The following is a 94,561-nucleotide window of genomic DNA, read 5'->3' as shown; positions in this document are numbered from 1 at the left end:
TCACCCCGCCGTCTACCTGATGGGCCGCGGAGCCATCCCCTCCCGTCGGGGCTTTAGCCCGGGCGCCATGCGGCGCCCGGGGGTATCCGGTATTACCCGTCCTTTCGGGCGGCTATCCCGGGGGAGGGGGCAGGTTCTTGTGTTAGGCGCGCCGCCAGCGTTCATCCTGAGCCAGGATCGAACTCTCCGTCCAAAATATATGGGCTTCGAGCCCGTCCGGTCCTCTCAGTCATTCGCTGATCGGTTCCGTTCGATTCATATGGTTTTAGTATAGGAAAAGGAATTTCTCGGGGCCGCCTCTCGGCGGCCTTGCGAAAAACAAATCTCGGATGCGACACAACTGGCGTGTCCATCCTCGCAGTATCCGGTTCTCAAGGTGCACGCCCCGCGGCTGATCCGGTCCGACCGGGCCGCGCGGCAAGGAGATATATTGCCAGACCGGAGGGGCGCCGGGGGCGGGAATCGCGCACTCCATAATTTGTTCACAAACGAATATGTCCCTCAGTCGCGTCCCTGAGGTTATAACTGAAGCATTGGCTTCTGATATTGGCGATGACCAGCTGTTTTATGAGTATTGAGACATCGGTCATCTCTGGAGCGCTACTTTACCCCAAAGGCATCAGCTATTTGTTTCCCATCGGTAAAAGGCGGGTTTTGTTCGCCAAGCGTTCTTATATATAGATAGATACGGGTTCGAACCCATGAAAGGGCGACAAAAAAAGACAGCCAACCGAAGTTGACCGCTTTCTATTCTATGCTGGAGCATCCAGAGGGTGCTTCCGAACTCGTTTTCTCGCTGCCATTCATGCTTTCGAAGCATCTTTCGACCTTCGCAGTCTCATGTTTTGAGGATCTGCCGTGTTTATCACTGTTATCAATGAGTGTGTGGAAGTGATCCTCATACAGATTCATGCGATCCGCCAGAGAACTGAGAAGCATCTTTCTGCAGCCCTCGTTGTCTATCCTCGCATCTCTCAGGTCTTCCGGAAATTCACAAGCAGTCTTAGGGTCAATTTGTTTCTGCTTTCAGAGACTTGTTTGAGAGTTTTTAAAGACAGTTCAAAACAATAAGCGAGACACCATAAAGCAGAGCAAGATGTGCCGGATAGAAAATGTAGAAGAAATATTTCAGCTTCAGCCCTCGCTTGCCATTATAAAGATTGATAAGCAACAACGAAATTATCGCGGCAGCAACATCAGGATTAAAAATATTAGCTGTAGTGAACTCAAATCCGCCGCCAATTATATGGCATGACGAAAGGAGCACTGCACATACTGCAGCAAAGAACATCTTAGCTTTGCTGTCGTGGAATAAATAGAATGCAGCCACAAGCAGAATGCCATACGCACCGCCATCCAGCTTAGTGTATTCAGCTGCCAGTGCTGTCAAAACAATCAGAGCAATTTCTGCAATGTGCCTCTTCCATTTTGAAAGACTTTGTATCTTTTCCAGAATAATCAAAAAGACCAAGGAAAGCAGGAGCTCATACATAACATTCTGTTGCCGAAGGTCAAATAGCTGCCCGGTTTGAACGAAATCGTATATGGGCTCCGCAATGATTGCGAAGACAAGCATATTTCGCAGGTACTTCTTTATGTCATGAGTGTGCAAAAATCCCTCAACTATCAAAAAGCAAAATAAGGGAAATGCAATTCTGCCAAGAACATGAAGCACATCCGAAGCCTCGCTTAGAATCGCCCACTGTTCGTCTGATATCTGATTGTACGATGCGTGAGTCATGATTCCATTGGTCAGGACGATCCTGCTTACATGATCGAGAACCATCGAGATGGCCGCTATTATCTTTAATGTGCTGCCGCTAATTCCGTATCTATCTGTTTTCATTTCTTTTTCCTTTCTTTGGGTGGGCCGTCAGGGGTTCAGCCTGCTTCGCAGGCGGCCGCTGCGGCGCTTTCGCGCCTTGCGCGCTGCGCTGGCAAACGCTCGCGCGTTTACTCAGCTCCGCGCCCCCCGACGGGTTCGAACCCATGAAAGGGCGACAAAAAAGACGGCCAACCGAAGTTGACCGTCTCAACAATCTTTGGGTGGGCCGTCAGGGGTTCGAACCCTGGACCTTGGGATTAAAAGTCCCCTGCTCTGCCAGCTGAGCTAACGGCCCGCGGGTGGCATTGTACCACGGTCTGGGGCTATTCCCAACTCCATTGGCCGTTCTGGAAAATCACAACTTCACGTCCATCAGGCGTAATGCCCTTAATATCGATATCGTCCGTGCCAATCATAAAGTCGACGTGCGTGCTCGAAACGTTGACGCCATGCTCTAGGAGCTCTTCTTTGGACATATCATATCCGCCCTCGATGCACTCGGGGAAGCCGACGCCCAGCGCAAGGTGGCAGCTGGCGTTCTCGTCATAGAGCGTATCGTAGAACAGAACACCACTTTCGCGGATCGGCGTGTTCTTGGAAATGAGCGCGACCTCTCCCAGGTGAGCAGCGCCCTCGTCAGTATCGATGATACTTGCGAGCGTTGCCTTGCCCACGCGGGCGTCGTAGTCCACCACGCGGCCGCCCTCGAACTTAATCCAAAAATCGTCGACTTTATTGCCGTGGTGAATGAGCGGCATAGCCGAATACACGATACCGTCGGCACGCATACGATCAGGCGAGGTGAAGACCTCCTCGGTGGGGATGTTGGGGAAGAAGGGATGTCCATCGGGCGTCCTGCCCTTGCCACCGGCCCACTCGTGACCCTTCGTCATGCCAATCGTCAGATCGGTTCCATTTGCCGCGGTGTAATGCAGGTGGTCAAAACGATTGTCGTTCAGGAAGCGCAAGTTCTTTTCGAACGCCGCGTCATGAAGCTCCCAGTCGCTCTCCGGGTCCTGGCCATCGGCACGAGCGGTGTGCAGAATCGCATTCCACAGCTTATAGATTGCAACCTCATCGGCGTCTCCCGGGAACACCTCGCGCGCCCAAGCCACGACCGGCGCGCCGGCGATGCACCACGGGTTGATGTTGTAGTCCAGTCCACGGCGGAAGACCTTGCACTGCGTGTTCCTCGCCTTGGATGCCGCGGCCGGCTTGGCTGGATCGATGCCCTTGAGGGCCGCAGGATCCGCACCCTCGATAAAGATAAAGCAGGCACCGTCCTGGGCCAGGGAATCAAGCTGCAGGCGCTTCCACTCGGGCGTCTGCTCAAAATAGCTTTTATCGACATGCTCGTACGTGAGCCTCGTCACGGCATCATCGGCCCAAATGACCGTCACATGGCCAGCGCCGGCGACATAAGCCTCCGCGACCACCAAGCGGGCAAAAGGCGCGCACTCGACCGGAGACTGAACGACAACCTCCTGGCCGGGCTTGACGTTTACGCCCTTGCGGACGACCAGGCGCGCATAGTTTTTAATCTTGGGCTCCAGGGCCTTCATGCCCTCCAGAGCTTCTTCGACCGTCAGGGCAGCTCGAATCATGTGCCACTCCATCTATCTATAGAACAGTAAAAAGGCGCGCCGCAAAAACGACGCGCCTTATATCTTAGCGATAAGTATGTATGCAAACGCTACTTCTTCTTGGAGTCCTTCTTGTCCTCCTCGGCAGCTGCGCGCTCGATAAGAGCGTTGAGCTTGTTCTCGGACATGCCCTCGGCCTGCGCGCGGTACATGTTGCGCAAGGGACGAATACGAGCGAAGTCGTAGATAAAGTCACCTAAGATGATGACATAGGACAAAACAATGCAGACCATCTGGACGGGACTGGACACCGTGCCGCCGGGAGCGAAGTAGAGCGAAGCCCAAATTGCCACGACGAGTACCATGCCAATGGCGAGCACAATCCACCAGATGCGACGGCGCTTGGTGTAGTCCTCGTCCTGCTTGAGGAGGATATTCGACACCGTATAGATGCGGTCCTCCTTGGCGCGCTGCTTAGCCTTGCGGGCGCGCTTCTCCTCTTTAGAGAGGCCCTCGAGGTTCTCGCCCTTCTCGAGCTCTTTGCGGCGTGCCTTAGACGAAGCCGGCACGACGCGAACGGAGCTCGCTGCTTGGCGGGCGGGCTTAGCAGATGCGGCAGACTTGCGCGCAACCCCGGTAACTTCGTGGGATTGCGTGCGCTTGTTCGTGGCGCTACGGGTACTCACTTATGCGTTCTCCTTCATGCTTGTGAACTGGGAGCCCGTGATGATCTGGAAGGCCTCGCGATAGCGCTCGGACGTGCCATCGATGACCTCGGCGGGCAGGTGCGGGGTCTCCCCCGTCATATCCCAGTTGGCCTTGAGCCAATTGCGGACGAATTGCTTGTCGTAGCTAGGCTGGATCTTGCCCTCCTCGTAGCTGGCAGCAGGCCAGAAACGGCTGGAGTCGGGCGTGAGGCACTCGTCGATCAGCGTGACCTTGCCATCAATAACACCAAACTCGAACTTGGTGTCGGCAATGATGATGCCACGGGTCGCGGCGTACTCGGCAGCGGCCTTGTAGATCTTGAGGGAAAGGTCGCGAATCTGCGCGGCGATGTCCTCACCCACGATCTCGCAGCAACGCTCGAACGAAATGTTCTCGTCGTGGTCGCCGATCTCGGCCTTCGTGGACGGCGTGAACAGCGGCTCGGGAAGCTTGGAGGCCTCGGTCAGACCCTCGGGCAGCTGAATGCTGCAGACGGTGCCGTTCTCGTCATAGGTCTTCTTGCCCGAACCGGTCAGATAGCCGCGGACGATGCACTCGATAGGAATCGTCTGGGCCTTCTTAACCAGCATGGCGCGGCCAGCGAGGTAGTCACGATACTCAGCAAACTCCTCGGGGAAATCCGCCGGGTCGATGGAAACGAGATGGTTGGGGACGATGTCGGCAAACTTATCGAACCAGAATGCCGAGATGCGATTGAGCACCTCTCCCTTAAACGGAATCTCGTCGGGAAGAATGAAGTCGAACGCAGAAATGCGGTCGGTGGCGACCATCAGCAGGTTTTCACCGGCATCGTAGATATCACGAACCTTGCCACGGGAATCCGGACGACGCTCCATCGTTGTCACGTGAGTCACTCCTTACCTAAATACGACAGAAATGCGGGTTCTTTCCCGCATGTTTTCGCAAACTCGGAGCGGCAGGGACGCGGCCCCTCCTTCACCGAATAGCGAAAAGCTAGTGCTCCATTGTAGTAGATGCCGCGTCCGCCGTGTGCTCGCGGGGCAGATGAATTGTAAAAGTCGTACCCTTTCCAAGCTCCGACTCCACGGATATGTAGCCATGGTGACGCTCGACGATCTGCTTGGTCACGGCGAGGCCGACGCCCAGGCCGCCAGCTTCGCGGGCGCGGCTGGCATCGGCGCGCCAAAACCGCCCGAAAATGCGCGACAGATCGTCCTTGGCAATACCGATGCCGGTATCAGAAACGGCAATGCTGACGTGCCTGCGGTCACTGAGCACCGACACCACGACCCAACCGCCCTCGGGGGTGTAGCGCATGGCGTTGCTCATGAGGTTGATAACACATTGCGTGATCATGTCGGGATCGGCTTCGACGACATCGTCGTGACCCTGGGTCTCGTCCGCAAAACGCAGGCGCAGATCGCGGTCGGCAAACAGACGCTCCTGGCCGTTCACAATCGATCGCACGAAAGGAACCATGTCCACCGGCTCAAGGTTGAGCGGAGCCGTGCTGTTTTCCATGCGCGACAGGTCGAGCATCTGCTGCACCAGACGGGCCAGACGACGCGTCTCGGATGCGACCGTTTCCAGGTGTTCGTCATCGGTGGGATACACACCGTCTTGCATGGCCTCGACCGTTGCAAGCATGGCCATGAGCGGCGTGCGCAGCTCGTGTGCGACATCCGAGGTCAGGCGCTTCTCGTGTTTCATATCCTTCTCGAGCGAGGTGGCCATCTCATCGAAGGTCTCACCCAGCTGATCGATCTCGTCATCACCGCGCAGCCCCGTGCGAGCCGACAGGTCGCCGTCACGGATTTGCTTTGCGGTACTGGTGATGCGATGAATCGGTTTGGTGAGCATGCGCGACACGAGCGATCCGATAACGACCGAAATGCAGATTGCAACAACCGCGGCGAGGGCCATGGCGTTAAAGGTCTTCTCCCTAAACGCAGAGTCCGCCTTGGTGAGCAGAGCGTCGGAGCCGATGGCCCACAGCTTTACCTGTCCGACATGCTCGCCGGAAGACGTTACAATCTCGACGTTAGCAACGCTATCGGAGTCGGTTGGAGCAGACGAGACCGGGCTATGCGATGCCCTCTTGCCGCTCGTGTCGTCGGTCGTAGCCTGGTTTTCGCGTACATCGGCGGTGGCGCTTGCCGAGGGCCAGGAATCGTCATAAACGATCACACCCTTTTTATTGACGACCTGCATGCCCAGATCGTCGGAAACCAAACTCGACGTTGCGACCGTGCGCAGTTCTCCCGCGGTCCAAGAGCCGTTTTCCTCATATGAGGTCGCCAACTTCTCGGCAGCGGAATTTGCGATTTCGACGATATTGGAGCGTGTGTAATCCGAAAAGACCGTGCCCCACACAACAGAGACAACGCCCACCAGCACCAATACCGTCATGAGCGATGTCAGAGCAAAAGCAAGTGCCATGCGCGAGGGATAGCTCATCGTTGGCCGTGAATCGGAACGAGGCGTGTTCCAACTAGCCTTGGAACCCGCCTCGCTCTCCTGCTTGTGCTTTTGTCCGATTTCAAAGCGCGCAGGTGTCATATGTGATTTCCCTATTTCTCGTCCGACTTATCGGTCTTGGCCGGAGCCTCGAAGCGATAGCCGACACCATGGACGGTGTAGAGCCACTTGGGCTTCTTGGGATCATCGCCCAGCTTGGCGCGAAGATTCTTCACGTGGCTATCGATGGTGCGCTCATAGCCCTCAAAGTCATACCCGAGCACTTTCTCGACCAGCTCCATGCGGTTATACACACGGCCGGGATGACGGGCAAGTGTGGTGAGCAGCTTGAACTCGGAAGCCGTCAGATCGACTTCCTTGCCCTCGACCAAGATCTTGTGGCCCGAGATATCGATGACCAGATCGCCGAAGTCGAGTACCTCGACGGCGGGCTCGTCGGCCTGATGGGCACGGCGGAACAGAGCGCGAACGCGGGCGACGAGCTCGCGCGGCGAGAACGGCTTAATCAGATAGTCGTCGGCGCCGAGCTCAAGACCGATAATACGGTCCTCGATCTCGCCCTTAGCCGTCAGCATGATGATGGGGACATCCGAGGTATCGCGAATGGTGCGGCAAACGCGCTCGCCGGGGATCTTGGGGAGCATAAGGTCGAGCACGACCAGGTCGAACTGATGCTTCTCGAACTCCTCGATCGCGGACTGGCCGTCGCCGACGCCCACAACCCAGTAGCCTTCGCGCTCGAGATAGGCAGCGACGGCGTCACGGATTGCCTTCTCATCCTCGACCAGCAGAATCTTTTTTGCATCTGAAGCCATAACACGGCCCCCCTGTCTCAATTAGCTAAGAACAAGCCCATTTTAACGCACCTGAGCCCGCCAGATGCCGCTATGACGCGGCAGCTCGGCGGGCGGTACTCACAATTACAACGCGTTTATTCCCCTGTTGGCGCCTTTTTAACCCCTCTAAGCTTAAAGAGAGAATAGGCGTGCAGTGACCGTCTCTGGTATACCCTGGCTGTTGCGCACCGTGGCGTACGTAAGGAATGAGTCCGATTTTCCCGCCGTAGCTGGATAATCGCCATACTCCAAAGCGCGGTCGGGCGACAGCAGCGAGCCATAGGTCTTGGCAGAGGTGTCGATCAGGAAATGCGACGCCTGTACCTTAACAAGGTATTTATTCTTCTTGCCAGCCGCACATGCGAGCGGCTCGCGTGACAGGAAGAGGTACGGCCCTCCTTCATTACCGATATACGTGCCCATATTGCCCAGGCTGCCCACGCCACTATAGGCCGCCTCGATAGAAAACACGAAGGTATCGCCCATATATACGGCCTCGAAAGGCAAAACTGACGAAGGAAGGACCAACTGGGCACGCTTGGTGTTGTTGCCGTCGGTCAGATCGATTGCCGTTATGCCGTAGTAGACGCCCTCGTCGTTGCGGACACGCGGCGAGATGGTCAAAATGCCGTCGCTCGCGCGCGGGGCCGATGCAAAGCGGCCCGTCGATTTCCAAATTGTCTCGGCCTTGGATTCATCAAGTGAGCGACGATAGCAAAACGAATCGCTACTCGTTTTATTGCCACCTGCCGAGGGCATTTTATACCAGATGACTGATGACCCGAACGCCGTAAACAGCGGCGGATCATAGTCCTTGCCACCTCGATCGAGCTCAACCACGTCGCCAGAGAGCGAAGCGCCCGACAGATTTTGACCGTAGAGCTTCCACGATGAATTGGCAAAGTTCATCTCAACCCACGCGAATACGCTGTCGCCGGCACGGACATCGTAGAATGCATATCCCGTGCCCTCGATAGGATCCTCGATTAATGTGGTAAGCGAGCCATCGCCCAGGTTGAGCACACCGAGTGTGTTGGCGTGCAGTGCCGATGCGGGCGCCATCATCGCCGCGGCGTAATCGCCGTCGCAGTAGTACAGCAGCGTACCCAGAGGCAGCGTCCATGACGCCGCCGGCTCAAGATCGATGTCGACTGCCTCGTACTCATCCGTAATCGAGATGATTTTGGAATCATCCTTGATAACCTGCGGCTCGCCGGCGGCATCATCGCTGGTGCCCGTTTTTTTCGAGCATCCGGCAAGCACCGTGGCAGCGCCCGCGGCAGCCCCACCGAGTACAAAGCCGCGACGCGATATTCCGTTCTTGATGTGATCGGCGATACCCATTAGGCGATCTCGGTGCGAGCGGCCTCGATAGCGCGTGTAAGCTGGTCGGCGCAGGAGGTCTTTTTCATACCGCAGGTATTACCGGCGAGAACCTCGATTACGCGATCGGCAGGAGCGCCCTCGACCAGCTTGGAGATAGCCTTGAGATTGCCGTCGCAGCCGCCGGTAAACTCAACGCCCATCACCTTGTTGCCGTCATCGGAAAGATCAAGGTGAATATTGCGAGCACACACGCCCTGAGGCTTGTAATCAAACGAAATCATGCGATCCCCTCTCAGAATGTTATTCGAGACGACTATTATCCCCGTCTTTCCCTAAATGCAACGAGGCGCTTTGCCGGCAACACACATTACCAGCAAAGCGCCCTAAAAAGCTAACGTTATGCCCGAACCTACTCGAAGCTCAGCTGCTCCAGACGATCAAAGACCGTGTCGATACGGGTGAGGAAGTCCCACGGATCAAAGATCTCGTCGAGCTTCTCCTGACTGACGGTGCAGCGCGGGTCGGCCTCGAGACGCTCCTTAAAGGTGGGGCCGGAGACACAATCCTGTACCTCGTGCCAGGTTGCCATAGCGTTCTCCTGCACAATGGCGTACGCGTCCTCGCGGGTGATGCCCGTGTCGACGAGGGCGAGCAGTACCTTGGAAGAGAAGATGAGGCCGCGGGTCTTATTGAGGTTGGCCATCATGCGGGCGGGATACAGCTGCAGGCCGTCGATAACGCGGATGAGGCACTGGAACATGTGGTCGAGGGCGATGAAGCTATCGGCCTGGGCGACGCGCTCGGCAGAGGAGTGCGAAATGTCACGCTCGTGCCACAGGGCGACGTTATCGAAGGCAACCTGGGCGTTGGACTTCACGACGCGCGACAGACCGCAGACTTTCTCCATGGTGATGGGGTTGCGCTTGTGCGGCATGGCTGAGCTGCCCTTTTGGCCCTTACGGAACGGCTCCTCGGCCTCGAGCGTATCAGTCTTCTGCAGATTGCGGACCTCGGTAGCGATGCGCTCACAGGTGGCCGCTGTAGTGGCAAGCACGCCGGCAAGGTAGGCATGGTGATCGCGGCTGATGACCTGCGTGGACAGAGGATCGTGGACCAGGCCCAGGTGCTCGCAGACGTACTCCTCGACGAACGGCTCGATGGAGCTGTACGTGCCGACAGCGCCCGAGATGGCACCGAAGGCAACATTCTTGCGGGCGTCCTCAAGACGATCCAGATCGCGCTTGAGCTCCCAGGCCCAAGAGCCAAACTTCATGCCGAAGGTCATCGGCTCGGCGTGGATGCCATGAGTGCGGCCGGCACAGAGCGTGTTGCGCTCCTCAAAGGCGCGACGCTTGCAAATCTCGCCGAGCTTCTTGACGTCCTCGATGATCAGGTCGCAGGCCTGGGTGAGCTGGTAGCACAGGGCCGTGTCGCCCAGATCCGAGCTGGTCATGCCATAGTGAACCCAGCGGCTGGGCTTGGGGTCGCCCTCGGGAACATCGGCATCGATGTATTCCTTCATGTTGGTCAGGAAGGCAATGACGTCGTGGCGCGTGACTTCCTCGATCTCATCGACCTTCGCCTTCTCAAAGTTGGCATGGTCGCGGATCCACTGGGCCTCGTCTTTGGAAATACCGATCTTGCCGAGCTCCGCCTGGGCCTCGCAGGCCAGAACCTCGATCTCCTGCCAAATGGCGTACTTGTTCTCGAGGGAGAAGATGTGTCCCATCTCCGGGCGGGTATAGCGATCGATCATAGCGGCTCCTTTTTGGTTATTGGCACGTTGGTCGTAACCCAACCATTGTACCGTGCGCAGGTGCAAGTATGGGCAGCAGGCATTAACCTAACATTTTGGAATTGGAGCGGGCATGGGGACGTCCGCGTATTTGCTTCGCAAATACGCACCGGCTTCAGTGGCATACCGAGATCCGGGGAAGTGTGGGAGCAAAGCAGGCTGAATCTACCATTCCCGAAATCTTCCTTGCTCCATGGAGCGGGCAACGGGACGTCTGCGTATTTGCTTCGCAAATACGCACCGGCTGCGGTCGCCTATCGGCGACCTTGCCTGCTCGCTATAAACGCTTCGCGTTTATTTAACGCTCGCACCCTGTCGGGTTCGAGTCCCGGCACTTTATTGAAAAAGGCACGGTAACGAAACGTTACCGTGCCTGAAATTCGAATGGAGCGGGCAACGGGACTCGAACCCGCGAGTGTCAGCTTGGGAAGCTGATGCCTTACCACTTGGCGATGCCCGCATATGTGGGGGATAGTATAACGCGGTTGTCTTGTTCGATACAAGGGTGTCGATGCTTGTTTTAGCTGTGGAGAATCGTTTGAAAATCGCGCCAATTGTGGAGATGAGGACCTTTGTCTTTCTTTTCTTACCATCTTCTACCTGCACTTTTATCTGATTGTTGTATTTGAGCTCGATTTGTCAGAAATCGGGCAAGCTTTTGGTCAGGCTCCGGTACTTACCCGCATGAACCTCGGGGGTAGCCTCATCCTACGCGTCGCAACCTCCCCATGCGGCGCACGAGGGATAAGGAGCAGCCATGTCCAACGCACCCACGCACTCTGTCCACAGCGCAATCGCAACAGGTCCGCTGCTCCTGCTCCTCTTCCTGCTTTTCGGCTGCCTGGCACCAGGAGCCGCATTTGCCGTCGATGGCTACGACCAGCTCGGCTTCCGCACTATTAGCGATGATTGTGGGCCCTTCTTCATCGGCAAGTATGAAGCTCAAGACACCTCGATTGCCTACTGCATGAACCAGGAGCGCCCCGGCCCCACCAAACCGGGCGGCCCATGGCTCAACTTTGATCAAGGCTGGGTGTGGCTCGACGACGAGTTCGCGGCAATCGTTTGTCACGGATATCCCACCACCACGTCGTTTGGCGGTTACCATCTTTCACCCGATCGCGCCCGCGCCGCCACCCAGCTTGCCGTATGGATGCTCAACGGCACTACCCATGTCGACGGCACCTACTCCTACACGACCGCTCAGGGTAAAACCAAGAGCGGACACTTTACCGCCGACAATGAAGTCGTGGCGGCTGCGCGGTGGCTCCACGACAGCGCAAAATCAGGAAGCATCAAAGCCGCTCCGCACCGCGCGCGACGCTATCTAGGGGCCGTATCGGGCGGCAGCAAACGTCAAGACATGCTCTATGTACTGCCGGCGGTCTCTGTTTCCTTCCAAAAGCAGTCTGCTGACACCGTTATTACCAGCGGAAACAATACCTATCAGTTTACCGGGGCAACATTCGATATTTTTGAGAGCGCCAGCGGCGCGCGTGTCGGCACCATCAAGATGGACAGCAACGGTCGAGCGCAAGCAACACTTCTGCCCGACACGGCATACTACCTAGTTGAAACGAAGGCGCCGGCCGGCTATGTCCCCCGCCACGATCGTATTGCCTTTACCACGGGGAATGACGGCGGGCGGGTCGCCATTGATGAACAGCCCGGCACCATCAACCTGCGTATCGTAAAACTCGATGCCGCGACGAATGCCGGCCCCCAGGTGGGATCTTCACTCGCAGGAGCAGAGTTCACGTGTGTGTCGCAATCAACCCCTGGATGGGCGCAAATTCTCACGACTGACGAAAGCGGTCGGGCTACCCTCGTCGATGTCCCCTTAGGAACCTTTACCATCTACGAATCAAAAGCCCCCGAGGGCTACCTGCCATCCAACGACAGCTGGACCTATACCGTTGGAGCCGACCAGCTCGGCGATTCAGGCGTAGTCGAGATCGAATCTCGCATTTCCGATATCCCCATTGCGTTTGACCTTGAGATTTCCAAATTCAAGGATTACGGCAATAGCGACCAATCCGGCCTGGAGCAGCCGGCGGGTGGTGTTGTCTTTGAAGTTGTCAGCAACAGCTCTCAGCAGGTTGTTGGCACATTGACCACAAACATCTATGGCTTTGCCTCCACCAAAGATCAGCCCGAAGCATGGTTCGGCACAGGCAAGCGACCCGCCGGTGTCCACGGAGCCGTCCCATACGACCGTGCCGGCTACACGATTCGCGAGGTTCCGGAAACCGTCCCCGAGGGTTTTAAACGTGCAGGGGAATGGACCGTCGGGGCCAATCAGATTTCCAACGGCGCCGAGCTTCAATATATCGTGGACAACCACGCTCTGTCGACGCATCTCCAGATTGTAAAACGCGATGCCCAAACAGGCGCTTCTGTTCCACTAGCCGGATTCACCTTCCAACTCCTCGACAGCAATCACGAACCTGTCTCACAAACTTGCTGGTATCCAGCACATAACGTAATGGACACCTTTACGACTGACGCGACCGGGACCGTCACACTGCCAGAATCGCTCGTGCCGGGCACCTATTATGTACGCGAAGCCTCGGCCAAAGAGCCCTATCTTGTCGGCGAAGAGATCGAGGTAAACATACCCGCCGACATGAACCTAACGCCCGTTGTAATCGCCTCGTATTATGACCACGCCGCGACCGGAAACATCAGGATCGTTAAAACCGATGCCGTAGACGGCAGCAGCCTCGCGGGCGCCGTCTTTGAGATCCGTGCCTCGGGTGATATCGTGCGCCCCGACGGTAGCATTGCCGCGCTCGACGGTGAGACTGTCGCTGCCGTCACGACGGATGAAACTGGAGAAGCACGCGCGGACGACCTCCCGCTGGGATCTGGCACCGCACGCTACGAGGTTGTCGAGACTCAAGCGCCGGCAGGCTTCTTACTCGATCGGACATCCCATATTGTCGACCTTACTTATGCCGACCAGAAAACACCCGTTGTAGAAGCACGGCTTAACGTATCCGACGATTACACCAAGGTAGATATCTCCAAGGTCGATGCAAGCGGCGAGCAGGAAGTGGAAGGCGCACAGCTCACCTTATATGGTCCCGATAAAACCGAAATAGACTCCTGGACCTCATCCGACAAGCCACACCGCGTCGAACATCTTGCACCCGGCACCTACTCGTTGCGCGAAATGATGTCTCCGCGGACCTATGACCTTGCCGAGGAGATAACGTTTGAAATAAAAGATACGGGAGAAGTCCAATCCGTCGCGATGAAGGATGCGCCCATCGAGATCAAGGGACAGGTCGACAAGCGTCAGGAACTTGTCCAACCTATCGAAAAGGGCCTGTTGGCTAACGGCGATGGTAAAAACCGCGCCACGACGCAAACCAATAGTGATGGGCTTTTCTCCTATACCATCGATGCTCGAAACGATTCCGCTACTTGGGTTGATGAGTTTACGATTACCGATGATCTTGAGTGCGCCAAAGACGGCACGGCGAGATTCATCTCAATCGAAACCCCCGTCGCCATCGGCGACCTCAACGGTCTGTGCAACGTGTGGTATCGCACGACGCCGTTGGACTCGACAGACGTCGATGAACCGGCGAACGCGACACTTGACGATGGACACGAAAATCCTTGGCTTGAGTCCGACGAAGTAAAAGAGAGCCTTGGTGAGGACTGTCGCCTCGTCGATTACGACGGCTGGCGCCTCTGGAAGGCGGATGTCTCGACCACGGAATCCACCACACTCGAGGCGGAAGAGCTCGACCTTACACCCAATACCGTCGTAACGGGCATTCGAATTGAATACGGTGCGGTAGCCGCCGACTTTACGACTCGAAGCGATGCGGATTCTTGGACCCGCGATGATCTCAAAGATGAGCACGACGACCTTGACGATGCCAAAGCAATCCTTGGCACAGACGCTCGGGGCGCAATCGTGCACATGCAGGCGACGTCGGCTTATACGCCCCAAACCGCACTCACCAACAGAGCACGCGTCGATCTTTGCCGCAACGGCGGCGGCGATAAACTTGAGTCACATGACGAGGACCGTGTCATTCAACGCTGTACCCTACCGCAGGACCTACCGGCAACAGGATCAGTTCCCATCGCCGCTTGCATCACCGCGCTCCTGACCTCGGGTGCCGCAGCCCTATGGTTCGCTCGCCTTAGGTCGACCCCAAAGAAGCGCTAGCGCGATGAAAAAGCGGGCGAGCCAGTCCCCTGGCTCGCCCGCTTTCAATCATGTAAATCGCCGTATCTACTCTGCAGACGAAGATCCACCATCAACGATTGCCTGCTCGGACTCAGGAATCCCATCGGCACCCGTACTCTGTTCTTGCTCCACCTCTTCGCTGATTGCGGAGGCGGGGGTCGAGCCCTTTGCACCCACGATGTAGGCAGCCCCAAATCCTAACGCAATGGCAATCAAGGTCAAAATCACGTAGACAGGCCAATGGCGCTTAATATACGAAAACACGTTGACTCCTTAGAGCTCCGTCTACGAACGGCGGATAACCTCGGTCACGACCTCGGATACCGTGGCAATGTTCGTCGGGTTGACATTGTGGGGCAGGTCGTCCTCGGTACGAGCGCAAGCCAGACGCGTGCCGTCCACGCCGGCGATGGTGAGGGCTCGGCGGCTCGCCTCGAGCGCGGCATAGGCATCGGTCTTGGCATAGGGCATCTCGAGCGCGCCACAATCGACATGGAACGACTTGCACACCTTGCTGACCAGGTTCATGATGCGGCGATCGCCCTTGAGCAGCTGCTGTTCGCCCTCGACCGTCACCACCGAAAGCCTACCGGCGCCGACGGATTCAAGATTGATGAAGAATACGCCGCGGAGCTTATCGCGATGCGAAGCCAAGAAGGCCTTCATGCCGGCGCCATCACAATCCGAGGCGCCCGTTGCCACAAACCAGATATCGTGACCGAGCAGCTCATCATCGCCCATAGAGGCGACAGCCGAGAGCATATCTTCGGAAGAAGCGCCATCGGAAGACGTAGCGCCGCCCTTCCAGCCATCGTTATCGTCCTCGAAGTTATCCCACGAACCGATACCGCGACCGGACTTCTTGGCATCGTAATCGTCTTCGACGCCCAGCCAATCACTCATGCTGTCCTGCTCGTTTTTCCTTTTACGACCGAACAGGCCACCCAGGCCGCGTTTGCGAGACTTGGGTGCCGCCGGGGCGGGAGCCGAAATGGTCTCGATCGGCTGCGCGCCCGACGCAACGGGCATAGAAGGCGCAACGGGTGCCGATGTGGGTTCGGGACCCTGGGCAGTAGCAAAGGGGTCGTTGACCTGGGTAGAGGGATCGGGAAGGTCGAACAGCGACGTGCGAGACGCAAAGTTTGCCTGCTTCATAGACGGCAGCGACGGATCGGGGACCGAAGCCAGCGGAGACGAGGAAGGTGCAGGCGACGGTGCCGACGCCGGATCGGGAACATTCATCTGCGGACGCGGCGATGCCTGGGAGGAAATCTGGGCCATAAGGGAATCGACCGTTTCGTCCTGGGTGGGAGCGACATTGGCAACCGTGGCACCGGAACCACTCGGGGTCGGCATGGTGAAAATCTGCGTGGAGTAAGGCCTCGACTCATCCGTCTCGGGAGTCTCGGAAACCGCAGGCACTTCCTCCTGCTCGACCTCGGTCGAATCACCTTGATCGGCTGCCGCGTATTGCTCTTCGTCAGAGTTGGCCTCGACGGACTCGTCCTCGGCGGCATCTTGGATTTCGGCAGCATCAATGGGCTCGTCATCGTCTGCCGCGTCGCCCTGCTCATCGGAAACAGGAAGGGGCTCGGCAATTGCGGTGCCTTGCTTTTCAAACGTTATCGTGGAATCGAACTGCGCGGCATCAAACGACATGGTGCTATCGACGTGCTGCTGAGCCTCGAAAGACGTTGTTGCCTCAACAACATCCGCTGACGTCGGTTGCTGGGACTCAAAGGACGTCGTAGCTTCGGCAGCGTCGACGGGCCCGGACTGCATAGCCTCGTTCTGCTCGAACTCTTGCGCCGCGCGCTCACGTGCCGCCTCGGCTGCCTGCTGCTGAGCGATAGCCTCCTGCTCGGCAGCCTCGCGTGCGGCAGCGCGCTTCTCCTCGAAATCGTCGACAAATTTCCTGCCCTTTGCAAGCGCACCCTTAAAGAAGCTGGAAGCGCTGGCGCCAATCGAAGAGAACGCGGATGCAATATCGGCATGGGGCGTTGCCGCGGGAATCTCGGCCGAGAAATCAGTATCGCTCTCGTAAGACACGCGCCCCGGCTGTTCAACGTAATCGTCGTCAGACTCGTCCGCAACGTCTTGCGCCGGCGCGGCGGGAGCCAAAATGTCCAGTCCTGCCGCGGGATCGATCGCAGACACCGCCTCGGGCTCGGCAACGGTAACCGCGGCAGACTCATCATCCGCAGTGACAACGGGCGCAGGCTCGGGCTCAAACGTCGGCTCCTCGCCCTCCTCGTAATCGAGCGTGCAGGACTCGGGAAGCATTCCGAGCGCACGGATGGCATCCGAACCAAAGCGGATGTTGCCGGCGGCGTTGCGATAGAGCTTGGGCTCGGGCTCGGCCGCGGCAGGCTCCTCCGCCGGCTCAGCAGCGGGAACCTCGTCATTGAACTCTTCGGCCTGGACAGCCTGATTCTGATCCTCGGGCACGATGGCGCCAATCAGCGTCTCGTCGGCAGACGCACCCTCAAAGCCCTCGATCTGCTCGTCAAAAGCCTCGCCCTGTTCGGGCTCGGTTTGAGCGTCGGGAGCAATCGGCTGACCGAACTCGTCCTCGGCGTAGGTAGGCTCTTCGTACTCGATGGTGTTGCCGTAGTCGTTTTGCTGCTGGGCCGCGGCATACTCCGCCGCCGCGCGCGCCATTTCCTCGGCACGACGTTTCTGCTCCCCAAAATAGGTATCGAACGGAACATCGTCGGGAAACTCGTTCTCGCCCTGGAAGGGAGCAACGTTGTCCATAACGCCGAGCATAGCGGCGACAGAAGACTTGTTGCACACCGCGCCGGACGTATAGGGAAGAATGTGGCGGTTAGAGATGATGTTTGCCGCGTTGGCAAGTGCAACGAGGGAAGCGAGGATCGCGACAATCCACAGCAGAACCTTGAGCGCGCCGGGGAGCGGCAGGATACGCAGGATGGCAACGGCAGCAGGGGCAACCGTGGCAACGGGCAACAGCTTGGCGATGAGCGCACGATACGAAGCATAGGGCTCGCGGGCGAGCAGCTCAGCACGGGGAGAGTCGTAGTGTGCGACAACGACCACCGGGCGGTTGCGCGGAGACGCGAGTGGGCCCGAGGCCTTGTGGTAGGCGATGACATTTTGGCTCACGCCCGTCTTGCCCAGGCGCGAAACCACGGGGTGGCCCGCACGCTCGAGCACGTAAAGAACGGCGCCGACAATGGCCAGCAAGGTGCCGACCAAGCCGATACCGCCGCCGATGCCCATCAGCAGGGCGCCGGCAAACGCAAGAATACCGGTAACGGCAAATGCCAATCTACTGGGCGCCGGGGCATTGAACTCCTGAACCTCGGGGTCAAAGCCGTGGTTGCGGAAGATCTGAGCGATATCCTCGGCAGCCAAGCGCTCTTCTTCGCTGCATGCCGGCGTAATGCCGGTGTTCTGCAGCAGGTGGTTAATATAGTTCTGGGTGTTCGCCATGTGCGCTCCACATCCATAATCCGACAAATAGGCCCAATGCATGCACATTAGAACCGTATATAGTCGAAAGTATACCCCGAGCGAGCGCAAACGACCGAATTCGGGCCATCTTAACGCCCCGAGCGGACAAGGATATAGCCTAATCTCCATATCGGACTAAAATCATGGCAGCAAACCACCTTCTCATGCGAGGACTCTATGACGGCAAGCGACGCGACCGCGACAATTAAAAAGGGGAATTCGGAGCCCAGTTTCGATAAAACGGCTCAGCGCATCCTCAATCTTTTCTTTGTGCTCAACAGCTCCCCCGAACCGCTGACGACCGAGCAGATCGTCTTGGATTCTGACCTGGGATATGGCTCCGGCAACATCGACTCGGATAAGCGCAAGTTTCGGCGCGATCGTGACAAACTGCTCGAGCGTGACATCTTAATCAAGGAGGTTCGCCCCGCCGGTGCGCAGGAGACCGAGGAAAGCTCGTGGACAATCGACCGCGAGCACACCTTTGCAGCAGGCGGCCTCATCACCACAGACGACGCCGATATCCTGCTCAACGCCATCGACCAGACGCTAGCGGCCGGCTTATCCACTTTTGCCGCACCGCTCGCCGATATTCGCTCCAAGATTGCCTACCTCACCGGTAGGACGACGGTGGACGAGGCGCCGGTCCGCCGCTCTCCCACCGTCGATGCGGTATGGAGCGCCTTTGCCGAGCGATGCGCGCTGCGATTTTTATATCAGAACGGACGCGGCGAGCAGAAAGAACGTACCGTCTGCGTATACGGCATGTTCGAGCGCGAGGGCGTGGCGTACTTCTGCGGCCTCGACAACGTCACCGACGACATCAGGACATTCCGCTGCGACCGTATCGTTCGCGCTTGGCGTCCTTCGAAGGCCTACGTCATCCCCGCGGACTTCAATCTCAACGACTATCTGTTCTTTGAATTCGATTTTGCCGACCGACCGCCCGTTGCAGCCACGTTCTCGTTCGGTCCTCAGACGCAGATCGATATGATCAACGGCCTCACGCGCGGGCGAGGTGAGCTCGCACACACCGATGCGGGATGGACCTGGACCGTTGACGTGCGTGACCTTGAAGCCGCCGCCTCATTTTGCATGGCCCACGCCATGGACGGCATGAGGCCCATGGCCCCCAAATCGCTCAAGCAGGCGTGGAACCACCTCATTGAAAGGACGGTGCACGAGCATGCCCGTGCGTAAACTCACCAGCGAGCAGAGACTCTCGCGCGCCATCGACATCATGGAGGCCCTCTACGCCGCCGGCGAGAGCGGCATGACACGAACCGAGATTTGCAGTCGCTTTGACATCACGGGGGTGTCGCTCGACGAGATTCTCGAGATCGTCTCGACGCTCGCGGACCGAGAATCGGGCGCGCGCATCATCTGCGAATGCCACGGCGAGCGCGTGGCCCTCACTGGTGACGCCGGGCGTGTGCTACCGCTGCGCCTGAGTGCCGCCGAAGGCGCTGTGCTCAACCATGAACTCGAATCGTTGGGAATCGAGCCGCAGACGGCAGCTCGGATTCGACATGCCCTTCTACCCGAAGAGCTCGGCTATAACCAGCGCGTCTTTGACACCGTCAACCACGGGTCGCACTGGCAGCAGCTGAGCTGCGCCATTCAGGACGGCGTTCGCTGCCGCATCTCGTATCGCTCGATGGACGATGCACGGCCACGCGAGCGTCTGGTCGACCCCTTGCGCATTACGGCAAACGGCGACCAAACATACCTGATTGCCTGGGACATCACAGTCGATGAGCAGCGCACCTATCGCATGGATAAAATCGAGGGACTCGCCTTGACGGAAGACTCCGTCGTGCCTCACGCACCAGACGTTGCATCCCTCCGCGATTCCCTTGCCCGGACACAGCGTAGCGCAAAGCTCTTGATGCCATTCGATATGGCGGAGCATCTGGACTGGGCCGGCATCACCCTAATCGAGCGCGGCGGGGCAGACATGGCAACGGTAACCGTGCATTACGGCTCCGAGCGTTGGCTACTGAGCCAGATAATCGCAGCGGGCGGAGCCATCCGCATCTTGGATGACCCCACCCTGTCAAGGCGTCTGTACGATATGGCAAAAACCCTCGTCTGTCCGCTTTAGCGCCGCCGCTCGTGGCGTGCGCGCCACAGTTGCAGATAGTGCCCGATCTGCGCCGATTCGATGCGCTGGTAGGAGCTCGTGGGCAGCGACGTTAAGAACTTCTTTCCGTAGCCCTTCGTCACCAGGCGCGGGTCGGCCAGAATCAGCACGCCGCAATCGGTCGACGAGCGGATAAGGCGCCCGGCCGCCTGCTTGACCTCGAGCACCGCCTCGGGCAGCGAATAGCGCGCCCAAGCGCGGTCTTCGCGTAGGTTACGCTCGCACGAGAGCGGGTCCGTGGGGCTCGAGAACGGCAGCTTGGGAATGATGACGCAGCGCAGCGTCTCGCCGCTGGCGTCGAATCCCTCCCAGAAGGCCTTAAGCGCAAAAAGCGACGAGGTCGGCTCGTTGATAAACCGGTCGCGCAGGCGACGAGGAGATGAGTTGCGCTGCTGGCAGTTGAGCTCCAGACCCGCACGGGCCATCTTGGGCTCAACGCGGGCGTACAGGTCTTCCATGTCGCGCCGATTGGTGAACAGTGTGAGCACCGATCCGCCCATGGCAAGATGGGCGTCGACCAGCACGCGCTCGAGCGCCGTAAGATAGCTCTCACGATCGCGCGGATCGGGGATATCGCCCGCAACGACTACAGCCATGTTCGAATCGAAGTCGTAGCTCGAGTCCAAGTGCAACGATGAGGATGTTGAAGCACCGATGCGATCGAGGCCGACCGCGTGGTTAAAGTGTTCAAAGCTTTTGGACACCGTCATGGTCGCCGAGGCAAAGATAGCCGTGTGAACCTCGGGCAGCCACTCGGTTGCCAAGGCCTCGCCAATGTCGATGCGCTCTGCGGTCATCGACTCTCCGCCGGCACGCAGTCTGCGATTGACCTGCAGCGAATACACGTAGTGTTCATCGGTGCCATCAATGATGAGTTTGAGGTTCTCGGCCAGCTCGTGCAGGCGGCGCGAGATATCACCCAGGTCGACAACAACCTCGGGCTTGTCGCCGGCGACGGCTTGTACCAGCGCGTCGACGCTCTTGTCAGCCTGTTCCAATGCGTCGATGGCAGTGTAGGCCGACTGCAAGAAATCATGCCAGTCGTCAGATTCGCGCAACTCGGGGCCAATCCATAGATTGGCATTGTCATAACCCCCACGGGCACGGCGACCGAGCTCGCGAACGCCATCGAACACGTCGGCGATTGCCATGCTCGCGCGCGCAACCGTCGACGTTGCCTTGGCAGTAAGGCCCAGATAGAGCGTAGAGCCCTCGGAGGTTGCCAAATCACGAGAAACCTGGCTTAGCGCACCGGTGCTCGAGCCACCCAGGCGCTCAAACAGAACGCGTGATTCGTCCGCCGACACCACGCGCGCCCACTGACGGCGCGCCTCGCGCTCGATAGAATGGGCCTCGTCGATTACCCAGTGACGAATCGGAGGCAAAATCCTGCCCTCGGCCGCAACATTGCGGAACAGCAGGGAATGGTTGGTGACCACCACATCGGCATGCGCCGCACGACGGCGGGCGCCGTGGACCAAACATTTATCAGGGAAAAACGGGCAGAGGCGACGAGCACACTCGCGCGAGGCCGTCGTAAAGTCAGGGCGGTTGACGCTGCGCCACCGAATGCCAAGTGAGTCGAGGTCGCCATCGGCTGATTGGCAGACGTACGCCATAATGACCGCGACCGCCGTGAGCGTGTCCGCCGGATCGCGCTTGGTGGTAATCTCGACCTGCCCGCGGCTCATGCGCTCAAGTTTGCGCAGGCACGGATAGTGGTCATACCCCTTGAGAGCGCAAAATGACAGACCACCTTCCAGTTGCTCGGCAAGTTTTGGCAGCTCATGGTACATGAGCTGGTCGGCAAGATTGTTCGATTTGGTCGCAATACCAACCGTGATGTTGTTACGGCGTGCTGCCTCGGCAAAAGGCACCAGATAGGCCATCGATTTGCCGACGCCCGTGCCCGCCTCAATTACACGATGAGTGCCCGTGACCAGCGCATCGCGGACCTCGAGCGCCATCGCGATCTGCTCATCACGCGGCTCGTAGGTGGGATACATGCGATTGACCAGGCCACCTGGCGCATAGTCTGCCTCAATCTCCTCACGACTCGGCATCTTGAGTACCGGCAGTTCGTCGGCGTCCACCCGATCGTCGGCGCGATCGGCCTTGAGAACGTCAGCACGAGCGGCGCTGAGAGAGAAGATAGAACCAGGGTTCTGCCCTGCCAAGAATGAGAAGATAGGACGATAGGACCAAGGCACATCCGGATGCATGTCGGCTAGGCGCGCCATGAGGCCCTGGGGCAAGTCGGTGAGCGCCACGAGCAACACGCGCCATACGCCACACAGGGCGTCGACGTCGGCATTGGCACGGTGTGATACCGAGTCACAGCCAAACAGATCGGCCATAAAAGACAGCTTGTGCGAGGCCAGGCGCGGAAGCGCGATTCGCGACAGCGCCAGCGAATCGATCCAAATATCGCTCACGTTGACGCCGCCTTTGACCGACTCGATAAACGAGCGGTCGAACGTGGCGTTATGTGCGACCACCGGGCAACCACCGACAAAATCGGCGAGAGCGGCGACGGCCTCAACGGCCGACGGGGCATCTGCCACATCGGCATTTGTAATGCTCGTGAGCTCGGTAATCTCGGCGGGAATCAGCTGCTTGGGATGCACGAAGGTATCGAAACGGTCGACGATCTCGCGGCCCGAAAGACGGGCCGCCGAGATCTCGATCAGCTCGTTGTCCTGCACCGAAAGACCTGTGGTCTCGGTATCGAGGACAATTACATCTTCCTCGATAAGACCGAAGGACTGCGTTTTGGCGCGTTCGGCAAGCGTGGCATAGGAGTCGATGACAAACTGCGGCGTTCCTGACGAAACCGCGTCCTCGATTAGCATGCAATGCCCGCTCGACGAAGGCCCATACGGATCAGGCTGTCACAGACCTGCGGGAACGTCATGTCGTCGGTGTGGCGGATCTCGTCCGGATACAGCGACGTATCGGTCATGCCGGGAATGGTATTGGTCTCGAGGATAACGGGGCCGTCCTCACTCACGATAAAGTCGCTGCGCGAGATACCCAGGCAACCGAGGGCCTTGTGAGCAGCACAGGCAAGCTCCTGGGCACGAGCGTAATTCTCGGGTGAAATCTGCGCCGGAATGCGATGGATGTCCGTAGGGTCGACATACTTCACGTCCAGATCGTAGAACTCACAGTCCTCGGGCTTACGAATCTCGACAATCGGCAGAGCGCGCACGTCATCTTCGCCGTATACGCCGACGGTGATCTCGGTACCCTCGATGCACTTCTCGACCAGTACTTTGTCGCCGTACTCAAACGCCTTGGCGATTGCCGCGGGCAGCTCGGAGGGCTCATGGACCAGGGAAATGCCATAGCTGGAACCGTTGACGGCCGGCTTCACAAAGCAGCGCTCGCCACAAACCTCGACGATATGATCGATATCGACTTCATCGCCCACCTCGAGCGCAAGGCCGGGGGCAATGGGAATGCCCGCCTTGGCGTACAGGAGCTTAGAGACCTCCTTGTCGGCACCGCAGGCGCTGGCAAGCACGCCCGAAGCCGTGTAGGGGATACCCAGGGTCTCCATGGCGCCTTGCATGGCGCCATCCTCGCCGCCGGCACCGTGCATGGCGATAAACGCCACGTCAAAGCCGCCGGTTGCCATGGTTACCATAAAGTCATCAGCGGCCGTATCGAGCAGCTCCACCGAGGTGTAGCCGGCTTCCTTCAGTGCCACCACAACGTTCTTTCCCGAATTAAGCGAGATCTCGCGCTCAGCGGAATGACCGCCCGCCAAGACCGCTACGTGCATGTTCTCTAGGCTTTTACCCGGCATGGGCAGACTCCTCCTCTATAATTTCTGCAGCTGATACCATATTGTAGCGATACCCTCTACGTTTCCCCAAAATCGAAAGGCTTCCATGAATCCCAGGACTAAATCTCAGGACATTCGCGACTTGAGCCAAAACGATATTCGCGAGCTCGTGGCCGAGCTTGGCCAGCCCGCCTTCCGCGCGAAGCAGCTCATCGAATGGGTCTTTGAGAAGAACGTTTGTTCGTTCGACGACATGACCAACCTTCCCAAGGCTTTCCGCGAGCAGCTTAAAGAGGCTTTTGCCTTTGATACGCCGACTGAACTCACCAAGCAGGTTTCCAAAGATGGCTCGCGCAAGTATCTGCTCGAGTACCACGACGGCATTTCCGTCGAAACTGTCGGTATGCCCCGTCGCAACAAGCTTTCCGTCTGCGTTTCCACCCAGGCAGGCTGCGGCATGGGCTGTGCCTTTTGCGCTACCGGCCTCAACGGCCTCAAGCGCTCTCTGACCGCTCAAGAGATCGTCGACCAGGTACTTCATGTATCCAACGACTTTGGCGAGCGCGTCACGAGCGTTGTCTTCATGGGCCAGGGCGAGCCGTTTGCCAACTACGACGAGGTTCTCAAGGCGTTGCGAATCCTCAACGACCCCGATGGCATCGGTATCGGTGCTCGTCACCTCACCGTCTCTACCAGCGGCGTTATTCCCGGTATTCGCAAATTTTCCGACATCCCCGAGCAGTTCACGCTTGCCGTTTCCCTGCATTCCGCCATCCAGTCGACACGCAATAAGCTAATGCCCGGTGTTAAGAAGTACACGCTACTTCGCCTTCACGAGGCGCTTCAACTCTACACCGAGAAGACTGGCCGCCGCCCGACCTATGAGTATGCCATGATCGAAGGCGTCAACGATACGAATCCCGAGATGCAGGCGCTCTGCGACTTCTGCGAGGGAACGTTGTGCCACGTTAACCTGATTCAGCTTAACGACATCGAGGGCAGCCCGCTCAAGCCGTCGCCGATTCATAAGGTTGAGGATCTTCAGCGTCGTCTTGAGTCCCGTGGCATCGAGACCACGATTCGTAACTCCCGTGGTAACGATATTGACGCCGCTTGCGGACAGCTGAAGCAGCGCTTCAAAGTTCAGAAGAACGCATAGGGGAGTCGCACCCCAAAACGTTTCATGTGAAACATCGAACGGCCCTGGTTACAGGAGATGCAACCGGGGCCGTTTTATTTATTGACCTTAATTTTGAATCAGCTGCTACCTGTCCCATTTTTTACGGCCAAAATAAGGGGTCCTTGCCTCGTGAATCAGACAAGGACCCCTCAAAATATGCTAAGTAATTGTTAGGTACCTAATAGCCTACATTTTCCCATTGGTTACTAACCCAACCTTGATTAATCTTGGGATTCTTCGTTACCTGAGCCGTACGCATGGCAACATCTTCTGTCATAACATCCATTTTCTTCTTGGATGTATCGACAATATCTTGCGCACTACGAAGCAAACGACCTCGAAGTTCATCGTCTGTCGCGATCTTATAGCCAGCAAAGGCACCAGCCGCGACAGTCGTCGCCAATGCAATCGCAGTTAAAATCCTATTCCTCATCTTGGCCTCCTTGATCAAACTGAATCATTTCGCCAAGAATACGAGAGAGCTCTTCCTCGTCTTTAAACTCAATCTCAATCTTATTCTTTCCACGCGAGCTCTTAACACGCACGTTGGTATTAAAAACCTGACGAAGCACGCGGGCAGCCTTTTTAAAAGACTGAGGCGTTGCAGGCCTCGGCGTCTTAGGTGTCTCTCCGGCAGAAAACAACGGAGCAAGATTTTCTGTCGCTCTTACGGAAAGGCCCTCTGCAACAACCTTCTCTGCAAGTCGAATTCGAGCTTCCTCATAGGGAACCGCAAGAATCGCACGTGCATGACCAGCAGTAAGTTTGCCCTCAAAAATCATCTGCTGAACAACTTCAGGGAGATCGAGAAGGCGCAGCGAGTTTGTAATTGCAGAGCGTGACTTGCTGACTGCCTTCGACAATGCCTCCTGGGTCATACCGCTGGCATCGATAAGCTGGCGATAGCCCTTAGCCTCTTCGACGGGATTCAGATCAGAACGCTGAAGGTTTTCGATCAGAGCAAGAGCCAGCATCTCTTCATCATTAACATCTTTAATGATGACAGGCAGCTCCTCAAGACCAGCAAGCTTTGACGCTTGGTAACGACGCTCACCAGCGATGATCTCATAGCCGTTTCCATGCTTGCGAACCAAAAGCGGCTGCAAGACGCCATGTTCTTGGATTGATTCGCTCAACTCACGAAGTTCAGTTTCGTTAAAGTGAATTCGCGGCTGATTAGGGTTGGGAACGATATCCTCAATAGGTAGTTTTGTTTCAGATGCGGCATTCGAAGCCGATGCAGCCGAACCACCGGTCTCATACTCGGCCTCTGAGACCAAAGCATTGAGTCCACGTCCCAATCCGCCACGTTTCTTTACACTAGGCACGCTTGATCACCTCTTGTGCAAGGTTCATATATGCTTTTGCACCCTTATTTTGAGGTGCATAGGTAATTACCGGTTCCCCAAAAGACGGAGCTTCGGAGATTTTAACCGTACGGGGGATCAACGTCTTAAATGCCTTATCACCAAAGTACGATTGAACCTCCTCAACAACCTGATTCGATAGAGAAGTACGCGAGTCATACATGGTCATAAGCACACCGTAGGTGTCTAAGCCCTTGTTCAGACGAGATTTGACCATCTTCATTGACTCAAGCAGCTTCGTAACGCCCTCGAGTGCGTAATACTCGCACTGGATCGGAATCAAAACGCTGTCTGCTGCGGTCAAAGCGTTGATAGTAAGCAGGCCGAGCGAAGGAGGGCAGTCAATGAAAATAAAATCGAACTCGTCCTGAATCGGCTCAAGCAAATCTTTGAGACGGGTTTCACGAGCAATTGCGCTTACGAGTTCAATTTCCGCGCCTGCAAGCTGAATTGTAGCCGGAATTACGAATACCTTTTTGCAATTTGTATCAAGAACAAGCGATTCTGCCGGCACATCATTCAACAATGCATCATAGATGCAGTGATCAAGGTCTTCTTTTTCAATTCCGAATCCACTGGTGCTGTTTCCCTGCGGATCAAAATCGACAATCAGTGTCTTACGACCCTGCTCACCCAGTGCTGCTGCAAGGTTTACAGCCGTCGTTGACTTACCGACGCCGCCTTTTTGATTGATGATTGCAATGATACGCGTGTCTTTTGCGCTCTTAGAACGCTTAACGTCGCGAAATCCCACGGTCCCTCCTGGTGTGTATTAAAGCTGTCAAACGGAGGATGTTTCACGTGAAACATTCCGAATCGATAGCAACTGCTATGTTTCACGTGAAACACTGCAAGCTGTTAGTATCCATTATGTTTCACGTGAAACATCTAGGCAAGCGGATTCTTCTTTGCCATGCCATTTGCACGAGGCAATGAAACGGATGCTGAATGACTCTTCTTAAGAACAATGAACTCCCTGTGACCCAAGCCTTCAGGCAAATCAATTGCGTCATTCAGAAGCAAAGTGAAGCCGCAAATCTTAGCTGCTGACATGCCGGAAGCAAGCTCCTCATCCGAAGGATTGCCCTTGGTGATAACAAATAGCCCTCCATCCTTCAGGTACGGAGCCGCATACTCAACAAGAATCGGTAAAGGGGCCAGTGCGCGGGCGGTTACAACGGAGAACTGCTTCTTATGGCTTCGAGCATATTCTTCAAGACGATCATGGACCGCATGAGCATGTTTCAATCCAAGAGCATGGACAAAGGAATTGACTGCATCAACCTTCTTGCCAACAGAGTCAATATAAGTTGCTTTACGATGCGTGGTTATAGTTAATGGAATACCAGGGAAGCCCGCACCTGTTCCCATATCGAGCAAAGCTCCCTCAGGAGCCTTATTGATATAAGGGAGCAAAACAAGTGAGTCAAGGATATGAAGTACTGCAGCATCTTCTACGTTAAGAATACGGGTGAGATTGGTTGTCTTATTTATTTCCAGAACCAAATCCAAATGCTGAATACATTTCCTCAGCTCAACATCAGTTACGCTCAAGGAATACTCTTTGCAATAGGAAGTTAGACGACACAACATCTCGTCAGCCTGCTGATCAGTAAGTACTAACAACGAAAGCTCCTTTCTGACAAAAATCAGTGTATCGAGAACTTTTGACAAAAAAAGGGGACGTGGAAACCACGTCCCCTTAGCATAAGCTCGAGTAGATTATCGAGCAACAATCACTACATGGCGATCAGGGTCAGAACCCTCAGAATGAGTATCGACCGCATCATTGCCACGAAGTGCAATGTGAACCAGTCGGCGCTCGTAGGCATTCATGGGCGGAAGCGAAACACTCTTGTGAGTGCGGATGGCGCGCTCGGCAGCAGACTGAGCCATGGAGGCAACCTTGTCCTGACGGCGGCTCTTGTATCCCTCGACGTCCACTACAACCGGATACCTAAAGCCAAGCTTGCGGCTCACCAGCAAAGAGAACATAACCTGAAGGGCATCAAGGGTGCGACCATGACGGCCAATGAGAACAGCAAGATCGGGAGCCGTTACATCCAGAATCAGCTCACCCTCGTCACCCTCATACTCATCGATAGGAGAGTTGGCGGCATCGAAGTGCGAAAGGATGGAACGCAGGATGGAAATCGCAACATCGGCAATGGTGTCGAGCTCCTCATCGGTCAGCTCTTCACCAGCCTTGTAGCGCTGTGCAATCTCGGGATAATCGCCCGCGACCTGCGGGGCAACCTCCTCAAGCATATCCTCGATGATCTCTTCAGACATAACGTACTCCAAAAGTTAGGTACCTAAATAAGATTGATATCCCACTACTTCTTCTTGTGCGGGCGCGGCTTCTTCTCTCGACGAGTGACCTCAACCTGCAGCGGCGCGTTCTTAAGACGCTCCTCCTCATCGGCCTTGGCCTTCTCGATAACCTTCTGCGTCACAAAAATCTGCTGGATAACCTGCCAAGCAGACGAGACGTCGTAGTACAGCAGAACACCAACGGGAAGGCTCCAGCCCATCCAAAGCATCATGACCGTCATGACAACAGCCATCATACGCATGCTCTGAGCCTGCTGGCCGGTCTGGTTGCGCGACATATAGAGCTGCGGAATCAGGGTCAGGACGGCGAACAGAATCAGGCAGACCAGCGCAGGCAGCGCAACCATAAAGCCATCGGCAAAGGAAGCGCTCGGCGTGGTGGTCAGGTCGGGCAGGATGTTGAAGAACGAGAACGTGCCGTCGTTAAAGTACTGCGGCAGGTTGCGCAGCAACGTAAACAGGGCGAACAGGATAGGCATCTGAATCAGCAGCGGCAAACAACCAGCCATCGGGTTGAACTTGTTCTCGCTGTAGAACTTCTGCATCTCCTCGGCCTGGCGCTGAGGATCGTCGGCATAGCGCTCCTGGATCTCGAGCATCTTGGGCTGCAGCACCTGCATGCGAGCCGTCGACTTGGTCGACTTGAGCATAAGCGGCGTCAGCAGCAGACGGATGATGACCACCAGAATGATGATGGACAGGCCCCAGTCGACCGCAAAGGTCTGGATGAGCTTGAGCAGCTCGAAAAGGATGTTAACGATCCAATCCCACATGTAAGTTTTCCTCCGATAGCGAGTGCCCGCTAGGGCACAGGGTCATAACCGCCGACGTGCAGGGGATTGCAGCGAGCGATGCGCCTCACGGCAAGCCAGCAGCCTCTCAAAACACCGTGCTTCTCAATCGCCTGGATGGCGTATTGCGAGCACGTTGGGTAATAAATGCAGGCGTCAGGCAATAAGGGCGAAATAACCTGTTGATATATGCGAATAGGAGCGATGGCAACACGTCGCAAAACGTGATTGCTCATCGCTCCTCCCCGGCAACGCCGGCGCGCTTCATAAGCGAACGCAACGCCTTGTCCATCTCCTGCGGCGAGGAAACCCTCGTCTTGGGAGTTGCAAACAAGATGATGTCATAACCCGCAACGGGAAATCCGCAGCTGCGGGCGGCCTCGCGCATCACACGCTTAGATCGGTTGCGCACGACGGCACAACCGAGTCGCTTAGCACCAACGAAGGCGACCCTTCCGGAGTCGCCTTCGCCAACCGATTCACATATGGTCATTCGAATCAGAGGGTGATTGAAACGACGCCCCTGACTGAACACATGCTCGAAATCTTGCCGAGACTTAATAGTCTTCATGCGAGATGTGTGTATCGCTGCTAGACAGTGAGACGCTTGCGGCCCTTGGCGCGACGACGGGCGAGCACGGCACGACCACCCTTAGTGGCCATACGGGCACGGAAGCCATGGGTCTTGGCACGCTTACGCTTATTAGGCTGATACGTACGCTTCATCTTAAGTTCCTCCTGCTGCATTTCGAGTGTCCGCGGGGACGCGGACGCAGATATAGACACGTGAGCTTGAAGATTGTAGGGAAATCAATGTTCAAATGTCAAGAAATCAAAGGTAAAAGGTTGCGCAGTTCACACGGTTCCCCCATAAGCACAACCGAAATTTGCGCCTCATGGCAACCTTTCACGATATTTCATCGAGTTTTCAACAGGTCATGTTGGCAATGTTGAAAACTTTTCGCCCGTTTTCCAAAGTTTTCAACAAGTTTTGAAAAGTTGTCGAAAGATGAGAAACGTTGCACGGTGAGCTACTATTTGTTCGAAACCTTTTGAAAGATTGCGAGCGGCATGTCTGACGACTTTTACACCATGGTCGATTCCGGAGACCCGGCACCCGACAACGAGCACATCACCGGCGTGCGCGAAGAGCGTGCGGAAGGCGAGCAGACGACCACGCAGGCGCCAAAAGCCATGTACGCCGCGCGCATCGCCGTCTATGACGACATGCTGTCGACACCGCGGGTGATCGTCATTGATCCGCAAGATGTCCGCACGTATTTGGAAGAGACGACCAACACCGTCTACCAGTGCATGAAAGAACAAGGTGGCCATATCTCGCTCATGGTCATCCGCGAGATTGTCGAAAACTTTATCCACGCACACTTTGCAGAGCCCATCATCTCGATTCTGGACGGCGGAGACACCATCCGCTTTGCTGACCAAGGACCCGGCATCGACGACAAGGAACGCGCTTTCGACTTTGGCGTTACCAGTGCAAACAGCAAGATGAAGCGCTATATCCGTGGAACCGGAGCAGGGTTTCCCATGGTGCAGGAGTATTTGGAAAACGCCGGCGGTGCCGTATCCATCGAGGACAACATGGGTAGCGGTACCGTGGTTACGGTAAGCCTGGACCCTAAACGCGTGCAGGAAATCGAGCGCGCCGGTGGACGCGGTGCTGCCGTGCGGCCCGAGACGGAGCAGCCCACATATCCCCTGCCGGGAGCTTTTGCGCAGCAGCCCATGGCAACGCAGCAGATGCAGCCCCCCGTGAGGCAGATGCAGCAGCCCGGAATGCTTCCCACACAAGAGCCCCAGGCGACATCGATGCCGCCAAACATGCCAGAGGCCGTGCCGCTGGCGGATCAGGATGCAGCAGCAATGCAGCAGGCGACGGGCGCACCGGGTGGCCAGCAAATGGGCTATCAGCCGTACCAACAAGGATATCCATATCAGCAGATGCCGCCACTGGGGTACGGCCAGCAGTTCCCGCAGCAGTACCAGCAAGGATATCAGCAGCCGTACCAGCAGATGCCGCAGCAGCAGTACAACCCCTGGGCCCAGCAGATGCCTCCGCAGCCTTACCAACAGTGGCCTCAAAGTTTTCAACAGCAAATGCCACCGATGCAGAGTTCTCAACAACCAGCAGCTCAAATGATGTATCCTAATGCAGCAAATCAGCATGCGCAGCCACAACCGGACGTGTTCGTAAGCGATCGCGGCAACGCCGCGCTGGGCTATCTGGCGCAAAATCAAGCGTGCGGTGCAACCGATCTGGCGAGGGCGTTTGGAAACTCGGCCCCCACTTGGTCACGCACGCTCAATGACTTGGCGCAGGCCGGCTTGGTCATCAAGCATGGCCAGAAATACCATCTGACCGAACTCGGCGCCGCTCGCGTGCGAGCTCAGAGCTAAAGAACGGGAGAGACAGTGGACGAGGAAGCAAGCATCATCCTGGGGGATGCCATCGCCTTTTGCCAGCGCGACGGCCAAGATGCACGCCTCATCAACATGCTGGGGCAATCGCGCGCCATAAGCCTGACCGAAGATACGCTCACGATCGAGGCCCCCTCGCGCTTTGCCATCGCGCAGCTCAAAAAGCATCAGCCGACTATTGAGGCCTATCTGGAAGAAATCGCCTTTGCACCGATCGCGCTCGACATCGTGGCACCGCAAGGCGCCGCAACGGAATCCGCTGCCGCGACGGCGCCTGCCACGGCTCCCGCCGCTTCCCCGGCGGCACTGGCCTCCGCAGGCGACGCGCCGACAATCGAGCACCAGCACAGCGATGTTTCCCGTGAAACCATGGCACCGTTGCCGACCGCGGCGGCGACGTCAACGAACGCACCCGTCACGCACATGCCTATCGCTCACGACGCAGCGGCGGGCGCGGATTCGGGCATTGCAATCAAGAACACGCTCTCGGCCGATGATTTTCGTCGCATGATGAACCAGATGAAGGGCGGAGCGCCGACTAAATCCACGCAAGCTGCGACCCCCGCTTCACCCATACCGGCGCCGACCGTGCCGGCCGAGCAGAATACGGATGGAGCCCCGCTCGCCGCGAACTCAAAATTTACCTTTGAGAACTTTGTCTACGGCCCCGAAAACAGCCATGCCTATCGCTCGGCACTCAAGTTTGCCGCCCTCGCGGACGAGCGCGGCACGTGCACATCACTGTTCATCTACGGCAAATCGGGCCTGGGCAAGACGCACCTGCTGCTTGCCATCAAAAACGAGCTCGCCGAGAAGTCGCCCGAGATCAAGGTCAAGTATGCAAACTCCCAGGCATATCTGGACGACCTGATGACCGAGTTCGACCGCCAAAAGAAGAGCAACGCCCCCATCATGCAGGCGTACCACGGCGTGGACGTGCTCATCATCGATGACATCCAAAACATCATCGGCAAGCGCGCGAGCGTGGACTACTTTTTCCAGCTCATGGACGAGTTCATCCGCAACAACAAGAAGGTCGTCATCGCGGCAGACCGCGCCCCCAAGGACCTGAGCATGGACGAGCGTCTGACCAGCCGCTTCAACGCCGGCATGCTCTGCCTGGTCGCAGAGCCCAGCTACGAGATGAAATACAAGATCTTGCAGCGCTATTACGAGAACACCATCGTCGCCGCTCCCGAGGCAGGCGACGACTCGCTGCTGGCGGCCTATGGGGGCGACGGCGGACACCTGACCGACGAGCACTTTAAACACATGGCCGAGGTCTCGGGCACCAACATCCGCGAACTCGAGAGCTTTTGCGAGCGCTGCGCCGGCGAGGCGGGCGACCGCGAGCGCGAGGGCGGGGAGCTCACCTTTGACGATATCGACGCCATCGCCAGCCAGTACTTCGACACATCGGCCAAAAAGATCAACGTCCAGACGGTTCAGTCCGTCATCGAAGAGCAGTACGGCGTGACGCACGAGGAGCTCATCGGCCCGCGTCGCAACGCCAATATCGCCAAAGCACGCCATATCGCTATCTACCTGGCCATCGAGATGTGCGAGATGACGACCACGGCGGTGGGCGCCGAATTTGGCAACCGCAACCACTCGACCGTCAGCACGAGCTACAAAAAGGTCCAGAAGATGATCCAGGAAGACCGTACCGTCACCGAAGACCTCAAATCGCTGCGCGATAAAATTACACTGCGCTCGTAGGGAAATAGAGACACCTGTTGAAAACTTGTCGAAACCATGGGCATAAGGTGTCTAAAACCCAACCCGCGGTGGTGAAAAGTTTTGCGCAGGTTTTGAACGTGGAAAACCACCCCCGTTGCACACAGGTTGCTGTCGATTCTCTTTCTGGGTCTGACCTGCGTCTTTGGGAGTAATCAACAGTTTCGTCAGTGCTATTACTATTATTAAGATATTTATATCTAAAGAAAGGTATTAAAAGATGAAGTTCACCGTCAGCCAGAGCTCGCTTACACAAGCCATCGGCGTCGTTATGAAGGGTGTCGCTTCGGCGTCCACCCTTCCCATCCTGTCGGGCGTGCTCGTCAAGGCGCAAGACGGCATCTTGGAATTCCAGACCTCTAACTACACCATCTCGATCCGTCATCGCATCGCGGCGCATGTCGAAGAAGAGGGTGAGATGGTTATCCCCTGTAAGATGCTCTCCAATATCACCAAGACCCTCCCCGATGCCCCGGTCACCTTTGAGCTGTCCGAGCGCCAGGTGCTGATTGGTTGCGAGAAGAGCTCTTTCCGCCTGAACACGCTCGATGTCAATGACTTCCCCGAGTTTCCGGCCTATGCCATCGAGAGTGCCGTGGAGCTGCCGACCGATATCTTGTCCGAAATGGTCGGCCGCGTGTGGCGCGTCACCTCGACCGACAAGGCCCGCCCCATTCTGGGTGGCGTGCACATGAAGGTCGAGAACAACACCGTGCGCCTGGTGGCGACCGATTCCTTCCGCTTGGCCGTGTGCGATACGCAGGTCGAGACCTCGACTCTCGAGGGCTCCTTTGAACTCAACGTTCCGGCCGACGCCTTTAACGACGCGCTGAACATCATGGCCAGCCAGGCGACCATCATGATCGGGGCTACCGACACCCAGGTCGTCTTCGAGGCCGGCAACACCACCTACGTGTCGCGCCGTATCGAGGGCATGTACCCCAACTACAAGCAGCTCATCCCCGATTCGTGCGTGACGAGCGTCAAGATCGACGTCGCCGCCTTTAACGCCGCCCTCAAGCGCGTGGCCGTTATCGCGAGCGCCAACCCCGCCGTCAAGTTCGAGATCGATGTCGAGAACGGGCAGATGGGCCTGTCCTCCATTTCCAATGACCAGGACCTTGCGCAGGAGACGATCGATGTCGAGGCCGAGGGCGAGTCGGGCATCATCGCCTTCAACTACCACTACATCTTTGGCTGCCTCAATGCCCTGTCCAAGGAGAAGGAGATCACGCTGGAGCTCAAGAGCTACTCGCAGGCGGGCATCTTCAAGTCCTACGACAAGATCAACTACCTGTACCTGGTTATGCCGGTCCGCATCTAGCAACCGCCCTATGACCATGTTCGCCCGCGATCTTTCCGTCGCGCACTACCGCAGCTTCGATAGTTATCGCCTTGCCCTGGACGAGGGCGTGACGATACTTGCGGGACCCAACGCGGCGGGAAAGACCAATCTCATAGAGGCGCTGCAGCTGCTGACGAGCGGCGCCTCGTTTAGGCATCCGACCGCAGCCGAGCTCGTCCATGATGGCGTGGGCTCGTGCAAGGTCGAGCTGAGGCTCGAGGGCGACGGCCGCGTGCTTGATATGGGATTGAGCGTGGAGGACGGTAAGCGCTCGTTTAGCCGCAACGGCAAGAGGTGCTCTGCCGCCGGTGTGCGCGGGGCTCTGCCGAGCGTGCTGTTTTGCCCCGACCATCTGGACATGGTTAAGCGAGGCGCCAGTGTGCGCCGCGCCGCCCTCGATGACTTTGGCATGCAGCTGAGCGCACGTTATGCCGATCTTGCGAGCACCTATGGACGCTGCGTGACCCAGCGTAACGCCCTGCTCAAGGAGACCTGGTGCTGTCGCGAGATGCTCGGCGCGTGGAACGATTCGATTGCCCGCGCGGGCTCGGCCCTGCTTGTGCACCGGTTGGCCCTGCTCGACCGGCTGGCGGGCCATGTGCACACTGCCTACGGGCAAGTGGCATCCGGTGAGGCTGCCAACGTGACCTATACGTCCACGCTGGGGGATTTGCCCCAGGTCGATGATCGCGAAGAGCTGAAGGGCTGGGCGTACGAGCGCATGCTGACTGCCCTTGATGAGCACGCCGACGAGGAAATTCGCCGCGGCGTGACGTTGGTGGGACCGCATCGCGATGAGATTGAGTTTACCGTGGCGGGTCGCTCCGCCCGTTCATTTGCCAGCCAAGGTCAGCAGCGAACGTTGGTTCTGGCCTGGAAGGTGGCGGAGGTGGCCGTGGCTCGCGATGTCCTGGGCACCGCCCCGTTGCTGCTTTTGGACGACGTGATGAGCGAACTCGACGGCGAACGCCGCGGTGCTTTTCTGCGGCTGATCGGCGATGATATCCAGACGGTCATAACCACGACCAACCTGGGGTATTTTACCGATGACCTGCTTGATCGAGCCAAGGTGGTGAGCATGGGTGAGACGTGCTAATTACGAGCGCGAGAGCGAAACGGTTGCCTTCAGTGGATTTTTGAACGCAGAGCGTCAGCGCATCCTGGCGGCCGCGACACCTGAGCGCCGCGCGCAGATGGAGGCTGCCGAGGAGTCGCGCGCGGTCTATCGCGCGTGGAACGCGGTGTGCTCGGGCACGCGCGAGGGGCGGCATGTGACGGGCTTGCGCTACCTGCCCGAGTCCAATGAGCTGCTGGTATATCTCGATTCGCCCTCGTGGACGCAGGAAATGACGCTGTTGCGCGAGATCATCCGCGCGCGCATGGAGCGCGCCGGTGCGCATGTGGACGGCCTGGTGTTCAAAACCACCGCGCCGGGTCACACGCCGCCCGCCGCCAAGCAGCGCCTGCGCCCGGCGACGACCGAGCGCCCGCCGGCCCCGCACGCCGACCTAAGTGAGGCCGAATGCACCGAGATTGAGCGCCAAGTGGCGCCCATCGAAGACCAAAAACTGCGCGAGGCCCTCGAGAATGCCATGAGAGCCAGTGCCGAGTGGGCCAAGGGCGTAGAAAGCAAAAAAGAGCCTTAAATCGCATCTGGTGGCCTTGTAGAGCCAAATACCCTCGTTCCTGAGGGTATTTTTTTACGATAAACTAGTAAGGCTGTACACATTTTCTTGACTGAAGGAGGACGTGTGGCAAACGAAAACGATTACGATGGCGGCGAGATTAAGATTCTCGAAGGTCTCGAGGCCGTTCGTAAGCGCCCGGGCATGTATATCGGCTCGACGAGCGCCAGCGGTCTGCATCACCTGGTGTGGGAGATCGTTGACAACTCCGTCGACGAGGCCATGGCCGGTTTCTGCACCGAGATCCAGGTGACGGTCCACGCCGACAACTCCATCACGGTCGTCGACAACGGGCGCGGCATCCCCGTCGACGAGCACCCTGTTAAAAAGATCCCGACGCTCGAGGTCGTCATGACGATCTTGCACGCCGGCGGTAAGTTCGATAACTCGGCCTATAAGGTTTCGGGCGGCCTGCACGGCGTTGGCATCTCCGTCGTCAACGCACTGTCCAAGCGCGTGGTCGTTCAGGTTCGTCGCGACGGCAACACCTACGAGATGGAGTTCTCGCGCGGCAAGACCGTTAAGAAGATGGAGGTCGTGGGCACCTCGGATTCGACGGGCACCACCGTCACCTTCTGGCCCGACGACGAGATCTTCGAGACCTGCATTTACGATTTCGATACGCTGCACAACCGTCTGCAGGAGACGGCGTTCCTCAATAAGAACCTCAAAATCGTGCTGACTGACGAGCGCGAGTCTACTCCCCACGTGGAGGAGTTTTGCTACGAGGGCGGCATCATCGACTTCGTCAAGTTCCTTAACGAGGGCAAGGACGTCCCCGAGGCCTTTAAGGAGCCTATCTACATCGAGGGCAAATCGGACCCGGACGCACCTGTGGCCAAGATGGGCGAGGTTGAGGTTTCCCTGCAGTGGAATAGCGGCTACGGCGAGAACGTCATGTCGTTTGCCAACGACATCTACACCCCCGAGGGCGGCATGCACCTTGAGGGCTTCCGCACCGCGCTCACCCGCGTGATCAACGACTATGCGCGCAAGCAGAACCTGCTCAAGGAAAAAGACGCCAATCTGACCGGCGACGATGTGCGCGAGGGCCTTTCGGCCGTTATCTCGGTCAAGCTGCCCGATCCGCAGTTTGAGGGCCAGACCAAGGCCAAGCTCGGCAGCTCCTATATGCGCGCGCTGACGCTCAAGATCGTGACCGACGGCCTTGCCGATTACCTCGAGGAGCACCCTAAGCCCGCTCGCGAGATCGTCAAGAAGGCGCAGCAGGCCTGCAAGGCGCGCAATGCCGCCCGCAAGGCGCGCGAGGCGACCCGCCGCAAGAGCCTGCTCGAGACGGCGTCCCTGCCCGGTAAGCTCGCCGACTGCTCGGTGCGCGATGCCGAGCTGACCGAGCTCTTCATCGTAGAGGGCGACTCGGCAGGCGGTTCGGCCAAGGACGGCCGTCGCCGAGACATCCAGGCGATTCTGCCCCTGCGCGGCAAGATTTTGAACGTCGAGCGCGTTGGTGACCATCGCGCGTTCTCGAGTGACACCATCCAGTCGCTGATTACCGCGATCGGCTGTGGCGTCACGACGAGTGCCGGCGACGGCGGCGATTTCGATATCACCAAGGCGCGCTACCACAAGATCATCATCATGACCGATGCAGACGTCGACGGCGCGCATATCCGCATCCTGCTGCTGACGTTCTTCTACAAGTACATGCGTCCGCTGATCGATGCCGGCTACGTCTATGTTGCCTGCCCGCCCATCTTTGGCATTAAGGTGCGCAACAAGATCCACTACGTGTATCCCAACGGCCGCCAGCCCGAAGACGAGATCCTGCGCGATACCATCCAGAGTCTGGGCCTGAACCCCGATGATAACGACGAGGACGGCAAGGCCAAGGACGGCAAGATCACCAAAAAGCGCAAGGGCTATACCGTCCAGCGCTACAAGGGCCTGGGCGAGATGGACCCCAAACAGCTTGCCTCGACGACGATGGACCCAAAGACCCGCATTCTGCAGCGTGTGTCGATCGAGGACGCCGTGGTGGCGGACCGCGCCGTGCGCGAGCTGATGGGTTCCGAGGTCGGCTATCGCCGCGAGTACATCGAGAAGCATGCACATGATGCACGATTCCTTGACGCTTAAGAGGAGGTAACGTGGCAGACGATATCAACAACAACGAGGGTATGGGCGAGGCCGGCGATGCCGGTATGCCCGATGATCTGAAGCGCCTGCTTGCCCGTGCTGAGCAGGGCGAGGACGGCGATCCGGACGCCTATAACCCCGATGCCGATGATGATGAGGAAGAGGACGACGACGGTGAGCTCGAGGAGAGCTTTGGCGAAGTCGATCGTGGCGCCTCGGCCGGCGAGGACATCAACGGCGGCCAGCTCCAGATTTCGGAGTTCGGTCGCGAGATGAAGCAGTCGTTCATCGAGTATTCGATGTCGGTTATCACAGCGCGTGCCCTGCCGGACGTGCGCGACGGCTTAAAGCCGGTACACCGCCGCATCCTGTACGCGATGAACGAGAGCGGCATCTACCCCAACCGCCCACACAAAAAGTCGGCCTGGACGGTCGGCGAAGTTATCGGTAAGTACCACCCGCACGGTGACTTTGCGGTCTACCAGGCCATGGTCCGCCTGGCGCAGTGGTTCTCCATGCGCACGCCGCTCATCGACGGTCACGGCAACTTCGGCAACATCGACGGCGACGGCGCGGCGGCCATGCGTTACACCGAGAGCCGCCTGGCCAAGCCCGCCATGGAACTGCTGCGTGACTTGCAGAAGGATACCGTCGACTGGCAGCCCAACTACGACGAATCGCTCGCCGAGCCCGTGGCACTGCCTGCGCGCTTCCCCAACCTGCTGGTCAACGGCAGCCAGGGCATCGCCGTCGGCATGGCCACCAACATCGCCCCGCATAACCTCACCGAGGCGATCGAGGCCACCTGCTACCTGATCGACAACCCCGACGCCACCGTCGACGAGCTCATGCAGATCATGCCCGGTCCGGACTTCCCCACCGGCGCCATCATCATGGGCAGCGCCGGCATTAAGCAGAGCTACGAGACCGGCCGCGGCTCCATTACCGTGCGTGCCAAGGCACATGTGGAGTCCACCAAGACCGGCCGCAGCCGCCTGGTCTTTACCGAGATTCCCTACATGGTCAACAAGGGCACCCTGCAGGAGAAGATCGCCCAACTCGTCAACGACAAGCGCATTGAGGGCATCTCGGATATGCGCGATGAGTCCAACCAGAAGGGCATCCGTCTGGTCATCGAGCTCAAGAAGGGCGTCATTCCGCAGGTCGTGCTCAACAACCTGTATAAGTACACCTCGCTGCAGACGACCTTTGGCGCCAACAACCTGGCACTCGTCAACGGCGTTCCCAAATGCCTGAGCCTGCGCGAGATGCTGCAGCACTACATCGACCACCAGGTCGACGTCGTCACCCGCCGCACCCGCTTCGACCTTAAGAAGGCCCAGGCCCGCGCGCATATCCTCGAGGGCTACCTGATGGCCCTTGACCATATCGACGAGGTCATTAGCATCATCCGCTCCTCGCAGACCGACTCCGAGGCCAGCAGCCGACTGATCGAACGCTTTGGCTTTACGCCCGAGCAGACCACGGCCATCCTCGAGATGAAGCTGCGCCGCCTGACCGGCCTGGAGCGCGACAAGATCCAAGAAGAGTTGGACGGCCTGCGCCGCGCCATCGCCTACTACGAGGACCTGCTGGCGCACGAGGAGAAGATCCTGGGCGTCATCAAGGAAGAGATGCGCGAGATCTCCAAGAAGTTCGGCGACAAGCGCCGCACCGAGATCAGCCAGGTTGAGAAGGACCTGGATGTCGAGGACCTCATCGCCGACGAGGATATGGTCGTGACCATCACCCACACCGGCTACGTTAAGCGTATCCCGGTGGCCGCCTACCGTGCCCAAAAGCGCGGTGGCAAGGGCGTGTCGGGCGTCAACCTCAAAGAGGACGACGTCATCGACGAGATGTTCATCGCGTCCACGCACGAGTACGTGCTGTTCTTCTCGAGCAAGGGCAAGGTCTATCGCCTGAAGGTGCACGAGCTGCCGGTGGGTACGCGCCAGGCGCGCGGTACCGCGATCGTCAACCTGCTGCCCTTCGAGGAGGGCGAGAAGATCGCGAGCGTCATCAGCTGCCGCGAGTTCCCAGCCGACGAGTACCTGATGTTTGCCACCAAGAGCGGCATGGTCAAGAAGACCGTGATGAGCGCATATGACCGCAGCCGTCGCGACGGCCTGATCGCTATCAACCTGCGTGACGACGACGCGCTGCTGAACGTGCGCCGCGTGCGCGAGGGCGACAAGATTATCCTGGCCACCACCGCGGGCAAGGCGATCATGTTCTCCGAGGAGCAGGTGCGCGCCACCGGCCGCGATACCAGCGGCGTTCGCGGTATTAGTATGAAGGACGGCGTGAGCGTTCTGGGCATGGAAGTCACTAACGGCAACGGCGATCTGTTCGTCATCACCGAGCGCGGCTACGGCAAGCGCACGCCGGTCGCGGACTACCCGGAGCAGAATCGCGGCGGTCAGGGCGTCTACACCATTCAAATGACCGAGCGTAAGGGTAACCTCGCGGCCATGAAGACGGTGGGCCCGCAGCACGAGCTGTTTATCGTGACGGAGGGCGCGACGGTCATTCGCGTCAAGACCGACGAGATCAGCCAGACCGGCCGCGCCACCCAGGGCGTCAAGATGATGACCGTCGACGACAACGACCGCATCTGCGCCGTGGCCCGCATGACGGCCGCCAAAGAGAAGCCCGAAGGCGAAGCCACGGAAAACGGCTCTGCCCCCGAAGAAACCCCTGTCGATCTAGGCGACGGCAACGACATGCCAGAAGATCTCCTAGACGAGTAAGAGGCCCTAGCTGGTAGAAAATATCAGACCCCATATATCGGCGGTCGGCGCACTGCGCGCCGACCGCTTTTTTGAAAACCTTGGGACCCCATGGTCGCTGGGCTGGCGAGGTGGTTTTGGTTTGTCGCGAGTTCCGCACGCAAAGAAGGCCACTTAATGTGGCCTTCGTCTTGCGCAGGACTGTCCGAGCAGCAAACCAAAACCATCTCGCCAGCCCAGCGACCACCCCTCCCAAAGATTTTCAAAAAAGTTGTTGACGCGCGCGTAACGACTCGTCTAATATATCCCTTGCGCGATGGACCTGTAGCTCAGTTGGTTAGAGCGTCCGGCTGATAACCGGGAGGTCACAAGTTCGAATCTTGTCAGGTCCACCACTTTCTTTCGCAATAAACACCCCAGCGAGAGCCGAGTCGCCGCTGGGGTGTTTATTACTGTCTCCGTGGGGGTTTAGCTCAGCTGGGAGAGCGCGGGCTTTGCAAGCCTGAGGTCAGGGGTTCGATCCCCCTAACCTCCACCATGATGGACCTGTAGCTCAGTTGGTTAGAGCGTCCGGCTGATAACCGGGAGGTCACAAGTTCGAATCTTGTCAGGTCCACCATCAAAACTGTGAAGAGCCCTGAGGCGTTGCCTCGGGGCTTTTTTCTTGTCTGCGATAAATCTCATTTTGGTTTTGTGTGCTGTGCGAAAGATTGGGTAGTATAGCTATTCAATGCGGCAACCCTGCCGCGTGTTAACCGCTACGTACCGGAGGTGTTCCATGGTTCGTGTCGACATAGAGACCATCGTCATGGCCGCCGGTCCCGTGCCATCGCTTATCGTGCTTCGCGAGCGCTGCAGTAAATCGGACTCGCCCGCGCCGTTGCGTTCCCTTTCCATTCAGACTGGTTCGTTTGAGGCTGCTGCCATTAGCCGTGGCATCGATAGTGGCCGCGCCGAGCGCCCGATTACCCATGACCTGCTGCTCGATACTGTTAGCGCCCTGGGCGCCAAGCTCGAGCGCATCGAGATCGTTCGCGCCGAGCCGCCGGTGTTCTACGCGACGATCGTTGTGCTGGTCGATGGCGACGAGCGCAAGATCGACGCCCGCCCCAGTGATGCCATTGCCCTTGCCGTGCGCAGCAATGCTCCCATGTTTGTGGAGGATGACATCATGAATCGCTTGGGCACTGTTTCTACCCATGCCGAGGAAGTTGACGACGAGCAGGAGTTCGAGAAGTTCGACGAGTTCGTCCATACGCTCTCCCCCGATGATTTCTAAATGCGGGGCGGCCAGGTTGCGGAGCGTTCGCTGATGGCCGGCGGCATGTCTGCCGAGGCGGCGGCTATCGCGCGTGAAGCCCAGATGCGCTCGGAGGCATCCGAGGCGGCTCGCATTGCCTATGTGACGCAGGCCCGCACGCTTCGTGAACGCCGCGGCTCGTTTATCAAGATGGTTGTCATCTCCGTCCTTGTCGCGGCAATCTGCTCGCGCCTTCGTGGTACAGTTGGTGCGCTTGGGTTTTCGATCTCTACGGGCCTGGTGATCTGGGGTGTGGTCGACGCGGTAATGCTGACTAGTCAGATCAAGGTGCTCGACAAGCGCGCGATGGATATGATGCGCGCCCGCGACGCTGCCGCTAAGATCGCCGCCGAGGCACAGGAACTGTAACGACGCCGGACTCGATGGGAAGGTCTAAAGATGGCACAGGATATGCAGGACGCCGGTAACGTCTCCGCCGAGCTCGACGCCATGGTGTGCGATCTGATCGGCGCCTTCTTGGACGACCTGGCCGCGGGCGAGAACCCGGGCGTGGTCGTGGCAATCGAGGACGCTGCTTCCAACCGATATCTGGCGGCGCTCGACGAGGACGGCGAAGAGGCGTGCCTGGAGGCGGCCACCAACTTTATCTCCGAGCACAAGATGGGCCTTAAGGACGAGGGCCTGGGCCGCATCGCCCGTTACGCCATCGGCTACACCGGTTGTGTCGAGATCGATGGCGGCTACCATGACGCCCTGCTCGTGAGCTTCTTCGAAACCACGCTCGAGAGCGGCTTTTCGGCATACGTACTGTACGAGGGTGTGGGCGCCGGCGATGGTTTTATGTGGAGCGACCCTGAACCTGCAGGTGAGGAAACCCCTCTAATCTAAAATCGCTAAAATAAACGAGTTTTCGGTAAAAGGCTCAATATTCCCGCTGAGCGTTGTGTTGCTGGGCGGGTCGCATACGCGTGCCGGTTGTATATAGATAGAAGATAGGGGAACTACATGCGCGTAGACAATCTGAGGAACATCGCCATCATCGCTCACGTCGACCACGGCAAGACGACGATGGTCGACAAGCTCCTGCGTGCCACGGACGCCTTCCGTGCCAACCAGCAGGTCGAGGACCGCGTCCTGGATTCTAACGACCAGGAGCGCGAGCGCGGCATTACGATTCTCGCCAAGAACATCTCTATCGAGTACAAGGACGTTAAGATCAACGTCATCGACACTCCGGGCCACGCCGACTTTGGCGGCGAGGTCGAGCGCGTGCTGCGTATGGCCGACGGCGCCCTGCTGCTGGTCGACGCCTTTGAGGGCCCCATGCCCCAGACCCGCTTCGTGCTGCGTCACGCTATCGACACCGGCCTCAAGATCATGATCGTCATCAACAAGATTGACCGTCCGGGTGCTAACCCCGAGAAGGCCTACAACGACTGCCTGGACCTTATGGCCGACCTGGGCGCCACCGACGACCAGCTTGAGTTCGCCATGGAGCACGTGGTCTACGCCAGCGCTATGAATGGCTTTGCCCGCCTTGATCCCAACGACGGCAACATGGACATGTATCCGCTGCTCGATATGATCATCGACGACATGCCCGCGCCCGAGGTTGACGAGAACGCCCCGCTGGCCATGCAGTGCGTGACCATCGACCACTCCAACTTCGTTGGTCGTATCGGCATCGGCCGCGTGTACTCCGGCACCATCCACCAGGGCGACCAGATCCTGGTTGTCAAGAACGACGGCTCCAGCGCTACCGCCACCGTCAAGCAGCTCTTTACCTTCGACTACCTGGGCCGCACCGAGTGCCAGGAAGTCGGCGCCGGCGACATCGCCGCTGTCGTGGGCATCGACCGCACCGATATCGGCGATGTCTACACCGATCCCGAGAACCCCGTCGAGCTCGAGCCCATCGAGATCGACCCGCCGACCCTGTCCATCGTCTTCGAGGCTTCGACCTCCCCGCTCGTCGGCCGCGACGGCGACATCGTGGGCGCCCGTCAGCTCAAGGAGCGCCTGTTCAACGAGGCCGAGAACAACGTGACCATGAAGATCGAGGAGCTCGAGGACAAGAGCGGCGTCGAGGTCTCGGGCCGCGGCATCCTGCACCTGTCCGTCCTGATGGAGTCCATGCGCCGCGAGGGCTTTGAGTTCCAGGTCGGCCGTCCCCGCGTCCTGTTTAAGAAGGACGAGAACGGCAACAAGATGGAGCCTGTCGAGCAGGCCGTCGTCGAGTGCCCGGACGAGTACTCGGGCAAGGTCGTTGAGGTCTTCGGTACCTCCGGCGGCATCATGACGAGTATGGACACCTCGGGCATCGTGACGCACCTCGAGTTTAAGATCCCGACCCGCGGCATCATGGGTCTTAAGAACCGCATCATGAATGTCACCCACGGCGAGGGCGTGTTCTACCACACCTTCCTGGAGTATGGTCCCTACGCCGGCGAGATCGGCAACCGTCAGAACGGCGCCATGATCTCCATGACCACCGAGAAGGCCGTTGCCTACGCTCTGGGTACGCTGCAGGAGCGCGGCCAGCTGTTTGTTGAGCCGGGCACCGAGTGCTACGAGGGCATGATCGTGGGCGAGCGCAGCAAGGCTGGCGACATGGTCGTCAACATCGCCCGTACCAAGAACCTGGGCAACCAGCGTTCCTCGACCTCCGATATCTCCGTCCAGCTGGTGCCGCCCCGCACCTTCTCGCTGGAGGAGGCGCTGGAGTACATCGCCGACGACGAGCTGGTCGAGATCACTCCCAAGAACATCCGCCTACGCAAGCGTCTGCTCAACGCCACCGACCGCAAGAAGGCTGCCGTCCGCGCCGGCCAGGTCAACAAATAAGCGCTGGGCTTTATAGCGTCTAACAAGAAAGGGCGTCGACCGCGATGGTCGGCGCCCTTTTTGGTTCAGGGGGCAGGTTCGTTTGCGCCGCCACAAAGGTGCTTGGCATCTTTGTGGCAGTTAGCTGCTAAGCGGTGGGGAGTCCCGGCGTGTTAGTCGGCTGCTGCGACTTGAGGCGGGCGTTGCGCCAGATGATCTGGATGATGTAGCCGAGCATAAAGACAAAGGCCACACCGCTGATGAAGCCGCCTACGAGGGGAAGCCCTGTGAGGGCGCCTGCGGCGATGCCACCCACGGCTGCCATGGCGTAGCGGTTTTGGCTGTGTCCGACCATGCGGGCGATCGCGCACCCCGCAAAGGCGTTCGACACCAATGCGATGCCGATAACGCCGCACATGAGGGCTCCGGCAAGCGATAGACCAGCGATGGAGATAATCAGCAGTAGGACGGCGGGGACGATAGCAATCGTGCCCAGAAGACCGCTCACCCACAGGGGCGTGGGGCGCTGGTGGAGCATGCCGGCGGCGCTGGCGGTCGCGCGCGGAAAGACGAGCTCGAGTAGCAGGGCGACAAAGCAGGTGGAAAGCGCCACGGCGACGGTGCCGCCGATGACATCGTTAACGGTGGAAGTATCCTCGTTTTCGGTGCGGTCGATCTTGAGCGCGCCGACCTCGGCTCCCGCGGCGCGCTCGGGGTCCTCGGAGACGTGCGCGTTCACGGTGCCGGTGATGTGGGCGTTCTTGCCCAGGATGAGCTTGTCGGCCCAAACCTCGACATCGCCATCGACGGTGCCATCGATGGTTACCGTGTCGCCCGCAAGCGCTGCCGACCTGGCGGAGCCGCGCAGGGCAACCGTCTCGCCCATCGCATAGAAACAGTTGGCGGTGCTGTCGGAATTGAGCACGACATGCTGACCGGCTACCGTCACACTGCCATCAACCGTGGTCTTGGCGATGTCGATGGTGCGCGCCGCCAGGCGAATGGCGCCGCCTACGGTGCAGTCGCGAATCGATAGGCTCTCGCCCGCCGCGATAATATCGCGGCCGATGGAGGCATCGTCCAAGTTGAGGGCCTGGCCGGCCCAGTACAGGTCACCATCGACGCCGGACGGATTGGCGTCATTGTCGGTCGCAAGTACATTGCCTGCGGTGTCCGTGCCGGCGAACGACGCCGTGGGAAGCACGGTGATCGCCAGCGCGATGAGCGCGAATAGGATGGTGATGCGGCCCCACGCTTTACGGCGCTGGCTCGACGGGAATTGATTGCAGGGCATAGTGAATCCTTTGTTAGATACTCGGCATATACCTAACAGGGTACCCAACGCGTGGGCGCTCTAAAAGAACCTCTCGGTTGCATTTCGAAGGGTCGTGCCGTGCTGTCTACTTTTTACGGTGCAAAAAGCGCGCGATATCTTCTTCGGTGGGGCTTTTGATGTCAAAGCGCAGCGAGAGCCAGCGCAGACCCATGGTCACGACAACGCATACGACCAGCGCGGCGACATTGCTCATGATGCCGCTCATAACGAGACACACATAGCTTGTCGATCCGGCGATGGCGGCGATGGCATAAAAGTTAGTACGTTGGAAAATGCCCGGAACCACGCCCATAAAGCCGTCGCGCAGCATGCCGCCGCCCACCGCGGTAAAAAAGCCCATCATGATGCACACCGCCGGCGCAAAGCCGTAGACCAGCGCCTTGTCTGCGCCGGTTGCCGCATAGATGCCGACCGAGATGATGTCGAGCAAGGGGATGAGTTTTTCGGGCTTGTCGACGATAGCCGGGAAGATATAGATGATGGCTGCCGTGGCAATGGAAAGCGGGAGCGCCATCGGCTGGTTGAGGATGTAGACGTTGCCTACCTGCAGCGTCATATCGCGCAAAAGACCGCCGCCCAGTCCACAGACCACGGCGAGCGCGACGGCGCCCACCAGGTCGAGTTTGTGCTCGCGTGCGACCAACACGCCCGAGATCGATGCCGCGACGACGGCGAACATCTCGAGCCAAAACGGGATGGCAACCATGGCATCCGAGGCGTGTGCGGTAACGATCATAGCGGCGGCAACGGGCAAGATGGGGTCCTTTGAGTAACGGGTTTAGACAATGCCCGTACATAGTACATGTTCGGCGCCGATTGCGACCCTATTGCTCGGCAAACGGTCGGGACTGGGTACGGTCATAGGTTCCATGTTTGGGGATCCGGGTTGATGCTGAACGCGATGGGGGCGTGGTCGAATAGGAGGGATGTCCAAATTTTGAGCTCCGCTCAAAATTTATCCGGTCGGCTTGCGCCGACCGCGCTGCGCTAAAAACGCGCCACGGGCGCGTTTTCTTTACGCTCCGCGCCCTGGCGGGTTCGAATCCCTCCTCCTCCGCCGTATTTGCTTGTTAGGGACTCAAAACAAAAAAGCTCCCATTCCCGGGAGCTTTCTCAACCAAAATGGCGGAGGAGGAGGGATTCGAACCCTCGTGACCTTATACAGGCCAAACGGTTTTCGAGACCGCCGCATTCAACCACTCTGCCACCCCTCCGCGTGGGGTAAAAACAAAGCAGGCTCGAAGGCCTGCTTTGGAATTAACTGGCGGAGAGTCAGGGATTTGAACCCTGGAGACGCTTTTGACGCCTACACGATTTCCAATCGTGCTCCTTCGGCCACTCGGACAACTCTCCGTTAAATGCGAAAGTCAGTATACACGAGGAATCGCAAAGTGCAAACAGAAAAGTTGGCATTTTTTAAAACGCTTGGCCGCGCTTGGCGTTGCAGTGGGGTTTGAGGTGCCAAAAAACGGCTTCCGACCAGCGTGGTTGATCAACTCAATTGTTCAAAAGGGGTATTCATAAGCGACTTGGCAATGAATTTAAAAATCTTTGGGTGGTGCTGTGGACCACTGGTATGCATTTTGCGACCACAGCCTTGTGCCCGTTGACCTGCGGCTTGGCTCAGCTTGTCCCCACGGCACCGTATCTTGTCCACAGATCTGTCAAGCTTTTGGTCGGCATTTGGTTGGAATGCGCATGAAACGTGGTGCGAGTATGGGCATATGTGGAGGTCATGAGGTTGTAGCTGCAAATTATTGCAGCCTAGGAGGTTGAAAGATATTATTACCAAGTCTTTTCCTGCTTCAGGCGCACCTTCACGACCTGAAGCCACATTTGCCCAGAGGAGGTGACAATATGAAGGCTTATGAACTGCTGTTCTTTGTTGACCCGTCGCTCGACCCCGAGACTCGTCTCGCTGTTATGAAGCGTATCGATACCACGATCGCTGAGGGCGCTGGCAAGGTCGACTCCGTTGACGAGTGGGGCAAGCGCAAGCTCGCCTACGAGATCAACGACCTCACCGATGGTGACTACACCCTCATCAACTTCCACGCAGATCCTACCCAGATCGCCGAGCTTGATCGCGTCCTGCGCATCACCGACGCTGTGGTCCGCCACATGATCGTCCGTCGCGACGACCAGGAGTAAGACTGTCGTTTTGGACTGGGCTTGTGCCCCAAGAGGAAGTAGTGAGTTATGAGCATCAATCGAGTGAACATCACCGGTAACCTCACCCGCGATCCCGAGCTGCGCGCCACCGCCGGCGGAACCCAGGTTCTGTCCTTTGGCGTCGCCGTGAACGATCGTCGCCGCAACGCGCAGACTGGCGAGTGGGAGGACTATCCCAACTTTGTCGACTGCACCATGTTCGGCACCCGCGCCGAGGCCGTGAGCCGTTTCCTGGCAAAGGGAAACAAGGTCGCGATCGAGGGCAAGCTGCGCTACAGCTCTTGGGAGCGCGACGGCCAGCGCCGGAGCAAGCTTGAGGTCATCGTCGATGAGATCGAGTTTATGAGCTCCCGTGGTGGCCAGGGTGGCTACGATCAGGGCGGTTACGCCCCCGCAGCGCCCGCGCCCGCAGCACGTCCTGCCGCACCGGTGGCCACGCCGCCTGCGGTCGACGTCTACGATGAGGACATCCCGTTCTAAGGGTTGTTCACCTATTTTTGAGTGAGAGGCGGCTTCGGTTCGCCGAAGTTGCCAAATGAAAGGTATTTTGACATGGCTAATGATTTTTCTGCACGTCAGCCGCGTCGTAAGTACTGCCAGTTCTGCAAGGAGAACACTGAGTTCATCGACTATAAGGACACTCAGCTTCTCCGTAAGTACATGACCGACCGTGGCAAGATCAAGCCCCGTCGCGTCACTGGCGCTTGCACGCAGCATCAGCATGACATCGCCAACGCCATCAAGCGCGCCCGCGAGATGGCTCTCCTGCCGTACACCGTCCCCGTGGTTTCCTCTCGTGGCAACCGCGACCGCGGCTAAGAAGGGAGACGCATCATGAAGGTTATTCTTCTCGATGAGATCAAGGGCAAGGGCGGCGAGGGTGACGTCGTAGAGGTCGCTCAGGGTTACGCTGAGAACTTCCTGTTCCCCAAGAAGCTCGCTGTTGCCGCCACCAAGGGCAACCTCAAGCAGCTTGACGAGCGTCGCAACAACATCGCCAAGCGCGAGGCCGTCCGTCTGGCTACCGCCAACGAGACCAAGGCTGCCTTCGAGGGCAAGACGGTCACCGTTGACGTCAAGGTCGGCGACGAGGGCATCCTCTTTGGCTCCGTTACCGCCGCTATGATCGCTGACGCCATCAAGGCTCAGCTCGGTATGGACATCGACCGCAAGCGCGTCGAGCTCGGTAAGCCCATCAAGGTTGCCGGTGCCCACACCGTTGCCATCTCGCTGTACCGCGAGATCAAGGCCGAGGTTGTCGTTCTCGTCGGCGTTACCGCCGAGGAGCTCGCTGCCGAGGCTGAGGTCGAGGAGGCCGCTGAGGTCGCCGAGGCCGAGACCGCCGAGGTCGAGACTGAGGCTGCTGCCGAGTAGCATTTGCTGCAACGCAACAATCTTGTTCTAAGAAGGGCGCTCTGGGAAACCAGGGCGCCCTTTTGTTTTTTTGCGCTGAGTGAGTGTCATAGTGAACGTCGCGTCGAAGTCCTGTGTACAGGACCGTTCATCCGTTTGGTTCGGTGATGATTGGCCGCGTGCGGCGCGTTTTGGGACCGTGGCTGATACTATGGATGCTCGCAAGCGATATGAATGAGGATGCTCATGGCATATGACGATAGGGAGACCGGGCTGACGGTTGAGGACCGCGGCTCAAAGTTGGGTCTTCCCCAAAACCAAGATGCAGAGGCCAATGTACTGGCCGCTATGCTGCTATCGCCCGAGGTGGTCGAAGAGGCCCAGGTCGAGCTGCAGCCCGATGACTTCTACCGGCCCATTCATAAGACCATCTATACCGCGATGGTCGATATGTACAACAGCCGCATTCCCATCGACTCCATCTCGCTGATCGATTACCTGCGAAGCATCAACAAGCTCGATGCCGTGGGTGGCGAAGCGTACATTTTGGAGTTGATGGGTCAGACCCTGTCGCTCGTGAACTGGCAGCACCATGCCGCCATCGTCCGTCGCGACTCGATGCTGCGCGAGCTGATCGGCGCCACCAACGAGATTAACGCGCTGGCCTATAACGCCCCCACCGACACCAAAGAGGTCGTGGAGCTGGCCGAGAGCAAGCTGCTCAAGGTTACGGCACGCGAGGTCAAGTCGAGCTACAAGACGCTGACCGAGTTTATGGTCGAGGCCTATAACGAGGCCGAGGAAGTGTGCCAGGCCGGTGGCCAGGCTGCGGGCGTGCCCACGGGCTTCCCGTCGCTCGACCGCATGCTCATGGGTTTTCGCGAGGGTCAGCTCATCATCATCGGCGCCCGTCCTGCCGTGGGTAAGACGTCGTTCGCTCTGAATCTGGCGCTCAACGCTGCCGCTGCCGGTTATACCGTCGGCTTCTTCTCTCTGGAGATGTCGGGCAAGGAAATTGCCCAGCGTCTGATTTGCGCCTACGCCATGATCTCGATCAGTGACTTCCGCATGGGTCGCATTAGCCCCGAGCAGTGGGCCAATATCAACGAGGCCACGCAGACCTTGTCCAAGCTCGATATTCTGATTGACGATACGCCCGGCACCACAGTGACCGAGATTCGCGCCAAGAGCCGCCGCATGCTCCATAACAAGGAGAAGGCAATCATCATCCTGGACTACCTGCAGCTGGTGAGTCCCCCACCGGGACGCCGCTCCGAGAGCCGTACCGTCGAGGTTTCGGAGATGTCGCGTGGTCTTAAGATCATGGCCAAGGAGCTCAAGATCCCGCTCATCGCGCTGTCACAGCTCTCGCGTCAGGTCGAATCCCGTACCGGCAAGCGCCCGCAGCTTTCCGACCTTCGTGAATCGGGCTCCATCGAGCAAGACGCCGATATCGTTATGTTCTTGGACCGCTCCGCCGACGAGGCCGAAGCCTCGCGCGACGATCGACCCGACGAGGGCGTTACGCGTATCGTCGTGGCCAAGAACCGTTCGGGCCCGATCGGCGACGTCGACCTGATGTTCCTGCCGGCATCTACCAAGTTCTATGAGCTTGATGGGGCACATGCCGAGGAGTAGGACAGGCGCCCGTTGCACGGGTATACTGGGAATGTTTTGTGCTTCTGCGTGCCGGCGTGGCGCGCAGACAGTCCATGAATGTAAGGAGTAAACATGCCGTCAACCGTTTTGGTCGGTGCCCAGTGGGGCGATGAGGGCAAGGGTAAGATTTGCGACCTGGTCGCCGGCGACTTCGATGCCGTCGTGCGCTACTCGGGAGGCAACAACGCCGGCCACACCATCGTCGTCAACGGCAAGAAGTACGGCCTGCACCAGGTGCCCTCCGGCATCATGTATTCCGACCACGTGTCGGTGATCGGTAACGGCTGCGTCGTCAACCCCAAGGTTGTCCTTGAGGAGATCGACATGTTCGAGGCCGACGGCATCACCACCAAGAACCTCAAGATTAGCGGCAACGCGCATGTCATCATGCCGTACCACATTGATCTGGATGGCGCCTTTGAGCAGAAGCTCGGCAAGAAGAACATCGGTACCACCAAGCGTGGCATCGGTCCGTGCTATCAGGACAAGATGGCCCGCATTGGCCTGCGCATGCAGGACATGCTGGATGAGGCGCTGTTCCGCGACAAGCTGGAGACCGCTCTCGCTCGCGTGAACCCCGAGCTCGAGCTCATCTACAACCTGCCCACCTACACCGTGGACCAGATTTGCGACGAGTACCTGCCGATGGCCGAGCGCCTGCGCCCCTACATCACCGAGACGAGCCTGCTGCTCAACAACATGATCGACGAGGGCAAGGACCTGCTGTTTGAGGGCGCCCAGGCGACGCTGCTCGACATCGACCACGGCACCTATCCGTACGTGACGTCTTCCAACTGCACCGCCGGCGGCGCCATTACCGGCTCCGGCGTGGGCATGAAGAACGTCGACCGCGTGCTGGGCGTCATGAAGGCCTATATCACCCGCGTCGGTTCGGGCCCCATGCCCACCGAGCTTTCCTATGAGTCCGAGGCCGGTCACACGCTGACCGAGGAGGGCTACGAGTACGGCGTGACCACCGGTCGCCGTCGTCGTTGCGGCTGGTTTGACGGCCCTATCGCCAACTATGCCTCGCGCGTCAACGGCCTCACCGACATCGCCCTGACCAAGCTCGACGTGCTTTCGGCCTTCGACACCATCAAGGTGTGCGTGGCCTACGACGTCGATGGCGAGCGTTACACGAGCGTGCCCGAACACCAGGTGCGCTTTGAGCATGCCAAGCCCATCTACGAGGAGCTCCCTGGCTGGAAGTGCGATATCACCGGTTGCCGCAGCTTTGACGAGCTGCCGCAGGAGGCTCAGGACTACGTGGCGTTTATTGAGGATCTGGCACACACCCGCGTGACGTTCATTGGCGTTGGCGCTGGTCGCGAGCAGATCATCAACCGATTCTGGAAGTAATCGGGACTATTTGGTTATTGCGATATACCCCTTTGCAGCCCGGACGGGCGGCCGAGGGGTATATTTGCTTGCAAAGGGCTCGCGCGGAGCGGGCCATTCATCCATAGAGGAGGCACCCTTGAAGGCGGACACTCAAACCATCGACATCCTGTTGTTGGGCAGCGGCGGCCGTGAGCATGCTTTGGCAGCTAAGCTCGCAGCATCACCGCGCGCCGGCAAGCTCTACATTGCGCCGGGTAACGGCGGCACCGCGAGCTGCGGCGAGAACGTTGTTCTCGACGACTGCGATCCTGCGGCCGTGGCGGCGTTTGCGCAGAGCCACGGATGCGGACTCGTGGTAATTGGCCCCGAGGCTCCGCTCGTGGCGGGCGTGGCCGACGCCGTGCGCGCGGCGGGTATTCCCTGCTTTGGCCCGGGTGCCGAGGGCGCCCAGATGGAGGGCTCCAAGCTGTTCTCCAAGCAGCTCATGGAGCGTGCGGGCATTCCGACGGCAGCCTATGGTTCGTTTACCGACGAGGCTTCGGCTCTCGCCTACGTGCGCGAGCAGGGCGCCCCGCTGGTCGTCAAGGCCGACGGCCTTGCCGCGGGCAAGGGCGTTATCGTGGCGACCGAACTTGAGCAGGCCGAGGAAGCCGTGCGCGAGTGCTTTGGCGGCACCTTTGGCGATGCCGGCAACACCGTGGTTATCGAGGAGATGCTCGTTGGTCCCGAGTGCTCGCTGCTGGCCTTTACCGACGGCAAGACCGTGCGCCCCATGGCCACCTCGCAGGACCACAAGCGCGCGCTCGAGGGCGACAAGGGCCCCAACACCGGCGGCATGGGCGTCTACAGCCCGGTGCCCATCGTGACTGACGAGGAGCACGCCACCATGGTGAAGGTCATGGAGCAGACCGTGGCCGAGCTCGCTGCCGAGGGTATCGACTACCGCGGCTGCCTGTACGGCGGCTTTATGCTCACGCCTGCCGGCCCCAAGGTACTGGAGTTCAATGCCCGCTTTGGCGACCCCGAGACGCAGGTCGTGCTGCCGCGCCTTAAGAACGACCTGGTCGAGGTCATGCTCGCCTGCGCCAACTGCGAGCTCGATCAGATTGAACTCGACTGGCGCGACGAGTGGGCCGTGGCCGTTGTCCTGACGAGCGCGGGCTATCCCGGCAGCTACGAGAAGGGCAAGGTCATCACCGGTATCGCCGATGCCGAGGCCATGGAGAACGTGACCGTGTACCACGCGGGCACTGCCGTGGTGGACGGCCAGCTCGTGACCAATGGTGGCCGCGTGCTTGCCGTGACCGCTCTGGGCGACACGTTCGAGAACGCTCGCAACCTTGCCTACGAGGCCTGCGAGAAGATTGTTTTTGAGGGCAAGACCCTGCGCCACGACATCGGCCTGCGCGCGCTGCGCGGCCGCGACGCCTGGGATGCCTAAAATCCGAGAGGAATGAGACGGATGGACGAGAAGAACGAAGAGCTCGTGGACGCGCAGATCGTCGAAGAGGACAGCCGCATGTATGGGCACGCCGAGGGCGAGCCTGGTGGCGAGGTCGCTGACGAGCCGGCGCTGGTGCTGGGCGACGACGACCCGCACGATACCGAGCTGCACGAGAAGATTCTTTCGGAGGAGTGCGCCTGGAAGGGCAAGATCCTCGACGTCCACCGTCTTGAGGTTGAGCTGCCCAACGGTCACCGCAGCGCCCGCGATATCGTTCGCCATCCGGGTGCGGCGGCCGTTGTAGCACTGACCGAGAGCGGCAAGATCATACTGGTGCGTCAGTACCGCACCGCCATCGACCGCGTGACGGTCGAGATTCCCGCCGGCAAGCTCGATCCAGGCGAGGACCCGCTCGATTGCGCCAAGCGCGAACTGCATGAGGAGACGGGCTTTAGGGCTGGTCGTATTCGCTTTTTGACGTCGATTGTCACGTCCTGCGGTTTTTGCGATGAGATCATTCATATCTACCTGGCCACCAAGCTCGAGTTCGACGCGCCCAACCCCGATGATGACGAGTTTGTCAACGTGGACCTGGTGCCGCTGCACGAGCTGATCGACGCCGTGCTCGACGGCAAGATCGAAGACGCCAAGACCGTCGTAGGCGCCTTGGCCTGCGATAGCATCGCGCACCGACTAGGCGGAGCGGAGCTTTAACGAGCGGGGATGATCCCGCAGGTTTGTGTAAGTCAGCGAAAGTGCTCCATTTGAGACAAGGTGGCCTAAAAGAGGAGGGAAGCGTATGGATATACGCGACCGACGATTGAAGGCCAGATTGTCCAAATGGAGCACTTGCAGCGTCGAGACGAAACGCGGTTTGGTAAAACCGCGTAAGGTGATTATGTTTAAGAGGTTTCTTTCGTATTACAAGCCCCAGATGGGGCTTTTTGTTGCTGATACTGTTTGCGCTCTGGTGCTTGCCGCCATTGACCTTGCGTTTCCCATCATTCTGCGCAATCTGACCGGTGGGCTGTTTACTCAGGGTCAGGCTGCTATTATGCAGGCGCTCGGTATGATCGCGGTGGGCTTGGTGCTGATGTATGCCATCCGCTGCGCCTGCCGCTACTTTGTGAGCTATTGGGGTCACGTGATGGGCGCGCGCATGGAGTCCAAGATGCGCGAGGACCTGTTCGACCAGTATGAGCGCTTTAGCTTTGCGTACTTCGACCGCAACAGCTCGGGCGACATGATGAGCCGCGTGGTCAACGACCTGTTCGATATCTGCGAGGCGGCGCACCACGTGCCCGAGTGGATCATCATCTGCGGCATCGAGATTATCGGCTCGTTTGTGATTCTCTTTACCATCGCCCCGGTGCTGGCGCTCGCCATGGCCGTGGTGACGGCGGCGTTTGCGGTCATCATGTTTTGGCAGAACATGCGCATGCGCGAGGTCTTTAGCGACAACCGCAAAAAAATCAGCGGCATCAATGCGCAGCTGCAGGATTCGCTGGCGGGCATGCGCGTGGTCAAGAGCTTTGCCAATGAGGAGACCGAACGCTTCAAGTTCCGCGCCTCCAACAATCGCTATCTTTCGTCCAAGGAGAACATGTATCACGCCATGGGCGTCTATACCGCGACGTATGGCCTGCTCTCGGGTGTGCTCTATGTGATCGTGGTGCTGCTGGGCGGCTGGCTGGTCGCCCAGGGACAGCTGCAGGCGGTCGATATGGCGACCTTTGCACTCTATATTTCGCTGTTCTGCACGCCGCTCGAGACACTCGTCAATTCGGCCGAAACGTATCAGAAGGCTATTGCCGGCTTTAAGCGTATGGACGAGGTGCTCTCGACCGCGCCGGATATCCAGGACAAGCCGGGCGCCACGGATCTGCAGGTGACTGCCGGAGCCGTGGAGTATCACGACGTGTGCTTTAACTACGAGGATGTTGAGCTGGGCGAGGGCGATGCCGACGAGCGTCCCGTTATCGACCATATGGACCTGTCCATCAAGCCCGGGCAGACCATCGCTTTGGTTGGCCCTTCGGGCGGTGGCAAGTCCACGACCTGTTCGCTGCTGCCGCGCTTTTATGACGTGGCTGCCGGATCCATTAGCATCGACGGCCAAGACGTGCGCGATGTGACGCAGCAGAGCCTGCGCCGTGCCATCGGCCTGGTGCAGCAGGATGTCTATCTGTTTGACGGTACGATTGGCGAGAACATCGCCTACGGCAAGCCGGGCGCTACAGCGGAAGAGATCGCCGAGGCCGCCCGTCGCGCCAACATCGATGCCTTTATCGAGTCGCTTCCACAGGGCTATGACACGGTCGTGGGCGAGCGCGGCGGCCGTCTTTCGGGCGGACAGAAGCAGCGCGTTGCCATCGCGCGCGTGTTTCTCAAGAACCCCAAGATCCTGATTTTGGACGAGGCGACGAGTGCTTTGGATAACGAGAGCGAGGAGGCAGTCCAGGAGTCGCTCGAAGAGCTGGCACGCGGCCGCACCACGATTATCATCGCCCACCGCCTCTCGACTATTAAACATGCCGATGAGATTGCGACCGTTGAGCATGGTCGCGTTGTGGAGCGTGGCACGCACGAGGAGCTTCTCGCCCGTGGCGGCACCTATGCCCGTTACTATCGAATGCAGTTCGAAGGTGCGCGTGCGCACGAGCTCGACTGATTGATATGACAGGAAGTTTATGGCTGACAAGAACCCTTTGACTCCGGAAGAAGTGACGGAGTTATTCTCCGAAATCGATGCATCCGGTGTCTTGGATCCCACGCTTGCCAAAAAGCGAACCGAGCGCATGCGTGAGAAGGAGGCTGCGGCCAAGCGCGGTGACAAAGCGGCGCTAGCGCAGCTGCGCAGCGAGGACCGCGCGAGCCAGGCAAAACATATCGACCCGCTGTCCGAGGACGATCCTTCGGGTTCGCAGGTGAGTCATACCATTACGAAGACCGCGATGGCCGTGGTCATCGGTATTTTGGTGTTGATCGTGGGCATGCAGGTCGGCTACGGCGTGATGCGTCGTCTGAACACCGCCAACCTGTCCGAGAGCGTTTCGGTCGATACCGTTTCGACGGCGCTGAAGGGCGGCCTTGAGTGGGGCAACGGCTTTACGCAGTTCCCACTCGACTTTACCGTCGATGAAGCCGATGAACGTACGGGCACGGTCGAGGTGACGGTGTTGGACACATCGTCTACCAACGAGCTCGAGCTGCTGTCCAATGGTCAGATCCAGGCCGCGGCGCTTGCGACCAACGCGCTGCTCAACGATAAGATCGACCGCGTGGTGTATAACGTTCACGCCTATATCGACGAGGATAGCAACATTCAGCACGATTCCTTCTTTGGCATGTTTCCCGCCCACGGCCACCAGAGCGCCATCCTGACGTTCGTGTGGACCAAGAGCTCATCCAACGCCACGAATATCGACTGGAAGATGCGCATCGTGAGTATGGATGACACCATCGCCGAGCGCATTCAAAAACAGGTGAACTCGGTGTCGTCGTTGATTGAGGACCCGGTGGTGAGCCAGACCAAGATTGACGAGGAAAAGACCGAACGTGACCTGGAGCATCGTCTGCATGGCCGCGAGATTTTCCGCGGCGGCAAGCCCGATCGCTCACCGTCCGATCTGCTGGAACAGGACAAGAAAAAGTAAGACGCCATCATCCCGCGTGAGCCACAAGCCCCGCGGGATGATTTTTCTGGGACGGGGATTAAAAAACATTATGCATAGAAAGTCATAATTATCATTTCGTAAACATTTCGATGAAATTAACGCCATGAGGCATGCTTGCGGTTACAATACCGCGAGGCCTAACTACACACCTTTAAGCCGGTCCTGTGAGACCGGGAAGGAGAATTATGGCGAACAACCATACCGCGGGCGCTGCCGCCCGCACCTTCGCGCCCAGCGAGCTTTGCCAGCGTATGCTGGCCAAAACCAGCAAGGGCACCTGCGGTCCCTGCATCCTGTATCTTGAGGATGGGACCATTTTTTATGGACGTGCATGCGGCGCCGAGGGCACCGCGACCGGCGAAGTCTGCTTCAACACCTCGCTCGAGGGCTACTTTGAGGTCATGACCGACCCGAGTTATGCCGGCCAAATCGTAACCATGACCTATCCGCAGATCGGCAACTACGGTATCGACGAGACCGACGTCCAGTCGGCCTTCCCCGGCGACGACGTGCGCCCTGCGAGCGCTCCGGCTATGCGCGGCATGATCGTTCGCGACATGTGCGCCACGCCTTCTAACTGGCGCTCGGCCGTCAGCGTGCCGGAGTACCTGCGCGCTCACGGTATCGTCGCTATCGAGGGTGTCGACACCCGCGCTCTGGTGCGCCATCTGCGCGACAATGGTTCCAAGATGGGCATTATCTCGACCGAGATCTTCGACGTCGACGAGCTTGCCGAACGTCTGGCCGCAGCGCCTACACTGGTGGGCGAGAATTTGGTCAAGACCGTGAGCTGCCCCGCGCCTCACGAGTTTGTGGCCGCCGACCTGCCTGCCACGCATGACTTTGCACTTGCTGCTGCCGCTCCTGCCCGTCACAAAGTGGTCGCCTACGACTGCGGTGTGAAGCGCGGCATTCTGGAAGGGCTGGTCCGCGCCGGCTGCGACCTTACCGTCGTGCCGTGGAATACGCCCGCGAGCGAGGTGCTCGACATGAATCCCGACGGCGTCTTTTTGTCCAATGGCCCCGGCGACCCCGACGCCGTGGTGGAGACCTACGAGCAGGTGCAGCAGCTGATCGGCAAGGTGCCGGTCTTTGGTATTTGTCTTGGTCACCAGATGATCAGCCTGGCCTGCGGCGCCCAGATGGAAAAGCTTAAGTTCGGTCACCGCGGTGGCAACCAGCCGGTCATGAACCTGGTAAGCCGTCGCGTGGAGATCACCGCACAAAACCATGGCTTTGGCCTGCTGTTCCCCAGCTTGGGCAAGCTTGTCCCCGAGCTTTCCGGCGGCGAGACCGAGCATGCGGCCGATGGAGATCTGCGCGTCTGGGTGCGCCGCGGAATCGCGCCGGTCGTGATGAACGAGCGCTTTGGCCGCATTCGCCTGACGCACGTGAACCTCAACGACGGCACCGCCGAGGGCATCCAGCTGCTCGACGCCCCGTGCTTCTCGGTCCAGTACCACCCCGAGGCCTCGCCTGGCCCCACCGATGCTCACTATCTCTTTACCGCCTTTACGCGACTCATGGACGGCGAGGAGAACTACCTGGACATCGACACCGCGAAGGACCGCCTGGCTGGCTGGATTTTTGCCGAGACTGCCGCGACCGAGACCGAGGAGAACTAACATGCCGAAACGTACTGACATCAAGCGTATCCTCGTCATTGGTTCGGGCCCCATCGTCATTGGCCAGGCCTGCGAGTTCGACTACTCTGGCGCACAGGCCTGCAAGGTGCTCAAGGAGGATGGCTTTGAGGTCATCCTGGTCAACTCCAACCCGGCGACCATCATGACCGACCCGGGTCTTGCCGACCGCACCTATGTCGAGCCCATCACCGCCGAATTTATCGAGCGCGTAATCAAGAAAGAGCGCCCGGACGCGCTGCTGCCCACACTGGGCGGCCAGACCGGTCTGAACGCCGCCGTCGAGCTGGCGAAAGACGGTACGCTCGACAAGTACGGCGTCGAGATGATCGGCTGCGACCTGGCCGCCATCGAGCGCGGCGAGGACCGCAAGCTCTTTAACGAGGCTATGGCCGAGATCGGCCTGGAGGTCGCGCGCTCGGGCTATGCCTACAGCGTGGCCGACGCCGAGGCCATCGCCGAGCGCGTGGGCTATCCCTGCGTACTGCGTCCGAGCTTTACTCTTGGCGGCGCCGGCGGCGGCATCGCTCATACCCACGAGGAGCTCGTCTCCATCGTGAGCCAGGGCCTCGAGCTCTCGCCTGCCCACGAGGTGCTGGTCGAGGAGTCCATCGAGGGCTGGAAAGAGTATGAGATGGAGGTCATGCGTGACCACGCCGGCAACGGCATCATCGTGTGCTCCATCGAGAACCTCGACCCCATGGGCGTGCATACCGGCGACTCCATCACCGTGGCGCCGGCGCAGACCCTTTCCGACCTTGAGTATCAGCGCATGCGTGTCGCCTCGCTCGCCATTCTGGAGAAGATCGGCGTCGAGACCGGCGGCTCCAACGTGCAGTTTGCCGTGAACCCCAACACCGGCCGCCTGATCGTCATCGAGATGAACCCGCGCGTGAGCCGCTCGTCCGCCCTCGCTTCCAAGGCCACGGGTTTCCCCATCGCCAAGGCCGCCGCACGCCTGGCTGTGGGCTACACGCTCGACGAGATCGTCAACGACATCACCAAGGCTACGCCCGCCTGCTTTGAGCCCACAATCGACTACTGTGTGGTCAAGGTGCCGCGCTTTGCCTTCGAGAAGTTCAAGGGTACCGACCCCACGCTCACCACGCGCATGAAGGCAGTGGGCGAGATCATGGCGATTGGCCGCACCTTCGAGGAGGCCTTCGGCAAGGCCATGCGTTCGCTGGAGGACGGTCACCAGGGTATCTGCGCCGGTGGCAAGGAGGGTGCCGACAAGCTGAGCGACGATGAGCTTGCTCAGGCCGTGGCAACCCCGACCGAGCACCGCATCTTCTTTGTGGTCGAGGCCCTGCGCCGCAGCTGGGACATCGCCCGCATCCATGCCATCTGCGGTATCGATCCGTGGTACCTCAACCGCATCAACGATATGGTGCAGGTCCAGGAGAGCATCCGCGGCCTGCGTGTGGAGGATATCGACGCCGACGCGATGCGCCTGCTCAAGCAGTACGGCACAAGCGACGCCGAGATCGCCGCGCTGACCGGCTCGGACGAGCGCTTTGTGCGCGCCTATCGCAAGGGTCTGGGAGTGGTTCCCAGCATGAAGACGGTCGATACCTGCGCTGCGGAGTTCTCGAGCGCCACGGAGTACCACTACAAGACGTACGAGAACATCTACCGCACGAGCCCGGATGCCAAGAAGTGCGTGGCTCCCGACGAGACCACGCCGGCGGACAAGCCCAAGGCGATGATCCTGGGCGCCGGTCCCAACCGCATTGGCCAGGGTATCGAGTTCGATTACTGCTGCGTGCACGCGAGCTACGCGCTGGCGGCCCGCGGCTTTGAGACCATCATGGTCAACTGCAACCCCGAGACCGTTTCGACCGACTACGACACGTCCGACCGCCTGTACTTTGAGCCGCTCACCTACGAGGACGTCATGGATGTCATCGATGTTGAGCGACCCGACGGCGTCGTGGTGACGCTCGGCGGCCAGACTCCGCTTAAGCTGGCGCGCATGCTCGAGGAAAGCGGCGTGAACATCATGGGCACCAAGCCCGATGCCATCGACTTTGCCGAGGACCGCGAGCGCTTCGCCGCTCTGCTCGACAAGCTGGGCATTATGTATCCGCCGGCGGGCCAGGCAACCTCGTTTGAGGAGGCCGAGGCCGTGGCCGCGCATATTGGCTATCCGCTGCTGGTGCGTCCGAGCTACGTGCTGGGCGGCCGCGGCATGATGATCGCCTACGATGCCGAGCATCTGCGCGATTACATGGCCGAGGCTGCGCGCGTTAGCCCCGACTACCCGGTGTATCTGGACCGCTTCTTGGAGGGCGCGATCGAGTCCGATGTCGACGCCCTGTGCGATGGCGAAGAGGTCTACATCGGCGGCATTCTGGAGCATATCGAGGAGGCCGGTATTCACTCCGGCGACTCTGCGACCTGCATTCCGCCGTTCAGCTTTAGCGAGAGCCTGCAGGCAAAGCTTCGCGAGACTACGCGCCGCATCGCGATGGCGCTGGGCGTACGCGGCCTGGTCAACGTGCAGTACGCCATTAAGGGCGAGACCGTCTATGTGATCGAGGCCAACCCGCGTGCCAGCCGTACCGTGCCGTTTATCTCCAAGGCTACCGGAGTGCCGCTGGCCAAGTGCGCGGCGCGTATCATGGCAGGCGATTCCATCGCCAGCCTGGGCCTGCCGAGCGACGAGCGTCAGCTCGATTGGTTCTGCATGAAGGAAGCCGTTATGCCCTGGGGTCGTTTCCCCGGTGCCGACGTTATCCTGGGGCCCGAGATGAAGTCGACGGGCGAGGTCATGGGTATCGCCAAGAGCTATCCCGAGGCATACGCCAAGACGCAGCTGGCGATTGACTACAAGCTGCCCGACCCGAGCGCCGGCAAGGTGTTCATCAGCGTGTGCGACCGTGACAAGCGCCACATCCTTTCGGTCGCGCGTATCCTGCGCTACCTGGGCTTTGATATCTGCTCCACCGAGGGCACGGCGCGCGTGCTGCGCGGCGGCAACGTGACCTGCGAGGTCGTGGAGAAGATTAGCGGCCCGCACGACGGCGAGCGTCCCAACATCGGTGACCTGATCGCCGATGGCAAGATCGCGGTGATCGTCAATACGCCGTACGGTCCGGGCTCGCGTGGCGATGGCTACCTGCTACGTACCGAGGCCGTGCGTCGCGGCGTGACCTGCGTGACCGCGATGTCCGCGGCCAACACGTATGTGAGTGCCATCGAGGCCGTGCGCGAGGACCAGCAGGGTCACGGCAGTGCCAACGACATGGGCATGGACGTCATCGCCCTGCAGGACCTGCCGCAGCACACGGTGTAGTTGACCTGGCCGGCCGGGGCGACAGCCGGACACTTTCTCTCGGAAACTGGGCTTCGCGAAGTTTTCCGAGAGAAAGGACCGCCTCCCGCCCCGGCCTGCGGTGATTCAATAGCACCGTGTGCTGCCGAAGGGGCTTTGCGCGATGACTAGGGCTGAATAGAAAATGAGTGCGGGCGCCGTCGTTCATTCGAACGACGGCGCCCACGTTATATAGGAGGGACTTTCAGCCTCGTCAACCTCCCATTCCAAACCAAATCAGCCAACGTACGTCATGGCAATATCCGGTAGGTCGCAGGGTGTCCCGCGGCGGGCTGGGTTATTTAGCTGAGCGACTTTGCGAAGCAAGGGGAGCGAAGATAAAAACCCAGCCCGCCCCCGACGCACTGTGTCTAGACGGATTGCACCTCCCCCTGTTTCTAGAGATAAATACCATTTAGCGGTGATATTCAACCGTTCAAGATATTGTGTAATGGCATATTACGTCATATGACGTAATATGCCATAAGCAGTCAAGGATGATTGTCTGCGTTCAAGTCGAGAAAGGGGCAAAATGATTAAACTGTGCCGCGTCGATAGCCGGTTAGTGCATGGGCAGACCGTGTTCTCTTGGTATCCAGCGCTTAAAGCAAACGCTATTCTTGTGGTTTCAGATGAGTACGCCGCAAGCAAAGAGCGAATTCAAGCGCTGCGAATTGCAAAACCCGCTGATGCCAAATTGGTTGTCAAAAGTGTAGAAGATTCCATCGTGGCCCTTAACGGAAGCGCGGTGGATAAATACGAGCTAATTGTTGTTACGGGAAATGTACATGACGCCTGTGAAGTTGCGCGTGCGTGTCCAAAAATAACGTCTGTGAATTTAGGCGGCGCTCGACCGTTGGGGGATAGCGTAAAGGAGCTTGGCCCTGCTGTGCGCCTTTCCCAATCCGATATTAATGAAATTAAGAAAGCCATGGCTGATGGAATCGAGTTCGAGGTAAGGCAGGTTGCTAGTGAGAAAAAACGCATCGTAACAAGTTTTGATTTGTAGGAAGAGAGAGAAATATGCTGCTTCAGGCTTTTCTGGTTGGTCTTGCTGCTGCTATAGGTCAATCGGATTATTTGCTCGGTACCGCGATGGTCGAGCGTCCGATTGTCCTCGGAGCGATTGTCGGTATTTTTTTGGGTGATATTCCGACTGGCGTTATTGTTGGTTTCCAGCTCGAACTCGCGTTTATGGGGGTCTGGCAGGTTGGTGCTGCCGTGCCGCCCAACGTAATTGTTGGTTCAGTTTTGGGAACAGCCTTTGCGATTACTATGGGTGCGGGTCCCGAGACCGCTCTGACTATTGCTATGCCCACTGCGGTGCTTGCCGGCATGTTTGACAGCCTTATGTATAGCGTTGTTACGCCTCCTATGGCTGTCTGGGCTGATCGTGGTGCCGAAAAGGACGACCCCAAAACGATTGCAGCCGCTATGTGGACCAATGGAATTCTCTACATCATTGCGCTTGGCTTGATTTGCGGCGTGGCTTTTTACGTTGGAAATGATGCTGTTCAGGCGCTGATTGACGCCATCCCTGATTGGCTTACGAATGGGCTTACGATCGCAACGGGTATTCTGCCCGCGCTTGGATTTGCGCAGCTTATGTCAATCCTGTCCACCAAGGAGCTGAGCTTCCTATTCTTTGGAGGCTTCTTGCTGAGTGCCTATCTAAATATTCCGACGATCGGTATCGTGGCGTTTTCGCTGATCCTGATTGGGATCCTCAATATGGCTCACATTTTTATGCCTGCCAGTGCGGCGGTCGCTAAGGAGGTTGACGATGACAACGAATTCTAATGATGTTCTTGAGCTCTCGCCGGAGTCAAATAAATCGACCGATAAGAGAATAACCAAGAAAGACTTAAAGGCGTTATTTTGGCGTAGCTTTCCACTCAACATCATGTGGAGCTTTGACCGACAAATGAACGTTGGTTTCTGCTACGACATGATTCCGGTAATCAAGCGGTTATACGATAAGCCCGAAGATCGGATCGAGGCATATAAGCGTCATCTTGAGTTCTACAATATTCAAGTTACGTTTAATCCTCTGGTCGCCGGCATTGTGGCCTCCATGGAGGAGGAGAACGCCAACAATCAGGACTTTGACGCCGCCTCAATTAACGCCATGAAAGCATCGCTTATGGCTCCGCTTTCCGGTATTGGAGATTCGCTGATCGCCAGTACGCTTCGCATGATTGCGACGGGCGTTGTGACGGGACTTTGCCTTTCGGGCAGTCTGCTCGGCCCAATCCTGTTCCTGCTTCTTTATAATGTCCCAACGATCCTGATCCGCTGGTTTGGGCTTCAGTATGGTTATTCGCTTGGCAGTGGCATGATTTCAAAGCTGAACGATTCTGATGTAATGCGCAAAGTTACGTCCGGCCTGGCGATTGTGGGACTAATGGTAGTTGGTGGAATGGTAGCGACCACCGTTGCAGTTACCACTCCGCTCGCTCTTAACTTCGGCGACACCGCGTTTAAGTTGCAGGAAACGCTCGACGGGATATTCCCGGCTCTTTTGCCGCTCTGCGCGTTCGGAATCATGTGTCTTTGCAATAAGAAACAGGTCAAAATAATTTGGCAGATTGTGGGCATTCTCGCTGCTGGTATTGTGCTCGGCGTCCTGGGGATTTTGGGCTAGAGAAGGCGTCCATCTTTTGAGATGCTGAACTCGAAGGACGATGCGTCTGCTCGCCAAACGGTTTTTGAATAGTGGAGCGGCATCTCATCGCAGGCATATGTGACGTGCTCGACAACGCTCACGGGGGCTCCAACGATATAACCGAGAAGGCTTGCTTCTTGGAGCCCCGCTATTCCTGCGGTGATTTTGAGCTTCTCAATACCGGTTGCGATGCTGTAATGGTTGGCGATCAGGTCGAAAAGACTGGCATTGTCTGTGAGAAGCTCCAGCAGTCCGGGTAGAGTGCTCTGCGTTGCATAAACGGTGTCGATGGCGCAGGGGGCATTTTCGATATAAACCAAGCGCGCAACTCGTTGCACTACGGTTCCGTTGTCAATTTTGAGCTCCCGTGCAATGTGGGCATCAGCCTTGATTAAGCCTGTTTCCAAGATGGACTTGGTTGTTTTATCGCCGTATTGGGGGTCGGCGCTCAAATTGAAAATGGTGCTTGTTCCTCGTTTCAGGGTGAGCTTCGATGGGTTTACGAATGTTCCCTTGCCTCGCAGGCGGTAGAGCAAGCTTTGGTCAATGAGATTCTGTACGGCGCGTCTTACGGTGATCCTGCTTACTTTGTATTGCTTGCAAAGCTCGGTTTCGGTGGGAATCTGACTGCCGCCGGGGAGTTCGCCAGAAACTATTTTCTTGAGGATGTCGTTTTCAACGGTCTGATAGAGAAGTTCTGGCTGAGTGAACTCGTCTTTTGCTGCAGGCATGGTGGACCCCTTGGTTTTCAGTTTCTTTAGTACATAGATATACGACAACTGAGGACATCATAAGCCGTTATCTCAAAAGTTATGGAAATATCGATTTGGCGTTATTGCCGAGAGGGGATTTAAGATGGGTAGACAATACGACGAGGCGTTGATTGGTGCCATTTCCAGTCGCTCGTTTATAACCGAGAAGAGAGGGCTCGAGGTTCAAATTCGTCCGGTTCCTGATGATGAAAGAGAGCATGTGCTTGACCCACGAATTCTCGAGGTATCCCGCAAGAAGATGCGGAATGTTAGCATGTCTCCGAGCTGGACGAGCCTTATTGGAATGCGTCATCGCCCGGATAAGCCGACATACCGCCTACTCGATGGTGAGGTTCAGCGCGATGAGATCCTCATGGAGGCGGCCGATCGCTATATAGATTTATTCGTCTGGACGCCACCAAATCATAAGGAGGCAAGTCCGGCGCTTGTTTACCTGCACGGCGGCGCGTTTATGGCGGGGAATGTTCTGCAATTTGAACATCAGCTCGAGTTCATCGCCGAAAAGTCTGGTGCAGTGGTGGTTTATCCGGAATACCGCTTGGCGCCGGAGACGGCATTTCCGGGGCAGATCGAGGATTGCGTTCTTGCTCTTGATTATGTGCGCGAGCATGCCGCGGATCTCGGAATCGATCCTCATAAAATAATGGTCGCCGGCGACTCCGCGGGAGGAAGCCTTACTAATGCGTGTGTTCAGCTCAGGGGTGCTGGAGCTGTAGCCCATGCCTTCGAAATCTATCCTGAAGTCGACCTTGCGGGCGAACAGGGCGAGGGATATGAGGATTTTCCTGCGATAGCCGATCAGGAGGACGTTGCGCGTTTTCGCATCGACCATCTTCGCGATTCGGACGGTCCGATGGTCGAACTTTGCGCACACGGAAAAATGTCTCCTCATGACCCGTTGATTTCTGCGCTAATGCTTGAGGACTGCACTGATTTCTCCCCGGTGACTATCGTGACATCCGAATACGATCCGCTTCGTATCCCCGATGAAAAATGGGCTACAAAATTACGGTCTTCAGGAATCGATGTTGAGGTCATCGAATATGCCGGGTGTGACCATGGTTTTTTCGATCATTTTGGCGTGTACCCGCAATCGGAAGACGTGTGTTTGTTGATGGCCGAGAAGCTTAAAGAAATGGCTGCACAATAACGTCTCTCGGCGATAAGGGACTGAAGTCGCCTGTGTTTCTGCGTTTGTGGTTCTCGGTCTGATTATAAAAATGAGGCTTGCTCCTTGCCCGAGTGGGTGGGGAGCAGTTTGTTTTTTGTAGCGATGCGAGGCGAATGCCGCGTGCTTTAGATTGCCATTTTGCTTCGCTGTATACCACTTGACGTAATAAAAGAGGCAAGGGCGGTGCGAGGGCCAACAGTCATTCTAAGCTCGGATTCGTATCCTAAAAGGTTGTTTCTGTTGCGCGGCACAATATAGCAAAAAAGAATGATAAAATGAATTCGAAAAAGAATTCATTTTTAGGAGGTATGTATGCCTGCCTTGCAGATGCTCGACAACCTTGTTCCAATTAGCGATTTCAGCCACGGTAAGGGCTCGGCTGCCTTTTCGAAGGTTGGGGACGACAATCCTGTTGTGGTCCTCAAACACAACAAGCCAGCATTTGTGATTGTGACACCCGATGAATACAGGGAAGCGAAGCAAGCGGAGGAGGACCTCGCCTTGTTAACGTTGGCGCTTAAGAGAGTGGCTGCGACAGGTGACGATGCGCTTGTTTCCCTGTCTGATGTTATGGAAGAGCTGGGTGTGAGCCAGGACGAACTCGATCAGATGGATGAGGTCGAGTTTGAATGAGTGGGTACGAAGTCGCTTTCTACCCAGATGCTCTCAAGGATATTAAGCGTCTGGACGGCTCCCAACGAAAGATTGTCCTTAAGGCTATAGAAAAAATCAGAACGAACCCATTGCCGCAGAACGAGGGTGGATTTGGCAAGCCTCTTGGAAACAAGGCGGGTACGGATTTGACTGGCTTTATGAAAATCAAGCTCAGGGGAAGTGGCATTCGAATCGTGTACCGTCTCATCAGAATTAAAGAAAAAATGGCCATCGTAGTGGTAGGCGCTCGCGAAGACATGGAAGTCTACCGAACTGCTCAGAGACGAACACTCGATTTCGAGAAATGGGCGGAAGAGAATATCTAGCTTTAACGATGAACGACGAGTGAGCGTTGGTAGGGCCCTGACGAATTAGATTCGTCAGGGTTTTTTCTGGACCAATTGCCTTTCAGCCTCCGTTAACCTTTCTTTCCAATTCACCAGCCAACGTACGTCATGGCAATCCCCGGTAGGTCGCAGGGTGGCGGCTGAGCCTTTCCCTCGGGAAACTTCGCGAAGCCCAGTTCCCGAGGGAAAGGCTCAGCCGCCACCACAAAGACCGCAGGGACGGGAGCGGCTATACTACTCTCAGTAGTTAAGGGTCGCGGATCCGCCGCGTCACCGCTCTCAACAGGAGGTCTTTGTTTATGGCAGATCAAAAGCCGGTTGTCGGGATCATCATGGGTTCCAAGTCCGATCTGGGCGTTATGGAAGGCTGCACCGCCGAGCTCGAGGCGCTGGGCGTGCCCTATGAGCTTGTCATTGCGAGCGCACACCGCACACCGGCGAAGGTCCACGAGTGGGCTTCGACTGCCGCCGATCGCGGTATCAAAGTGATTATCGCCGCCGCCGGCAAGGCCGCTCACCTGGGTGGTGTCGTGGCTGCCTTTACGCCGCTGCCGGTCATCGGCGTGCCTATGAAGACGAGTGACCTGGGCGGCATGGATTCGCTGCTGTCGATGGTGCAGATGCCTTCGGGCGTGCCCGTGGCCTGCGTTGCCATCAACGGCGCCAAGAACGCCGCCATCTACGCCACGCAGATTCTGGGCGCTTGCGACCCCGAGTACCGCAAGGTTATCGAGAAGATGAAGCAGGAGATGGCTGACGCCTAGGCGTTCCGCCGTTTCGCCGCAGTATAAGGAGAGCCATGTCCGACTATCAGGGAAAACGATTCAAGGCTTCTCAGATTCCCGATCCGTCGAAGCCGGGTGCTGCCAGTGCGGCGCAGCAGGGTCGGACATCCTCTCCTCAGCAGCCGCGCGCGCCGCGTCCTGTGACGCCGGCGACGCATCGTCGACAGGACGCGCCGGCTGCGTATCGCCCTTCGTCATATGGCACGGCAAAGAAGCAGGCCCGGACGCCGAGGCAAACGAGCGGCGCGGCGTCCAGCTACACTGAGCCGCCGCGCAAAAAGCGCCGCTCCATTATTCCCATTCTGCTCATCATCATCGGCATCGGTCTGATTGTTGCCGCCGCTGCCATCTTTATCAATGCACAGATTGGCTACAAGCAGGCGAGCGAGTCGTATCAGAAAATCGAGAAGCAATATGTAAGCGATAAGGACGCCAGCGGCGTGCCGACTATCGACTTCGATGCGCTTGCTCAGACAAACCCCGAGATTGTGGGTTGGATTTATGTGCCGGGAACCAACATCAACTATCCCGTGGTGCAGACCAACAACAACTCCAAATACCTCAACACGCTGTTCGACGGTACGGCCAATGCATCTGGGGCCATTTTCCTGGATAGCGATGACACCGCGCCGGGAATGGTTGACCAGCAGACCACGATCTACGGCCACCATATGAACGATGGGTCGATGTTCAACGTGATTTCGGATACGACTGACCAGGCAACGTTCGATAGCATTGAATATGTGTACTACATCACACGGGATGCTACGTATAAGCTGCGTCCGCTGGCGACCAAGGTCGTTGAGGATACGTACTCCAAGGCGCGCACGCCCAATTTTGAGGGCGATGACGGGCTCAAGAACTACCTGTCCGAGATGCTCGACGGTGCCTCTGCCGTGGCGAGCGATGCCACCGATCGTGCCGCTTCGGCAACCAAGGTCGTGACGCTTGTGACCTGTCGTTCGTTATCGCTGAGCAACACGCGTGCTGTCATGGTGCTCACGCCGGTCGAGGAATAAGTTGTTCGAAAGTAGCTAAAAAAGCCCCGTTCCAAATTGGCTACTCGACGACGGTAAGGGAGAAATGATGCTCGAGAATGGCAAAATGATGCCTTCGGTTGATGCTTGGCTGCGCGAGGCCAAGGCCGATTCGTCGGCACCTGCGTGCGGTATGTATCTGACACATAACGGTGTGGTGCGCGCGACGCCCAAGGCCGAGGCGCGCGGTGTCGAGACCGATGGCGTGGCGCCGGGCCACAAGGTGGGCGGCATGGTGTTTGGCTACGACGCCAGCAAGGTACAGGCCGCCATCGAGGCGACGCGCGCGATGCCGGGTGTCGGCTATGTGCGCGTGTGGCTGGCAAGCGGCGAGCTTGCCGTAGGTGACGACATCATGCTCGTGCTCATCGGCGGGGACATTCGCCCGCACGTGGTCGATGCGCTGCAGGCGCTCGTTGGCACCATCAAGAATGAATGCGTGAGTGAGGTCGAGCGCGAGGCGTAGAGGCTTGCGTCGATAGAAGGCTCGTTTATAAAAATGCCCGCCGGTACGTGTGATACCGGCGGGCATTTTGCGTTTTGGGCGCGGTTGGCGCTACACGCGCGTCGCATCCTTGGGGCTCATGGTCATGCTCTGGAAGCGGTTCTCCATGTAGTCGTTATCGAAATACTTGCCGTAGAACTGCGCGACGGGAATATCCGGCTCCGTGCCGTTGACGCGCTGGTACCAGTAGTCGAGCGACTGCAGCGTCATGACGCCGTCGACCAGCATAATGACGGTAAAGATGACGGTAGCCGAGTAGCGACTCTTCCACGGAATCATGTTGATGAGCTTGAGCAGCCTCGGCAGCAGCAGCTTGATCCAGATAAGGCCACCCAGGCCCCACAGGCAGGCAAAGCCCGTGCAGGTGCGTCCGCCCGTAAGGACGGCGAGTGGGTCGGGCATGCCGAACAGTTTCATGTGCGAGTAGCTCCACGACACCACGCCAAATGAGGTCTGCATAAACCAGCCTACAAACACCTCGAAAGCGCCGCCGATCAGGGCACTTACCAGGAAAATGATCAGAGGATTCTTTTTATAGAAGCGGTTGAGCGCCATGGTCATGAGCACCGCGCCAAATCCGTAGATGGGGCTAAAGGGGCCAAATAGCATACCGGCCCGGTCCTGATAGACGCCGGGATCGACGACGACCATATGCCAGACTTCCTCGAGAATGAGACCTAACACGCTGCAGACGAAGAATACCCAGAACAGGTTGAAGTAGTTGAGCTTGATGTAGCCCTCGCCGGTTTCGTCGCGGCCGAGCATCCCCTCGGCGGCGGCATCGCGGTCGAGCATCTCTTGCAGACGGCGCTGCAGTTCGCGCTCCTGGCGTAGCGTGGGGTCGACGGTGGCCGACAGCGCAATGAGGATACCGAGCTGAATGGCGGGGCGCAGCAGGAAGGGTCCGATACCCTGGAGCATCACGTCAACTAAAAGCTCCACGACGGTCAATGCGATGAGGACGTAAGACAGGCGGGCGGCATTGCGCCGCTGGTCCTTGATGAGGTCCAGGCCAAAGACGATTAAGATGATCGCGCTTGCCGCCGAGAGCATAATGCCGGCGACGATAAGGCCAACCGCGACCAGGGTGTTATCACCGAGCTTAGCGGCGGCGTTGCCGTTAATGAGTGCGGTGATGACCTGCCACATAAAGACGGCGACCGACGGGAGTGTGCCCACGCCGGACAGGATGCACAGGACGGCGTACACTTTAATGATGAGGGGAATCTTCTTGACCTCCGTGGCGCTGGGGACGCTGGGGTCGAGTTCGTTTCGATCCATACAGAACCTTTCTCGCTTTGTCCTAGGTTACTAGGATACGCCGCCGACCTGCTAAAAGACAGGACGAACGTCCCAATTGCAACTTTGCAATCCCCAACGGTGGACGCGGCGGCCATATGGGGGCGCGGGCGCTTGCACTGGGCAGACCAATAAAATGTTTGGCCGCAAAACGGATTATTAGCTCGGTGGGCTTTTAAAAAGCGCTGCTCATGCGCTGGGGAGCGCGTCGCGCCGTGCGTATAATAAGGCGGGTAACGCCAAAATACGAGGCTCTGAGGGGATGCCATGTCTCAAGAAACCATCCGCGCGGCCGAGCGCGCCGCGGGACAGGTGAACGCCATGTCGACGTATGATCCGGACTCCGACCAGCTGCATGAGGAATGCGGCGTTTTTGGTGTGTGGGCGCCCGATCGTGACGTGGCTCGACTGACGTACTTTGGCCTGCGTGCACTGCAGCACCGTGGCCAAGAATCGGCGGGAATCGCTGTTGGTGACGGCGGTACGGTTATGGTCCGCAAGGACCTGGGCCTGCTCGACCGCGTGTTCTCCAATGCCGACTTATCGACGCTCTCCGGTCAGCTGGCCGTGGGTCATGTGCGCTATGGCACCGCCGGCGCCAAGAGCTGGGAAGCCTCTCAGCCGCACCTCTCTACCATCAATAGCGTCATTATCGCGCTCGCGCACAACGGCACCCTCGTCAACACCGACGAGCTGCGCCGCCAGCTGATCGAGCTGGGCGTGCCGTTCCTCTCCAACTCGGATTCCGAGGTCGCGACCAAACTCATCGGCTACTTTACTCAGCGTACAGGCCATCTGCGCGAGGGCATTCGCAAGACCATGGAGCTCGTGCGTGGCGGCTACGCCATGACGCTCATCAACGAGCAGGCGCTCTATGCATTCCGCGATCCGCACGGCATTCGCCCGCTCGTGCTGGGCAAGCTGGTGGACGAGGGCCTGGACCAGGCCGATGCCGCATCCGTTTCGAAGCTGCCGTCGCAGGACGGCGCCGCGACGGTCGACGCCACCACCCGTGTCACCCGCGCCGGCGGCTGGGTCGTCGCCTCCGAGACTTGTGCGCTCGACATTGTGGGCGCCGAGTACGTCCGCGACGTCCGTCCCGGTGAGATTTTGCGCATCAGCGCCGAGGGCCTTGTGTCCGAGCAGGGTGTGCCCGCTGCCGAAGAGCCTGCTAACTGCATCTTTGAGCAGGTCTACTTCGCCCGCCCCGATTCCATCATGAACGGCAAGAGCGTCTACGCCTGCCGTTACGACATGGGTCGTCAGCTGGCACATGAGGAGCCCGTCGAGGCCGACCTGGTCATCGGCGTGCCTGACTCCGGCCTGCCGCCCGCGGAGGGGTATTCGCACGAGAGCGGCATTCCCTTTGGCGAGGGCCTTATCAAGAACCGTTACGTGGGCCGCACGTTTATCGAGCCTACGCAGGAGTTGCGCGCCATGGGCGTGCGTATGAAACTCAACCCGCTGCGCGACAACATCGAGGGCAAGCGCCTGGTCGTCATCGACGACTCCATCGTCCGCGGCACCACCATGGTGCAGCTCGTCAAGATGCTGCGCAACGCCGGCGCCAAGGAGATTCATATCCGCATCAACTCGCCCGAGGTCATCTGGCCGTGCTTCTACGGTATCGATACCGACGTGCAGTCGCAGCTTATCAGCGCCAACAAGACGGTCGATGAGATCTGCGAGTACATTGGCGCCGATTCGCTGGCCTTCCTTTCGGTTGAGGGCCTGCTTAAGGTCATGCCCAAGGGCGGTTACTGCGATGCGTGCTTTACCGGACGCTACCCCGTAGCGATTCCCGAGAGCTTTGGCCGCGACAAGTTCATGGAGGGCTTTAAGCCCCGCAACCTGGACAAGCCGTTGCACTTTGACGACGACGCTGTGGTCGAGAAATACGACGACCGCAGCTGGGAAGAGGAGCACGGCGAGGCCTAAAATCTGCCATTTAGGGACAGGTTTATTCTGGTAGGTTTTACCTGCTGTTTTGTTGATATGACGGCGCGTGCTGTTATGGCGCGCGCCGAAATGAACGCAACTATGAGCACCGTTTGGCGCCCGCGCGGCGCCACGGTAGTGGGAGAGGAAGGCTCAGATGAGCGACAGCAAGCATGTGACGTATGAGGACGCCGGCGTCGATACCGCCGAGGGTGGCCGCGCCGTCGACGCTATTAAGCAGATGGTCAAGGACACCAACCGCCCCGAGGTTATCGGCGGCATCGGTGGCTTTGGTGGCCTGTTCTCGGCTGCCGCGCTCAAGGATATGGAAGACCCGATCCTGATCAGCGGCACCGACGGCGTGGGCACCAAGCTCGTGCTCGCCCAGATCATGGACCGTCACGAGACGGTGGGCCAGGACTTGGTCGCCATGTGCGTCAATGACATTTTGGCTTCGGGCGCCGAGCCGCTGTTCTTCCTGGATTACGTTGCCATCGGTCACATTGAGGCCGAGCACATGGCAAAGATCATCAAGGGCGTGGCCGACGGCTGCAAGCTCGCGGGCTGCGCGCTCGTGGGCGGCGAGATGGCCGAGCACCCGGGCGTCATGGCCCCCGCCGATTACGACCTCGCCGGCTTTACCGTGGGTGTTGTCGATCGTCCCAAGATGCTCGACCCCGCGAACGTTCGCCCCGGCGATGTGATCCTGGGCCTGCCCTCCACCGGCGTGCACTCCAACGGATACTCACTCGTGCGCAAGGTCATCGGTGTCGACGGCATCAAGCCGGGCACGCCCGAGGCCGCCGCTAAGGCCGAGGAACTGAGCCGTCCGCTCGAGGAGCTCGGCGGTGCTTCGCTGGCCGATGCTCTGCTGGCCCCTACGCGCATCTACGTCAAGCCGATTCTGGAGCTGCTGCGCGGCGGCGCTAACGTGCACGCCATCGCCCACATCACCGGCGGCGGTATCACCGAGAACCTCAACCGTGCGCTCGCCGACGACGTCGACGCCGTGGTCACCCGCAACGGCGCCGAGATGGGCTGGGACGTTCCGCCCGTCATCACCTACGTGTCGCGTCAGGCCGAGCTCGCGCCCAACGAGGCATGCAAGACCTTCAACATGGGCGTCGGCCTGTGCCTGATCGTCGCCCCCGAGGACGAGGCTGCCGTGACCGAGGCTCTGGTCGCGCTAGGCGAGAAGCCGTTCCGCGTGGGTGAGTGCGTCGAGGGCTCCGGTAAGGTCGTGTACTCCGATGAGCGCTAACGAGCAGATGGTTGCTGCCGAGGGCCTAGGCTTTGTACCCTACACCCGTCCGACCGGCACCGATACGGCCGAGCCGCTTAAGATTGGCGTGCTTATCAGCGGTTCGGGTACCAACCTGCAGGCGCTGATCGACCTGATCGCCGCCGGCAAGCTCAACGCCTCGATTGAACTTGTGGTGTCGAGCCGTCCTTCGGCCAAGGGCCTGCAGCGTGCCGAGCGTGCGGGCATCCAGACACTCACGCTGTCCAAGGATGTCTATGCCGATCCCATCGCGGCTGACGAGATCATTGCGCATGAGCTGCTCGAGCGCGGCTGCGAATATGTGGTCATGGCCGGCTATATGCGCATGGTGCACACGCCGCTGCTGGCAGCGTTTCCCAATCGCGTGGTCAACCTGCATCCGGCATTGCTGCCGAGCTTTACCGGCGCCCATGCGATTGACGATGCGTTTGCTCGCGGCGTCAAGGTGACCGGCGTGACCGTGCACTTTGCCAACGAGATCTACGACAACGGCCCCATCATCGCCCAGCGTGCGCTGGCTGTTGAGGAGGGCTGGGACGTCGACACGCTCGAGGAGCACATCCACGCGATTGAGCACGTGCTGTACCCTGAGGTCGTGCAGATGCTCGCCGACGGTCGCGTCCACGTGCTGGAGAGCGGCAAGGTCGCAATTGATGCGGCGCGCTAGCGCGTGTAAATGGGTCGCCTAGGTTTCGTTGAGGTGTAAACAATCAGAATAGCCGATTGGGGCATATGGAATCACGTGTGACCCAATCGGCTTTTACTATCTCTTTGATTTCGGGCTCCTGATAACGTGACGGGTGGTCTCGAAAAATGAGGGCGGTTGGCTGCGCGCATGATATGGATATCAGCGGCGATATCTCCATCTCGATAAATAAAGATGGCTTCAAGTTGAGCATCGGTTCGGACTTCGAGATGCGGCTCTGTTCAGCGAAAATTCTTGCACTAACACTCATGCCATGAGCTAAGATAACTAGCCGGTATAGGGTCACTTGAGCGGGTATGCGTCTGTTCAAGCGGCCTATTGGCTTGCTTAAGAAATAGTTAAACTACGTAGCGTACAGCGCGTGAGTGACTTACGACTCAGCGAAACTAAAGGGAATCGGAGAAGAAGGCCCATGTTTTGCCCCAAATGCGGTAGCAAAATAAGCGACGATGCGCGATTCTGTACCGAATGCGGCCTGCCCTTGGGCGGGCTCTCGGGCAAGACTGCGGCCGAGGAGGGGCCCAAGGGCAGGCCGCCGGAGCGAGAATCATCGTCCGCTGAAGTCATATTGGAACCCACAGATACCGAAACGGACTCTGCGATAGGATCCGCGAATGCCGAGTCCACAGCAGAACCGAGCCCCGAACCGGTCTCGAAGACTGCGAGTAGCGGTCACTCCCAGATGTACAACTTCTTTATGCAACGCTGTCAGGTCGGTAACCGCCTAGTGCCGCAGTTCGCTATCATGATCGCCGCATTTATCGCCGCGGCAGGCATCGCTTACGCTGCTTTCATGCTCTACAAGAACGTCATCGAGCCCAATCTCCAGCAGCAATCCGTGCAGCAGGAGCAAACGACCGAAAGGCCCAAGAAGGACGAGAGAGCGGCCGAAGAAGTTGTCTATACGTTGGAGGCAAAATCATTGACGGTGTCTGCTCCGGTCGACCCTATGTTAAATCGGGGCGAGCGGACTGACATGGAATGGTCCTATCCGCAACTTAAGAGCTCCGCCAAAGACGACATCAAAGACAAAATTAACAAGGCGATTCTCGAGCCACTTCAAATTGATGCGGAGCGAACGAATCGAGCATCAGATAATGAGCAATCAAATGCTGAGCTGTACCCCGACGGCGAATTTCCCTGCATATCGAGAAACGTGACGGTTACGTACATGGATGAGAACTATTTTTGTATCCGTGACGAGCGCTATTCGACGGGATGGGGTCCGCATGGCGACACGGTTGTGACTGGTGTTATTTTTGATTTGCATACGGGTGATACTGTTAGTCCTCAGGACATGTTTGGCATTGATACCGAGGATCTTGCCAGTTCTATGAGTTCGGCAGTTTGGCCGTATCTTACGGAAATGCGCAGAGAGCATCCGTCTGATTACAATTCTATGCTCATGCGGAGCGATTCTTCAGACTATTCAATCAAGGGCTCAACATGCTTGTATGTGACATCCAAGGGACTGGTGTATCGCACCGAAGACTATGAGCTCGGTTCTTTTGCGGACGGCAATTGCGAGATTTTGGTTGCGTCCTGGGATGATGAGTCTCAAGTGGGGTCCGAAGTAACCCCTGATGAGGTCAAGGACGGTACAACGGTGAAAGTCGATAAGGAGGACTAACATGTTCTGTCCCAACTGTGGGTTTGAGCTTGATGACGATTTGCGCTACTGCACTGAGTGCGGCTACGCGCTCGAGGATGCAAAGGCGGTACTGAACTCTGCCAGCGACGAAGTGGCAGAAGAACCTTCCGTTATCAATGAAGCTGCGGAAGAGATTTTCGCTAGTGGCGAAACGGAGAAGGAGTCTTCCGCCGGTGCCGAGGCGGGGGAGGAAAAGTCGCCCGTGGAGAGCGAACCCGTAGCGGACGAAGAAGACGACCAGCCCAAAGACGACGTGTCGTCCGGTGCAACGCCTTCGATTCCTGCCGTGCGCGCCGACCGGCCAAAACCGAGCAATCCGGTCGTCAAGCCCGTCGCGGCGCCAGCCCCTGTTTCTGCGGTGAATGCATCCGCACGGAAAAAGGAGCCCAAGGCGCTCTATATCGTTGGTATCGTCGTTGGTGTGGCAGTCATTGCCATCTTTAGCCATCTGCTGTTCTTTAGCAAGTCCGGCGACGTTGCCCATTACGGCCAGGACAAAGCCATCGTGGTGGTCCAAGAATCCAAGATCACCCCGACCGACGCAAAGGGCGAGAAGCTCAAGAAGTACTCGGTGACCCTGAACGGCGACAACGGCTACAGCACCAACGCTGAGGTTAAGGGTGACGAGGGCTTCACGGTAAGCCAGTTTCCCGATGTTAAACCGGGAAAATATACTCTTACCGTTAAGGACTCTAATTCCAAAGTCGAGTGGGCTATCCCCGTCGAAGTCGTTGATAACTCTAAATCCGCTGATGCCGTAAAAGAGGTTTCCCTCGAGGTGCCTAAGGTCAACGAGGCCGATACAAAGACAGACAAAGGCGACAAGAAGGATGGAGGCACCGCGGCGGACAATACCGCTGCGTATGCCGCTTACAAGCAAAAGTGCCAGGAATACCTAGCGTGTTATGGAGAGCCACAAATTGTTGAGGTGACTGATTCTGTCTATGCGATGCGAGGGCTTTGCCTTGTCGACCTCGTTGATTTTGATCAGGATGGCCAGCCTGAGTTCTTGACCGTTGTGAACGGTATGAGCGATGACGAATTAAAGAGTGCTTGGAATGGAGATATAGAGGGACTTCAGAAGTCCTACACCGTAGAGGTTTGGTCGGCAGCTGATGGTGGTGTCAAGAGACTTTACAGTCAAAATTGGCTTGATAACAGCAATGGAGGAACGATGTTTCTTCCGCTGGTTAAAGCGGATGGCGGCAGCATCCTCGTAAGCCAAAGAACATATGAGATGAGCAATGCGATTACGGCATTGCTCGCTGGCAGGCAGGCTTTGGCCGGGGACAATACTTCGGTATATGGCAAGAAAGGCGATGTTTTTTCGCTTGTAAGCAACTACGAGTCCTGGGGAGTTGAGCCGAGCGAGGGCAATGGCTACGTAGAATATTATGCGTCGGAGGGCAAGGAAATTTCCGAGACGGACTATAATGCTCTATATCAGCAATTTGGCTATGGGCACAATTACCGGACATACTACTTCCTTGATTTCTCAACCTCAGGTTACGGTTCTATTTCAGGGGAATCCCACGTCGATCCCAATCAAGTTGCGGAAGTCACCAAAGATACGCTCAAAAAGGTGGGAATCGAATAAAAACTGAAAGGGGCTTGGAAAACTGTTTCCAAGCCCCTTTCTTATAGTAGTTGCTCGAGCCCAACAAGCCTCGCGTTGCTTGTTTGAGCCGCTCTATTTTGACACGCTTTGGTAAATCCACTCTTGCTAAACAAGTAGTACTGTTTGATCGGCCGGCCCAGCAGCGCGCTGCGCCGCTCGAGTGTTTCAAGAACGTCGGTATCTACGGGCTCGTTTCTCCATTTGCACTCGCCAACGATGAGCTCCCCATCGGCGTCCTCAAGCACAACGTCAATCTCTTCTTGCCGGCGCGTGTTCGGGTTCGTGCCCCACCAAGAGCCGATTGCCTTGGGCAGCACATCCAGCTCGCTCTCAACAACCTGCCGCATCAACCACTGGCGGCACACTTCTTCAAATGCAGGGCCCACAAAGGTAGGCAGGTCACGTTTGACGATACGTGCAGCAACGGCGGCCCCGAGTCCCTCTTCGATCGTTCCTGCGTACTGTGGAACAAACCGATACCAAAACCTAAACAGGTTATCGCAGATCCGATAGACTACCCTGCGTTTTGTTGCCTTTACAACAGGCGTGACGCGCTCAACGATTCGCAGCTCGATCAATGCGTCGAGCAGTCGCGCGACCTGTGGAGTTGCGAGGTGGGTAACATCGGCAATTTCTTTGGAGCGTACACAGCCGTTGGCAATGGCGGTTATGACGGCATTGTAGATAGCTGGGCTGCGGACCTCTTGCAGCAGATAGTTCTGGGGTTCGGCATACAAAAACGCATCTTGACGCAACAGCGCATGCTCAAGGTTCCATTGAGTGGAACGCGTGCCATCGAGCTGCGATAGATAGAGCGGCATCCCGCCAACAACGGAATACAGCTCGATGACCCTTTCGATGGGTGCATCGGGAAGCATGAGGGCCACGTCAAAGATGGTGAAGGGGTCAATGCGCAGCTGCATGGTGCGGCGTCCATAAAGAGGGCTTTGGTGTCCTAGTACCTGGTGTTCCATAAAGCTCATGGACGATCCGCAGAGCACGAGGAACAGCTTGCTCGTGTCTTTATGTCGATCGATAAGCGTTTGCAGGCACGACGAGACGCCCGGATCGCTCTCGGCGAGGTAGGGATACTCGTCAATAATCAGAACGATTCGCTCTGTTTTGGCGTGTTCGAAGACGGATTCGAGTGCAACCTGGATAGAGGGGAACGCTGCTCCTGCGGCGCTATCGCCAAGTATCTCGCGGCTGAGCAGCGCGAGGTTTTCGCTTGCAACGGTTTGCTGTCCGGTAAAGAAGATCACATGGGGTTTGCCCTGTGTAAAGACGCGAAGCAGGCTGGTTTTACCCACGCGACGCCTTCCATAGACTACGGCAAACTGAAAGGAACCTTTTTGATAGGCGGTTTCCAGGGATTCAAGCTCTTCCCGACGTCCAACAAACATGATGCGCCTCGTTCATATATGTATTACTAACATATATATTACTAACACGTATATGAGTAACTTTCCACCCGTCAATCGGATGGCAAAGAAATGACAGCGTTTCTACTTAACGAGGCGCTTGAGTTTGGCATAGTCCTGAATCTGCTTTTTGCGCTTGGCGTTGAGGAGGTTGTTGAGGTCGAGCTTCTCAATGGTGCAGCGTTTGAGTAGCTCGGAGCTGTCAAAGCCGTTTAACTCAATGTCTACATCCAGATCGTGCTTGAGCTTGGTCCATTTATTGAGCTGCGAGCGCACGTAGGCCGCGGGACGTTCTATCTCGTTGGCGATGTCGCGTACGCTGGCGCCCGTTCCAAACAACTCGCGTATCTTTGCCGTCTCCTTGCGCGTGCGCTCGTTTTTGGCATCGGTCTTGCATCGATCGCTGCAGTAGTGCCGTTTGACGCCACGATGCCCGGCAAGTGAGTAGGCGCGTCCGCACTGCTCACAATAGCCGATCTTGACGGTGCTCAGCTTGCGCGAAAAATCAAACCAGAGCCACGAGAGATAGCTGTCAAACGAGAGGAACCCTGTGGATTCGTTGCCCTGGAACACATCCACGTGCGCGCCCGAGAGATGCGAGATCACGAGCGCCTGCACCAAAGCGGTGAGTGCATCGCGGTCATCGTTGTCGAGTTCTTCGCGGCGCTCCTGGATATCTGCTTGAGGGTCGATTACATAGAAGCTCTCCTCGCTATTGCTGACCTTGAGTCGCGCTGAAATCTCCGAGCTGGAGTCTTCGTCCATGTAGAACATCGCCTGCAAAACACTGAAGTCATTGGCGGTGAGCTCGTGTTCAAAAGAGAGCACGTTGAGTGCAACGAGGGATTCTTCCTCGTCGATCATAAACATAAAGGCGTAGAAATATCCCGCATCGGATTCGATTTTGCGCACGATGGGCAGGTTTTTGAATGAGTCGGTATAATCTCCGCCCGCCCTCAGGATAGTGGTGTAGATCTTGAAGGATGACCCGTTTGCCGCGCAGGTTACCACTGATTTCTCGATTCTTTCCAATGCGGAGACCTTTGCGATGGTGCAGCTCCCGTTGAGGTATTCCTGGATGCGCATGGCAATAAGTGCTGCCATCGCGGCATTGGCCCAATCGCGTACGGATTCTATTGCGTGCTTGCCAAAAAGCGGCCCGGTCTGTTCGGCGTAATCAAGTACGTTAAAGAGGCTTGCGCGGAAGGGCTGCTCTTTAACGGCGGTGGGTTCGATGCATGATGCCAGCCTGATCAGATCGGCATGGCGCTCGCTGTGTGCGGGCCCTTCGTTGCTTTTGCTGCCGGCCAGCTCGGTGGGCATGTAGAGTTCAAAGACAAGCTGGGCCTCGCCAACGGGCCTATTGGGTTCGTTCTCTATGAGGTTGACTTTCTTAAACGGAATCGAACCTTCAACGGTGCGTGTTTGGGAGAACTCAAACATTGTTACCCCTGTCTCTAGCTGCAGGTTTAATAGCGTAGCACGTTTAGGAAAATTACCCGGTCAAAATCTCTATATCGGATAAACGACAAATCGTATCTTGTGATCGTCAAGAAAAGGGGTAACGAGAAAGGACCCGATCATGCATTGCAAACAGTGTGGAGCAGAGATTAACGACGGCGCCAAGTTCTGCGGCGTGTGCGGAACGCCTACGGTCGCGGCTGCGGCCAGCACGGCGGGAGATGCGATTTACGTTGAGGCCCGGCCGATTGAGAGCCAGTCTGTCGAGGCTCAGTTTCAAGCGGCGGAGGATGCAGAGGCCGCTGCTTGCCTGCGAGATTCACTTCGCGAGTCCATCGGGTCCCTTACGCGAGCGTCGGTGATTTCGTTGCTCTATGTGCTCTTTTTCAATTACGTGCTGGGAGGGGGCTCGCTGGGGCTCGACTATATGATTCTGCTGGCGCTGCTTCTGATTGGTCCCTGGAAGGTGATTATCTCGCTGTACCGCAGCGGTGTAAGGCTTCCCTTTGTCTATGGTGGCGGCATTATCGGTATCACGATTATGCTAATCGAACTTGTGGTTCTCGTGGGCCTTCCTGTCGTTGTTCTGATGCTTTTTTACTGGTTGGGCAGCGTGATTCACGGAGCGGTTCCGGTTGTTCCCGAATTAGCCCCGATGACGATGGTGGCACTTTGGCCTATCGTCTCGGTTGCCAACATCATCTTCAAGGCAATCAAGCTGCACATGGCTCGCGCCTAGCAAGTAGCCCGTCGCATGCCTTCCGCGTGGGGTCAGGCGAATTTGAAAGGTGAAAGAAAAGGTTTACAGTCGAGCAAATTGTCCTGGGCCTTTTCTGTTTGCAGGCTGTGGGCTATCGTTTCGATATGCTGAAGTTCTAGGGGGGATATATGTACTGCGCAAGCTGCGGGGCAAAGATCAAAGACGGGGCGCGATACTGTTCCGCATGCGGAAAACCGTTGGATGTGGATGATGCGCCGGCGAATGCTCAGCAGCCGCTTCCTTCAGGTACAGCAAAGGCGCCTGCTGATAGAAAAGCGACGAGCGATCCTGCTGCATCTTGCGCAGAGAGCGCTTTTCCGGCGCACTCTGATCATATGTCCTTTGCGGCCTTTATGATGCAGCGTCGGCAGATCGGCCGTTTTGCCGTGCCTACGTTTGTCACCATTCTTGCAGCAATCATCTTTACCGCTGGTGTCGCCTACGCACTGGTCAAAGCTTACGAGGCCTTTGTGCTGCCTCAGCTGCAGCAGCAGGAACAGCCGGCTGCAGTCGAGAACAAGTCGTCTAAAAAGAAGGTCGCGGCAGCTAACAAGAAAGCGCACGAGGCCTACGAGGGCGTGGTTGCGCGTTACGAGGACTTTGTGAGCTATTGCGAACAGAAGGGAGCTGGTACTGCCAACTACGACGACTGGGCTCTGGGGCGCGGCGATGATTCTGGGCTGGGGCAGATATTCGTTTATGACAGCCAGAATGCTCCCGGCTTTTTAAACTACTACTATGCTTTCGATGATTTGAACGGTGACGGAATTGACGAGCTGCTTATTGGGTCTGTCGATGCGCAGAACGATATTTCGGCGATTGTAGGTGCCTACTGCTTTGTTGATGGAAAGGCCGTTTCGGTTATGCCTTCGTCAGAGATGGTAGAAGGCTCCAACAATATGACGAATCGGTATGACGGTTTTATTGCTCAGGGTGAGAGCCAAGTCATTACTGTCTGCAAGGACGGCATCGTTAAATTTACTTGTAGTCAGGATTGTAACCAGGCAGATTTCTATATTTCGCTTACTGCAAAGGGTCCTGAGGTCGTAGACGCGGTGCAAATTCAAAATAAGGAATTCGATAGACAGAATGGCACCTACTTGGTGAGGACCGTCGAGGATGGTGGCAAACCACAGGAGACGATGGTCCAGGGGCGTGAAGAAGCGTGCAAAATTCTTGACGAGATTGCCGGGGAGCATCCGGAGGCCGACATTGAAAAGCCGTCTGCAAGCAGCGATATGTGGAAGGCATTCAAAGGGGCGGAGCCTTCGGAGAACTCTTTGAAGGACGGCTCTGGCACCGCAGACGATCGAACTGGCGCATCTCAAGCACCATCTGAAGCGGCATCCGATAGCGGCGACGATGGCGTGATCGCCGACATGGATGCGTTCATTGCAAACGCCAAGCGCGAGTTGATTGTGCCAGATGACGCCTCTATTACGTACAAGGTCGCTGATAGGCCAAGCTATTGGGAGGGGGCGGCAACGTACGTTTGGTACGTCGAGTTTTATAAAGACGGAAAGGTCGTAGCGTCCGCGGAATGCGGCTCTGAAGGGTATCCGTGCCGGTCGATTATGGCCTATCACGAGAGCTAGTAACTTTAGCCGAGGCATTTTGGCATTACGGCGTGCGCGGCTCCTATACCTTTCCCCTTGTTCCATCCGACGAGTTTAGTTACAGCTAAAACGGCCGTTACGAAGAGCTGACCGAGAGTCCGAAGACGCTCGCCCGCTAAGCGGGTATGCCCCAAAAGGGTATCTGGGGTTCGAACCCTCCCGGTTCTTCGTCAGTTGACCAAAGGTGCGACATTATTGCCGCTCGCCGGCGGGTGACTAAATGCGATGACTTGAGGGCTATAATTAACCGAGCTAAGTTGGGGGATAGATTGAGAAGCACGGGCTTTCGATGCGCCTGTCGGCTCGGCATTTCGCAATTCATTAGACACGCGGAGCGCGTGGTTTGGGATTAACGAAAGGAATCAGCATGTCTCTGTTCCATAGCGATAACGAAAAGGAAGAAAAGCACAGCGGAATACTCGGTGCCTTTTCTGTCGACAATATCAAATGGGAGCCTGGCAACAACGAAGATGCCTCGCTTGTCTCATTCCGCTATCCCTACGAGGATTTCCCCAACGGGTCCTATCTTCAGGTTGCGCAATCGCAGATTGCCGTTTTTACCAACAATATGGGGGCGGGCAGTTCTACTGACGCTTCGGGTGCCGGCGATTCTCAGGTAAGCGTGTTTGTCGGTCCGTGCAAGATCAAGCTCGACACGGGAGACAGCCGATTCGCCCCGTTCCGCAATGCCGCTCATTCGCTTACCGGCGGTAGCTCGGCGTTTCATTCCGTTGTGTACTTTATCAATACCAACTACATGAACGAGCTACGCTGGGGCACGACCGAGCCCATCATCGTTCAAGACCCTGAGGAAGACGTCAACGTTCACGTTCGCGCCTTCGGTTTGTTTGGCGCGCATATCGAGCAGAACGACTCGAGTCTGGTTCCCATTCAGGTGAGGAAGTTCCTTGTTAAGGTCGTGGGCACGCGAGATCGCTATACGCGAGAAGAACTTACCTCCTTTATGCGGGCAAAAATCCTTGAGTATGTTCCCGACTTGCTTGCTAAGGCGATTGTTGACCAAGGGGTTTCCGTTCTAAAAATCGCGACACATCTGAGCGACTTCTCGTCTCAGATGCAGGGCAGGCTCGTTAACTATTTCGATGAGTTTGGCCTCACGCTCGATAACTTCTCGTTCAATAGCATCAAACCCTTCGAAGATGATCTTGCCGCCATCAACGAGATGAAGATCCAACGTAAGCGGAGCATTCTCGAGGCGCAGGGTAACGCCGCCCAGATGGACATCGAGTCCGAGGCGCTTGCCAGGAAACGTGCGCGCGAAGGCTACGACTATCAGCAGGAGCGCGGTATGGACGTAATGCAGAGCGCTGCGGACAATGAGGGAAGTGCCGCATCGGGCCTCATGGGAGCCGGCATGGGACTCGGCATGGGCGTTGGCATGGGCGGTGCATTTGGAGCTGGCTTTTCCAACTTGGCCAACCAGACCCTGGGCACTGTTACCCCCACGGTCGGAACGACTCCCGCGTCCGCAAGTATGCAAAACGGTCCCGTGTGCCCCAGTTGCGGAAACGTTAATCCGATGGGTGCTAAGTTCTGCCCGGAATGCGGACAGAAGCTCGAGCAGGGCGTTGCGTGTTTGGCGTGCGGGCATCTTAACCCGGCCGGTGCCAAGTTCTGTCTTGAGTGCGGGAACCGGTTGGCCTCGCCAAAGTGTCCGAGCTGCGGAGCTGAGTTGCCCGAGGGGACCAAATTTTGCCCCGATTGCGGAACTAAGATCCAATAAGGAGAAACAAAGATGAACGGTTCTGTTAAACGTGTCATTTTGGGCGAGGCAATCGTCCTGGTGGCGTGGCTTGTAATCATGTTTGTCTGCAAAAACGCGCTGATGAATCCTATCGTCTTTGCTATGTCGCTTGGCTTTGGGGTTTTGGCTTTTGCGGTGGCTTCGATTTCGGCTACCATGTCCGATAGGCAGTCCACGGTCAAAAGCACGACCGAAATCCATTATTTGCCGGTCGCATCCAGCTGTGCCTACTTTGTCGTTGCCCTTCTGGCCAACACGTACTTTGTGTTTGCGGCATATGGGTGGGGCGGCAGCACGATTCCAGTTGTCGTAAACGTTGTCCTTCTTGCTGTGCTTGTCCTTGTGCAGATGGGTCTAGCCTTCAATGCCCGCCAGGTGGACCAAAAGGTTGCCGCCGTGGCGGCAAAGACGGTTCAAACGGCGCAATTTGCATCGTATGTGGGACAGCTCCTTGCCGTAGCGCAAGACGCTCAGGTCAAAGCCGAACTCAAAGTGCTCAAAGACGACATCTCCTTTAGTTCCAACATGTCGCAGCCCCATGCTCAAGAGATTGAGCGACAGTTCTCCGCTGCGCTCGAGGCCGTCTCGAATTCCATGAGTGCCGATGAGCCAGCAGATGTTACGGTTGGCCTTGTCCATGATGCGCGCCGTATCTGGAAAAAGCGCAATGCGGCGCTGACCGCTGTCAAATAAGAACTCGTGTTGCTTTTTGCCAGGGCACTTTGATGGTTGAAGTGGGGGAAGCTATTGGAAATCAACGGAATAACTTGCGAGGGCTGCGGCAGCACCGATGTCGAGTTTGACCCCGCAACGCGAAAGGTTCATTGCAACCAGTGCGGCCGCGAGATGTATTATTCGCGGGCGCGTCTGGGGGCCACGGGCAAAGTCGCGTTTGCCAAGGACAATGCCATCAAGTTTTTTAAGGGTGGTAACTTTCCGGAGGCCCGCAAATTTGCCGCGGACGTGCTCAATATGATGCAAGACAACGCGGCGGCACAGTTTATGGTTGCTTACTGCGATGAGTTTTGTGAAGGTCTTTCGGGTTCGATGGTGGTTTTCTTTAAAAGGGCCGAAGATATCCCTCTCGAATATGACGAAGTGCGTGACTTGATCGACTTGTTTGAGTCGACGCTCTACAACATGCGTGACTTTGAGGTTCAGATGGTATCGCTCGTGGTCGCCAATATGCAGAGCATGGAGGATCGGCCTCGGCTTGAGAGCTTTATCGATGCTGTGTGCCCGTTCTGCATAGCGCGGTATGCTTCGGAAGACTTTATGACTGCAGAGCGGGAGAGTTTCTATCAAGATATCGCCACCAACTGCAACATACCCAAAACGTGTCTCGCACTACTCAAGGGCATTAGAGAGAACCCCGGGTCCCCCTATAAAACTGGTTCGTTTGCGTTACGAAGAAGGACCTCGTACTTTCTCGAACACTATGTGGAGCCCGTCGGGCGCATCGTCAATTCGATGAAGGCAAGCCAATACAAACAGAAGTTTCTTGTGGCCTATCAGCAGGTGTCCGAGCAATACCGAAGCATGGCCTCTCAATAAAGCAGATGGCGGGCGCTTACTCGCTTAAAGCTATTGGATGATCTAAACAGTGCAAACTGAAAGGTGGTACAGATGAGTGATTCGGGAGTAGATACTGTCCTTATCGAGCGCAGGATCGCCGCTATTGGAACAAAAGTTGACCAGATGACCACGAAGGTCGATAAGGTCGAATCGCAAATGGAGGAAGTGCGGAAGGACCTTAAAAAGCTCCGAAAGGACTTTCTCGAGATGATGCTCGAGCAGCGTCGTACCGCCGCACTTGAGCAGGCGACTACGGAGCTCGTGAGCGTTCGGCAGGAGATGGACAAAAAGTTCGGCAACTACTCAGTGGTTCGAAACACCATGGTCGGTATTCTCCAGGCAACCGATGCGGCGCTCGTGCGCAAGGCGACGATTTCGACGGTCTCCGAGGAGTTAATGATCTCTACCCCGGACTACTGGCTGGCACCTGTCCTGGTTGCCCTTGCGGCATGGATCAACAACAACCGAGATCTTGCAGAGCGCGCAATACGCGAGGCTGTCAAACGTGACAACGAGCACACGTCGCTTGCGATGGCTCTGATCTGCAGACGTAATAACCGCACGGCTACGTGCTACGAATGGCTAGCGCGCTACTTCTCGACGCAAAACGCCACCCGCATCGATGCCGATGCGATGGTCTACATCGATGCCTATATCAACGGCATCTTCGGAACCGACGAAAAGCACCTGTGCGACGACTATATGGCGGGCTGGATCGAGCAGATCAGAAATCAGAGCCCTGAGTTCGAGAATGAGCAGTCAGAGTCATGGGCGGAGTACTTTACCGGCTACGAGGAGGATATGAGCTCGAGATATCCGGCGCTCAAGGTGGTGGTCAAGGAGTTTGACTACATCAATAAGTATCTCGGAAAAGTCGAGGCAATCGAGAGCATATCCAATGACTTCGCCGACCTCAAGGCTTCTGATGTTGACGAGAGGACGCTTGCCGAGCAGGTTGACAGGCATTTGATGGAGCTCGTTAACTCCGATGACTCCAAGGAGCGAAATTTGCGCCGCCAGGAGGAGTATCTTCTTGCGGTCAAGGCATTTGGCGGAGACGTGGAGCGCGCCCGAGAGCTCGTCAATCGTCGCCGCGATGAGAAGCGTCAGCAGACGATGAACATCATCGACCAGATGACACGCTCGATGCGCGACCAGAGTGCGTCTGTGGATGTGCATAAGAAGAAGACCGCGATTCAGTTTTTGGGTTCCTACATCAACGGTGGTTTCAACCGGTATCGCAAGAGCGACATCCCCGAATTTCCGCAGGCGATCACCCTTGACTTCGACGGATGGACAAGCAGGGCGGTTACCGGCGATGAGGGTAATGTGCTGCGCGGCGATTATGTTCGCTATGTCGGTGAAGAGAAGAAAAAGGAGCTCGCTGAGCTTGATGTCAAGGTTGCGAAGGGCAACAAGAGCCACAAGATAGCGGCCGTTGTCCTCGCTGTTTTGGGAGTGGCTTTCTTTGCATTTGTAAACCAGGTTATTGGCATTTTGCTTCTTGCGGGGGCTGGCTATTGTCTAGTAAAGACGAGCCTCTCGGGCAAGCAGCGCGCTGCGGAGGCAGAAGAGATTGAGGCCAAATACTCCAAACGCATCCAGGAAGGCTGTTCCGAGATCGATCTGGCGCTTAATCAGTGGAAGAGCGCGAAGGAAACTGCGGCCGAGCGCAGCGACCTGCTTAAGCTTGAGAAGGTTGCCTAGCCGGTAGGATTTGTCTCGATAATCCATGAATGGAGTGAAAAAGATGGCTGATGAAGTGACTGATTTCGACCATAACGATGCTGCAATGCAGGACCTCGATGCATTGAGCGAGCTCGATAGTCTGTTTGAAGAGGACGAGCGACTGAAGCAAGCTGAGAACAATGTTTTGACCCAAAATCTCACGGGCTTTGCAAACTGCTTTCCCGATTGGGATTTGCATCCGCCGGTAGCGTAGAAAAGCGCTTGAAGCACAAGCTGCGATCATTTGGAAACATCGATGTTTCTGCGGGCTAGAAGCCATGGGGCTTTTGGCCCGCTGGCTTTCATATGCCGGTCGGCGGCATAGGGCATCAACCGTATTCTAGGTTCTTGGACGCCAGGCCGACTCGCTTCGGATCGGGCGCTACACCACCTTTCTCGACACTACCAATCTGACAGGGCCTCGTCCGTTCTCGGGCGGGGCCCTTTTGCGCGGCCTTTCATGTTTGCTATACTGCTAGCAAGTAGAGAGGAGCCGCTATGGGTGCAGCAACGGTGCAGCTCAACACACGAATCGATCCTATGCTCAAAGCTGGTGGCGATGCGGTGCTAACTCGCAATGGGTTGGGACCGAGCGATGCCATTCGTGCACTTTGGGTCTATCTCGTCGAGCATCAAACGTTGCCGGGATTTATGGTGGCGGATAAGCGGGAGGCGCCCCGTGTGGAGAGCCTCGCCGAACAGGGGTGTGGCCTGGCTTTTTCCTCGTTGGGGATGAGTGCGTCGGATTTCGCATCGGCCGAATCTTCGGCGGACGACTGGGATGCCGTACGAGATGATATGTATGATGCGATGATTGCCGACATTGAGGCGAATTGTCGATGATTGAGGCAAAGCATCTCTTGGTAGATACGAACGTTTGGCTCGATTATTACCTGCAAGAAGGGGCGTTCGACGAAGCGAAAAGATTGGTTGAACTGGCCGAGGCGGGAAAGATCGACCTTCTGTATGCGCCAACGACGGCAAAGGATGTGTTCTATATTTTGCCTCGTCGTCTAGCCCGGCGGAATGCGAATGGGATTAACGTATCGTTTGCCTCGGCGTCATGGGCCTGCATCGAGCATATGATGCAGGTGGCGACGGCCTCTCCGCTTTCGTTGGCAGAGTGCGAAATGGCGCGCATGCTTGGCAAGCGCATGCCGGATCTTGAAGACAACCTCATCATCGCTTCGGGCGAGACGGCAGATGTCGACTATGTGGTCACGGGCGACCGGCGCATGCTGGAGGCGATGCCCGAAGTTTGCCTGACGCCTGCCCGCACTCTCGAGATGATTGGAATCCTCGACTAACCTTGCCTGCCTCGTTTCGATATCATATGGGGCATTGTGAACCTCATACAACTTTGGAGGACGGTATGGCAGATAACGCCGAGATGCTATTCTCGCCTGAGCTGGTGTTTTTTGATTGGGAGTGCGCGACGCCGGATGAGGTGTTTGCGCAGCTTGAGGGCGAGCTTGCTCCGCGCGGCTACATTGCCTCCGGTTGGCTCGACGCCGTCCGCACACGCGAGGATGCCTATCCCACGGGCCTTGCCATGCCGGCAGCAAACATCGCCATCCCGCATACCGATCCCGGTTTTGTGTCCAAGCCCTATATCGCGGTGATAAAGCCCGCCGCGCCCGTGACCTTTAACGCGATGGCAGGCATGGGCGCTCCGGTGCCGGCGCAGATCATCATCAATCTGGGCATTGCCGAGCCGGGCGGCCAGGTCGAGGCCCTGCAAGCGCTTATGAATATCTTTATGGATGCCGATGCCGCAGCCGATGTACTCGGCCAAACCACGCCGCAGGGCATGGTCGACGCCATCCGTCGCCACTTCTAAAGTCGGCACTGGGGGCTGTCCCTAGCTGCCGGCAGAAAAGGAACGTCCCTAACTGCCAACTGCCAGACCTGTCCCTTTGCACCAAAATGGTGCAGATTAACCTGTCCCCCATGCACCAGGTGTGCCGCGGGGCTGCGTTGTGACACAATGGCGTTTGTTCGATTCGTGATGCGAAAGGCCAAACATGGCAAACAAGAAAAAGAACCCCGAGGTCGCGCCGACGTCCGAGCAACGGTCCCGCGCCGCCTCCAGCTCTCGCAAGAAGCAGCGCAAGACCTATGTGTCCAAGACCGTCAAGATTGTCCTGGTGGTCATCGGCGTGCTGGCGATGCTGCTCTCCGTCTCGGCCATGGCGTGCTCCGGCCTGATGTCGCAGACTGAAAGCGCCAGCTCGGGCTATAAGCTCACTGGTGGTGTGGCTGCCACTATCAACGGCACCAACCTCACTGAGGACACCGTGACCAAGCAGATCATGAGCATGCGCACGTCCTACGGCTACACCAAGGACAAGGACTGGGCGCAGTACCTGGTCGACAATGACCTCACGCCCAAGAAGTATCGCAAGCAGCTCATCGACTCCTACACGCAGCAGATTCTGCTTCAGCAAGCGCAGAAGGAAAACGGCGTGACCGTCTCGGACGAGGAGGTAGAGAAGGCCTGGAAGGAGGCCTGCAAGAGTGCCGGCGGCGCTAAGGCTTTCAAGAAGACCCTTAAGACCTACGGCTACACCGAGGACACCTACAAGGATTCGCTCAAGGAGAGCCTGGCGCAGCAGAAGCTCAAGGATGCCGTGGCACCCACCAGCAAGCCCAAGGACAGCGAGATTGTCGACTACATCAATGAGAACCTGTCCAACTACAACGATGCCCGTCGTTCGTCGAATATCCTGATCAAGGTCGATTCCGACGCTTCCGACGAGGACAAGGCCGCCGCCAAGGCCAAGGCACAGGAGTGCCTGGACAAGATCAACTCCGGCGAGCTGAGCTTTGAGGACGCCGTGGAGCAGTATTCCGACGACACCGGCTCCAAGGAGAAGAAGGGCGATGTGGGCTGGGACAAGCTCACCACCTTCGTCGACAGCTACCAGGCGGCGCTCGAGGGACTCAACAAGGGCGATGTGAGCGACGTCGTCGAGTCGACCTATGGTTATCACATCATCAAGTGCACCGACTACTTCCATGTCGATAATCAGGTCGATGACATTAAGCAGGTGCCCAAGGACATCAAGAAGTACGTCTCCAACGTGGTGAAGACGCAGGCGGCAAGCACTGCGTACAGCGAGTGGCTGGAGCAGTACAAGAAGGACGCCGACATCACCGTTAACCCCATGCCCAAGGACGTGCCGTACAACGTCAGCCTGAAGGGCGTCACCAAGAGTTCGACCGACGATTCGTCGACGACTGAGTAATCATGGGGCGGCGCTCGTGCGAGTGCCGCCCGCACTATTGAGGAGGATTTGCAGATGACCAACGAAGAGCTGCAGAAGGAAATGATTTCGGCCATGAAGGCCAAGGACAAGGTTCGCCTGTCTATCATTCGCCAGGTTAAGGCCGAGGTGAAGAACATCGAGGTTAACGAGCGTCGTGATGTGACCGAGGAAGACGTCAACAGCATGATCAAGCGTCTGATTAAGCAGACGAGCGAGACGCTGGAGATGTCCATCAAGGCCGGCACCGACCAGGACCGTACCGACAACCTGACCGAGCAGGTCAAGATTCTGGAGAGTCTGCTGCCCGCGCAGGTTTCGGGCGAGGAGCTCGAGGCCCTGATCGAGCAGGTCATCGCCGAGCTGGGCGCGACCTCTAAGAAGCAGATGGGCCAGGTCATGGGCGCTCTGGGCAAGGCCACGGGCGGCAACTTCGATAAGCCGGCCGCGGCAAAGATCGTCGGTGCAAAATTGGCGTAAGCGCCGGCCGACACATAGCCGATGCTGAGGGGCGTGACCATTGCGGTCGCGCCCCTTTTTTGGCTGGGTACTCATTGGGGACAGGCTTAAATGAGCACCCAATGAGCGGATACTGGTAGTGTCGAGAAAGTTGGTGTAGCGCCCGAACCGAAGCGAGTAGGCCCGGCGTCCAT

The 94,561-nt window shown here is 57.7% G+C and carries 81 protein-coding genes, 7 tRNA genes, 1 rRNA gene and 2 pseudogenes; 58 read left to right on the top strand and 33 right to left on the bottom strand.

Going from position 1 to position 94,561, the window contains the following annotated elements; genetic code table 11:
- The 12 genes from PGW49_RS05100 to PGW49_RS05045 form a co-directional block, all read right to left on the bottom strand.
- Window positions 1-193 (bottom strand): 16S ribosomal RNA (locus PGW49_RS05100); the annotation flags it as partial.
- 855 nt (window positions 194-1,048) lie between these two features.
- Window positions 1,049-1,846 carry a TraX family protein gene (locus PGW49_RS05095; RefSeq protein WP_148331780.1) on the bottom strand — a complete coding sequence of 266 codons (798 nt, stop codon included), beginning with the start codon at window positions 1,844-1,846 and terminating at the stop codon, window positions 1,049-1,051.
- Between the two features lie 201 nt (window positions 1,847-2,047).
- Window positions 2,048-2,120, bottom strand: a tRNA-Lys gene (locus PGW49_RS05090).
- A gap of 28 nt (window positions 2,121-2,148) precedes the next feature.
- Entirely contained in the window at window positions 2,149-3,429 is a 1,281-nt protein-coding gene (locus tag PGW49_RS05085) for an aminopeptidase (protein WP_270225776.1), read from the bottom strand.
- 89 nt (window positions 3,430-3,518) lie between these two features.
- The gene (locus PGW49_RS05080; protein WP_270225775.1) at window positions 3,519-4,094 is read right to left on the bottom strand and encodes a hypothetical protein; all 576 of its coding nucleotides are present in this window, start codon (window positions 4,092-4,094) and stop codon (window positions 3,519-3,521) included.
- Complete coding sequence (locus tag PGW49_RS05075) at window positions 4,095-4,973, bottom strand: phosphoribosylaminoimidazolesuccinocarboxamide synthase (RefSeq protein WP_270225780.1); 879 nt, start codon at window positions 4,971-4,973, stop codon at window positions 4,095-4,097.
- Window positions 4,974-5,091: 118 nt separating this feature from the next.
- Window positions 5,092-6,657 (bottom strand): sensor histidine kinase, encoded by a 1,566-nt coding sequence (locus PGW49_RS05070; RefSeq protein WP_035136482.1) that lies wholly within the window; start codon window positions 6,655-6,657, stop codon window positions 5,092-5,094.
- An 11-nt stretch (window positions 6,658-6,668) separates the two neighbouring features.
- Complete coding sequence (locus tag PGW49_RS05065) at window positions 6,669-7,391, bottom strand: response regulator transcription factor (protein ID WP_006236208.1); 723 nt, start codon at window positions 7,389-7,391, stop codon at window positions 6,669-6,671.
- A gap of 153 nt (window positions 7,392-7,544) precedes the next feature.
- Window positions 7,545-8,756 (bottom strand): twin-arginine translocation signal domain-containing protein, encoded by a 1,212-nt coding sequence (locus PGW49_RS05060; RefSeq protein WP_148331778.1) that lies wholly within the window; start codon window positions 8,754-8,756, stop codon window positions 7,545-7,547.
- Window positions 8,756-9,019: a TIGR03905 family TSCPD domain-containing protein gene (locus PGW49_RS05055; protein ID WP_006236206.1), complete on the bottom strand. Its 264-nt coding sequence runs from the start codon at window positions 9,017-9,019 to the stop codon at window positions 8,756-8,758. Before PGW49_RS05055 ends, PGW49_RS05060 begins: the two co-directional genes overlap by 1 nt.
- Before the next feature lie 128 nt (window positions 9,020-9,147).
- On the bottom strand, window positions 9,148-10,494 hold the full coding sequence (gene purB, locus PGW49_RS05050; protein ID WP_055251306.1) for an adenylosuccinate lyase: 1,347 nt from the start codon (window positions 10,492-10,494) through the stop codon (window positions 9,148-9,150).
- Between the two features lie 424 nt (window positions 10,495-10,918).
- Window positions 10,919-10,993, bottom strand: a tRNA-Gly gene (locus tag PGW49_RS05045).
- Window positions 10,994-11,290: 297 nt separating this feature from the next.
- On the opposite strand from PGW49_RS05045, the gene PGW49_RS05040 reads away from it, so the two are divergent.
- A complete protein-coding gene (locus PGW49_RS05040) occupies window positions 11,291-14,722 on the top strand; it encodes a SpaA isopeptide-forming pilin-related protein (RefSeq protein WP_270225773.1) in 3,432 nt (1,143 codons plus the stop codon).
- Window positions 14,723-14,788: 66 nt separating this feature from the next.
- On the opposite strand, the gene PGW49_RS05035 is transcribed toward PGW49_RS05040, so the two are convergent.
- Together PGW49_RS05035 and PGW49_RS05030 are read right to left on the bottom strand one after the other, a co-directional pair.
- Window positions 14,789-15,007, bottom strand: coding sequence for a hypothetical protein (locus PGW49_RS05035; RefSeq protein ID WP_022094153.1), 219 nt, complete (start codon window positions 15,005-15,007; stop codon window positions 14,789-14,791).
- Between the two features lie 21 nt (window positions 15,008-15,028).
- On the bottom strand, window positions 15,029-18,199 hold the full coding sequence (locus tag PGW49_RS05030) for a hypothetical protein (protein WP_270225772.1): 3,171 nt from the start codon (window positions 18,197-18,199) through the stop codon (window positions 15,029-15,031).
- A gap of 198 nt (window positions 18,200-18,397) precedes the next feature.
- Here PGW49_RS05030 and PGW49_RS05025 point away from each other — a divergent pair, with 198 nt between their 5' ends.
- Both PGW49_RS05025 and PGW49_RS05020 read left to right on the top strand, forming a co-directional pair.
- Window positions 18,398-19,420 carry a helix-turn-helix transcriptional regulator gene (locus PGW49_RS05025; protein WP_270225771.1) on the top strand — a complete coding sequence of 341 codons (1,023 nt, stop codon included), beginning with the start codon at window positions 18,398-18,400 and terminating at the stop codon, window positions 19,418-19,420.
- The gene (locus PGW49_RS05020) at window positions 19,407-20,324 is read left to right on the top strand and encodes a helix-turn-helix transcriptional regulator (RefSeq protein WP_270225770.1); all 918 of its coding nucleotides are present in this window, start codon (window positions 19,407-19,409) and stop codon (window positions 20,322-20,324) included. Before PGW49_RS05025 ends, PGW49_RS05020 begins: the two co-directional genes overlap by 14 nt.
- Here the strand turns inward: PGW49_RS05020 and PGW49_RS05015 are convergent.
- Window positions 20,321-23,215 (bottom strand): helicase C-terminal domain-containing protein, encoded by a 2,895-nt coding sequence (locus PGW49_RS05015; RefSeq protein WP_270225769.1) that lies wholly within the window; start codon window positions 23,213-23,215, stop codon window positions 20,321-20,323. The two genes, PGW49_RS05020 and PGW49_RS05015, sit on opposite strands and share 4 nt — an antisense overlap.
- On the bottom strand, window positions 23,209-24,174 hold the full coding sequence (locus PGW49_RS05010) for a D-alanine--D-alanine ligase family protein (RefSeq protein WP_035136496.1): 966 nt from the start codon (window positions 24,172-24,174) through the stop codon (window positions 23,209-23,211). Before PGW49_RS05010 ends, PGW49_RS05015 begins: the two co-directional genes overlap by 7 nt.
- Window positions 24,175-24,259: 85 nt before the next feature.
- Here PGW49_RS05010 and rlmN point away from each other — a divergent pair, with 85 nt between their 5' ends.
- Window positions 24,260-25,312: a dual-specificity RNA methyltransferase RlmN gene (rlmN, locus tag PGW49_RS05005; RefSeq protein WP_270225768.1), complete on the top strand. Its 1,053-nt coding sequence runs from the start codon at window positions 24,260-24,262 to the stop codon at window positions 25,310-25,312.
- Between the two features lie 199 nt (window positions 25,313-25,511).
- Here the strand turns inward: rlmN and PGW49_RS05000 are convergent, their stop codons facing one another.
- The 9 genes from PGW49_RS05000 to rpmH form a co-directional block, all read right to left on the bottom strand.
- A complete protein-coding gene (locus PGW49_RS05000; RefSeq protein WP_149926478.1) occupies window positions 25,512-25,766 on the bottom strand; it encodes a hypothetical protein in 255 nt (84 codons plus the stop codon).
- Window positions 25,756-26,661: a ParB/RepB/Spo0J family partition protein gene (locus tag PGW49_RS04995; protein ID WP_270225766.1), complete on the bottom strand. Its 906-nt coding sequence runs from the start codon at window positions 26,659-26,661 to the stop codon at window positions 25,756-25,758. The genes PGW49_RS05000 and PGW49_RS04995 overlap by 11 nt, the downstream gene beginning before the upstream one ends.
- Window positions 26,654-27,454 (bottom strand): ParA family protein, encoded by an 801-nt coding sequence (locus tag PGW49_RS04990; RefSeq protein WP_270225765.1) that lies wholly within the window; start codon window positions 27,452-27,454, stop codon window positions 26,654-26,656. The genes PGW49_RS04995 and PGW49_RS04990 overlap by 8 nt, the downstream gene beginning before the upstream one ends.
- A gap of 134 nt (window positions 27,455-27,588) precedes the next feature.
- A complete protein-coding gene (gene rsmG, locus PGW49_RS04985; RefSeq protein ID WP_270225764.1) occupies window positions 27,589-28,254 on the bottom strand; it encodes a 16S rRNA (guanine(527)-N(7))-methyltransferase RsmG in 666 nt (221 codons plus the stop codon).
- Between the two features lie 168 nt (window positions 28,255-28,422).
- Window positions 28,423-28,992, bottom strand: a complete 570-nt coding sequence (locus PGW49_RS04980; protein ID WP_022093802.1) for a Jag family protein — start codon at window positions 28,990-28,992, stop codon at window positions 28,423-28,425.
- Window positions 28,993-29,036: 44 nt separating this feature from the next.
- Complete coding sequence (locus PGW49_RS04975; protein ID WP_270225763.1) at window positions 29,037-29,807, bottom strand: YidC/Oxa1 family membrane protein insertase; 771 nt, start codon at window positions 29,805-29,807, stop codon at window positions 29,037-29,039.
- A gap of 29 nt (window positions 29,808-29,836) precedes the next feature.
- On the bottom strand, window positions 29,837-30,061 hold the full coding sequence (yidD, locus tag PGW49_RS04970; protein ID WP_082222962.1) for a membrane protein insertion efficiency factor YidD: 225 nt from the start codon (window positions 30,059-30,061) through the stop codon (window positions 29,837-29,839).
- Window positions 30,058-30,396 (bottom strand): ribonuclease P protein component, encoded by a 339-nt coding sequence (rnpA, locus tag PGW49_RS04965; protein WP_006236191.1) that lies wholly within the window; start codon window positions 30,394-30,396, stop codon window positions 30,058-30,060. Before rnpA ends, yidD begins: the two co-directional genes overlap by 4 nt.
- A gap of 20 nt (window positions 30,397-30,416) precedes the next feature.
- Window positions 30,417-30,551 (bottom strand): 50S ribosomal protein L34, encoded by a 135-nt coding sequence (gene rpmH / locus PGW49_RS04960; protein WP_019127408.1) that lies wholly within the window; start codon window positions 30,549-30,551, stop codon window positions 30,417-30,419.
- Window positions 30,552-30,896: 345 nt separating this feature from the next.
- Here rpmH and PGW49_RS04955 point away from each other — a divergent pair, with 345 nt between their 5' ends.
- The 14 genes from PGW49_RS04955 (at window position 30,897) to typA (ending at window position 45,965) form a co-directional block, all read left to right on the top strand.
- A complete protein-coding gene (locus PGW49_RS04955) occupies window positions 30,897-32,243 on the top strand; it encodes an ATP-binding protein (RefSeq protein WP_270225761.1) in 1,347 nt (448 codons plus the stop codon).
- Window positions 32,244-32,258: 15 nt separating this feature from the next.
- Window positions 32,259-33,983, top strand: a complete 1,725-nt coding sequence (locus PGW49_RS04950; RefSeq protein WP_333494007.1) for a DnaA ATPase domain-containing protein — start codon at window positions 32,259-32,261, stop codon at window positions 33,981-33,983.
- A 238-nt stretch (window positions 33,984-34,221) separates the two neighbouring features.
- Window positions 34,222-35,325: a DNA polymerase III subunit beta gene (gene dnaN, locus PGW49_RS04945; RefSeq protein WP_270225760.1), complete on the top strand. Its 1,104-nt coding sequence runs from the start codon at window positions 34,222-34,224 to the stop codon at window positions 35,323-35,325.
- Between the two features lie 10 nt (window positions 35,326-35,335).
- Entirely contained in the window at window positions 35,336-36,442 is a 1,107-nt protein-coding gene (gene recF / locus PGW49_RS04940; RefSeq protein WP_270225759.1) for a DNA replication/repair protein RecF, read from the top strand.
- Entirely contained in the window at window positions 36,429-36,992 is a 564-nt protein-coding gene (locus PGW49_RS04935) for a DciA family protein (RefSeq protein WP_052043969.1), read from the top strand. Before recF ends, PGW49_RS04935 begins: the two co-directional genes overlap by 14 nt.
- Window positions 36,993-37,097: 105 nt before the next feature.
- Window positions 37,098-39,128: a DNA topoisomerase (ATP-hydrolyzing) subunit B gene (gene gyrB, locus PGW49_RS04930; RefSeq protein WP_022094340.1), complete on the top strand. Its 2,031-nt coding sequence runs from the start codon at window positions 37,098-37,100 to the stop codon at window positions 39,126-39,128.
- 41 nt (window positions 39,129-39,169) lie between these two features.
- Window positions 39,170-41,881, top strand: coding sequence for a DNA gyrase subunit A (gene gyrA, locus PGW49_RS04925; RefSeq protein ID WP_270225778.1), 2,712 nt, complete (start codon window positions 39,170-39,172; stop codon window positions 41,879-41,881).
- A 297-nt stretch (window positions 41,882-42,178) separates the two neighbouring features.
- Window positions 42,179-42,255: transfer RNA gene (locus PGW49_RS04920), tRNA-Ile, on the top strand.
- Between the two features lie 67 nt (window positions 42,256-42,322).
- Window positions 42,323-42,398 (top strand) — tRNA-Ala (locus tag PGW49_RS04915).
- A 4-nt stretch (window positions 42,399-42,402) separates the two neighbouring features.
- A tRNA-Ile gene (locus PGW49_RS04910) sits at window positions 42,403-42,479 on the top strand.
- 159 nt (window positions 42,480-42,638) lie between these two features.
- A complete protein-coding gene (locus PGW49_RS04905; RefSeq protein ID WP_035136508.1) occupies window positions 42,639-43,139 on the top strand; it encodes a bifunctional nuclease family protein in 501 nt (166 codons plus the stop codon).
- Entirely contained in the window at window positions 43,140-43,529 is a 390-nt protein-coding gene (locus PGW49_RS04900; RefSeq protein ID WP_161115599.1) for a hypothetical protein, read from the top strand. It abuts the gene before it with no gap.
- A 30-nt stretch (window positions 43,530-43,559) separates the two neighbouring features.
- A complete protein-coding gene (locus tag PGW49_RS04895) occupies window positions 43,560-44,009 on the top strand; it encodes a hypothetical protein (protein ID WP_035136509.1) in 450 nt (149 codons plus the stop codon).
- Between the two features lie 117 nt (window positions 44,010-44,126).
- Window positions 44,127-45,965: a translational GTPase TypA gene (typA, locus tag PGW49_RS04890; protein WP_006235837.1), complete on the top strand. Its 1,839-nt coding sequence runs from the start codon at window positions 44,127-44,129 to the stop codon at window positions 45,963-45,965.
- 127 nt (window positions 45,966-46,092) lie between these two features.
- Here the strand turns inward: typA and PGW49_RS04885 are convergent, their stop codons facing one another.
- From PGW49_RS04885 to PGW49_RS04870, 4 genes are all read right to left on the bottom strand, one after another.
- Window positions 46,093-47,238 carry a bactofilin family protein gene (locus PGW49_RS04885; protein WP_270225757.1) on the bottom strand — a complete coding sequence of 382 codons (1,146 nt, stop codon included), beginning with the start codon at window positions 47,236-47,238 and terminating at the stop codon, window positions 46,093-46,095.
- Between the two features lie 106 nt (window positions 47,239-47,344).
- Window positions 47,345-48,034, bottom strand: a complete 690-nt coding sequence (locus tag PGW49_RS04880; RefSeq protein ID WP_229025829.1) for a trimeric intracellular cation channel family protein — start codon at window positions 48,032-48,034, stop codon at window positions 47,345-47,347.
- Between the two features lie 369 nt (window positions 48,035-48,403).
- A tRNA-Ser gene (locus PGW49_RS04875) sits at window positions 48,404-48,494 on the bottom strand.
- A 48-nt stretch (window positions 48,495-48,542) separates the two neighbouring features.
- Window positions 48,543-48,633 (bottom strand) — tRNA-Ser (locus PGW49_RS04870).
- Window positions 48,634-49,137: 504 nt separating this feature from the next.
- On the opposite strand from PGW49_RS04870, the gene rpsF reads away from it, so the two are divergent.
- The 15 genes from rpsF (at window position 49,138) to PGW49_RS04795 (ending at window position 66,529) form a co-directional block, all read left to right on the top strand.
- Window positions 49,138-49,431 carry a 30S ribosomal protein S6 gene (gene rpsF, locus PGW49_RS04865; protein ID WP_006235831.1) on the top strand — a complete coding sequence of 98 codons (294 nt, stop codon included), beginning with the start codon at window positions 49,138-49,140 and terminating at the stop codon, window positions 49,429-49,431.
- A 48-nt stretch (window positions 49,432-49,479) separates the two neighbouring features.
- Entirely contained in the window at window positions 49,480-49,932 is a 453-nt protein-coding gene (locus PGW49_RS04860) for a single-stranded DNA-binding protein (protein ID WP_006235830.1), read from the top strand.
- A gap of 72 nt (window positions 49,933-50,004) precedes the next feature.
- A complete protein-coding gene (rpsR, locus tag PGW49_RS04855) occupies window positions 50,005-50,271 on the top strand; it encodes a 30S ribosomal protein S18 (RefSeq protein WP_006235829.1) in 267 nt (88 codons plus the stop codon).
- A gap of 15 nt (window positions 50,272-50,286) precedes the next feature.
- Window positions 50,287-50,826, top strand: coding sequence for a 50S ribosomal protein L9 (gene rplI / locus PGW49_RS04850; protein WP_022094073.1), 540 nt, complete (start codon window positions 50,287-50,289; stop codon window positions 50,824-50,826).
- Between the two features lie 219 nt (window positions 50,827-51,045).
- Window positions 51,046-52,443, top strand: a complete 1,398-nt coding sequence (gene dnaB / locus PGW49_RS04845; protein WP_006235827.1) for a replicative DNA helicase — start codon at window positions 51,046-51,048, stop codon at window positions 52,441-52,443.
- A gap of 93 nt (window positions 52,444-52,536) precedes the next feature.
- Entirely contained in the window at window positions 52,537-53,823 is a 1,287-nt protein-coding gene (locus PGW49_RS04840; RefSeq protein WP_055251352.1) for an adenylosuccinate synthase, read from the top strand.
- A gap of 118 nt (window positions 53,824-53,941) precedes the next feature.
- Window positions 53,942-55,246 (top strand): phosphoribosylamine--glycine ligase, encoded by a 1,305-nt coding sequence (gene purD / locus PGW49_RS04835; RefSeq protein WP_152068586.1) that lies wholly within the window; start codon window positions 53,942-53,944, stop codon window positions 55,244-55,246.
- Between the two features lie 21 nt (window positions 55,247-55,267).
- Window positions 55,268-55,963, top strand: coding sequence for an NUDIX domain-containing protein (locus PGW49_RS04830; protein ID WP_192923913.1), 696 nt, complete (start codon window positions 55,268-55,270; stop codon window positions 55,961-55,963).
- Window positions 55,964-56,147: 184 nt separating this feature from the next.
- Window positions 56,148-57,920 (top strand): ABC transporter ATP-binding protein, encoded by a 1,773-nt coding sequence (locus tag PGW49_RS04825; protein WP_161144962.1) that lies wholly within the window; start codon window positions 56,148-56,150, stop codon window positions 57,918-57,920.
- A gap of 19 nt (window positions 57,921-57,939) precedes the next feature.
- Window positions 57,940-58,905: a hypothetical protein gene (locus PGW49_RS04820; protein WP_161144963.1), complete on the top strand. Its 966-nt coding sequence runs from the start codon at window positions 57,940-57,942 to the stop codon at window positions 58,903-58,905.
- A 206-nt stretch (window positions 58,906-59,111) separates the two neighbouring features.
- On the top strand, window positions 59,112-60,551 hold the full coding sequence (carA, locus tag PGW49_RS04815; protein ID WP_270225752.1) for a glutamine-hydrolyzing carbamoyl-phosphate synthase small subunit: 1,440 nt from the start codon (window positions 59,112-59,114) through the stop codon (window positions 60,549-60,551).
- 1 nt (window position 60,552) lies between these two features.
- Entirely contained in the window at window positions 60,553-63,867 is a 3,315-nt protein-coding gene (gene carB, locus PGW49_RS04810; RefSeq protein WP_161144965.1) for a carbamoyl-phosphate synthase large subunit, read from the top strand.
- 550 nt (window positions 63,868-64,417) lie between these two features.
- On the top strand, window positions 64,418-64,894 hold the full coding sequence (locus tag PGW49_RS04805) for a PTS sugar transporter subunit IIB (RefSeq protein ID WP_195361676.1): 477 nt from the start codon (window positions 64,418-64,420) through the stop codon (window positions 64,892-64,894).
- A 14-nt stretch (window positions 64,895-64,908) separates the two neighbouring features.
- Entirely contained in the window at window positions 64,909-65,685 is a 777-nt protein-coding gene (locus tag PGW49_RS04800) for a PTS mannose/fructose/sorbose/N-acetylgalactosamine transporter subunit IIC (RefSeq protein WP_006235817.1), read from the top strand.
- On the top strand, window positions 65,669-66,529 hold the full coding sequence (locus PGW49_RS04795) for a PTS system mannose/fructose/sorbose family transporter subunit IID (RefSeq protein ID WP_195239961.1): 861 nt from the start codon (window positions 65,669-65,671) through the stop codon (window positions 66,527-66,529). The genes PGW49_RS04800 and PGW49_RS04795 overlap by 17 nt, the downstream gene beginning before the upstream one ends.
- Here the strand turns inward: PGW49_RS04795 and PGW49_RS04790 are convergent.
- Entirely contained in the window at window positions 66,526-67,281 is a 756-nt protein-coding gene (locus PGW49_RS04790; protein ID WP_195239959.1) for a GntR family transcriptional regulator, read from the bottom strand. The genes PGW49_RS04795 and PGW49_RS04790 overlap by 4 nt on opposite strands.
- A 124-nt stretch (window positions 67,282-67,405) precedes the next feature.
- Between PGW49_RS04790 and PGW49_RS04785 the strand changes: the two genes are divergently transcribed.
- The 6 genes from PGW49_RS04785 (at window position 67,406) to PGW49_RS04760 (ending at window position 71,783) form a co-directional block, all read left to right on the top strand.
- Complete coding sequence (locus PGW49_RS04785; RefSeq protein WP_195239957.1) at window positions 67,406-68,473, top strand: alpha/beta hydrolase; 1,068 nt, start codon at window positions 67,406-67,408, stop codon at window positions 68,471-68,473.
- Between the two features lie 333 nt (window positions 68,474-68,806).
- Window positions 68,807-69,127 carry a type II toxin-antitoxin system prevent-host-death family antitoxin gene (locus PGW49_RS04780; protein ID WP_195239955.1) on the top strand — a complete coding sequence of 107 codons (321 nt, stop codon included), beginning with the start codon at window positions 68,807-68,809 and terminating at the stop codon, window positions 69,125-69,127.
- A complete protein-coding gene (locus tag PGW49_RS04775; protein WP_195361675.1) occupies window positions 69,124-69,474 on the top strand; it encodes a type II toxin-antitoxin system RelE family toxin in 351 nt (116 codons plus the stop codon). Before PGW49_RS04780 ends, PGW49_RS04775 begins: the two co-directional genes overlap by 4 nt.
- Window positions 69,475-69,794: 320 nt before the next feature.
- Complete coding sequence (gene purE, locus PGW49_RS04770; protein WP_006235810.1) at window positions 69,795-70,259, top strand: 5-(carboxyamino)imidazole ribonucleotide mutase; 465 nt, start codon at window positions 69,795-69,797, stop codon at window positions 70,257-70,259.
- A gap of 35 nt (window positions 70,260-70,294) precedes the next feature.
- A complete protein-coding gene (locus PGW49_RS04765) occupies window positions 70,295-71,299 on the top strand; it encodes a class B sortase (RefSeq protein ID WP_195919156.1) in 1,005 nt (334 codons plus the stop codon).
- Between the two features lie 67 nt (window positions 71,300-71,366).
- Window positions 71,367-71,783: a molybdenum cofactor biosynthesis protein MoaE gene (locus PGW49_RS04760; RefSeq protein ID WP_161115590.1), complete on the top strand. Its 417-nt coding sequence runs from the start codon at window positions 71,367-71,369 to the stop codon at window positions 71,781-71,783.
- A gap of 90 nt (window positions 71,784-71,873) precedes the next feature.
- On the opposite strand, the gene PGW49_RS04755 is transcribed toward PGW49_RS04760, so the two are convergent.
- Complete coding sequence (locus tag PGW49_RS04755; RefSeq protein WP_161115589.1) at window positions 71,874-73,103, bottom strand: putative ABC transporter permease; 1,230 nt, start codon at window positions 73,101-73,103, stop codon at window positions 71,874-71,876.
- Window positions 73,104-73,388: 285 nt separating this feature from the next.
- On the opposite strand from PGW49_RS04755, the gene PGW49_RS04750 reads away from it, so the two are divergent.
- The 6 genes and pseudogenes from PGW49_RS04750 to PGW49_RS04730 all read left to right on the top strand — a co-directional run bounded on the left by PGW49_RS04750 (window position 73,389) and on the right by PGW49_RS04730 (window position 80,295).
- The gene (locus PGW49_RS04750; protein WP_161115588.1) at window positions 73,389-75,059 is read left to right on the top strand and encodes an amidophosphoribosyltransferase; all 1,671 of its coding nucleotides are present in this window, start codon (window positions 73,389-73,391) and stop codon (window positions 75,057-75,059) included.
- A 157-nt stretch (window positions 75,060-75,216) separates the two neighbouring features.
- A complete protein-coding gene (purM, locus tag PGW49_RS04745; RefSeq protein WP_055251557.1) occupies window positions 75,217-76,320 on the top strand; it encodes a phosphoribosylformylglycinamidine cyclo-ligase in 1,104 nt (367 codons plus the stop codon).
- Window positions 76,310-77,008: a phosphoribosylglycinamide formyltransferase gene (purN, locus tag PGW49_RS04740; RefSeq protein ID WP_270225747.1), complete on the top strand. Its 699-nt coding sequence runs from the start codon at window positions 76,310-76,312 to the stop codon at window positions 77,006-77,008. The genes purM and purN overlap by 11 nt, the downstream gene beginning before the upstream one ends.
- Window positions 77,009-77,459: 451 nt before the next feature.
- Window positions 77,460-77,525, top strand: a pseudogene (locus PGW49_RS10475) (zinc-ribbon domain-containing protein); the annotation flags it as partial.
- Between the two features lie 204 nt (window positions 77,526-77,729).
- Window positions 77,730-78,677: a polysaccharide deacetylase family protein gene (locus tag PGW49_RS04735; RefSeq protein WP_270225745.1), complete on the top strand. Its 948-nt coding sequence runs from the start codon at window positions 77,730-77,732 to the stop codon at window positions 78,675-78,677.
- Between the two features lies 1 nt (window position 78,678).
- On the top strand, window positions 78,679-80,295 hold the full coding sequence (locus PGW49_RS04730) for a zinc-ribbon domain-containing protein (RefSeq protein WP_270225744.1): 1,617 nt from the start codon (window positions 78,679-78,681) through the stop codon (window positions 80,293-80,295).
- Window positions 80,296-80,336: 41 nt separating this feature from the next.
- Here the strand turns inward: PGW49_RS04730 and PGW49_RS04725 are convergent, their stop codons facing one another.
- The gene (locus tag PGW49_RS04725) at window positions 80,337-81,719 is read right to left on the bottom strand and encodes an ATP-binding protein (RefSeq protein WP_270225743.1); all 1,383 of its coding nucleotides are present in this window, start codon (window positions 81,717-81,719) and stop codon (window positions 80,337-80,339) included.
- Window positions 81,720-81,821: 102 nt separating this feature from the next.
- Complete coding sequence (locus tag PGW49_RS04720) at window positions 81,822-83,180, bottom strand: hypothetical protein (protein WP_195232544.1); 1,359 nt, start codon at window positions 83,178-83,180, stop codon at window positions 81,822-81,824.
- A gap of 139 nt (window positions 83,181-83,319) precedes the next feature.
- Here PGW49_RS04720 and PGW49_RS04715 point away from each other — a divergent pair, with 139 nt between their 5' ends.
- The 13 genes and pseudogenes from PGW49_RS04715 to PGW49_RS04660 all read left to right on the top strand — a co-directional run bounded on the left by PGW49_RS04715 (window position 83,320) and on the right by PGW49_RS04660 (window position 94,388).
- Complete coding sequence (locus tag PGW49_RS04715) at window positions 83,320-83,937, top strand: zinc ribbon domain-containing protein (RefSeq protein WP_270225742.1); 618 nt, start codon at window positions 83,320-83,322, stop codon at window positions 83,935-83,937.
- A 149-nt stretch (window positions 83,938-84,086) separates the two neighbouring features.
- Window positions 84,087-84,152: pseudogene (locus PGW49_RS10470) on the top strand (zinc-ribbon domain-containing protein); the annotation flags it as partial.
- 3 nt (window positions 84,153-84,155) lie between these two features.
- Entirely contained in the window at window positions 84,156-85,553 is a 1,398-nt protein-coding gene (locus tag PGW49_RS04710) for a hypothetical protein (RefSeq protein ID WP_270225741.1), read from the top strand.
- A 388-nt stretch (window positions 85,554-85,941) separates the two neighbouring features.
- Window positions 85,942-87,318, top strand: coding sequence for an SPFH domain-containing protein (locus PGW49_RS04705; RefSeq protein ID WP_270225740.1), 1,377 nt, complete (start codon window positions 85,942-85,944; stop codon window positions 87,316-87,318).
- Window positions 87,319-87,330: 12 nt separating this feature from the next.
- Window positions 87,331-88,032: a hypothetical protein gene (locus PGW49_RS04700; RefSeq protein ID WP_156599427.1), complete on the top strand. Its 702-nt coding sequence runs from the start codon at window positions 87,331-87,333 to the stop codon at window positions 88,030-88,032.
- A 36-nt stretch (window positions 88,033-88,068) separates the two neighbouring features.
- Window positions 88,069-88,893, top strand: a complete 825-nt coding sequence (locus PGW49_RS04695) for a hypothetical protein (protein WP_270225739.1) — start codon at window positions 88,069-88,071, stop codon at window positions 88,891-88,893.
- Between the two features lie 72 nt (window positions 88,894-88,965).
- Window positions 88,966-90,621, top strand: coding sequence for a hypothetical protein (locus PGW49_RS04690; RefSeq protein WP_270225738.1), 1,656 nt, complete (start codon window positions 88,966-88,968; stop codon window positions 90,619-90,621).
- A gap of 43 nt (window positions 90,622-90,664) precedes the next feature.
- Window positions 90,665-90,856, top strand: a complete 192-nt coding sequence (locus tag PGW49_RS04685) for a hypothetical protein (RefSeq protein WP_156599436.1) — start codon at window positions 90,665-90,667, stop codon at window positions 90,854-90,856.
- Between the two features lie 284 nt (window positions 90,857-91,140).
- A complete protein-coding gene (locus PGW49_RS04680) occupies window positions 91,141-91,485 on the top strand; it encodes a type II toxin-antitoxin system RelB/DinJ family antitoxin (RefSeq protein ID WP_195232533.1) in 345 nt (114 codons plus the stop codon).
- On the top strand, window positions 91,482-91,949 hold the full coding sequence (locus PGW49_RS04675; protein ID WP_229028208.1) for a PIN domain-containing protein: 468 nt from the start codon (window positions 91,482-91,484) through the stop codon (window positions 91,947-91,949). Before PGW49_RS04680 ends, PGW49_RS04675 begins: the two co-directional genes overlap by 4 nt.
- 65 nt (window positions 91,950-92,014) lie before the next feature.
- Complete coding sequence (locus PGW49_RS04670; protein ID WP_270225737.1) at window positions 92,015-92,482, top strand: PTS sugar transporter subunit IIA; 468 nt, start codon at window positions 92,015-92,017, stop codon at window positions 92,480-92,482.
- 184 nt (window positions 92,483-92,666) lie between these two features.
- Window positions 92,667-93,890, top strand: a complete 1,224-nt coding sequence (locus PGW49_RS04665) for a peptidylprolyl isomerase (protein WP_270225736.1) — start codon at window positions 92,667-92,669, stop codon at window positions 93,888-93,890.
- Between the two features lie 54 nt (window positions 93,891-93,944).
- On the top strand, window positions 93,945-94,388 hold the full coding sequence (locus PGW49_RS04660) for a GatB/YqeY domain-containing protein (protein ID WP_270225734.1): 444 nt from the start codon (window positions 93,945-93,947) through the stop codon (window positions 94,386-94,388).
- The last annotated feature ends 173 nt before the right edge of the window (window positions 94,389-94,561 follow it).

Origin of the sequence: Collinsella aerofaciens, from assembly GCF_027679495.1 — a bacterium.
GTDB classification, from domain to species: domain Bacteria; phylum Actinomycetota; class Coriobacteriia; order Coriobacteriales; family Coriobacteriaceae; genus Collinsella; species Collinsella aerofaciens_AK.
The sequence above is the reverse complement of the archived record's forward strand: the minus strand, read 5'-3'. Positions and strand labels throughout refer to the sequence as shown.

Bases quoted from the DNA above. Each gene is read 5' to 3' on its own strand.
- PGW49_RS05095 (WP_148331780.1), bottom strand. From the start codon at position 1,846: ATGAAAACAGATAGATACGGAATTAGCGGCAGCACATTAAAGATAATA.
- PGW49_RS05085 (WP_270225776.1), bottom strand. From the start codon at position 3,429: ATGATTCGAGCTGCCCTGACGGTCGAAGAAGCTCTGGAGGGCATGAAG.
- PGW49_RS05075 (WP_270225780.1), bottom strand. From the start codon at position 4,973: ATGGAGCGTCGTCCGGATTCCCGTGGCAAGGTTCGTGATATCTACGAT.
- PGW49_RS05070 (WP_035136482.1), bottom strand. From the start codon at position 6,657: ATGACACCTGCGCGCTTTGAAATCGGACAAAAGCACAAGCAGGAGAGC.
- PGW49_RS05065 (WP_006236208.1), bottom strand. From the start codon at position 7,391: ATGGCTTCAGATGCAAAAAAGATTCTGCTGGTCGAGGATGAGAAGGCA.
- PGW49_RS05060 (WP_148331778.1), bottom strand. From the start codon at position 8,756: ATGGGTATCGCCGATCACATCAAGAACGGAATATCGCGTCGCGGCTTT.
- PGW49_RS05055 (WP_006236206.1), bottom strand. From the start codon at position 9,019: ATGATTTCGTTTGATTACAAGCCTCAGGGCGTGTGTGCTCGCAATATT.
- purB (WP_055251306.1), bottom strand. From the start codon at position 10,494: ATGATCGATCGCTATACCCGCCCGGAGATGGGACACATCTTCTCCCTC.
- PGW49_RS05040 (WP_270225773.1), top strand. From the start codon at position 11,291: ATGTCCAACGCACCCACGCACTCTGTCCACAGCGCAATCGCAACAGGT.
- PGW49_RS05030 (WP_270225772.1), bottom strand. From the start codon at position 18,199: ATGGCGAACACCCAGAACTATATTAACCACCTGCTGCAGAACACCGGC.
- PGW49_RS05025 (WP_270225771.1), top strand. From the start codon at position 18,398: ATGACGGCAAGCGACGCGACCGCGACAATTAAAAAGGGGAATTCGGAG.
- PGW49_RS05020 (WP_270225770.1), top strand. From the start codon at position 19,407: ATGCCCGTGCGTAAACTCACCAGCGAGCAGAGACTCTCGCGCGCCATC.
- PGW49_RS05015 (WP_270225769.1), bottom strand. From the start codon at position 23,215: ATGCTAATCGAGGACGCGGTTTCGTCAGGAACGCCGCAGTTTGTCATC.
- PGW49_RS05010 (WP_035136496.1), bottom strand. From the start codon at position 24,174: ATGCCGGGTAAAAGCCTAGAGAACATGCACGTAGCGGTCTTGGCGGGC.
- rlmN (WP_270225768.1), top strand. From the start codon at position 24,260: ATGAATCCCAGGACTAAATCTCAGGACATTCGCGACTTGAGCCAAAAC.
- PGW49_RS05000 (WP_149926478.1), bottom strand. From the start codon at position 25,766: ATGAGGAATAGGATTTTAACTGCGATTGCATTGGCGACGACTGTCGCG.
- PGW49_RS04980 (WP_022093802.1), bottom strand. From the start codon at position 28,992: ATGTCTGAAGAGATCATCGAGGATATGCTTGAGGAGGTTGCCCCGCAG.
- PGW49_RS04975 (WP_270225763.1), bottom strand. From the start codon at position 29,807: ATGTGGGATTGGATCGTTAACATCCTTTTCGAGCTGCTCAAGCTCATC.
- yidD (WP_082222962.1), bottom strand. From the start codon at position 30,061: ATGAGCAATCACGTTTTGCGACGTGTTGCCATCGCTCCTATTCGCATA.
- rnpA (WP_006236191.1), bottom strand. From the start codon at position 30,396: ATGAAGACTATTAAGTCTCGGCAAGATTTCGAGCATGTGTTCAGTCAG.
- rpmH (WP_019127408.1), bottom strand. From the start codon at position 30,551: ATGAAGCGTACGTATCAGCCTAATAAGCGTAAGCGTGCCAAGACCCAT.
- PGW49_RS04955 (WP_270225761.1), top strand. From the start codon at position 30,897: ATGTCTGACGACTTTTACACCATGGTCGATTCCGGAGACCCGGCACCC.
- dnaN (WP_270225760.1), top strand. From the start codon at position 34,222: ATGAAGTTCACCGTCAGCCAGAGCTCGCTTACACAAGCCATCGGCGTC.
- recF (WP_270225759.1), top strand. From the start codon at position 35,336: ATGACCATGTTCGCCCGCGATCTTTCCGTCGCGCACTACCGCAGCTTC.
- gyrA (WP_270225778.1), top strand. From the start codon at position 39,170: ATGGGCGAGGCCGGCGATGCCGGTATGCCCGATGATCTGAAGCGCCTG.
- PGW49_RS04905 (WP_035136508.1), top strand. From the start codon at position 42,639: ATGGTTCGTGTCGACATAGAGACCATCGTCATGGCCGCCGGTCCCGTG.
- PGW49_RS04900 (WP_161115599.1), top strand. From the start codon at position 43,140: ATGCGGGGCGGCCAGGTTGCGGAGCGTTCGCTGATGGCCGGCGGCATG.
- PGW49_RS04895 (WP_035136509.1), top strand. From the start codon at position 43,560: ATGGCACAGGATATGCAGGACGCCGGTAACGTCTCCGCCGAGCTCGAC.
- typA (WP_006235837.1), top strand. From the start codon at position 44,127: ATGCGCGTAGACAATCTGAGGAACATCGCCATCATCGCTCACGTCGAC.
- PGW49_RS04885 (WP_270225757.1), bottom strand. From the start codon at position 47,238: ATGCCCTGCAATCAATTCCCGTCGAGCCAGCGCCGTAAAGCGTGGGGC.
- rpsF (WP_006235831.1), top strand. From the start codon at position 49,138: ATGAAGGCTTATGAACTGCTGTTCTTTGTTGACCCGTCGCTCGACCCC.
- PGW49_RS04860 (WP_006235830.1), top strand. From the start codon at position 49,480: ATGAGCATCAATCGAGTGAACATCACCGGTAACCTCACCCGCGATCCC.
- rpsR (WP_006235829.1), top strand. From the start codon at position 50,005: ATGGCTAATGATTTTTCTGCACGTCAGCCGCGTCGTAAGTACTGCCAG.
- rplI (WP_022094073.1), top strand. From the start codon at position 50,287: ATGAAGGTTATTCTTCTCGATGAGATCAAGGGCAAGGGCGGCGAGGGT.
- dnaB (WP_006235827.1), top strand. From the start codon at position 51,046: ATGCTCATGGCATATGACGATAGGGAGACCGGGCTGACGGTTGAGGAC.
- PGW49_RS04840 (WP_055251352.1), top strand. From the start codon at position 52,537: ATGCCGTCAACCGTTTTGGTCGGTGCCCAGTGGGGCGATGAGGGCAAG.
- PGW49_RS04830 (WP_192923913.1), top strand. From the start codon at position 55,268: ATGGACGAGAAGAACGAAGAGCTCGTGGACGCGCAGATCGTCGAAGAG.
- PGW49_RS04825 (WP_161144962.1), top strand. From the start codon at position 56,148: ATGTTTAAGAGGTTTCTTTCGTATTACAAGCCCCAGATGGGGCTTTTT.
- PGW49_RS04820 (WP_161144963.1), top strand. From the start codon at position 57,940: ATGGCTGACAAGAACCCTTTGACTCCGGAAGAAGTGACGGAGTTATTC.
- carA (WP_270225752.1), top strand. From the start codon at position 59,112: ATGGCGAACAACCATACCGCGGGCGCTGCCGCCCGCACCTTCGCGCCC.
- carB (WP_161144965.1), top strand. From the start codon at position 60,553: ATGCCGAAACGTACTGACATCAAGCGTATCCTCGTCATTGGTTCGGGC.
- PGW49_RS04805 (WP_195361676.1), top strand. From the start codon at position 64,418: ATGATTAAACTGTGCCGCGTCGATAGCCGGTTAGTGCATGGGCAGACC.
- PGW49_RS04800 (WP_006235817.1), top strand. From the start codon at position 64,909: ATGCTGCTTCAGGCTTTTCTGGTTGGTCTTGCTGCTGCTATAGGTCAA.
- PGW49_RS04795 (WP_195239961.1), top strand. From the start codon at position 65,669: ATGACAACGAATTCTAATGATGTTCTTGAGCTCTCGCCGGAGTCAAAT.
- PGW49_RS04790 (WP_195239959.1), bottom strand. From the start codon at position 67,281: ATGCCTGCAGCAAAAGACGAGTTCACTCAGCCAGAACTTCTCTATCAG.
- PGW49_RS04785 (WP_195239957.1), top strand. From the start codon at position 67,406: ATGGGTAGACAATACGACGAGGCGTTGATTGGTGCCATTTCCAGTCGC.
- PGW49_RS04780 (WP_195239955.1), top strand. From the start codon at position 68,807: ATGCCTGCCTTGCAGATGCTCGACAACCTTGTTCCAATTAGCGATTTC.
- PGW49_RS04775 (WP_195361675.1), top strand. From the start codon at position 69,124: ATGAGTGGGTACGAAGTCGCTTTCTACCCAGATGCTCTCAAGGATATT.
- purE (WP_006235810.1), top strand. From the start codon at position 69,795: ATGGCAGATCAAAAGCCGGTTGTCGGGATCATCATGGGTTCCAAGTCC.
- PGW49_RS04765 (WP_195919156.1), top strand. From the start codon at position 70,295: ATGTCCGACTATCAGGGAAAACGATTCAAGGCTTCTCAGATTCCCGAT.
- PGW49_RS04760 (WP_161115590.1), top strand. From the start codon at position 71,367: ATGCTCGAGAATGGCAAAATGATGCCTTCGGTTGATGCTTGGCTGCGC.
- PGW49_RS04755 (WP_161115589.1), bottom strand. From the start codon at position 73,103: ATGGATCGAAACGAACTCGACCCCAGCGTCCCCAGCGCCACGGAGGTC.
- PGW49_RS04750 (WP_161115588.1), top strand. From the start codon at position 73,389: ATGTCTCAAGAAACCATCCGCGCGGCCGAGCGCGCCGCGGGACAGGTG.
- purM (WP_055251557.1), top strand. From the start codon at position 75,217: ATGAGCGACAGCAAGCATGTGACGTATGAGGACGCCGGCGTCGATACC.
- purN (WP_270225747.1), top strand. From the start codon at position 76,310: ATGAGCGCTAACGAGCAGATGGTTGCTGCCGAGGGCCTAGGCTTTGTA.
- PGW49_RS04735 (WP_270225745.1), top strand. From the start codon at position 77,730: ATGTACAACTTCTTTATGCAACGCTGTCAGGTCGGTAACCGCCTAGTG.
- PGW49_RS04730 (WP_270225744.1), top strand. From the start codon at position 78,679: ATGTTCTGTCCCAACTGTGGGTTTGAGCTTGATGACGATTTGCGCTAC.
- PGW49_RS04725 (WP_270225743.1), bottom strand. From the start codon at position 81,719: ATGTTTGTTGGACGTCGGGAAGAGCTTGAATCCCTGGAAACCGCCTAT.
- PGW49_RS04720 (WP_195232544.1), bottom strand. From the start codon at position 83,180: ATGTTTGAGTTCTCCCAAACACGCACCGTTGAAGGTTCGATTCCGTTT.
- PGW49_RS04715 (WP_270225742.1), top strand. From the start codon at position 83,320: ATGCATTGCAAACAGTGTGGAGCAGAGATTAACGACGGCGCCAAGTTC.
- PGW49_RS04705 (WP_270225740.1), top strand. From the start codon at position 85,942: ATGTCTCTGTTCCATAGCGATAACGAAAAGGAAGAAAAGCACAGCGGA.
- PGW49_RS04700 (WP_156599427.1), top strand. From the start codon at position 87,331: ATGAACGGTTCTGTTAAACGTGTCATTTTGGGCGAGGCAATCGTCCTG.
- PGW49_RS04690 (WP_270225738.1), top strand. From the start codon at position 88,966: ATGAGTGATTCGGGAGTAGATACTGTCCTTATCGAGCGCAGGATCGCC.
- PGW49_RS04685 (WP_156599436.1), top strand. From the start codon at position 90,665: ATGGCTGATGAAGTGACTGATTTCGACCATAACGATGCTGCAATGCAG.
- PGW49_RS04680 (WP_195232533.1), top strand. From the start codon at position 91,141: ATGGGTGCAGCAACGGTGCAGCTCAACACACGAATCGATCCTATGCTC.
- PGW49_RS04675 (WP_229028208.1), top strand. From the start codon at position 91,482: ATGATTGAGGCAAAGCATCTCTTGGTAGATACGAACGTTTGGCTCGAT.
- PGW49_RS04670 (WP_270225737.1), top strand. From the start codon at position 92,015: ATGGCAGATAACGCCGAGATGCTATTCTCGCCTGAGCTGGTGTTTTTT.
- PGW49_RS04665 (WP_270225736.1), top strand. From the start codon at position 92,667: ATGGCAAACAAGAAAAAGAACCCCGAGGTCGCGCCGACGTCCGAGCAA.
- PGW49_RS04660 (WP_270225734.1), top strand. From the start codon at position 93,945: ATGACCAACGAAGAGCTGCAGAAGGAAATGATTTCGGCCATGAAGGCC.